Genomic DNA, 109,115 nt, shown 5'->3' on the forward strand with positions numbered 1-109,115 from the left:
CCCGACAGCCTTCCAGCGATTGCACAGGCGATCAAGACGTGATGGCAGAACAGGTCAGACCGTGGCCGGCAAATCCCGCTCACCCCAAGGCGCAAGTAGCGCGATAGGTTGATAGAGGCGCCGGTCAGCGAATTCCATCAGGGGCAGCAGCGCCAAGCGCGCACTCCAAGCCCGAATGTATGGCTGCAATCTTTTCCTCTCCGTCACCACTGAAAGAGCGCTTGGCAAACGGGGGCGTCCATGTATGGGATGAACGCAGTGAACCCCCAACGCATGCCAGCAGCACGCCGTGGCGCATCGGTTGGGCCCTCACAATTGCCGCCAATAACTAACTACAGGGAGACACGGCATGCCTCACGCCCGGGTAGCACAGCCTTTTTCCGCACGGATGCTCGCCGCTTGCGCGCTGGCCATGGCCCCATTGCTTGCCGGCGCGGCAGAGCCCGCCGCGCGGGTGCTCACCTTCAGCCCGCAGGGGCGAGTGCCGGGCGCGGAGCAGGTCAGGGCCACGTTCAGCGAGCCGATGGTGCCCATGGGCAAGGTCGCCGCGCCGGGGCCGTTCGACGTGGACTGCGGGCTGGCCGGCGATGCGCACTGGGTGGATGACCGCACCTGGGTGATGGATCTGAAGGACCAGGCGCGCGACGGCCGGGCCTGCGAGTTCCGTGTCAAGCCCGCGCTGAAGTCCCTGGCCGGGCATGCCGTGGGCGAGCCGCTGGCGTTCCGCTTCCAGTTGCCGGCGTTGACCGATGAGATGAAGCGCTATGTCGCGAACGTTGTTCCCCACCACGGCGCGGCCTGGGTCGCGGAGGACCAGGTCTTTCTGCTGCGCTACACCCATCCCCTGGGCGGCACCCCGACAGACGTTCGCTGCGAGGCGCCGGGCCAGCCCGAGGCCCCGGCCATCCGCCTGCCGACCGAGGTTCGCGACGGGCTGAAGCAGCAGGCCAGCTGGATGTGGGAGGCGCCCGACCGCCTGGAGGCGGTGCGCTGCCCCTTTGCGCTGGCGCCCGGGAGGCCTGTCACGCTGCGGCTGGTGCGCCCGACCTTGAAGCCCCATGAGCTGAGCTTCACGGCTCGCGCGCTGCCGGCCGTGACCGTGGCGTGCAGCCGCCTGCAGCCCGACGGCGACTGTGCCGCCAGTTTCCCCATCGCCCTGGAGTTCAACGCGGCGATGCCTGAAGCTCTGCTTCGCGAGATCCGCCTGGACGTGGGGCAGGGCCCGCGCCCCGGCACGGTGAAGGTCCAGCCGGCCACGCTGACTTCCGGTGCCAGCAGCACGGTCACTTTCGAAGGCGGTTTCCAGCCCCGCGCCGAGTACCGGATCCGCTGGCCGGACCAGGACTTCGTGGACGACGCGGGCCGCAAGCTGGCGCGTGACCGCCGGCCCGCCAGCATCAAGACGCTGCCCGCGCTGGGGCTGGCGTACTTTCCGGTGCCCACGGTGTCGATCCGGCCGCTTCGGGCCGACAACACGGTGCCGGTCTTCCTCCAGGGGGCGGCCACCCGGCCTGCCGTGCGCGCCAAGGTCATCGGCGCGGGCGACGGCGACGAGGCGGCAGACAAGCTCATCCTGCGCAGGATGGGGTTGCTCGGCGCCGATGAGGGCCCTCGCCACTACTTCTCGACGCCCGACGCCAGTAGCCTGCGCGGGCAGGTCGATCCGCCCCTGCTGGGCGACGCCGACGCCATCCCGTTGCAGGCCGTGGAGCCCGGGGGCTCTCCCGAGGCCCGCCGTGGGCGGGTGGCGCTCAAGGGTGCGGGCCTGCATCTGCTTGAACTGCAGGCGTTCGCCGTCCCGGGCGATGCCGACCCCGCGTACGACAGCGTGGCCGTGTTGCTGACGCGGCTGGCCGTGCACTTGAAGGTTGCCGAGGCCAACAGCGCCGTGTGGGTGACGCAGCTGGACGGCGGCGCCCCGGTCGCTGCGGTGGACCTCAGGGCCTATGACTGCCGCGGCAAGCTCGTGTGGCAGGGCCGCAGCGATGCGGACGGCCTGGCGTCCATCGACCGCAGCGCGCTCAACCGCTGCAACGACCCACTCGGTGCCGGCGTGACGGTCATTGCCCGGCACACCTGGCCCGACGGCGAGCGGGATGTCTCGGTCGCCAGCAGCCGCTGGACCGCCCTGCTCGACGCCGCCAGCTACCGCGTTCACGAAACCTGGAACAGTTCGTACATCCGGGCGCATACGGTGCTGGACCGCAGCCTGTTCAAGCCGGGCGAGACGGTGTCGATGCGGCACGTGGTGCGGCGGGAGACCGAGGCCGGGCTGGCCGCAGGCGAGCTTCCCCGCAGCGCGACGATTGTTCATGTCGGTTCGCGCAAGACATGGACCGTCCCGCTGCAGGAGAGCGCGCGCGGCGAAGGCCTCTCCCGCTTAGAGCTGCCCAGTGACGCGCCCTTGGGTAGCTACGGGGTGGTTCTGAAGCTCGGCGAGGGTTCGTCGTCGAACGTTACCGACCACGACACGGCGCAATTCGCCGTCGAAGCCTTTCGCCTGCCCGGCATGCTGGGCGCGATCCAAGCGCCACGGCTGACCTTCGGCGCGGCACCGACGCTGCAGCTGGGCCTGCATCACGCCGACGGCGGCGCGGCGCAGCACTGGCCCGTCACGCTGAGGGTCTATGTCCAGGCGCGGGAATACGGCAGGCCCGATCTGCTCGATGGCTACACGGACATGCCGGCCTTCCTCGACGAACCGGCCGCAGCGGAGCCTGAGCCGGCCCAGCTGCTGCTGGACACGCAGTCGTTGCAGCTCGATGCCCAGGGCCATGCGCAGGCCACGCTGCCCGCGCTGCCCCGGCGCGCACGGCCGTATGTGCTGCGTGCCGAACTGAGCTACCAGGACCCCAACGGCGAGGCCCAGACCGTGTCTCAAGGCTTTGACGTGCTGCCCAGCCTGCTGACGGTCGGCGTCCGCACGAGAGGCTCGGTCGCGGTCCTGCGGCCGCTGGAAGTGCAAAGCCTGGTGCTCGACGAGAACGGCGCGCGGCGCAGCCGGCAGCCCGTCAGCGTGAGCGCCAGGCGCAGGGACGCATACGTCTCCGGCCCCGTCGAGGACCTGGGCGAGGTCTGCAAGGGCCTGACCGATGACAAGGGCGAGCTGGTGTGCGGCTTCGTGCCCCGCAAGGCTGGCGTGTACCAGTTCGAGGCGACCTCAGCGGACGCGGACGGCAGGGTGGCCGCCGCCTACAGCGTGCCCAGCTATACGAATGCGCAGCGCTTGCCGGCCGGCCCGCTGTTTGTGAACGCCGACAAGGCGCTGTACCGCGAGGGTGAGATGGCCAGCATCGTGGTCTCCAGCCCCTTCAAACGGTCGCGCGTGTGGCTGACGATGGAGCGCCGGGGCGTCCTGGAGTCCCGCGTGCTCACGCTGGACGCGGCGCAGGCCCGCATCCCGCTGCGTATTCGCCGCGAGTGGGCGGGCAATGTGTCGGTCTCGCTGCTGGCGTTGGATGCCGATGCGGGGCCGCTGCCTGCGGCCGTGGCCACGGGCATCACCGAACTGATGGTGTCCACCGAAGCCCATGCGCTGCGGGTCAGCCTCGCGCCCGACCGCGCGCGCTACCAGCCCGGCGACACCGCCCGGGTCCGCATCCACGTCGCGACGGCAGATGGCAAGCGGCTGCCCGTAGCGCGCAAGCTCAGCTTTGTGGCGGTGGACGAAGCGTTGCTGAGCCTGAAGGGCAACCCGAGCTGGCAGCTGCTGGCCCGGATGCAGGCCCCCCGCCTGCACAACGTGTACACGACCAGTGGCTTGGTCATGAACCCCGCAGTGGACGAGCGGGCCATGCTGCGCTCCGCGGAGGTCATGCTCATGGACATCCTTCAGCTCTCGGCTGACAAGGCCGCCGGGATTGTGGCTGTCACGGGCCAGCGGAGTGCGTTGCAGAGTGCCCAGAAGATCAAGCAGAACGACGGCGTGTATCCCGAGGTATTGCAGCGTGTGGTCGGGGCAGCGGGGGTCACCGTCTCGCGCCGCGCCGGCAGTGACGCGGCGGCGCCGCCGGCCCGCACCCTGCTCGATTCCCTGCTGTACTGGCAGGCCGACGTGCCCGTCGACGACAACGGCGACGCCGTCGTGAGCTTTCCCATCAAGGACGGGCTGAGCCGCTTCCGGCTGGTGGCGGTGGCCAGCGCCGACAGCGAGGACTTCGGCACCGGCGCGGCCCACCTGGACGTGATGAAGGACCTGCAGCTGACCGCCGGCCTGCCGCCGCGCGTCCGCGATGGCGACCGGTTTGCGGCGCTGGTGACGGTGCGCAACACGTCCGCTGGCCCCATCACGCTGGACGCCAGCGCCGGCCTCGCCGGCCAGGCCGCGTTGCCGGCCCAGGCGCTGCGCCTGGCAGCGGGCGAGGCGCGCCAGATCAGCTGGCAGGTGCGCGTGCCGCAGGGTGCCCAGGCCCTGACCTGGCGCTTCGCTGCGAAGGAACGCGGCGCTGCGGGCCGGCAGGACGTGCTGGAGACCACGCAGCAGGTCGAACCCGCCGTGCCCGTGACCGTGCAGGCGGCCACGCTGGCCCAGGTCAACGGCAGCTTTGACGTGCCGGCGTTCGGCTTCGACGGCGCCGGGGCGGTAGCCGGTACCGCCCGCGTGGCCGTGCAGTTGCTGCCCTCCCTGGCCGGCCAACTGGGCGGCGTGCAGGCTTGGCTGGCCAGCTACCCCTACCGCTGCCTTGAGCAGAGCGTTTCACGCGCGGTCGGCATGCACGACCGCAAGGCCTGGGATGCGGCCATGGCGGAGCTGCCGCGCTACCTGGACGAAGACGGCCTGGCCAACTACTTCCCGCCCGAATCCGCCCTCGCGCGGCTGGGCAGCGACACGCTGACCGGTCATCTGCTGGACCTGGCCGACGCGTCGGGCTGGCCCATTCCCGAGGCCGAGCGCAAGCGTATGCTGGCCGGGCTGGAAGGCTTTGCCGCCGGGCGCATCAAGCGCGCGTTCTGGGCGCCCAGCGAGGACGGCCTGGCGCGCAGGATCGGCGCGCTGGCGACGCTCGCGCGCTACCAACGGCTCGCACCCGGGCAGCTCGACGCCATCCGCGTCGACCCCGACGAGTGGACCACCCGCATGCTGATCGACTGGCTGACGGTGCTGAGGAAAGCCGATGCGCAGCTGGCCCTGCAGACTGCGGCCGCGAACGCACTGCGCGCCCGGCTGACCTACCAGGGGCGCCGGATGGTCTTCTCCACCGAGGCCCGCGACTACTGGTGGTGGCTGATGAGCCACGGCGACGTGGACGCCGCGCGCCTGCTGCTTGCCGTGGCCGACCTGCCCGATTGGAAAGCCGACCTGCCACGCCTGCTGACGGGGCTGCTGAGCCGCCAGCAAACGAACGGCGCCTGGGCCACCACCAACGCCAACGCCTGGGGCACGCTGGCCGTCGATGCCTTCGCGCGCCTGCTGGAGCCGGTGCCCGTGGCCGGCGAGACGCGCATCGCGCTCGGCCAGCAACGCAAGACCCTGAGCTGGAAAGAGCCGGGCAGCAAGTCCTTCGACGCTCCCCTGGGCAAGGCCACCGACGCGCTGCACATCCAGCACGATGGCGCCGGCGCGCCCTGGGCTTCGGTGGAGGTGCGCGCCGCCGTGCCGCTGACGGCGCCGCGCTCAGCCGGTTACAGCCTGAGCCGCAGCATCACCGCCGTGCAGCAGAAGGTGCCGGGCCAATGGCATGTGGGCGACATCGCGCGCGTGCGCCTGAGCATCCATGCCCAGGCCGACATGAGCTGGGTCGTGGTGGATGACCCGGTGCCGGCCGGCGCCAGCATCCTGGGCAACGGCCTGGGCCGTGATTCCGCCGCCGCCCAGGCCGGCGAGCAGCGCACGGGCAACGCCTGGCCGCTGTACCAGGCCCGCGACTTCACGTCGTTCAAGTCCTTCTACCGCCACGTGCCGCGCGGCGACTTCAGCCTCGAATACACGATCCGCCTCAACAACCCCGGCCAGTTCACTTTGTCTCCCACCCGCGTGGAGGCCATGTACGCGCCGGAGGTGTTTGGCGAGGCGCCGAACGCGGTGTTCGGCATCGAGCCGTGAGGCAGGGCCTGGCGCCGCCGGGCTATTGCGCCACCAGCTCCACGCGCCGGTTGCGCGCCCGCCCTGTGTCGTCGCCATTGCCCGCCACCGGTGCCAGGCTGGCCAGGCCCTTGGCGCTCAGGCGCTTGGTGTCGACCTTGTACGGCGCCGCGGTCAGGGCCAGCACGACGGCGCGGGCGCGCTCCATGCTCAGCGCCTGGTTGGCCTCGAAGGTGCCGACGTTGTCGGTGTGGCCGACGATGTACGCCTTCAGCGTGGGCTGGTTCTTCAGCAGCTCGGCCATCGCGTCGAGCTGGGCCTTGGACTCGGGCTTGAGCTCGGTCTTGCCGGTGTCGAAAAAGAGGCCCGTAAGCGTCACGCGACCCTCGGCGGCGAGGCCGGCCTGCAGCGCGGCGGGGTCCACCGTGACCTGGCCGGTCTCCATGGCCTTGGGCTCGACGATCTGCAGATAGGTGGCCACCATGCCGGTGGTGGCGTTCGCGGCCAGCGAGTTGTAGAGCAGCACGGTGGCTTCCTGGCCGGGCTTGCCCAGCGTGCCGACGAGCATGCGGCCCTCGTCGCCGGACAGGGCCGAGGTCAGGCTGTAGCGGCCGCTGCTGGGGGTGTCGACCGTGCCCTTGGCCCAGTTGAAGCCCTTGGTCGGATCGCTCTGCTTGAGCCAGGCGAAGTAGAGGTCGAAGCAGTCGCGCTCGCACGAGAAGCGCTTCTTGAAGCCGGCGGCATTCAACGCCTGCTCGTAGTTGCGCCACACCTCCAGCGCCGACTTGCCGCGCGGCGCGATGTAGACCGTCTGCGTGACCTTGCCCTCGAGGTTGAGCATCGGGTCCTTGAACTGCCGCTTGTCGGCCTTGGACAGCTCGACGCTGGCGGGCAGCACGGCGGCGTCCCAGTTGGAGACATGCTGGCCGGCCAGCCATGAGCCGGCGAAGCGCCTGACGAGGGGGTGGTCGGCGGCGCCGGGCACGTCGGCGTAGGGTGCGTCGGCGGCTGGCGCGCTGAGATGGACGGCAGCGGCCAGCAGGGCGGCGGAGAAGCGGAGGGTGATGTTCATGGCGTCGTCGTTGCGGGCGTTATTGCAGGACCATCTCGACGCGGCGGTTCTTGGCGCGGCCGTCATCGCTGGTGTTGGGCGCCACGGGCGCGAAGTTGGCGATGCCGCGCGCCTGCAGCCGGGTGGCCGCAATGCCGCGCTGGGTCAGCGCCGCGACGACCGCCTTGGCGCGGCCTTCGCTGAGCGCGAGATTGGCGTCGATGGCGCCGACGTTGTCGGTATGGCCGACGATGAGCACCTTCAGCGCCGGCTGGGCCTTCAGCACGGCGGCCATCTGGTCGAGCTGCGCGTTGCTCTCGGACTTGATGTCGGTCTTGCCGGTGTCGAAGAACAGGCCGTACAGGGCGATGCGCCCTTCAGCCTGCAGGCCCTGGCCGATGGCCTTGGCGTCCACCGTGACCTGGCCGGCGGGCATGGCCTTGGGCTCGACGATCTCGATGTAGGTGGCGGCGCGGTGGGTGTACTCGTTTTCGGCCATGGACGTGAACAGCAGCAGGTTCAGCGAGCGGCCGCCGCTGGCCAGCGTGCCCACCAGCATGCGGCCTTGGTCATGGGTGATGGCCGCGGCCAGGGGCCAGGCGGCGCCCTGGTGGTCGCCGTCCATGGCGGGCAGGTCGCCCTCAGCCCAGTGCATGCCCTTCATGCGCTCGTACTTGTCCAGTGCGAAGTGGGCCTTGGTGCAGCCCTGCGCCTCGCTCTCGCATTGCCAGGTGGTCTTGAAGCCGGCAGCGATCAGCGCCTGCTGGTAGTTGCGGTAGACCTCCAGCGGGCTCTTGCCCAGCGGAGCCAGGTAGAAGAGGCGGGTCACCTTGCCTTCGAGGCTGACCGGGCGATTGAACTTGTCGTTCTCGGTCTTGGACACGCCGCTGGCGTCGGGAAAGCTGCGCTGCTCCCAGTCCTGCTGCGCATAGCCCACCAGCACGCTGCCGGCAAAGCGCTTGAGGACGGGGTGGTCGGCGCTCTTGGCGACGTCGGCCTTGGGGGCGTCGGCCTGCGCAGTGGCGAGGGTCAGGGCGGCAAGAAGGGCGAGGGCAGCGCGGAGTGGCGTCATGAGTGGCGGCGGGTTGGAGGCGCGATGTTGACGCAGCCAACGCGCGAGACCCTCGCCACAGCGACCTGCAAACGTGGGAGCCGAAAGAAGTGACTCGCCGTCAGACGAGTTGCTTCTCCGGGCTGCGGTAGTGGTAGCGGTAGGCGAAGACGAAGCCCATGCGCGCATACAGGCGTTGGGCGGCGGCGTTGTCGCTGCCTACCTGCAGATAGGCCTGGCGAGCGCCCTGCGCGTGGGCGAGGGCCAGCAAGGCCTGGCACAGGCGCTCGCCATGGCCCTGGCGCGGCACGGCGGAGAAGATGTCGTAGAGGCCGACGATGTCGCCATCGACGACCATTTGCCCGCAGGCCAGCAGCGCGCCGCCGGCGTCGTTCAGTGCGAAGCCCTGGTAGGTGACCGGGGCGTTAGCAATGCGCTCGGCGTGGGCGGCGATGGCCGTCACGGAAGAGCCGCGCAGCGCGCCGACGGCGGCGGCATAGGTGTTGGCATCGAGGGCCTGGAGGGCGGGTGGAGCCGGCTCGGGAGCGAGGTCGCCCAGCACCATCACGTCGGCCGCATCGAACACCCCCCAGCCCTTGGCAGCGAGCAAGGCATCGAGGTCCGCCGGCTGGCTCCAGGGCGTCACGCGCACGGCCAGCGGCAGGCCGGCGGCGTCGTAGGCGCGTTGGCAACGGGCCAGCAGCTCATCCAGCGGCAGGGTGCCCTGGCGCAGCGCATTGATGCAGCGCGAGCGCTTGGCCTTGCCGGGCGACAGGCGGATCAGCCAGCCGTCGATGTCGGCTTGCTGGGGCGGGGCGCTGGCGTCGAGGCCAGCGTGTTCGGCGCGCAGGGCGAGGGCGTCAATCATGGAAGCAGCACGGCAGGGTCGCGCCAGATGCAGCGCCATTCGGGCAGGCAGACGCCGCCGAAGGGCGGGGTCGTGCCGGGGTCGATGAACTCGGCGCCCATGCGGGCGTAGAAGCGCTTGGCGGGTTCGTTCTGGTCCAGTACCCACAGGTGCAGAGGCTGGTTGTGCGCCGGCCCCAGCTCGCGGACGATGGCTTGCAGCAGCAGGCGGCCGATGCCGCCGCCCTTCAGCTCGGGGTGGACATGCAGGTTGTCGACCAGCGTGCCGCAGACTGGGTCGTGGCCCGGCAGCACATAGGCGAAGCCGATCATCTGGCCGGCGGCGTCTTCCGCGACGATGCCGAAGGCGGACGCAGCCGGCGACGTCTGCAGGCGCTCACGCCAGATGGCCTGGCGCTCGGCGAACACGTCGTGGTCGAGAAAGCTGTCGGGCACGATGCCGCGGTAGGCGCTGCGCCAGCTGATGGCGTGCAGGGCGGCGACGGCGTCCGCGTCGGCCGGCGTCATGGGGCGCAGGACAGCCAAGCTCATGGCTTTGCGCCATCGGGGGCGTTGAGATAGGTCCGGTAGGTCATGTCGACACCGTCGCTGCGGGCCGCGGATCGGATCGGGCGTGAGCCGGCAGGGTAAGCGATGTCCAGATGATCATCGGCCAACCAATGGAGATCGACGAGGCCGTCTCGCATGGACAGATGGTCGTCGACGGCCGAGCCCAGCGAGATGGCAAAGAAGCCGCGAGGTAGGGCTTGGGGATCAATGCGCCGCTCGGTCGTGGGGACGATGACCACCTGGCGCGAGAAACCGGTGGTCGCGCCGCAGTCGATTTCATAGACGATGGCCGTGAGTTTGCCGCTGGGCGACCGCACCTTGGTGAAGACCTCGGTTGCGCACAGATCGGCGGGGAACAGCTGATTCAGCAGCACCGAGCAGCCGCCGATCAGTGCGGCGATGGCCAGCGCCACCCAGGACAGTGCGCGCCTCCAGCGCATCAGCGGGTTCTCACCGCATCGTCTCGATCCGCCTCACCATCTCCTTGGCGAACTCGACAAAGGCCTGGGCCCCCTTGGAGCTGGGGTCGAACACCACGCCCGGCAGGCCGTAGCTTGGCGCCTCGGCCAGCCGCACATTGCGCGGGATGACGGTGTCGAAGACCTTGTTGCCGAAGTGAGCCTTGAGCTGGTCGCTGACCTGCTGCTGCAGCGTGATGCGCGGGTCGAACATGACGCGCAGCAGGCCGATGATCTGCAGGTCGGGGTTCAGGTTGGCGTGGATCTGCTTGATGGTGTTGACCAGGTCGGTCAGGCCTTCGAGTGCGAAGTATTCGCACTGCATGGGCACGATGACACCGTGGGCGCTGCACAGGCCGTTCAGCGTCAGCATGGACAGCGACGGCGGGCAGTCGATCAGGATGAAGTCGTAGTCCTTGCCAGCATCGAGCAGGGCGGCCTTCATGCGGGCCTCGCGGCGTTCCAGCGCCACCAGATCCACCTCCGCGCCGGCCAGTTCGCGGTTGGCGCCGAGCACGTCGTAGCCGGCCTTCTCGGCACGAGTCTTGGCCTCGGCCAGGGAGGCGGACTCCAGCAGCACGTCGTAGACCGTCAGCTCCAGCTTGCGCTTGTCGATGCCGGAACCCATGGTGGCGTTGCCCTGTGGGTCCAGGTCGACGACCAGCACGCGCTGGCCGATCTGGGCCAGGCCGGCGGCGAGGTTGACGGTGGTGGTGGTCTTGCCGACGCCGCCCTTCTGGTTGGCGATGCAGAAAATCTTGGCCATCTGTTGGTTTGTCGGGGCGTCGGGTTCGAGGCGCGAGGATAAAGGCGAACACAGCCACAGAGGCACAGAGACACAGAGGAGAGAAGCTGAATTTCTCCGTGCCTCTGTGTCTCTGTGGCTTTGTTTCTACTTAGGCCGCATCCAGATGATGCAGCGCTGGGCGTCCAGGCCCGGAACGACCAGTTGTTCCACGTGAAACACATCCACGTCGGCGGGCAAGGCAGCGATCTCGTCGGCCGGGTGCTGGCCCTTCATGGCCATCCAGACCGCACCTTCGGCCAAGTGTTGGCGGGTCAAGCTGGTGAAATCGACCAGCGAGGCGAAGGCGCGGGACGTGATGACGCCGAAGGGCTCGGTGCTCAGCGCCTCGACGCGGCTGTGCACACCGCGCAGGTTGGGCAGCTTCAACTCGGCTGCGACCTGCTGGATGAAGGTGGTTTTCTTGGCGACGGCATCGACGCAGCTCACATCGGTGCCGGGGCAGCAGATCGCGATGACGACACCGGGCAGGCCGCCCCCGGCGCCCACATCCATCAGCCGGGCCGGCACGCCGTGGCGTTTCAGCGGCGCGATGACGGACAGGCTGTCCACCAGGTGGTGACTCAGCATCTGCGCCGGGTCACGGACGGCGGTCAGGTTGTAGACCTTGTTCCACTTCTGCAGCAGGGCCAGGTAGGCCAGCAACTGGTCGAGTTGGGTGTCGCTGAGTTCGAGGCCGAGTTCGCGTGCCGCCGCTTGGAGCGTGTCCCTCATGCAGTCACCGCAACATCGGCAGCTTCCGTGAAGCCCTTGAACTTGCCCTTCTTCAGGTGCACCAGCAGCAGCGAGATGGCGGCCGGGGTGATGCCGGAGATGCGCGAGGCCTGACCCAGCGTCTCGGGGCGGTGGGTGTTCAGCTTCTGGCGCGCCTCGAAGGAGAGGGCGTGCACAAGGCCGTAGTCCAGCTCGTCGGGCAGTTTGAGGTGTTCGAAGTGCGCGGCGCGGGCGACGTCGTCGACCTGCTTGTTGATATAGCCGGCGTACTTGGTGCTGATCTCGACCTGTTCGGTGACGAGGTCGGCAAGCTCCTGGCCCAGCTCAGCGGTCAGTGTTTCACGTGAAACACCCGCCTCGGGGCGCGCGATCGCCGCGACTTCGGCGACGGTGTCGAACAAGACGCCGGGCCGGCGCAGCAGTTCGACCAGTGTGTATTCACGCTCCAGCGCCTTGCCGACCAGCCGCTCGGCGTCCGCTGCCGGCAAGATGCCGGGATGGACCCAAGTGCTCTTCAGCTTCTCAGTTTCACGTGAAACAGCATCACGCTTGCGGTTGAAGGCGGCCCAGCGGGCGTCGTCCACCAGGCCGAGCTGGCGGCCAATCTCAGTCAGGCGTGCGTCGGCGTTGTCCTCGCGCAGCTGCAGCCGGAACTCGGCGCGGCTGGTGAACATGCGGTAGGGCTCGGTGACACCCTTGGTGATGAGGTCGTCCACCAGCACACCCAGGTAGGCCTGGTCGCGCGCGGGCGTCCATGCGGTGTCRCCGCGCACCTGCAGAGCGGCGTTCAGGCCGGCGAACAGGCCTTGCGCCGCCGCTTCCTCGTAGCCGGTCGTGCCGTTGATCTGACCAGCGAAGAACAGGCCCTGGATGACCTTGGTCTCGAAGGAAGCCTTCAGGCCGCGCGGGTCGAAGTAGTCGTACTCGATGGCGTAGCCGGGGCGCAGGATGTCGGCGTTCTCCAGGCCCGGGATGCTGCGCACGGCGGCGAGCTGGATGTCGAAGGGCAGGGAGGTGGAGATGCCGTTCGGGTAGAACTCATGCGTCGTCAGGCCCTCGGGCTCCAGGAAGATCTGGTGCGAGTCCTTGTCGGCGAAGCGATTCACCTTGTCCTCGATGCTCGGGCAGTAGCGCGGGCCCACGCCTTCGATGACGCCGGTGAACATGGGGCTGCGGTCGAAGCCGCTGCGGATGATCTCGTGCGTGCGCAGGTTGGTGTGCGTGATCCAGCAGGGCACCTGCCGCGGATGCATGGCTGCCTTGCCCATGAAGCTGAACACGGGCACCGGATCGAGGTCACCAGGTTGCGCCTCGCACTTGCTGAAGTCGATGGTGCGGCCGTCGATGCGCGGTGGTGTGCCGGTCTTCAAGCGCCCCTGTGGCAGCTTCAATTCCTTCAGCCGGGCCGACAGGCTCACGGCCGGTGGGTCACCGGCGCGGCCGGCGGCGTAGTTCTCCAGGCCGACGTGGATGCGGCCGTCCAGGAAGGTGCCGGCCGTCAGCACGACGGAGCGGGCGCGGAAACGAATGCCGGCTTGGGTGACGGCGCCAACGACGCGGTCGCCTTCCACCATCAGGTCGTCCACCGCCTGCTGGAACAGCTGCAGATTGGGCTGGTTCTCCAGCATGCGCCGGATGGCGGCTTTGTAGAGGATGCGGTCGGCCTGGGCGCGGGTGGCGCGCACGGCCGGGCCCTTGCTGCCGTTGAGGATGCGGAACTGGATGCCGCCTTCGTCGGTGGCCAGCGCCATCGCGCCGCCCAGGGCGTCGACCTCTTTCACGAGGTGGCCCTTGCCGATGCCACCGATGCTGGGGTTGCAGCTCATCTGGCCCAGGGTCTCGATGTTGTGGGTCAGCAGCAGCGTCTGCGCGCCCATGCGGGCGGCAGCGAGCGCCGCCTCGGTGCCGGCATGGCCACCGCCGACGACGATGACATCGAATTCCTTGGGGTAAAGCATCTGGATCCTGGAAAGAGCAATCGCCGGGCAAGGCGCCTAGGCGAACCGCGAATTTTACGAAGCGGCTGTGGATAAGTCACCCCGTTGAGGCTCATGCGGCAGGGACAATTCCGCCGTTATGGAATGCCGCCCGCATTGCGCCGCCTGCTGCATCGCCCCGTCGATCAGCTCGCCCATCCCCGGCCACCCGAATGGCAAGCCGGCGGGTGTGCGTTGCCTGCAGCTGGACGACGAACTCCGCTGCCGCATTTTTGGGCAGCCCGAGCGCCCCGCCGTCTGCGGCTCGCTGCCGCCGCATGAGGAGATGTGTGGCGAGAACCGCGAGCAGGCCATGCGCTGGCTGGGTTGGATGGAGAAGGAAACGGCGCCCGGCTAGAGTCGGGCCACGCCCGCTCTTTGTCACGCCGCCATGACCGATCTGCAACGCCGCCTGCTACTGTTGTCCTCCGCCGGTCTGGCCCTGCCGAGTTGGGCCGAGACCCCCTGGCCCAGCCGCACCATCCGCCTCGTCGTGCCCTTTGCGCCGGGCGGCAGCAGCGAGATCGTCGCGCGCACCGTCGCCGCCGAGCTGACCAAGTCGCTGGGCCAGACCATGTATGTCGAGAACAAGCCGGGCGGCGCCGGCAATGTCGCCATGGCCGAGGTCGCCCGCGCGGACGACCAGCACACCCTGGTGCTCGGCCACATCGGCACGCTGGCCGTGAACCCCTTCATTTTCGACAAGCTGCCCTATGACCCGGTCAAGGACTTCCGGCCCGTCACGCTGCTGGCCAAGGTGCCCAGTCTCTACGTCGTCCATCCCGACGTGCCCGCCAAGACGCTGCAGGAGTTCGTCGCCTACGCGCGCAAGCGCCCGGGCCAGCTGAACTACGGCTCGGCCGGCAATGGCAGCGCCGGTCACCTGGCGATGGAATACCTGAAGATGGCCGCCAATCTCTTCATGCTGCACGTGCCCTACCGCGGCACCGGCCCGCAGCTGACCGATCTGCTGGGCGCGCGCCTGGAGGCCGCAGCCGTCGGCGCGCCGGCCGTGCTGCAGTTCATCAAGGCTGGCAAGCTGCGCTGCCTGGCCACCGGCTCGCGCGAGCGCCTGCCCCAGCTGCCCGACGTACCGACCGTGGCCGAGCAGGGCTTCCCCGGCTTCGAGATGACGCAGTGGTACGGGCTGCTGGCACCGTCCAGCATGGCGCCGGCCTCGGTCGACAAGCTGGCTGTCGAGGCGGCCAAGGCCATCCGCTCGGTGGGCTCCAAGGAGCGCCTGGGTGCCGACTCTGCTGAGGCTGTCGGCAACACGCCGGCCCAGTTCGCCGCCTTCATCGCCCAGGAGCAGCAGCGCTGGAAGCCCGTCATCCTGCGGGCCAAGGTCAGGCCGGATTGAATCCCGAATGACGACCGTCTCCGACACTCCCATGGAGCGGGAGATGGCACCGACAGCCCCCTAGCAAACAGGTCGTAACCAGTTCATCGGGCTGACCGTTCTCCGTCCCTCCTAGACTGCCGCCGCCGCGCCCGGCGTGGTTGGAAGTTCAGGGAGAAACATGAGATTCGAACGACATCACCGCGGCGCGGTGAAGGCCTGGCATCGTCAACTGCTGGGTGCCGCGGCCCTGCTGGCGTGCATCGCCAGTGCGCAGGCCGCCGTGGCCGAGCTGCGGCCCTATCCGCGGGCCCAGCAGACGGGCCGCTACGACAACCCGCTGGAAGCCGGCGCGCTGCCGATCAGCCCACCCGAGCGTGCCCAGGGCGGCAACCGCACGAGCCGCTGGCGCCTGCCTTACGAGGGCAGTGTCGTCATGACGCAGTACAAGCACGAGGCTGATGACAGCCCCTTGCTGGTGGCCCGCCACTACGCCGGTCAACTGCGCGAGCAGGGCTTCGAGCTGATCACGGTCTGCGACTTCCCCTGCAAGGCGGCCGACGGTGCCGAGGATGCCGCGGTCTACTGGTTCCATGAACTCGACCTGGCCAAGAAGCTGACCTGGCAGGCCTTTGGCGACCGCGGCATGTACCTCATCGCCCATCGCGCCGACGCCGTCGTGGCCATTCGTGTGGGCACGGTGTACGGGGGCTATGCGTCCACCGTCAAGGCGATCAGCGCGCCCAACCTGGATCGCGGGCCGCTGCTCGCTTATGTCGAACGTCAGCGTGCCCCCGTGGCTGATGCACCGCTGCCGTCACCGCCGGGCCGCACGGCAACCAACCCGCCGGCGCCGGCATCAGCGGCCGCAGCCGCGACCAGCCCCTTCGTCAAGGAGGTCGCGCCCGCCGAGCTGAGCGCCTGGCTGCGCAAGACCAAGGGCTGGGTGGTGCTGCAGCTGAGCTCCTACGACCCGGGCTGCATCTACTGCATCCGCGCGAACCCATCGTTCAATGCGCTGGCCCAGAACCAGCAGGCCAAGGGCATCAGCTTCGTGCGGGTGGCCTTCCAGCCCTGGACGTCGGTGAGCCGCAATGACTTCGTCGCCCAGTACGCCGTGCCCGGCCTGCCGATCTACTTCACCTTCCAGGACGGGCAGCTCATGCGTCGCCATCAAGGCAATGCCGACGAGGCGACACTGCGCCAGGCCCTGTTGGACGGTTTGCATTGATCGGCGGTTAGGCTGGCGGCATGACGCCCACAGAAACCGCGCTGCCACCCGCCAGCCTGCTCGCCCGCCTGGCCAAGGAACACGGTGCCTTTGCCGATGCCTACACGCTGAAGGTCCCGCGCGCGGTGACTCTCGCCGAGTTTGTCGAGGCCTTCTACACGACGCGTCTCTTCAAGGTCGAGCGAGCGCTGATTGCGCTGTTCGGCCGCCCGTCCAGTGACGCGATGGCGCGCGCCGTCGCCCGCGGTGAGGGCGCGCGCCTGGCCGTCTGGACCATCGAGGCGCGCACGCCCGACGAGCTGCTGATGCACGAGGACAGCGGCGCCACGCGCTCCTGGTTCAAGGCCGAGGCGGGTGCGATGGGTACGACGCTGTGGTTCGGTTCGGCCGTCGTGCCGCGCCGCCGCGAGCCTGGCGGCGAGCCGCGCTTCGGCCGGGTCTTCCACGCGCTGCTGGGCTTTCACCGCTGGTATTCGCGGGCCTTGCTCAAGGCGGCCGCTCGACGGCTTGGTTAGCGTTCGGTGCCCGGGCCGGTGAGCTTCTCGGTGACGACCTGCCCGGTCGCCATCTCCTCGATCCAGACTTCGCAGCGGTCGGCGGCAATGCGGCCGGCAACGGTGTAGCGCTTGCCGTCCTGCGGCGAGAAGCTCACCTCGCCCACGGTGCGGCAATTCGGGTTCGACATCGCGAGCATCGGCGAGGCGTACTGGGTCGCGGCCTGCAGCCGCACGCGGGACGCGTGCAACGGCAACTCGTTGGTCAGTGACACGGGCGTGACGGTCATGCCGCTGCCCTGACCCGCCCGCGTGCTGGCCATGCTGCTGCTGGACAGACGCCGGTCGTCGACCTGCGTCATCTCGAAGACGTGCAACTGCTGGGGGCTGATGGCCACGACCTTGTCGGCGACATTGGCCGTGGCGCCGCTGTAGTCCGGCGGCGTGGCGGCTTCGAAGGCAGTGAAGCTCTTGAAGCTGGTGCAGCCGGACAGCAACAGCGCCGTGGCCGCCATGGAGACGATGCTTTTCATGCGGTGGGCAGCTTACCGTGCCACCGCCGCCCGCATCGAGCGGGCCACGTAAAGCAGGGCCGCCACCGTCAGCGCGATGCCGACGAGCACGCCCGGCATCACCTGGCCCCAGCGCAGCGCCTCGCCCTTGAGCACGGCCATCATCAGCGTGTTCTGTGCAAGACCTGGCACCCAGTAGTACCAGGCCGCCTCGCCACCCGGGTTGAGCAGGCTGACCATGGGCATCAAGGTGACGGCGGTGATGACCAGCGTGCTGCCCGCCTGGGCCTCCTTGAAGGTCTTGGAGCGGATGGCCAGCGCCATCAGCAGGGCGGACAGGCCCGCCGCAAGCGGGATCTGGATCAGCCAGAAGGCCAGCACCTCGGGCCCGCCAAAGCTGAACTGGGCCTGCAGCACGTCGCTCTTGAGCAGCCACTGCGCCGGCACGAAGCTCAAGGAGGACAGCAGCGCGACGGCCATGCCCAGCAGCGCGACGGCGCCCCACTTGCCGGCCACGATGGCGCCGTGCGGAGCCGGGTTCATCAGCAGCGGCTCCAGCGAGCCACGCTCGCGCTCACCTGCCGTGCTGTCCAGCGCTGCGGTCAACGCGCCGTAGAGCACGGCCATCAGGATGAACATCGGGATGATGCCGGTCAGCCGCGCCGCGCGGGCCTGGGCGCTGGCGAGGTCACGCTCCTGCACGTCCGTGGCTTCGAGCAGTTCGGTGGACACGCCGCGCATCGCCAGGTTGAGCATGGCACGCTCGCGGTTGAAGCCCCAGAGCAGGCTTTTGATGGCGCCTACGCCCGCCTCGGCCCGCTGGTTGGCGCTGTCGCTGACGACCTCCACCGTCGGCGCCTCGCCGGCCAGCAGCTTGGCCTCGAAGTCCTTGGGCACGACGAGCACCGGCTCCAGCAGCGTGGTGGCGCGCAGCCGGGCCTCGTAGTCCTCGGGCGCGGCCTTGAGCGTGTAGGTCTGGCGCTCGATGAAGTTCTTCAGCGTCGGCGCGGTGTCGATGCCGACGGCCAGCACCTCGCGCTTCTCGGCGCGCTCCTCGAGCGAGGCGATCAGGCCCGACAGCGCCATCAGCAGCAGCGGCCCCATCAGCACCGCGGGGACAGCCAGGCGCAGCAGCGTGCGTCGGTCGCGCAGCGCGTCGCTGAGCTCCTTGATGAAAACGATCAGGGCTTGTTTCACGCGGCCACCTCTTCAGGAAATGCGAGCTTGACGAAGGCGTCTTCGAAACGCGATTCGCCGGCCAGTTCCAGCAGCTCCGGCACGCTGCCGCGGGCGACGCTGCGTCCCTTGGACACGACGACGACCTCGTCGCAGAGGTGTTCCACCTCCTGCATGATGTGGGTCGAGAAGACGATGCACTTGGCGCCGCCTTCGGGACTGCGCAGCCAGCGCAGGGCCTCGCGCAGGGCGCGCGTGGCCAGCACGTCCAGGCCGTTGGTGGGCTCGTCGAGCACGATGTTGGCGGGGTCGTGCACCAGCGCGCGGGCCAGCGCTGTCTTCATGCGCTCGCCCTGGCTGAAGCCGTCGGCGCGGCGGTCCAGGATGTCGCCCATGTCGAGCAGCTTGGCGAGGTCCTCGGCACGCGCGTTCGCGGCATCGGGGCTCATGCCCTGCAGGCGGCCGAAGTAGACGATGTTCTCGCGCGCCGACAGGCGGGGGTAGAGGCCGTGCGCATCGCCGAGGATGCCCATGCGCGACAACGCCTTCAGCGGCGCGTCCTTCACGGCGATGCCGTCGACGCTGATGGCGCCCGCATCTGGCGGGAACAAGCCGGCCAGCATGCGCAGCGTCGTTGTCTTGCCCGCGCCATTGGCGCCCAGCAGGCCGGTGATGCGGCCGTTGGCGGCCTTGACGCTGACGCCCTGCACCGCATGCACGACGCGTTTGCCGTCCTTGGAGTTTCGGCGCTTGAAGAGCCTGCCACCGCTCTGGGCGATGAACTGCTTGTGAACGTCCTGGATGTCGATCATTGGGCCGCCCCTCCGTGGACGGGCTGAGCGGGCTGAACGGGCTGGAAGGCGACAGGGCGTGGGATGCGGGTGGCGCAGGCGGCGTCCTGGGGCAGGGCGGCCGCGTCCTGCTTGGCGTCGATGAAGCGGAACATCAGGTCACGCATGCAACCCACGGCCATGACGCCGTGGCCCGCCTCGGCGACCACAACGTGCTGCACGCGCTCCGGATGGCCAGCTCCCAGGGCCATGGCGACATGCTCGCCATGGCGTGGCGGCGTGGCCGGGTCGGCGCCGCCGCTCAGCACGAGGACCGGGCTGGGCGCGGGTGGGATCTTGTAGAAGTCGGCCGCCACGTCGCCGCGCGGCCAGGTCTTGCAGATGCGGGCATACATCTCGGCATCGACGGTGCGGAAGTCCGCGCCCGGCGCGTCCTTGGCCTCGGCGATGCGGGGCGCGTCCTCCGCACACATGACCGAGAAGTGCATGCCCATGGCCAGGCGCATCGAGGGGCTGGAGCCGAAGGCCGTCGTCAGGCCGAAGAGGGAGGCGAAGTTGCCGTCGCTGGCCGCTGCGTGGATGGCGGCGGGCAAGGCGGCCGCCAGGGCTGGCTGGTAGAGCGGTCCGCGCACGGAACGCATCACCAGGTCGCGGTCCACGGTGAAGCGCTCGGGCACGCCGGTCAGCGGTTGCTGCACATTGACCTGGCGCGGCAGCGAGGCCAGCAGCTTCTGCCAGTCGGCGCGCAGCTCGGGGTGGGTCTTGGCGTGGGCCTCGAAGAGCTTGTCCAGCGCCGCCTGGCCATCGGTCGAGAAACTGGCCGGCAGGATCATGTCCGGCGGCGCGACGCCGTCGATGACGGTGCGGCGGACCTTGGCGGGGAACAGGCGCAGGTACTCCACCGCGGCGCGCGTGCCGTAGCTGGCGCCGACGAGGTTCCACTGTGGCACCCCCAGCTGCTCGCGCACGGCGTCCATGTCCTGCATGGCGATGGTCGTCGTGAAGAAGCGCAGGCCGCCGTTTTGGCCATAGGGCAGCTTCTCCAGCCCGGCGCGGCATTCGTCGATGCGGCGCATCTGGGCGCTGGGCTCGAGCTGCTCGGCGACGGAGAGCTTGCTGTCGTCGGGGCAGTCCAGCGGCGCCGATTGGCCGGTGCCGCGCTGGTCGATGAAAACCAGGTCGCGGCGGTTGTTCAGCCTGGACAGGCGCGGCAGCACGCGCGCGGCCACCTTGATCGCGCTCTGGCCAGGCCCGCCGGCCAGCAGCAGCACCGCGTCGGGCTGCTTGTTGCGCGCCAGCGCTGGAACCACGAGGTAGTGGATGTCCACCTTCACGCCGTCCGGCCGGGCTGGGTCCAGCGGGCGCTGCAGGCTGCCGCATTGCAGCTCGTTGGGGATGCCGTCGATGCGGCAGGGCTTGAGCGGCCCCGCGGCCGCCACCGTGCACAGGCCGGCCATCGTCAGCAGGGCCAGCAGGCGTCCTCGCCAATCACGCATGCCAATCTCTTCTTGTCGTTGCAGTGGCAAGCAGTATCCGGCCCGGGCGGCGGCATGGGGCAATGGGCCGGGATGAGTGGCGGTAGCAGCCGCGCGAGCGGCGGGAAAGCGCGCGTGGGTGGCTTCAGCCCCGGCCCACGCTGGCGACAACAWGGCGCGCCAGGGCCGCCGTCGCATCGACGACCGGCAGGCCGCAGGCTGCGGCGTCCAGCACGATGGGGATCTCCGTGCAGGCCAGCACGAGGACGGCCGCGCCGCGCTGGCGCAATGCGCGAGCCGCGTCGGCCAGCAGGGCCTGGCCGTCCTGCAGCCGGCCGGCCTTGACGGCCTCGATGCCGGGCATGACGCGCTCCAGCATTTCGGCGGCGGTCGGCAGCAGCCACTGCACCGGCGGCGCGTCGGCCAGGCGGCGGTTGATATACAGGCCCGAGGCGGTGGTCGCGTCGGTGGCCAGCAGGCCGATGCGGGCCTCGGGCCCGGCCAGGTCCAGCGCCTCGCGCAGCGCCGCGTCGACGAGGTGGAGCATGGGCCGCTGCAGCTGGGCCTGGACCTCGTCGAACCACAGATGGGCGGTGTTGCAGGGCATGACGATGAGGTCGGCGCCGGCCGACGTCAGCCGCCGGCCGCTGGCGACGATGGCCTCCAGCGGCGAGTCGCCCAAGCCCCGGAAGGCGGCGGTGCGGTCGGGGATCTGCGGCAGGCAGCTGACGATCATCGGCACGTGGTCCTGATCGCGCGCGGCCGATGTGGCGTCCAGCACCTTGCGCATGAAGTCGACCGTGGCCAGCGGGCCCATGCCGCCCAGCACGCCGATGACGTTCATGTCAGTTGTCCATTCCGCGGTCGTGGCACCCGCGACGCATGAAGGATTCTTCGGGCCGAGCGCCGGGCCGCCCCAAGCCGGCCCGGTGGGCGATGTGCTTGCGGCTCGACGCCGCAAGAATCGCCGTCCCCCTGGGGGACCGACTGGGCTTGCCCGCGTTCAGCGCGGCAAGACTGGGCGAGGGGCGTACTTTCACTTCAGACGGCCGGCTTGTCGGACAGCTGCTTGAGGTTGTCGCGCAGCTCCGGGCTCATGGGCGCGTTCAGGTTGATGCCGCGCGGCGCGATGGGCGACTGGAACCACTTCTTGTACAGCGCCTCGAACTCGCCGCTCTTCATCAGCCCGGCCACGGTGTCGTCGACGAGCTTCTTGAAGGCCGGGTCGTCCTTGCGCAGCATGATGGCGTAGGGTTCGACCTGCAGCGCCTCGCCGACGATGGCCAGCGAGGCTGGGTCCTGGGCGCTGGCGCGCAGGCCGAACAGCAGGATGTCGTCCATGCCGAAGGCGTCCGCGCGGCCTTGCTGCACGAGCAGGGCCGATTCGGCATGGTCCTTGGCTCCCAGCAGCTCAAAGCCCAGGTCGCGCTCGACGTTGAACCTGCGCAGCACCTGGACGTTGGTGGTGCCCGAGGTCGAGACGACCTTGCGCCCCTTCAGGTCAGCGAAACCCTGCACCGATGAGCCGGCCTTCACGAGCAGCCGTGTGCCGGTGTAGAAGTAGTTGATCGAGAACGCGACCTGCTTGTTGCGCGCGCTGTTGTTGGTCGTCGAGCCGCATTCGATGTCGATGGTGCCGTTGGTCAGCAGCGGGATGCGGTTCTGCGAGGTCACGGCCTGCGCGGCCACCTTCAGGTCGGCGCGGCCGGTGGCCTTCTTCACCTGCTCGACGACCTTGGCGCAGATCTCCCAGCCAAAGCCGGTGGGCTTGGCGTCTTCGCCGAGGTAGGAGAAGGGAATGGACGACTCGCGGTAGGCGAGCGTGATCGTGCCCGAGGCCTTCACCTTGTCGAGCGTGCCGGGTTCGGCGTGGGCGCACAGGCCTGTCAGGCACGTCAGGCCGGCTAGGGTGGCGGCAGCGGCGGAATGCTTCATGAAGTCCTCCATGGCGGGGTGTTGATCGATGGGCTGGATGCTAGGAAAACCGGCCCCGGCCGTGCATCGCGTTTGACCGCCATCTCATCAGCTGACCTAATGAAGGCCGCCATGAGGATCAAGCACGTCGAAGTTTTCCACGCCGTCATGCTGACCGGCAGCGTCGGCGCCGCCGCCAAGCTGCTGCACGTGACCCAGCCCGCCGTCACGCAGACGCTGCAGCACGCAGAGCTGCAGCTTGGCTACGCGCTGTTCACGCGCCAGAAGCGCCGCCTGGTGCCCACGCGTGAAGCCCAGGCCCTCTACCCCGAGGTGCAGGCGCTGATGCTGCAGCTGGAGTCGCTGCGCCGCATGGCCTCGGCGCTGCGGCAGGACCAGGACCACCCCTTGCGCATCCTCATCGTGCCGTCGCTCGCGGTGCGTGCGCTGCCGGACGCGCTGCGCATCTTCCGCAAGGCGCATGCGGGCATGCCGGTGTCGGTGCGCACGCTGCACTCCAACGATATCGCCCGCGCGATGGCGCTGCAGGAGGGCGATGTCGGCATCGTCTACGGCAAGCTGCCGCATCCGGCGCTGCAGGACGAATTCGTCGCGGCGGGGCGGCTGGTCTGCGTGTCCGCGCGCAAGACGCCGGCCGACAAGCGCACGACGGTGACGATGCAGGAGGTGCTGCGCGAGCCCTTCATCCGCATCGACGAGCGCGACCCGCTGGGCGCCGTGCTGGCCGATCACTGGTCACGCCTGGGCCTGGTCGCCAAGGCCGGCATGACGGTGCAGACGCACCATATCGCCATGGTCATGGCCGAGCAGGGCTTCGGCCCCGCCATCATCGACTCCTTCACTGCCCAGGCCGCCACGGGCGAGGGCCTGCACGTGCGCACCCTGCTGCCCGAAGTGCCGGTGGAGGTGCACGCCGTGCAGCCACAGGGCGTGCGCTCGCCGCGCGCCGTGGCGGACTTCATCGCCGCCTTTCGCACGGTCATCACGGCCTGACGCGGCCGTGGCGGCGTATGCTGGGCCGCAATCCCTCAGCCCGCCGGAACGCCAGCCATGACCCTCTGCCCGATCGCTGCCGTAGTCGGCTGCGCCAAGTGCCCGGCCTTCCGGGTCTGCCCACTCAAGACGGTCATCGGCGATGTGGCCAAGACGCCGCCCCCGCCGGCCAAGGCGCGCAAAAAATGATGCCTGAAGTCGCGGGCATGGCTTAGATTCCCATCCCACGACGGCGACCGTGCCGCAACGAAAGGCTGAGCGTGCAGACACTCGACGAGATGCGTGACCGTTGCCTGCTGACTGCCGAGCAGCATGCGGAGATCGGTGCCTGGGTCAGCCAGGCGCGCACCCCCGAGGCCATCCTGGCCATGCCCGAAGGGCTGTGGCGCACGCTGGAACTGGCCAGCGTGCTGATGGACGTGGACGCCGACCTGCGGCGCGACCCGCTGCTGTCCGATTCCTAGCGGTCAGGCCTTGCTGGTTGGCTTCATCAGCCCCTGGCAGGCCGACCTGGCCTTGGCATCGGCGGCATCCAGCTTGCCGCAGACGCCGTCGAGCTGGGCCTTGAGCCGGCCCACGGCGGCGGCTTGCACCGGGCTCTGGTTCCACGCGCCCAGCAGGGTCGCCACCTTTTTCAATGAACGCTCGCTGCGTTCGTAGAAGGCGCCGGGGTCCTTGTCTGCCTCGGTAAAGAGCTGGGCCGCCGCCTTCTCGATGCGCGGCGTGTCCTCGGGCGACAGCTCGACCAGCGCGCCGAGGTAGGTCGTGCCCCATTGCAGGCGCGTGGCCGGGCCCTCGCTCTTGTTGAAGGCCTCCTCGTACCAGCGCAGCGCGTCGGCCTTGCGGCCCTGTTTCTTCGCGTTGCCGCCGAGCTGGCTCATCAGGTAGTAGGGCGAGTGGCTGCGCGCCAGGGCTGACTTCAGCAGCTCGTCACTCTCCTTCCACAGGCCGGCGCGGCCGAGCAGGTGGGCGGCCTCGGTGACGACGGCCTGGCGCTCGTAGCCGTCGGTGATCTCGCGGTTGGCGCGGCTTGCCTGTTCGCGCGCCTCGGCCAGCAGCGCGGCGGGGATGTTCTTCGGGTTCGGGTCGTCCTTGGGCGAGTCCAGCCGAGCCAGATCGATGCGGCCCTGCAGCGCGTTCAGGCGGTCGGCGCGGGACAACGTGGCGTCTTCGTTGAGGCGTTTCAACGCCGCATCGAACTCGGCGACGAGGGCGTTGCGCGCCTCGCCGGGTTGCGGGGCGAGCGCCTTGACCAGGTCGGGCGCCTCGTTGGTCAGCACGTCCATGTGGGCACGGGATTGGGCTGCGTCCGCCAGCACGGCGCGCAGACGTGGCAGCTGTGTGGGATCGGCCGGCTTGCCCTCGGCCATCGCGCCGATGGACTTCAGCCACAGCCGCGTCGTCGTCTCGGCATCGGCGCCTTCGCTGGCCTTGGCCAATTGGGACAGCGTCGCCGGGCGCTGCGCCACCGGCAGCAGTTGTTGCTCGTCGGTCTCCCAGCCATAGAAGCCCAGCAGCCGCCATTCATTGGCCGACAGCTTCTTGCCCGTGGATTTTGAATTGAGGGCATCGGCCAGCACCGCCTTCACCGGGCGGCCGCTGGACAGGCCGAGCTGCAGCACCTTCATGACCTGGGCCGCATCGGCCTCGCCCGGCAGGCGGGTGATCTCGCTGCCGGCCGGGTTGAACAGGATCAGCGTCGGGTAGCCGCGTACCTTGAAGCGTGTGCCGAGCTTTTGCGCACCGGGCGCATCGCCGTCGATGCCCACGGCGACGAAAGCCTTGCTCTGCTCGATGAAGTCGGCGCGGTTGAACAGCGTCGCCTTGAGCTGGTTGCACGGCGGGCACCACTTGGCGCCCCAGTACAGCAGCACCGGCTTCTTCTCGGCCTTGGCCTGGACGAAGTAGCGGTCGATGTCGGCATCGGCCGCGGCGGCTTGCCAGGACACGCCCGGGCCGGTGGCGGCGTGGGCAGGGGCCCAGCTCAGGGTCAGGGCCAGCGCAAGCGTCGAGAAGAGGGGTAGCAGCTTCATGGCAGGCGACGAGAAGGGGTGGCGCAATTGTCCTAGGCTTTGCGACAGGCCATGCGCGTTCGCCGAATGGGCTTATGAGCTGGCCGCATCAGTCATGGCCAGCGCCGCTCAGGGCGACCCGAGCACGCGGCAGGCGAGGTCGGTGTCCATGTACTCGGTCACCTCCTTGAGCCGGCCGGCCTGCAGGCGGAACACCATGCAGTAGTGGTTGTTGTAGGCCTCGCCCGCGTGGGTCTGCACCTCGCCCTGGCATTGCACGACGACATGGTCGCCCTCAGCGATGAAGCGCTGGGCGCGGCTGCGGTAGCGCGTCGCAAAGCGCTGGAACAGCGGCTGCAGCAACTGCCCGCGCACCACGTCGCGGCCGGCCCAGCGGCGCGACCAGGGAGAGACGCCGGCGATGGTCCAGCTGAAGTCCTCGTCCATGGCGGCAACGAAGGGGGCGCCGTCGCCATCGGCCAGGGCGGCGTAGATGGATTGCAGCAGGGCCTTGTTGGCAGTGGGCGTGTCGATATCGGTCATGGCTTGATTCCGGGGTTGAGGGGCTTGAGCGGATCACGCGCCGGGCGTTGGCCGGTGGCGATCCAGTCGTCGTAGAAAGCCAGCTTCTGGTCCAGCGCGGTCAGGGCCTCCTGCCAGCGCGAGATCGTCGCCAGCACGTCGGCGCGGTGGGCGGCGAGCATGCCGCGGCGCGCCGCCAGGCTCTTGCGGCCCTGGGTGACCAACTCGGTGTAGCGGCGCATCTCGGCGATGGACATGCCGGTGATGCGCAGGCGTTCCATCAGCTCGAGCCAGGCGACGTGCTGCTCGCGGTAGCGCCGCCGGCCGCCGGCGTCCCGTGCCACGCCGGGCACCAGGCCCTGGGCCTCGTACCAGCGGATCGCGTGGACAGATTTGCCGCAGCGCGCCGCCAGGGCGCCAATCAGCAGCAGGGGCGGGTCGGCCAGGGCTGTCATGTGGCCATTGGACGACCTAGAGTGCGCTCTAAGTCAAGCGCCATCGTCATGAGCACACCGCCACTCGACCTCGCCCTCCAACGCCTGCGTTCCGCGGCCCGCCCGGATCAGCTCGAAGGCATGGCGCGCTTCGGCCTGACCGGCGAGGGGCGCCTGGGCCTGGCCGTGCCGACGCTGCGCGCGCTGGCCCGCGAGTTCAAGCGCGACCACGGGCTGGCCCTGGCGTTGTGGGACACCGGCATCCCCGATGCCCAGATCCTGGCCGGCATGGTGGCCGAGCCGGCGAAGTTCACTCTGAAGCAGATGGACCATTGGGTCGCCGACATGCGCGCCTGGGATGTCTGCGACCAGGCCTGCACCAATGCCTTCGTCAAGAGTCCGCTGGCCTGGGATGCGATCCCGCGCTGGGCGGCGCGCGAGCCCGAGTTCGAGAAACGCGCCGGCTTCACGCTGCTGGCGGTGGCCGCGGTGCATCAGAAGCAGCGGCCGGATGCCGACTTCATCGCCCGCCTGCCGCTCATCGAAGCCGCGGCTGATGACGAACGCAACTTCGTCAAGAAGGCCGTCAACTGGGCGCTGCGGCAGATCGGAAAACGCAGCAAGGCGCTACGTGAGCCTGCGCTCACTGTGGCGGAGCGGCTGTGCCAGCGTGATGAGAAATCGGCGCGCTGGATAGGCACCGACGCACGCCGCGAGCTCAGCCGGGGCGCTGGCTAGCTGCCGAGCTGCTCTTCGATGGAGCGCGTCTTCTCGTTGGGCGTGTCGCCGCTGTGCAGCGTCGTCTTGCGCTCGATCAGCATCAACAGGCACTCCTCCTCGGCGACCGGGCAGTGCTCCACGCCGCGCGGCACGACGAACATCTGCCCGGCTTCCAGCGTCACGGGGCCGTTGCGCAACTCGATCCGCAGCCGGCCGCGCAGGATGTGGAAGAGCTCGTCCTCGTCGGGGTGGCGGTGCCAGCCGAAAGTCCCCTGCACCTTGGCGACCTTGACGTAGTTGTCATCGAAGGCGCCGACGACGCGTGGCGACCAGAACTCGGTCAGGCTGGCGGCGACGTCGACAGGGCTGACAGCGACGTGAGCGGAGGCGGGGGCGTTGGACATGGCGCGGGCATCGGCGAAGAGAGGGGGGCGCCAGCGTAGCCCGACGGCGCTGGCCGTGACCGTGAGGGGACAACGACTGGGTCATAAATCGACTCTGACCCCAGTTTTGCTCCCTCTTTGGTGGGAGAGCCGGGGGATGTGCCGGGGTGGTCTCCCCCCTCGCTCCACCCTCCGGGTGATGTCCCCAAAAGGGCTGGGCGCCGATGCTGACGGCATGGCGTTGAACACCACGCCGAGCCTTCAGATCACGGAGCCCTCACCATGCAATTCTTCAGCTCGTCGCAGTCGCCCTGGTCCAACTCCAAGCTGCCCGTGGCCATGCCCGCCCGGTCACGCACCGGGGTGGCAGGCGGCAAGCCGGAAATCTGCGGCTGGTATGACTCCAGCTTCGACCTGGCCACCGGCCTGGAAGTCTGCGAGCAGGACAACGACACGCTGTACCAGCTCTGGCAACTCTCCCAGAACTAAAGCGTGCAGGCCAGCTGGGTGCCTTGCAGGATGGCGCGCTTGGCGTCCAGTTCGCCCGCCTCCAGCGCGCCGCCGATCAGGTGGACGTTGACGCCAGCGGCCTTCAAGGGCGCCTCGAGTTCGCGCAGCGGCTCCTGGCCGGCGCACAGCACGATGGTGTCCGCCTCGATCAGCTGGGCATCAGCCCGCTTCTCGCCATAGCTGACCCACAGGCCCTCGGGCGTGATCTGCTCGTAGTTGACGCTGGCCAGCATGTCGACGTTCTTCATCTTCAGCGCCGCGCGGTGGATCCAGCCGGTCGTCTTGCCCAGGCCCGCGCCGGGCTTGCCGGCCTTGCGCTGCAGCAGCGTGATCTGGCGGGTGGGCGCCTCGGGAGCCGGCCGCAGCAGACCGGCACGCACCTGTTCCGGATCGCCCACGCCCCAGTGGCGGCGCCAGGCCGCCGGGTCCAGCGTCAGCGAATGGCCGGCTTCCAGCAGGTATTCGGCCACGTCGAAGCCGATGCCGCCCGCGCCAACGATGGCCACGCGCCCGCCCACCGGCTTGCCGTGCCTCAGCACATCGATATAGCTCAGCACCTGGCCGCGCGCCTGGCCTTCGTCCTGGCCCTTGATGCGCGGGTTGCGCGCGCTCACGCCGGTGGCCAGCAGCACCTCGTCAAAGCCCTTCAGGTCTTCGGCCGAGGCCCGACAGTTCAGCTTCAGTTCGACGCCGGTGATCTCGATGCGGCGGCGGAAATAGCGCAGCGTCTCGCTGAACTCCTCCTTGCCCGGAATGCGCTTGGCCATGTTGAACTGGCCACCGATCTCTGCCGCCGCGTCGAACAGCGTCACCGCATGGCCGCGCTCGGCCAACGTCGTCGCCGCGGCCAGGCCTGCGGGGCCGGCGCCGACGACAGCAATGCGCTTCTTCGCGCCATTCACCGGCTTGATCACGATCTCCTGCTCGTAGGCCGCCCGTGGGTTGACGAGGCAGGTCGAGATCTTCTGCGCGAAGGYGTGGTCCAGGCAGGCCTGGTTGCAGGCRATGCAGGTGTTGATCTCGTCCGCCCTGCCCTGGCGCGCCTTCTTGACGAACTCGGCATCGGCCAGGAAGGGCCGGGCCATCGACACCATGTCGGCGCTGCCATCGGCCAGCACGCCTTCGGCCACCTCGGGCGTGTTGATGCGGTTGCTGGTGATCAGCGGCGTCGCGATGCCTTCCTCGCGCAGCTTGGCGCGAAGCTTTGCCGTCACCCAGGCAAAGCCCGCGCGCGGCACGCTGGTGGCGATGGTCGGGATGCGCGCCTCGTGCCAGCCGATGCCGGTGTTGATGAGAGTGGCGCCGCCCTTGGCGACGCGCCGACCCAACTCCACCACCTCCTCCCAGCTGCTGCCGCCCGGCACCAGGTCCAGCATGGACAGGCGGTAGATGATGATGAAGTCCGGCCCGACGGCCTCGCGCATGCGCGCCAGGATCTCCAGCGGCAGGCGCATGCGGTTCTCGTAGCTGCCGCCCCAGTCGTCGGTGCGCTGGTTGGTGTGTTCCACCAGGAACTGGTTGATGAAGTAACCCTCGGAGCCCATCACCTCCACGCCGTCGTAGCCGGCCTCGCGGGCCAGCTTCGCGCAGCGGATGAAGGCACGGATCTGGCGCTCGATGCCACGCGAGCTGAGCTCACGTGGCGTGAACGGGCTGATCGGGCTCTGGATACGCGACGGCGCCACGCACAGCGGCGAATAACCATAGCGGCCGGTGTGCAGGATCTGCAGCGCGATCTTGCCGCCCTCGGCATGCACGGCGTCGGTGATGATCTTGTGGCGCCGCGCCGCGCCCGAGGTGGCCAGCGTGCCCGCGAAGGGCTTGGCCCAGCCTTCGATATTGGGCGCGAAGCCGCCGGTGACGATCAGGCCCACCTCGCCACGGGCCCGTTCGGCGAAGAACACCGCCATGCGCTCGAAATGCTTGCGCCCATCCTCCAGCCCGGTGTGCATGCTGCCCATCAGCACGCGGTTCTTCAGCGTCGTGAAGCCGAGGTCCAGGGGCGCGAGCAGATGGGGATAGTTCATGGCGGCGGATGCTAACCAGCGACACCCCCCAAGAATTGGAGTGCTCTCCTCACCTCAGCATTGGGGCAGACCCTCATCTCAGCAACAGTTCTTCACCCACCGCTAGATGGTGGAAATCGTGACATCCTCGGCTTGAGTTCTAATCGCGATCCGCGTTCTTGGCCGCACTCTTGTCGATGAGTGCCCGGCGGTTTGGTTTTTTCGGAGAGTTCTCGATGCGATTCACCCCCTGGGCCACCCGGCTGGTCCTGACGCTGAGCCTGTCGGCCACTGCTTTCCTGACCGCCTGCGGCGGCGGTGGCGGCGGCAGCAGCGATACGCAGGTCCGCCTGCTCAACGCCACGCGTTCCTACAGCGCACTGTCGTTGTCGGTCAACGATGTCAAGATCAATACCGGTGTGGCTTATGCGAGCGTGGGCGAGTACGCCAAGGTCGACACCGCCAACACCGCGACCAAGGTGCTGGCCGACCCCGTGGGTACCAGTGTGTCGGCCCTGACGCCCACGCTGACTTCGGGCACCAACTACACCTTCATCACCTACGGCTTCGCCGGCGCCATCCGCACGACGCTGCTGCAAGAGGCTGAGACGGCGCCCGCCGCCAGCAGCGCCAAGCTGCTGGTGCTGAACCTGGCCCCCGATGCCGGCGCGATGGACGTCTACGTGACGACTGCCACCGACGACATCAACTCCGCCACCGCGCTGACGACCAACCTGCAGGGCGGCGCCGGCAGCGGTTACATCACGCTCAACTCGGGCACCTTCCGCGTGCGCGTGACCGGCTACAACAAGCGCACCGACCTGCGCCTGGACATCCCGGCCGTCACGCTCGACTCGGCCAGCGTCAACACGCTGATCCTGACGGCCTCCGATGGCGGCGTGCTCGTCAATGGCATCACGGTGGTCCAGAAGGGCGCCGTCAAGAACTTCGCCAACACCCAGAGCCGCGTGCGCACTGTCGCCGCCCTCACCGCGGGTGGCACGGTGGGCTCGTCCCTCAACGGCCAGCAGATGTTCAGCAGCGCCATCAGCCCGCTGATCAGCGACTACGTGACGACCGCCTCGGGCGCCAGCACGCTGTCCACCCAGGTCAACGGCGCCCCGGTCAGCTTCACGGCCCCGACCCTGGCCGCCGGCAAGGACTACACCTTGCTGGTCTGGGGTGACGCCGCCGCGCCCAAGATGTCGGTGCTGGACGACGACAACCGCCTGCCCACCGTCAACGGCAACGTGAAGATCCGCTTGGTCAACGCCCTCGCCGCCCAGACCTCGGGCGTGTCGGTGAACGTCGACTTCAGCGCCATCGCGTCCAATGTGCTGCCCGGCACGGCCTCGGTGCCCAACAGCATCTCGTCGACGACGGCTTCGCAGGTGGACGTGACGGTGCCGACGACGTCCTCGTCGATCTACACCAACGCTGCGCTGGCCTTCCCCGCAAACAGCGTGTGGACCTTCTTCGCGGTGCCCACCACGACGACGCCCGGCACGGCGACCTCGCCGGTGCCCTTCATGAGCGCCCTGCCCAAGCGCGAGCGCCCGTAAGCTCTCCCCTTGCATAAAGCCCCCGCGGCCACCGGCCCCGGGGGCTTTTTACTTTTCGGCGCTTTCCGGCCCGCGCGAAGATGGCGCCATGTCCGCGCCGACCCGCCTTCACCTGCAGCGCCTGCGCCTGCTCTGGCGCAGCGCCGGCTGGCCCAGCCAGGACCTCGTCGAAGTCGAGCTGCTGGCCGCGGGCTGGGTCGAGCGCCTGCAGGAGCCGGGCGGCCGCGAGCGCCTGCGTGTGACCGACACAGGCGTCGCGCTGATCGCCGATTCACTGACCCGAAACCGCACCGCCCGCGACGCCCACGAGACCCTGGTCGAGCGCGTTGCCCTCGAGATGCAGCGTGCCGGCCGCATCGCCTGGCGCGGCCTCACGCTGCGCGCCGGGCTGCCCGGCGAAGAGGGCAAGACGCTCTGGGTCAATGCCATGCCCGACGTCTATTCCATCCGCCACAGTACGGTTGAGGACTACCTCGAACCCGCCATCCACGAGATCAAGGTCAGCCGCGCCGACCTGCTAGGCGAGCTGCGCCGCCCGGCCAAGTCCGCGGCCTATCGGGCCCTGTGCGGCCAGTGCTGGTTCGTCATCAAGGCCGGCATCGCGGTGCCCGAGGAGATCCCGCCCGACTACGGCGTGCTGATCGGCCATGGCAGCCACCTCGAGCTCGCGCGGCCGGCGCCCAAGCGCGCTTGCAAGCCCGACTTCGCGACCTGGATGGCGCTGGCGCGCGCGACGCCGCTGGCGCCACCGGAAGACCCCCAGTCCCACCTGGCTTGAGGCCTGCCCATCATCCCGCCAAGAGAGGGAGGCGCCCATGATGCGCGGATTGACGGAGGGGCTGGCCGTCCTGCGGGATAGCCGGTTGGGCGCTCGCCAGGAAAGCCCGCCCGGCGCGGCCCTCTACGGCCCACAATCCGCTTCATCCCCAACGGCCAGATGACCCGATGGCGACTGCCAAGAACACCGTCCCGACCGACGACAGCAGCGAGGCCCGAGGTGCAGCGCGGCCCGAGGTGCACATGGCCGATTGCTGGGCGCTCGCCGCGCGGATAGCGCTCAAGGAATGGTGTTCATGAGCGGCACCCTGCTCGACACGAACTGCCCGCGCTGCGGCGGTGGCTTCGAGTGCGGCGCGGCATCGGGCCCGGCCGGCCACTGCGCCTGCTTCGGCATCCGGCTGACCGAGAGATTGCGCACCCAGCTCATTGAACAATACAGCGGCTGCCTGTGCCTGACCTGCCTGCGCGAGCTGATCGAGGCCGACGGGCGCCGTCACCCCGTGATCGGCTCGGCCAAGGCCTCGGGCTGACCGGCAGCGGCCACCTCGGCCAGATAGCCCGCCAGCCGGGCCGTGTCGCAATGCACCGTCAACGCGCTGACGCGCCCCCAGCGCAGCTCGAACTCATGCATGCCGCGGTTGCTGCCCTCGCGGCCGCCGGGCAGCTGGAAACGGTCGCGCCAGGTCACGACGGCGCGCGTGCGCCAGGGCCAGCCGCTGACCCAGACGCCGTCCACCTCGAAGCGCAGACCCGGTAGCAGGCGCTGCAGGCGTGAATACCAGCGCGTCGTCGCGGCCAGGTCACGGCGCTCGCCACCCAGCGCGTGGTTGCCAACCATGCTGTGGCAATGCTGCGCCGCGAACTGGCCCGGAATGCCCTCATAGCGCCCCGCGTTCAGTGCCGCAAAGGCCGCCAGCAGCTTGCGTTTGACGATGGCGTGGTACATGGCCGCTCTCCTTCTTGAGCCGTCAAGCTGCGCGCACATCGCATGATCTTGACGGTGTAAAGATTAAGCCAGTATCCACCTTGATCTTGCTGGTGGCAAGATGCGGTGCATGACCAAGGCTGCGCCGACCCGACCGCCCTCCGGCAAAGACGAAACCAAGCCAGTGCGTGCGCCGCGGGCCGCGAAGGTCGCGGGCCAGCTCGCCGCCGACCGCCCGCCGCGCCCGCGTGCGAAAGCGGCTGGTGCCTATCACCACGGTGAGCTGCGCGAGGCGCTGCTGGACGCGGCTGAGGCCCTGCTGGCCCAGCGCGGCGCAGCGGCGCTGAGCCTGCGCGACGTGGCCCGTGGCGCCGGCGTCTCGCATGCGGCGCCCTATCACCACTTTGCCGGCCTGCCCGAGCTGCTGGCCACACTGGCGGCGCGCAGCTTCGAGCAGCTGGGTGCGGCCATGCAGGCGGGCGTCGACGCCCACCCGGCCGACGCGCGCGAGCAGCTTTTGGCCATCGCCACCGCCTATGTCGACTTCGCCCGGCGCCGGCCGGCGCGCTTTCGCCTCATGTTCGGCCCCGTGCTCGCGTCGCGCCAGCAACATCCGGGCCTGGATCGCGCGGCGGAGGCGTCGTTCCGCGTGCTGCTGGACGCAGCCACCCGCTTCGACGCGTCGGCTGGCCCGCTGATCGCGCTGACGGGATGGAGCCTGGCCCATGGCCTGTCACATCTGAGCCTGGACGCGGCCTTCGCCGGCTTGCCTTTGCCCGGCCCGCTCCCGGAGCCGGTGGAACTGATGAGACTGATGTGTGCAATGGTGTTAGCCCCTCGACCAGCCTCGCTGCGCTGAACGCGCGCGACCTGGTCGGTCCCCCGCGGGGACGGTGATGCTCGCGGCATTGAGCCGCGAGCACATCACCAAGCGGGCCGGCTCGGGAGCGGCCCAGCGCTCGGCCCGAACACGCCGTCGTTCGATGGGCGAGGCATGATCGGTCTCCCATGACCGCCCTCGACCGCCTCGCCCCACCCCTCTTCATCTTCATCTGGGCCACCGGCTACATCGTTGCCAAGCTGGCCGCGCCTTATGCCGACCCGCTGACCTTCCTGAGCTGGCGCTATGCCGGCGTGGTCGCGCTGATGCTGGGCCTGGCTTTTGCCGCGCGGGCGCCGTGGCCGTCGCGCCGCGACATGGCCCATCTGGCCATCGCCGGCCTGGGCATCCAGGCGCTTTACCTCGGCGGCGTCTGGGTCTCCATCCGCCAGGGCCTGCCGGCTGGCACGGCGGCGCTGATCGTCAACCTGCAGCCGGTGCTGGTGGCCGCCCTGGCGCCGCTGATCGGCGAGCGCGTCGCACCGCGGCAATGGGCCGGCGTGGCCCTGGGGCTGGCCGGCGTCGTCCTCGTCATCTGGCACAAGCTCAACCTGGGCACGAGCTACGGCCCGCCGCTGCTGCTGTGCCTGATGGCCCTGCTCGCCATCACCGGCGGCACGCTGTACCAAAAGCGCTTCGTGCCGCAGTTCGACCTGCGCACCGGTCAGGTCGTGCAGTTCGTGGCGGCTCTGGCCGTCACCTGGCCCCTGGCCTGGTGGCTGGAGCCGATGCGCATTGAATGGAACGTCCAGGTACTGGTCGCCATGGCCTGGAGCATCCTCGTGTTGACGGCCGGCGGCATCAGCCTGATGTTCTACATGCTGCGCCATGGCCGCGTGACGGCGGTGTCAAGCACCATGTATCTGGTGCCCTCTGTCACCTCGGTGATGGCGTGGTTGCTGTTCGGCGAGACACTCGGCGCACAAGCCATCGCCGGCATGGGTGTGACGCTGCTCGGCGTCTATCTCGTCGTCGCGCAGAGGAAAACGGAGACGCCCGCATGACCCCCCGAGCACATCACAAGTTCTGGCCCGTCCGCGTGGCGCATGCCATCGAGCCGCCGGCCACGGCCCTGCCCGACAACCTGGCAGTCAGTGCGCGCCGCTTCCCGCATCGGCCGGCGCTGGTCTTTCTGGGCCAGACGACCACCTACGCCGAACTGGCTGCCCAGGTGGCACAGCTGGCGGCGTGGCTGGCCGAGCGGGGCATCAAGCGGGGTGACCGCGTGCTGGTGGGCCTGCAGAACTGCCCGCAGCTCGTCATCGCGCACTACGCCGTGCTGAGCGCGAACGCCGTCGTCGTGCCCGTCAACCCGATGAACAAGGCGGCGGAGATCAAGCATCTGATCGAGGACAGCGGCGCCGTGCTCGCCATCACCAGCGCCGACCTGAGCGCCGAGTGGCTGTCGGCCGGGATGGCGGCCCAGGATCTGCTCGTCACCCGACTGGCGGAGGTGCTGCCCGGCGGGCATTCCGATGGCGCTGGCCTGCCCACGGGTTGGGCCGACTGGCTCAACACCGACATCGCCCTGCCCGCCGGCACCACCGCTTGGGCCGACGCGCTCGCCTGCACGGCCGCGCCGCCAGCGCTGGAGGTGGGCGCCGACGACCTCGCGCTGCTGCCCTACACCAGTGGCACGACGGGCCATCCCAAGGGCTGCATGCACAAGCACCGCAGCCTGCAGCACAACATCTTTGCCGGCGGCCTGTGGGCCAATGTCAGCCACGAGGACGTGGTGCTCGGCGTCGTGCCGATGTTCCACATCACCGGCATGGTCGTCATCATGCACGGCACGCTGGCGGCCGGCGCCTGTCTGGTGCTGATGCCCCGCTGGCAGCGCGAGTACGCCGCCCGCCTCATCAAGGAGCACCACGTCACGCGCTGGACCAACATCCCCACCATGGTCATCGACCTGCTGGCCAGCCCGCAGGTGGACAGCTTCGACCTGAGCAGCATGGTCACGATCGGCGGCGGCGGCGCGTCCATGCCGCAGGCCATTGCCGAGCGGCTGTGGCAGCGCTGGGGCCTGCGCTACATGGAAGGCTATGGCCTGACCGAGACCGCCGCGCCCAGCCACAGCAACCCCTACGACTCACCCAAGCAGCAATGCCTGGGCGTGCCCTACATCAGCTGCGACGCGCGCGTCGTCGACCCCGACACGCTCAAGGAGCTGCCGCCCGGTGAGGCCGGCGAAATCATCGTCCACGGCCCCATGGTCTTCGACGGCTACTGGCGCCGCCCCGACGCGACCGCGGCTGCCTTCATCGAGTTCGAGGGCAAGCGCTTCTTTCGCACTGGCGACATCGGCTATGCCGACGCCGATGGCTATTTCTTCATGACCGACCGCCTCAAGCGCATGATCAATGCGAGCGGCTTCAAGGTCTGGCCGAGCGAGGTCGAGAACCTGATGCATGCCCACCCGGGCATTGCCGAGGCCTGCATCATCTCGGCGCCCGACGCCTATCGCGGCGAGACCGTCAAGGCGGTGGTCGTCAAGCGCGCCGGCCATGAGTCACTGACAGCCGACGAGCTGCGCGACTGGTGCCGCGCCAACATGGCCGCCTACAAGGTGCCGGCCCTGATCGAGTTCATGGACAGCCTGCCCAAGAGCGGCGCCGGCAAGGTCATGTGGCGGGCGTTGCAGGAGCGCGAGAAGACGCGTGGGGGCTGATCCGCTTGCGCGTCAGCCCTGTGCCGGGCTTTTACCTAGCCTGCGCGGCAGCGGCGCCTAGGCATTTCGCCCCATGAGCGTTGGCATGCCTTAGACCCAGACTGAACGGCATCGATCACCGCAAGAGGAAGCGATGCCCAAGCCGACCGCCAACGCCATGGCAAACACGCGGCGTACCGTGCAGTCCTACGAGGCGTATGCGCGCCAGTACGACACGCTCGTCGACGCCGAKCGCCCGCCGCACATCCAGGAGGCGCTGCAGCGCCTGGTGCACTGCCTGCCGCCCGGCGGGTCGGTGCTGGAGATCGGTTCCGGCCCGGGGCGCGACGCGGACTTCGTCGAGGCGCTCGGCGCGGTCGTCCGGCGCAGCGACGCTGCGCAAGCCTTCCTCGACCTGATGGCGGAGCGCGGCAAGGCGGCCGACCTGTTGAATGTCATCACCGACGAGCTCGGCGGGCCCTATGACGGCGTGCTCGCCATGGGGGTGCTGATCTACGTCGACCGCGAGCAGATCGATGCCGTGCTGCGCAAGATCCACGCGGCCCTGAAGCCCGGCGGGGCTTTCCTGGTCGCGATGCGCGAGGGCGAAGGCGAGACGGACGGCGATTGGCACACCGTGTGCTGGACCGGCGAGCGCTTCGCCGCGCGGCTCGCCGCGGCCGGTCTGTCGGTCGCGTGGCGGGTCCGGAGCGTCGGCGGCGACGGCAACGACTGGGTCACTTTCCTGGCCAGGAGGGCGTCATGAGCCGGCGCGGCCTCGCCCTGTTCATCATGCTCAGCGTGCTCTGGGGCATGCCTTACCTGCTGATCAAGGTGGCCGTCGCGGAGGTGCCGGTGCCCTTCATCGTCTTTGCCCGTACGGCGCTGGGAGCCGCGGTGCTGCTGCCGTTCGCGCTGCGTGGTGCCGGCATGGCGGCGCTGCGGGCGCATTGGCGCCCCATCCTCGCCTTCGCGGTCGTCGAGATGATCGTTCCACAGGGCTTGATCGTGCATGGCGAGCTGCACATCAGCAGTTCGATGGCCGGCTTGCTGGTGGCGGCCACGCCCATCATCACGGTGGCGCTGAATCGACTGCGCCGCGATCACGACCGCCTCGGTGCAGGCCGCCTCGCCGGCCTGCTGTGCGGGCTTGCGGGCGTTGCGGTGTTGGCGCTGCCGGCGCTCGGCGGTGATCGGCTGTCCGTGCTCGAGGTGCTGCTCGCCGCCGCCTGCTATGCGGGGGGATCGATGATTGCGGCGCGCTGGCTCGGCGATGCGCCTGCGATCCCGATGACGACGGCCTGCCTGGCCCTCACGGCGCTGACCTATCTGGTCCCGGCCCTGGGCAGCTGGCCCACGGCATGGCCCAGTACCCAGGCGACAGCCGCGATCGTCGCGCTGGGCATCGTCTGCACCGCGGTCGCATTCGCGGCCTTCTTCCTGCTGATACGCGAGGTCGGCTCGGAGCGCGCCGTCGTGATCACCTACGCCTCGCCGGCCGTGGCCGTCGCCGCCGGTGTGGCGCTGCTCGGCGAGCCGCTCGACGGCCGCATCCTCATCGCCTTCGCCCTCATCCTCTGCGGCTCCTGGCTGGCCACCTCGCGCGGGCCGCGAAGCCTGGCGACCGCGTCGCCTGCCAAGGGCCAGGCCGTCATGCCCAACCATCGATCAAGTCCAGTCAACCCCGGAGGCAAGTGAATGCAGAACCACGACATCTTGTTTGTGCAAGGCGCGGGCGAAGGCGCGCACGCCGAAGACCAGGCCTTGGCGACTTATCTGAAGAACGCCATCGCGCCCGATCATGCAGTCCGCTATCCCAAGTTCTCCGGGCTGGAGAACGTGGTCTACAAGACATGGAAGGACGAGATGGCGGCCGAGCTGAAAAACTCCGGCGACCCGCGCATCGTGGTGGCGCATTCCCTGGGCGGTGCCGCGGTGCTGAAGTACCTGACGCAGGAGCGCCGGGACCTGTCGCTGGCCGGGCTGTTCCTCATCGCCACGCCCTACAAATGCGCCGATGGCGAATGGGGTGGCGACGACTTCGCGCTGCCCGTCGATTTCGCCGCGACCGTGCCCAGCATGGGCGCGATCGTGCTGTATCACAGCGCGGACGACGAGTGGGTTCCCTTCTCGCACCTGGCCCGGTGGGCCGAAAAACTCCCGGGTGCGACCTCACGTGCCTTCACCGATCGCGGCCATTCCTTCTCTGCGAAGGCATTCCCCGAACTGATCGCCGACATCAGGTCGCTGTAGCCGGCGGCCTCACACGGCGCTGACCAGGCCGAGCCGGTGCGCGGCCGCCGCAGCGGCGCCTCGCGACGGCACCTCGAGCTTGGCCAGGATGTTCGACACATGCACGCTCGCCGTCTTCACGCTGATGAACAGCGCCGCGGCGATCTCCCTGTTCGAGCGGCCCTCGACCAGCAGCGCCAACACCTCGACCTCGCGCGCCGTCAGGCCCTGGGGCGAGGCTGAGGGCGCGCCGCCCTCGCCTGGCCAGAGCTCGACCCTGCCCCGGCCGGCCGCGGTGGCGAGTTGCGCGCTCAAGGGCTCGGCGCCCAGCTGCCGCGCGAACTGCGCCGCGCGCCGCAGCGCCGCTGTGGCCGCGCCACGTTGGCCAGCGGCAAGACATGCGGCACCCTGCCGCATCAACGCGTAGGCCAGCCATGGAAGGTTGCCGATCTCCTGCCAGGCCGCGACCGCGGCGCCCCAGGCGACGGCATCCGAACCGCTGCCCAGGCGGCTGCGCTCGGCCAACGATGTCAGGGCGCAAGCCCGCTCCACCGGGCCGGGCTTGGCCAGATGCTCGGACGATTCCACGAGCAAATCGCGCAGCGCATCGGCACGGCCCGACCCGATGCAGGCGCGCCACGCATGGGCGATCAGCGGCCAGAGCAGTCGTGGCGGCAGCCAGCCCCTGAGCGCCCCGATGCCATGGCCGGCCTCGACGGCGGCGGCCGTGTCGCCTTGAAGCAGGGCGATCGCCATCGACAGCTGGCGCTGTGCGGCGGCGCGGCGAGGCGCGTCCTGCGGACTCTCTCCGGCGGCGGTCAGGGCTTTCAAGGCGCGCTCTGCCACGGCCAGATTGCCTCTGCCGGCCGCGATGAGGCCATCCACCTGCGACAACTGCAGGCTGCCCAGAGGCGAGGGATCGAGTTCGCGAGCCTCTGCAATCAGGTCGATCGCGTCGTCCCAGCGCCCGACGGCCATCAGCGCACGCGCAAGAAGCTGGGCGACGGACGCGCCCATATAGCGGGCCTGGCCGAGCTGGCGTGCCCGCTGCCAGGCCATGCCTGCCGCCTCGACCGCCGCCGCGTGCTCGCCGCGCGCATCGAGCAGGTCGACCATCGCGACGCGGGCGATCATCTCCACACGCCCTGAAGCGCCGGCCTGCGCTTCACCCAAGGCGCGTTCAAGCCGCGTCATCGCGGCCATGTCGCCGACAGGCCGGGCGAGTGCACCGGACACCAGGGCCTCGACCGTCCACTCGGCCTCGCCGAGCCGCATCGCCAACGCGTCCAACTCGTCCGCCAGCGCTTGTATCTCGTTGGCGCGACCGTGCAGGGCCAGCGCACGGCAGATCTGGCCGAGCGCCGCCGCCCGTGTGCGCGTCGGCCCCGGGGCAAGACGCAGTGCCTCGCGAAGGTCGGCCAGCTCGCCCGCATGCAGGCTCTGCTGGCGCATCATGGCGCGCTCGAGCAACAGCGCGGCGATGCGCTCGCCGTCGGTCACCGGATCGAGTTCTGCGAGGCCCGCTTCGACGATGCGCTGCCCACGCTCGGTCTCAACGGCCCAGCAGGCGGCATCGGCCGCGGCCTCCAGCAGCTGCGCCCGATCGATGCCTTGCGGGCGCTGCGTCGGCTCGACGCGGGGCCACAGGTCGAGTGCATGTTCGAGCATCGTCAACTGCTCGGCATAGGCCAGGCGGGCGGTGGCCTCGCGCGCGGCCTGCCAGGCCGCGTTGAGCGCCCGGGCCGGGTCGTCTGCCGCGCGCCAGTGCAAGGCGATGCTGGCCGCCACCCAGGCGTCGGCGCCCAGCGACGGGTCGGCCTCGAGGGCCTCGGCGTAGGCGCGATGCAGGCGCTGTCGCTCGCCGGGCAGCAGGTCGCCGCCAATCGCCTCCTGAATCAAGGCATGGCGGAAGGCGTAGCCCTCCGCGTCGGCCGCGATGACGACATGCGATGTGACTGCGGCGCGGAGCGCTGCATCCAGGCCATCGGCGCCGACGACGGCGGCCAGCAGCCGATGCCTGACGCGAAGGCCACCCACCGCCATCGCGTGCAGGACTTCGCGTGCCCGTTCCGGCAACTCGTTCACCGCGCCAAGCAGCAGATCGCGCAGCGAACCCTGCAGCTGGGTTCGCACGGCACCCTCCGGCGTGACCAGGGCTTCGGTGAACAGCGGCACGCCACCGCCGCGGGTGTGGACGGCGTTGACGACATCGGGTGCCGGCTCATGGCCCAGCATGGCGCTCAGGTGCAGCGCCACGTCGGTGCGCGACAGGCGCGGCAGGGCGAGCGGGGTCACCCCTTCAATCCGGGCCAGCTCCGCCAATCCGCCACGCAGCGGATGCGCTCCTGCCAGCGCCTCGGTCCGGTACGACGCGACCAGCAGCAGGCGGGTGCCTTGCAGGTTGCGAGCCAGATAGGCGAGGAGGTCGCGCGTCGCGCGATCGGCCCAATGCAGGTCTTCCAGCACCAGCACCACCGGGGCCTGGGCGGCCAGACTCTGGAGCAGCAGGCGCAATGACTCGAACAGCCGCGAGCGCGCCATGCCGGGGTCGCCTTCCGATGGTGCCGGCCCCAGCTCGGGCAGCAGCCGTGCCAGTTCGCGCGCGCCGGAATGCCCCACGAGCGTGACGATCTCGGCAACGCCGCGCAGCTGCACCAGGCGCCGCACGGCCGAGACGAAGGGCGCGAACGGCAGCCCCGGCTCGCTTTGCTCGACACACCAGCCGCTCAGGACCAGGGACTGGCGGCCGAGGCGCTCGGTTGCTTCCCGGATCAGCCGGCTCTTGCCGCCACCACCCTCTGCGCTGATCACGACGGTGCGCACCGTTCCCGCGCAGGCGTCGGCGAACGCGTCCGCGAGCACATCTAGCTCGCTGTCGCGACCGACCATCAGGGGACTCAAGAGACGCTTCACGCTTTGGGAGGGACGCCTGCCCAGGTCTCGGTTGTCGCGGGCGGCGCCGCGGCCATTATCCCGATGGTGTGTCCGAATACGGCGTCGAATCGTGCCGTGCTGATTCAGTGGTATTCCGAGACCAGATCGTCGTCCCGGGACTTTTGCGTCGCGGGCTGGGCCGCCGGCCAGAGGGCTCGCAACCGTGACAGGGCAGCCGCTTCGTGCAGGCCTTCGGCGAGCAGGTGAGCCACGCTGGAGATGAACTCGGCCCGGGGCACGCCGTGGGGCCGGGAGGCATGCGCCGGGCTCATGCGCTCCGCGCGTGACGGAAGGGCGACGTCGGTCACGTCGATGCAGGCGCTGGCCCAGCGCTTTCTGACCGACATGGCGCAGGCTGGCAGGCCGGTCTCGACGACCAGGCCGTCCACGCGCCTTCCTCGCCGTGCATTCGGCAGCGCCAGCATCGGTCCTGCGGCGACGTTCAAGACCGAGCTGCGCGCTCGCTTGCGAAAGTGAGGCAACAGCGCGCCGGTCAGCTGCTGGACGCCCAGCTGATGGGCTTCCAGCTTCTCGTCGCTGTCGTCAGCGTCGAGCAGCGCATGCAAGCCCGGCAGATCCCTCACCGGGAAGGCGATCGAGATGTTGACGAGCATGTTCAGGTGGGCCCAAGTCGCGGCGATCTGCTCGCAGAAGCCAGCGACGCTCCAGGGGTTGGTCAGATCCAGGTCGATGGCCCGCATGCGGGGGTTGGCGCGCGCGACGGCCTGAGCGGCGCCAGGCTCGCCGCCGAAGATGATGACCTCGTTGCCCAGCCGGCACAGCAGTTCGGCCAGGCCGCGGCCGATGCCACGGGTGCCGCCGGCGACGAGAATGGTGTTGCCTTGCATCGTCATGTGGACCTCCTTGCGCGAAGGCCCGCATTGAATCGGCCGGCGCCCATTTTGAGCAGTCGATTCCGGTCATGTGATTGCACGATTCGCCCATCGTGCGGCCCGCTCGAACCGAGCCGGGCGGCCGCCCCAGGATCGATAGCCCAAAACCGCCAAGCTCTTGCACGATCCAGTCATTCCTGAGCGGTTCGTTCGCGCGCCTCTTGAGCCGCACGGGCGCAGCGGGTACGGTTGCGCCATGGGCTCACTCGAAGAATTGCAAAGGCTGATCAAGCGCCACGCCACCTCAAAGGGTGATCGCAATGCAGGCGACGTGTTCGCGGTGGCGGCCGAGGCGCCGACCGAGCTCCAGCACGTGGTGCTGGAGCCGACCTTCGTGGTCGTGGCGCAGGGCGCCAAGCGCGCCATGCTGGGCGACGAGATGTTCGAGTACCGCGAGGGCCAGTTTCTCGTGGTGAGCGTGGACCTGCCCATCGCCGGCTGCGTGATCCAAGCCAGCCCCGAACTTCCCTACCTGGCCGCGGGCTTGACGCTGCAGCTGGCAACCATCTCCTCCCTGCTGCTGGAGATGGACCCCGCGGAAGTGGCCGCGAGCGAACCCGCCGGCTTTGCGGTCAGCGACGCGCCCGAGGACCTGCTGGACACCGTGGTGCGCCTGCTGCGGCTGAAGGACTCGCCGCGCGACGCCGCCGTGCTGGGCCCGCTGGTGGAGCGCGAGCTGGTGTGGCGGCTGCTGCACGGCGCCCAGGGCGCCATGGTGCGGCAGATCGGCCTGGCCGACAGCCGGCTGTCGCAGATCGGGCGGGCCATACGCTTCATCCGCGCCCACCATGCCGAAGCCATCTCCATCCCCATGCTGGCCGACATGGTGGCCATGAGCGAGTCGTCCTTTCACCGCCACTTCCGTGGCGCGACGACCATGAGCCCGCTGCAGTACCAGAAGCTGATCCGGCTCCAGGAGGCGCGGGCGCGCATCCTGGCCGACGCCGGCGACGTGGCGGCCATCGGCTACAGCGTCGGCTACGACAGCCCCTCGCAGTTCAGCCGCGAGTACAGCCGCTTGTTCGGCGCGCCGCCCGGGCGGGACAAGCTGCGGCTGGGGCTGCGGGCGATGGGCGCGGGTGCGGGATCGCTGCCCGCCTGAAGCGGCCGTCCTGCCCGACACATCCAAGGATTGCAGCCTATCCGTTCGGAGGGCTGGCAACGCGCGCGCCGCTGGGCATGATGCGGGGCATGCTGCCCCATCCCCTGGACGAACGTACGCGCCGCGCGATGCTGCTGTTGTTCTACGCCCAGAGCGGCGTGAGCCTGGTGGCGGCGGCGCTGCTGGTGCTGTTGCATGTGGGCACGCAGATCGACCGGGTGGCGCTGCCGGCGCTGCTGGCCTGGGGCGCGGCATTTACAGCGCTGATCGTGTTGCGCGTGCTGTGGAAGCTACAGGTGGCGCAGCTGCCGCAAGCCGCTGACCCCGCACCGTGGGAGCGCCGCGCCGAGCTGGGTGCGCTGCTCACCGGTGCACTCTGGGCGCTGGCGCTGGTGATGGCTTTCGACGCGCGGCAGGCTGCCACCCAGATGTACGCCGCCATGCTGGCCTGCATCACCTGCGTGGCCAGCATCAACGTGATGGCGCCGCAACCGCGCGCCTTCGTGATGCTGATCGCTCCCGTCGCCGTGGCACTGATCACGCTCTTCCTGTCGCTCGGCAGTTGGGGAGGCGCCTACAACGCCTTGCTGGTGCTGTCGGCCGTGGCCCTGGCGATGGCGCTGACTTTGCGCCACACCCGACTGCTGCGCGAGAGCCACGCGCTGCGCTTCGAGCGCGAGGCCTTGCTGGCCCAGGCCCAGGCTGCGCGCGAAGCGCAGACGCGCTTCCTGGCCGCCGCCAGCCATGACCTGCGCCAACCCGTGCATGCGCTGGGCTTGCTGGCCGCACAGGCCGCGCACGAGCTGCAGGGCCGGCGTGCGGCGCAGACGGCGGAGCAGTTGCAGGCCATGGCGCAGGCGCTGGACGGGCTGGTGGAAAACCTGCTCGACGTGTCACGCCTGGACAGCGGCGCCTTGCAGCCGCAGTGCCGCTCGCTGCCGCTGCAGCCCTTGTTCGAGCGCCTCTCCACCGAATACGCGGTGCTGGCCGAAGCCAAGGGCTTGCAGTGGCGGCTGCGCCCGACGGCGCTCTGGGTGCGCAGCGACGCGCAGCAGCTCGAACGCCTGTTGCGCAACCTGCTGTCCAACGCGCTCACGCACACCGTGCACGGCGGCGTGCTGCTGGCGGCGCGGCAGCGCGCGGGCCGTGTGCAGGTCGCCGTCTGGGACACCGGCCCGGGCATCGCGCCCGAGCACCACGAGCGCATCTTCCAGGAGTTCGTGCAGCTCGCCAACCCGGGGCGCGACCGGCGCCGCGGCCACGGCCTGGGCCTGGCCATCGTCGCGCGGCTGGCCAGGCTGCTGGACCACCCGGTGGACCTGCGCAGCCGCCTGGGTCACGGCAGCTGCTTCGCCGTGAGCCTGCCCGAGGACGAGCCCCGCCTGCTGACCGAGCCTCGCACCGTGCCGCAGGGGCAGCCGCTGCAGGGCCGCTGTGTGGCGCTGGTGGAGGACGACGAAGCGGTGCGCGAAGCCACCGTGACCCTGCTGCGCACCTGGGGCTGCGAGGTCTGGGCCGAAGCCGCGGTGGCGCCGCTGCTGGCGCGCCTGCGCGCGGCCGGTGCCCGGCCGCAGCGCCTCATCAGCGATTGGCGGCTCGCGCAAGGCGATGGGCTGAGCGCCATCGAGGCCTTGCGCGAGGCGTTCGGCGACAGGCTGCCGGCCCTGCTGATCAGCGGCGAGACCCTGCCGATGAGCGCGAAGGCCTTGCGTGCGCTGCGCGTGCAGCCGGCGCGCAAGCCACTGCCGGCGGCGGCGCTGCGCGCCTGGCTCAGCGCGCCCTCAGAACCAAATTCAGAACCAAATTCAGAACCGCCCTCAGAACCGCATTGAGGCCAGCCGCGCCTGCCCGGCCAGCGCGGCCTCGGCGCGGTTGCGCACGCGCAGGATGCGAAAAATCGTCACCAGATGACCCTTGACCGTCGGCTCACCCATGCCCAGCTCGCGCGCGATCTCCTTGTTGCTGCGGCCCTTCACCAGCTCGGCCAGCACCTCGGCCTGGCGCTGCGTGAGCGCCTCGTCGGGCAGGTCGGTGCTGCGCTGCAGCAGGAAGGGTGGCAGGTAACAGCCGCCAGCCAGCACCAGCTCCAGTGCGCCGAAAAGCACACCCACGTCGGCGCTCTTGGGTAGCCAGCCGGCGGCGCCACCGTCGAGGGCGCGCATGGCCAGCAGCGGGTCGCTGTCGGCCGACATCAGCAGCACCGGCAGCAGCGGCCACTCGGCGCGCAGCTGCTGGAGGGCCTGCAACGGCGCGAGTCCAGGCAGGTGCACGTCGAGCACGACGAGGGCCACGTCGGGCCGGCGTGCCAGCAGTGCCTGCGCGGCGGGCAGGCTGTCGGCTTCGCTCACTTCGCAGCCCTCGCGCTGCGTGCGCAGCAGCTGCGCCATGCCGACTCGAACGACAGGGTGGTCGTCGACGATAAGGAGGTGCAATGGCGCGGTCATGCCGCGCCATCATGCCGTCAAACGTGGGGTCCGGGTCAGGTTCGGTCTGGATTCGGCAACGTGTGCCGCCCCCGCCGCCGAGCGCCCGCCGTGAGGGCGGCCAGCCCGATGCCGAACAGGGCGACGGACGCCGGCTCCGGCACGCTGGCAACGCTGATGGCGCCACCCATGTGCGTCGAGGCGAGCTCCATCAGCGCCGAATCGAGCAGCACGACGTTTCCGAACGACAAACTGCTTTGTCCCACGGCTAGCGCGTGGAACGACAGGTGCACGACGAGGCCGTCGCCACTGACGCCCGGCCCGGGCCCGGCCAGGGTGTTGGCCGTGAATGACACCGTGCCGGCGCTGTTGTCGATGGTGCCGGGCAGGAAGAACGTCGCCCGGCCGCCGGCGGACAGGAAGTCGCCTTCCAGCACCGTGTTGGCCTGCACGATCGCCGGGTCGAAGGCGATGTCGAACTGGAAGGCGTACAGGTCCGGTGCGTCCGCAACGAGCACGTCCAGCGTGAAGGTGTCGCCCACCTGCACGGCAGGCGCGGGGGCAGCGAAGGACAGGGTCGTCGCCGACGCGGGCGCAGCCAGCAGCGCCAGCACCATCCCCCACAGGCAAGTCAGTTTCGTCATCTCTCTCTCCTTGGATCGAATGCAGTTCGTTGACGGCCGCTCAGGGGCAGGTCGTGCCCGCGGCAAGCTTTTGCGCGATGAACGCCAGGTCCCGGATGTCGACCACGCCGTCGCCGTTCACGTCCGCTCTCGCGTCGAATCCGGGCATGCCGGCGCGCTTGCCGAACGAGGCCTTGACGACGGCCTGGTCGCGGCAGTCGATGGCACCGTCGAAGTTCACATCGCCCGGCAACGCCACGACGGTGAAGGAGGCCGCACCCATGCCCGTGTTGCCGGCGACGTCGGCGGCGATGGCGCTGTAGCGGTGGCTGCCCGGGCCGAAGGAAGACGCCAGGCCGCGAATGTCGGCACAGTTGGTCGACGCCACGCCGGACTCCTTGTCCATGGCCTCGCACGTGATATCGACGCTCTGCCCCGGCGCGTACGAGCCCAGGTTGCCGCGGTAGACGACGGCGGGGGGTGTCTTGTCGATCTTGACCGTGAGGATGTTGCTGCTGTCGCTCTTGTTGCCCGCGACATCGACGGCGTACTTCGAGCCGGAGGACACGGTGCCCTGCTTGCTCAGGACCAGGTCGTCGGGGCAGACCGCGACGCCCGAGCCGCCCGTGTCGGCGCAAGTGAAGCGCACGACCACGTCGCCGGTGTACCAGCCCGCTGCGCCGGGTTGCGTCGTCGCGGCTGCCTTGATGGTCGGCGGCTTCAGGTCGACCCTGACGGGGCTGGTCGTGAAGCTGACGCTGTAGCCACCGCCCGTCAGGGTGTAGCTGAAGCCGTTGGGCGTGTCCTCCGACACGACCGCTCGATTGCCGATGCAGACGACGTCGCACTGGGGCGTGATGACGACCTGCCGGTTGGTCCAGGTACCGGGGGTGTAGGGCCGGCTGTCCGAGGTCACCAGGGTGTAGCCGAAGGTCGGGCGGTTGAAGGTGACGCCTGCGTTCACGCTGGCTACCGCCGTGATGAAGCGCGACCCTGGGAAGTCCGCGCGGATGATGCCGATGCGGCTGCCGGGGAGGTGGAACTGCGGACGCATCACATAGTCCGCGATCAGCGTGTTCATGCCCTCGTAGGAGATGGTGCACAGGCCGAGGGCGCAGGCGGTGCGCGGGAAGTCGGGAAAGGTGAATGCGTCGGCGGTGGCGCCGTCCACCAGCCCGGTCGACAGGCGCGGGGCACCCGTCTCGGCGCTGGAATGGCCGCTGGCGAAGAAATAGGGAAACCCGCCGTCAGAGCCACCACTGCCAACGTAGTAGAGCTGGCTGGTGCCGGTGATATTGGCTGCGTCTGCCAGATGGCTTTTGACGGGCAGCCAGAGCCGGTGATAGAGGTCCAGATTGCTGCGGAGTTTGTCGAACAGCACGGCCGTGTATCCCATCGAAATGATGGGCCGGTAGTAGTGGCGGGTGGACAGCGGACCCATGTATTGGTGGGTCAGCAGGACCTTGCCGCGTGCGTCACACGAGTTCGGATCGGGTTTCGAATTGAGCGGGGGCACCGGGCCCAAGGTCAATGTGGCCGGACCCGGGCAAGTGGCGGGCAGCAGATAGTCCGCATACTTTTGACCTGTGGCCACGCCATCGATGACGGCGGGTTGCTCCAGCAATGCGTCGAGCGCAGGCGCTGGGTCGCATTTGCAGTCGGCCGTCTCCATGACGACGCTCATGATGACCAGTTCCGACGGGTTGCTTTTCAGGAAGGCGACGGTCGGCTGCAGTACGCCGCTCTCGAAAGGCAGGAACATGTCGACACCGCCGTGAAACACGAGCAGCGCGCAGTTCGACGATTGGTAGTACTGGTTGCAGTCTTGAAGCGCAAGGAGGTCGTAGTACTTGAGCCGGATGTCCAGATAACGGATGCCCGAATCCAGCTGCTCCCGGATGGTCATGGTCTGCGTCTGCGCGATGGGGCCGCCTACACCGTGGAAGGTTCCGCTGTCATGCGTACCCGGCAGGGACAGCTCGGTGAGCTTCTTCGTGGCGCCGAGGGTCAGCATCCACTGGGGGTTGTGCGCCGCGGGCCCGGAGTCGTGCCAGTAGGCGCCGTCGTTGTGGGCCAGCGCGGGGGCGGGGCAGCACAGTGCGGCCCCGGCCAGCGCCAGCAGCGCGGCAAGGCGTCGACCGCTACGCGCAATCGAGGAAGTCAGCATGGAAATCTCCCTGTCAACTGGATCGGGCTGGCCGCCCATCCGCCGCGTCAACGGCTTTGGCCCGCTCGCAATCCACTCGTTGCAGGGCAGTCTAGGAAGCGCCGCCCGGGTTGCACAGCCGACAGACGGATGGGATGGGGGCATCCGTTTGGATGAGCAGTGCTCCGACAATCCGCGCATGTCTCATGCCGTATCCCTTCTGCGCGCCGCGCGCCTGGCGAGTGCCACCAAACCGTTCTCGGCTCGCGGCGGTTTCAAGCGCGAGCGCTGCGAAGGCTGCCGGCTGGTCTCCACGCACTGCATGTGCGCCTTGCGCCCGTCGGTGAACACGCGCGCCGCGGTGTGCCTGCTGATGGCCGACATCGAGCCGCTGAAGCCCACCAACACCGGTTGGCTGATCGCGGATACCGTCGCAGACACCTTCGCCTTCGGCTGGTCGCGAACCGAGCCCGACCCCGCGCTCCTGGCCCTGTTGAGCGAGCCGGCCTGGGATCCCTACGTCGTCTTCCCGGGCCAGTACGCCGCGCCGGAGCGTGTGGTGCATGCCGTTCGGCCGCACGTCGCGGGCCAGGACGGAGCAGCCAAGCGCCCGCTGTTCATCCTGCTGGACGGCACCTGGTCCGAGGCGCGCAAGATGTTCAGCCGAAGCCCCTACCTGAACTCCATGCCGGTGCTCAGCCTGGCGCCCGCCGAGGCCTCGCAATACAGGCTGCGCCGGTCACGTTGCGGCGACCATTTCTGCACCAGCGAGGTGGCCGCGCAGTGCCTGAACCTGGCGGGTGACGAGGCCGCCGGCAAGACGCTTGACGCGTACCTGGGCGTCTTCACGCATCACTACCTCCAGGCCAAGAACCAGTTGCCCATCGCCTGGGAAGGCGCGGCGCATCAGCGTTTGGAAGAGGTGAGGGCTCAGCAGCCAGTGCGCGCCGCCTGACAGCATGTGCGCCATGGCGAAGTGGCGCTGGTGCCGCCATGGGTCCAGCGCCTGCGAGCAGCCCGTCACGCGCTGGCCGCCATGGGTGCTGCGTCGGGCGCCTGCGCGGGGCTGTCGCGCCGGACGCGGAACCAGGCGGCGTACAGCGCCGGGACGAAGACGAGGGTCAGCGCCGTGGCCACGACAAGGCCGCCCATGATCGAGATGGCCATCGGCCCCCAGAACACGCTGTGGGTCAGCGGGATCATGGCCAGCACCGCAGCGGCGGCCGTCAGCACGACCGGGCGCGAGCGCCGCACCGTGGCATCGACGATCGCCGCCCAGGGCGCAACGCCGCGCGCGATGTCCTGGTCGATCTGGTCGACGAGGATGATGGAGTTGCGCATGATCATCCCGCCCAGCGCAATCACGCCCAGCAGCGCGACGAAGCCGAACGGCGCATTGAAGAGCAGCAGTGCCGGCACCACGCCGATCAGCGCCAGCGGTGCCGTCATGAACACCATGAACAGCCGCGAGAAGCTTTGCAGCTGGATCATCAGCAGCGTCAGCATCACCGCGAACATCGCCGGGAACACCGCGAACAGCGCCTTGTTGGCCTTGTCGCTCTCCTCGATGGCGCCGCCTTCCTCGATGCGGTAACCCGTGGGCAGGCTGTCGATGATGGGCTGCAGCGACGGCCGGATCTGCGCCGTGGCGTACGGGCCCTGCACGCCGTCGACCACGTCGCTGCGCACGGTCAGCGCCATGTCGCGGTTGCGCCGCCACAGCACCGGTTCCTCGAAGCCCGGCTCGACTCGCGCCACCTGGGACAGCGGCACGTTGACGCCGCTGCGCGTGAACAACTGCAGGTCGCCGAGCTGGCCAATGTTCTTGCGCTCCTCGGGCGTCGCCCGCACGACCACGTCGACGAGTTCCTCGCCGCGGCGGATCTGCGTCACCGGCGCGCCGTCCAGCGTGGTCTGCACCAGGCCCTGGATGTCGGCGCTGGACAGGCCCAGCAGCCGCGCCTTGTCCTGATCGACGTGCACCTGCACCGAGCGGACCTGCTCGTTCCAGTCCAGTTGCGTGTCGCGCACCAGCGGGTTCTGGCGCACCGTGTCGCGCACCCGGTAGGCGATCTCGCGCACCTGCGCCTTGTCCGGGCCGATCACGCGGAACTGGACCGGAAAGCCCACCGGCGGTCCGAACTCCAGACGCGTCACGCGGGCGTTGACGTCGGGCAGGACTTCGTCCTTGGCGAACAGCTCCATGAGACGGGCTCGCACGCGTTCGCGCTGTTCGGTACCCGCCGTCTTGACGACGATCTGCGCAAACCCCGGGTTCGGCAGCTCCGGCTGAATGGACAGATAGAAGCGCGGCGTGCCGGCGCCGGTGTAGGCGGTGAAGAACTCGATGTCCGGGTCCTTCGCCAGGCGCGCCTCGAGCAGCTTCACCTGGGCGGAGGTGGCGGCGAACGATGCGCCTTCGCGCAGCCGCAGTTCCACCAGCAGCTCGGGCCGCGACGCGGTCGGGAAGAACTGTTGCTGGACCATCAGCATGCCGGCGCCGGCGATGGCGAAAACCAGCACCGTGGTGCCCAGCACCCAGGCCCGGYGYTGCACRGCCCAGTCGAYGAYGCCGCGCAGCCGGCGGTAGACGGGCCGGTCGTAGGGGTCGTGGTGTGTGCCGGCCGCAAGATTCTTCGGCAGCAGCAGCACGCCGAGGTAGGGCGTGAACACCACGGCGACCACCCACGACAGGATCAGCGCCGCGCCGACGACCCAGAAGATGCCGCCCGCGTACTGGCCGGCGATCGACTTCGCGAAGCCCACCGGCATGAAGCCGGCGGCCGTGACCAGCGTGCCGGTCAACATCGGAAACGCGGTGGACGTGTAGGCGTAGGTGGCGGCGCGCATGCGGTCCCAGCCTTCTTCCAGCTTCACCACCATCATTTCCACCGCGATGATGGCGTCGTCCACCAGCAGGCCCAGCGCGATGATCAGCGCACCCAGCGAGATGCGGTCCAGCGCCCAGCCGGCGGCGTACATGACGGCCGCCACCAGCCCGAGCACCAGCGGTACCGACGCGGCCACCACGATGCCGGTGCGCCAGCCCAGGAACAGGAAGGACACGGCCAGCACGATGGCCAGCGCCTCCAGGAACGAGCGCTCAAACTCCCAGACGGACTCCGCCACCACACGCGGCTGATCCGCGTACTGCTGGATCTGCACGCCCGCCGGCAGCTCCTGCCGCACCTGCGCCAGCCGCTCGTCGAGCGCGCGCCCAAAGTCGAGCACGTTGCCGTTGGCCTGCATGGTCACGCCGATGGCCAGTACCGGCACGCCGTTGTGGCGGATGGTCATGCTCGGCGGATCTTCGTAGCCGGTGCGCACGGTGGCGATGTCGGCCAGCCGCAGCAGTTGGCCGCCCACCTCCAGCGTCACGTTGGCGACGTCCGCCGCGCTGCGCAGGCCGCCGTCCACCCGCACCTGCACACGATCGTGGGTGGTATCGGCCGAGCCCGCCGGGGCCACCAGGTTTTGCCGCGCCAGCGCGTCGAACACGGCGGTCGGGGCGATGCCCATCGCCGCCAGCCGCCGTGTCGAGATTTCAACGAACACGCGCTCGGCCTGCTTGCCCAGCACGTCGACCTTGCCGGCGCCGGCCACACTCTGGATGCGCCGCTTCACGTCTTCGGTGACCGTCAGCAGCTCGGCCATCGACAGCTCGGGCGCACTCACCGCGTAGAGCACGCTGTAGCGGTCGTTGTACTCGTCGTTGAAGAACGGCCCACGCACGCCTTCGGGGAACTCCTGGCGCACGTCGCCGATCTTCTTGCGCACCTGGTACCAGGCGTTCTCCAGCTCCGCCTTGCTACTGCCGCCCTTCATCCACAGCGTGATACCGCCATAGCCCTGGCGCGCGAAGCTGCGCACGTAGTCGAAATGGTCCAGCTCCTGCAGCCGGCGCTCGATGCGGTTGAGCACCTCGTCCTGCACCTCCTGCGCGGTGGCGCCCGGCCACACGACGATGGCCGTCATCGTCGGCACGTCGAAGTTGGGGTCCTCCAGGCGGCCCAGCCGGCTGAAGGAGAAGCCGCCGATGATGAGCGTCGCGATGATCAGGAACAGCACCATGGGCCGGTGCGTGACGGCCCATTCCGACGGGTTGAAGCGTTTCATGAGCCGCTCCTGGCGACGACAGCCGCGCCGGTTTCGGGCGTGCGCTCGACAGCGCGCACGGTGATGCCCGCATCGAGCTTCTGCGCGCCGACGCTGACCACCCGGCTGCCACCGGCCAGGCCGGTGACGTGCACCCGGGTGTCGTCCATGGCCACCACCTGCACGGGTGTGAACACCAGGCCGGAGCCCTTGGCGTTGAGCACCCAGACCCCAGCGGACGCGCTGGCCTTCACCAGCGCGGTGACCGGCACGGCGGTGGTCGCCGGCCCGGTCGCTTGCCCGGACAGGTTCAGCTGCATGGTGCTGCCCAGTGGCAGCGCGCCGACCTGCGCGCGCGATTCCGCGGCGGCCGCGTAGCGCACGCGGAAGGTCCGGCCCTGCGCACTGGCCAGCGGCGAGAGCTCGCGCAGCACCAGCCTCAGGGGTGACTTGGCGTCCTGCCAGGGCGTGGCCGTGGCGGTGAGCGTGCGCACCCGGCCGACCCACTCCTCGGGCAGTTCGGCAACGATCTCGCGTTCGCCTTCGCGGGCCAGCGACAGCACCGGCTGGCCCTCGGCCACCACCTGGCCGCGCTCGAAGCGCAGCGCGGTGACCACGCCGGCATAGGGCGCCACCAGCGTCGCGTAGCCCTCGCGATTGCGTGCCAGGTCGAGCTGGCGGCGCGCCTGCTCAAGCCGGGCGTCGGCTGCGTCGGCACGCGCCTTCTGRCGCTCGTGGTCGGCAGCGCCCACCGAACCGTCGGCCAGCAGGCGGCGCAAGCGCGCTTCGTCGGACGCGGCCTGCTGCGCATCCACCGACGCGGCCTGGACCTGGTTGGCGGCGGCACTCACGGCCAGTTGGTAGTCGGCGGGGTCCAGTCGCGCCAGCGCCTGGCCGGCCTTCACGGTGTCGCCCACCTCGACCAGCCTGTCCACCACCTTGCCGCCGGTGCGAAAACCCAGCTCCGTCTCGACCCGGGCGCGGACCACGGCGGTGAAGCTGCGACTTTGCGCCGACACGGCGGGGCTCACGGTGGTGACGAAGACCGGCTTGACGGCGGCGATCGGCGCGGGCGGGCCGCTGCAGGCGGCCAGGGCCAGGAGGGATACGGCAAAGAAGATTCTGTTCACTGGGATGCCCTCTCGGCAAAGGAAGTCATGGCACTGCCGGCACGGGTCGGCTCGAGACCGCCACCCAGGGCCTTGTAGAGCTGCACGTCGGCCAGCACCTGCTGAAGGCGGCTGTCCGCCAGGGTGAGTTCGCTGGACAGCACCGAGCGCTGCACGTCGAGCAGCACCAACAGGTCGATCTGCCCTTCGCGCTGCAGCGATTGCGCGCGCTGCAGCGAGCGGCGGCGATGCTCGACCGTGCTGGCCAGCGCAGTGGCTCGCTCGGCCTCCTGGGTGCGCACGAGCAGGCTGTCCTCGACCTCCTGCACGGCGACCAGCACCGCCTTCTGCCAGGCCAGCAGCGCCTCGTCGGCCCGCGCCGACTGCGCGCGGATGCCCGCATCGATGCGACCGGCGTTGAAGACCGGCATGGCAAAGGCCAGCGCCACGTTCGAGAAATGCACCGGCGCGAGATCGAGTGCATTCAGCCGCAGGTCCTCGCGACCGAACAAGGCACTCAGAAAGAGCTTGGGCCAGTACTGGGCTCGCGCCTCGGCGCCGCGCAGCGTCTCGGCCGCGACGCGCGACTCGGCAGCGATCAGGTCGGGCCGGCGCCGCAGCAATTCGCTGGGCTGGCCGGTGCCGATCTCGCGCGCAGCAGGCCAGGCAAAGCCTGCGTTCTCGTCAACAACGCGTGCCGACGGGTTGCGGCCCAGCAGCACGGCCAGCCGCGTCTGCGAGGTGCCCGCCAGCGTTCGCAACGGCGGCACTTGCGCGTCGAGCGCCCCGGCTTCGGCGCGCGCGCGATCCAGGTCGAAGGCACTGGCCTCGCCTTCGCGCAGGCGGCTGGCGACGCGGGTCGCCGTTTCGCGCTGGGCCGCCGCGAGCGCCTGCACGATGCGCAGACGCTCCTCGGCGCTGCGCAGCACGAAGTACTGCCGCGCCACCTCGCTGGCCACCAGCAGCCGTGCGCCTTGGACCCCGGCCGCCGCTGCGGCTGCATCAGCCTGTGCCGCGTCACGTGCCGCGCGCACGCCGCCGGCCAGGTCGATCTCCCAGGCCACGTCGACACCGGCACGCAGCGCTCGCGTGTCGGGCATGCCTTGCTTGACGGCGTCGGGCAGCCCGCTGCCGCTGCGCGAGGCCGAGGCCTGCACGCCCACCGTGGGCCACAGACGAGAGGCCGCGGCATCGCGGCCGGCGCGAGCCTGGGCGACGCGTTGCAGCGCAATCGCCACATCCTGGTTGGCAGACAGGGACTCGTCGATCAGCGCCGTCAGCACCGGATCGCCGTAGGCGGCCCACCAGGCGCCATCCAGGACCTGGACAGCGGCGGCAGCCGGCCMAGCCTGCGCGAATGCGGCGGACAGCGGCACCGAAGGCGTCGGCGGCTGCACGGGCGGTGCCGAGCAGGCCGACAGGATCGCCAGCGCTGCGGCGGCCGACACGAGGCGGATCGGTCGGGCGCCGGCGTGGCGATCGTGGCGCGGGGCAAGCGTTGTGAAGTTCTTCATTACTGTACTCTGTAGTCCATTAAGTTTAATGGCATATATTGGACTGTCAAGTACAGGAAGCTGCCGATGCCTAAAAACGAGAAGCAGGTCGAGCCCCCACCGCGTCGCGGCCGGCCGCGCGACCCCGAGCGCTTGCGGCGCATCGTGGAAGCGGCGCACAGCCACTTCAATGCGCACGGGCTGGAGCGGGCCAGCGTCGATGCCATCGCCGCCGAAGCTGGCGTCTCGAAGATGACCATCTACAGCCACTTCGTTTCGAAGGAAGGCCTGTTCGAGGCGGTGATTCGCGATCGCACCGACCGCGTGATGGGGGGGGTCGCGGGCGTCGAAGCGCTGGACCCGACACAGCCGCAGAAGGCGCTGCTGGCCGTCGGAGAGCAGTTCCTGACGCTGGCGCGCGAGGAGGAAGTGCTGGGCAAGTTTCGTTCGATCTATGGCGCCGCTGCGGTGCAGCGCGAGGCGTGCCTGGCCTTTTACAGGCAGGGGGCCGACCGGCTGATCAGCGACCTGGCGGCCTATCTGCGCCGCGCCGATGCGCAGGGCGCGCTGAACATCCGGCACCCGCGTCAGGCGGCGGATTTGTTCCTGTCGATGTTCCTGGGCGACGGCCACATCCGCGGCTTGTTGATGCTCGACATGCCCGACGCGCGGGAAGACAGGGCACTGCTGCGCGAGGCGGTGCGTGTGTTCATGGCGGCCTACGCGAAAGCACCTTGACGCCATGGCCCGACCGCGGACTTCGCGACTGGTAGAGCCGGTTCATGGCACCCCCTCAAACCGGGTCGCGCTGCATCGCGAGAACCTGTCCAGCGGCTCTCTGGCGCTTTTCAAGGTGAGGCGGAGAACGCCGCCTCCTCGCTACGGATAGATGATGTGAATCTGAGCCAGGGCCCTGTCCACACCTTCGCGCCTGACCTTGACGTTGTACTCGTGCTTCTTCTTCGCCGTTCCACCCGCGCCGAGGTTAAGCAGCACCTGACCCCAGGTTCCCGGTGCCGGCGCATCAAAGAAGGGATGGTGCGATCGTCCATTTCCATGGCGGCCGGCGGGTGAAGTTCAACGGGCAAGCCAGATCGTCAGCTCGATGGAGTTCTGACGCGAAGGGCCCGCTTCCGGCGGGAGAAGCCGACCAACGAGGTCAGCTCTCGGCCATAACCGGTCGGCCACCAGCGGCTGCTTTCGGGGCGTTGGTTCAGTTGCTTGCTGTAGATTAAATTCCACCCGCCGAGATGCTGCCTGTAGGTACCGGCGCGGCGTGCGGGGTTGTAGGCCTCTGCTTCGAGGCGCGCTCTTGCACAAGGGCTTGGCACTGCATTGCAGGCCACGGCCGCGCAACTTGCTAGTTGTCAATCGAATGACATTCTTCAGGGAGTCAGCTTGCTTCAAATCATCGAGGGCGTGGTTGCAGAGGGCTGTGAGTCCCCCTCGAAGACCTTCCGATGGACCGGCGCAGCCATCTTGGACGCCTGCACTGTTGCAGCTGCGAATGGACATCTACTGGTCCTAACAGCGGATGGATCCCTGCATGTCCTCGACCTGCAGCTATGTACCTCCACGCAAATTTGCAACGTTGATATGCCGGAGATCTCGCCCGGCGAAGAAGACTCACATTTCGGCGGGCCCAAGTATTGCCTTCACGCCTCGCCTGACGGTTCATATGTCGCAGTCGTCGTCGACCGCGGAAGGACGGGAATCGTCGTGGAGGCGCAAACCGGCAGAACGACGTTGCAACTGGATGGGGGCGACTACTACGAAGAAACTGTTCCTTTCAGCGCCTGCTTTCTTCGCCTGTACGGACGCGATGTCTTTGTCCATCGCGCTGAGTGGAACCGCCTCGACGCGGCAGACCCGGCGACTGGATCAGCCCTCACCGACCGCTACATCGCTCCGTATGTGTCGGCCGGCGAACGGCCGGATCACTATTTGGACTACTTCCACGGGCAAGTCCTACCCAGCCCTGACGGGAAGCTGCTTTTTGACGACGGATGGGTCTGGCATCCCACGTCCATCCCGAGGATCTGGTCCGTCGATCAGTGGTTGGGATCCAACCCATGGGAGAGCGAGGACGGAAGCTCGATCATTGACCTAGGAATGCGTGACGACTGGACCCAACCAGCTTGCTGGATTGATGAACAGCACATCGCTGTGTGGGGCGCGGTAGGTTTGGACGACGAGGACTGTGAAGAAGTGAAGCACGACCCGGGCGTGCGGATTCTTGGGGTGGCTGGAGGCAAGTTGGGCGCTGACGGCTGGTGGCCCCTATTGGGCATGGAAAACGCAACCGCGCTGTTCAGCGACGGCACCCGTTTGTATGTCGCGGCAGCCGAGGGGACGACCGTGTGGGACATTGGTTCACGAGAGCGACTTACCCAATTTCTCGGCTTTGTTGCACGACGAATTGATCGTGCACGGAAGACCTTAGTGGCGTTCGGTCACCATGAGATTCAACAGGTCGAGTTGCCGTGGTGAGTGACACGAGCCAAGCTGGACGAATTGGACCTAGGTCGCATGTCGGGCGTGCGGCGCTTGTCCGCGCAGTGCTCAAATGATGGGCACATTACGGGCGTCCCGCGCTCGGCGATTTGGCCCACAAAGCATGCTCATCGACCCGCTCTCCTGGTGGACTTCCGAAGTCTCCGAATTTGCCCCAGTTGGACATGTGCTTCGTAGTCATCTGTACGACAGGTGGACTCGCTTCCATTCCTTGCCTGAATCCAAGCGATACGCTGAGAGCGGGTCTGAGCATGAGGAGGTTCTGAGGCGCCACCTAGCCGTCGCGAACGAGCTATTTGCGGCAGGAGAGCCGATCTACGTGTACAGGTCTTACCTATCGGAGCGAAGACTGAAGGGCAAGCTAAAGCATATGCTTGCCGGGAACCAATTGCGCGAATCCATGGTCCGGCTACCAACCGGACTGAGCATCCAGTACGAGGGGGACGGGTATTACTGTGTGCGGGCTCTGGCAACACGTTGGGTGCCGCTGTGCTTTGGCACGCTCACCAGGCAAGTTGCAAACTGGGAAGAGACCGGCGTGGCGTTTGTGTCGCCGGCCACCAAGAATATTTACTGTCCCTACGATGGCGGAATGGATCTATTCCCAGCAACGAGCAGTCCCCGCTCCCTTGAGGCCAAGTTCCATGCATGGATGTCGAAGCGAGAGGACAGGAAGTAGGGCAACGTTCGGGCAACGCAGTGCGTGAGGCAGGTGCCGGCCAGGAGCAGACGTCCGCCTGAGCCAGCTTAGAGGTAGGCTGGCGGCACCAGTGCACCAAGGAACCAAGGAACCAATATGGCCGATGCATGGGAGACGTTTCCCGCGCAGATGGGTGAGCATCTGGCATACATCAGCTTCAACAAGAGCTATGCGGAGATAGCCGAGAAGGATCCGCGAACCTACTTGTTTCAAGTGCGGTTGCAGTTCAAGCGGCCGACGCCACGGGGAATGCCAACGGGAGAGGAGTTTCCAGATGTCTCGCGAGTCGAGGATCTGCTCGACGCTGCAGTTGTTTCTGGAGGCGGACTCGAAGTAGGCCGCCTGACCGTTAAGGGACACCGTACCTTTTATTTCTACGTGCCTTTTCAGGAGCAGAAGGCCAAAGAAATCGTTGCCTCAGTGTCCGGACAGACCACGTACCAGCTTCAATACTCTGTCGAGCTGGATCAGGCGAAGGGTGGATTCTGGAAGGAGCTATATCCCTCCGTCGACGACTGGCAGGTAATTGGTGACCTGAGGGTACTTGACTCCCTGAGAACGCAGGGGGACGTTGCCGAAGCACCTCGCGAGGTGTCTCACTGGGCATACTTCCCCGCCCAGAGCCAAGCTCGACAATTTGCCGATTGGGCCAACCTCAATTTCTATGCGGTCAACTCCGTCGAGTCCACCGATGACAAGAAGAAGGTTGTCGTGCGCTTCACCCACAAGGGCAACATGGAGTTGGCAGACATAACACGCCACACCATCGCTATCAATCGCAAGGCTCGGGAACTCGGCGGCAATTACGACGGTTGGGAGACCAGTGTCGAGCGCCGCCGCTGAACCACGGCGTTTTGGTCGACTTCGGAAGCGGGACTAGCACCGAGACCTGCGTAAACCCAGGAATTGGGCGGAAGATTTAGCCTCGCTAAAGGTCATCAGGGTTGGGACTTGCCTTCCACCGCTCTCCAGGGCAAGCGACAGCTTTTCGGCAGTTCACTTCAACATAGGCGACGTCAGCTTTGGGTCGAAAGCCGCTATTCAGCAGGCCTCGACGCGACGAGCCGCAATCAGCTCGAAACCGACAGTCACGCCCCTCGAGCGAGCGCCGCGTGACCGCCAACCGCATTGCCTCGCCAGGCCGACCTAACATGGCTACATGCTGACCCGACCCCGCTACGTTCTCGCCGTGCCAGATCGCGCGCGCTCGGCGGCGGTATGAAGCAGGCCTGGGCCGCGTTGGGGGCTCGCGGTGGCGAGGCTCTGCAGACCGAGCTGCTGGCCCGTTATGCGGAGCCGCATCGCGGCTATCACACGCAGCAGCATCTGGACGAGTGCCTGGCGCTGTTCGACGAGTTTGCGCATCTCGCCGAGCGGCCCGCCGAAATCGAGATCGCGCTGTGGTTCCACGACGCGATCTACGACGTGCATCGCCATGACAACGAGGCTCAGAGCGCCGACTGGGCACGGGCCGCGCTGCTTGACGCGGGCGCGGCGGCCGACGTGGCCGACAGCGTCGCGGCCCTGGTGCTGGCCACGCGCCACAGCGCTGCGCCGCAGACACCGGACGAGCAGCTGCTCGTCGACATCGACCTCGCCATCCTCGGCGCGGCGCCGGCGCGCTTTGCCGAGTACGAGGCGCAGATCCGCCGCGAATACGCCCATGTGCCGGCGGCCGTCTTCAATGAAAAGCGCGGTGCCATCCTGGCCGGCTTTCTGGCGCGGCCCGCGCTCTACGGCACGCCGGCCCTGCGCGAGCGTTTCGAGGTGCAGGCACGTGCCAATCTGCAAACCGCGCTCAGCGGCTTGGCACAGCCGACCCCGCCTTGAACTCGCTGCGGCCCGAAGGCTCTAGCAGCAGATAGAGCAGCGGCCCGAAGGACCCGGCCGCCAGCGTGATCAGCGCGAACGGCCAGACCGTGCGGCCGGTCTGCCGCGCGTCGCGCCAGATGAAGCCCAGCGCGATCCACGACATGATCACCAGGTCCGCCAGCACCTGCCAGGCACCGAGGCTGCTCATGCCGGCCTGCCAGATGCCGAGGTAGCCGACCTGCCACATCACATAGGTCGAGAAGGCACCGAAGGCGGCGAGGGCGAGGATCAGGGCGGTTCTCATGACGATCTCCTTGGAGGGTGGTTGATGGCCTCATGCTCGCCAGTCGCATGCACCGCCGCAATGACCTGGGAGGTCATCGCGGCAGCGCGATGCATGGCCTATGGTCCGGCCCCATGAAGCTGTTCGTGCCCCTCGCGCTGGCCCTCGTCGCCCTGCTGCATGCGCTGCCGCTGGCCGGCGTGCTCGGCGCCACCAAGCTGTCTGCGCTCTACGGCGTCGATGCCCGCGACCCCGCGCTGGAGCTGCTGCTGCGCCACCGCGCCGTGCTCTTTGGCCTGCTCGCGGCCCTTCTCGCCTGGGCCGCCTGGCAGCCGGCGCTGCGCGGCCTCGGGCTCGTCGCGGGCCTCGTCAGCGTCGCATCCTTCCTGCTGCTGGCCTTGCAGGCCGGTCCGCTATCGTCGGCCCTGGCCACCGTCTTCAAGCTGGATGTCCTCGCGCTGATCCTGCTGCTCGTCGCCAGCATCGTTCACCTGCTACCCATGCCATCCCCATGACCGCCACCCTCGCCACCCTGCGCAAGTCGCGCCGCGTCAGCCAGCTGGAGCTCTCGCTGCGCGCCGGCGTCTCGCAACGCCATCTCAGCTGCATCGAGACGGGCCGTGCGCGCGCCGGCCGCGAGACGCTGATCGCGCTGCTCGATTCCCTCGGCGCGACGCTTCAGGAGCGCAACCAGGCCCTGCTGGCCGCCGGCTACGCGCCCGCACACACGGAGCGCGCGCTGGACGCACCCGAGATGGCGCCGGTGCGCGCCGCGCTGGAGCAGCTGATCCACGCCAACGGCGCGGCGCCGGCCCTGGTGCTGGACGGCGAATACAACGTCGTCATGGCCAACGAGGGCCTGGCGCGGTTGATGACACTGCTGGGCTTGCCGGGCCAGGCGATGCTCGGCCAGCCGCTGAATCTGCTGCGCGCCGTCTTTGCGCCCGGCGGCCTGCGCTCGCTGTGCGTGGACGAGGCCTGGCTGTGCGGCGAGATGTGGGCCCGCGCCTGCCGCGAGGCCGAGCACCTGCCGCGGCTGCGCGCGCTGCTGGACGAGCTGCGCCCGTCGCTGCAGCCCTGGGCCGCCGTCGAGACCGGCAACCTGCCGGTATTGGCCTTTCGCTTGCGTGCGGCGGACGGCCAGGTGCTGAGCTTCTTCTCCACCATCACCAGCTTCGGCACGCCGCTGGACATCACGCTGGCGTCGCTGAAGGTGGAGCACCTCTTTCCTACCGATGAGGCAACGCGTTTGGCGCTGGCGGAGGGCTAGGCCGGCCGATCTTGGGTCTTGGGAACTCTGACCCGAACAGCACAACGCTCTGACAAAGAGCGCCGAGCAAGTCTGGCGCCGCAGAGCGGCCAGCGCCGCGCCCGTCACCAGTTGTGAGGATGCGGCTGCGATGCGGCCGCTGCATCCTTTCGGCCTGAGAAACCCCACCCACCGACACTGCATGCGCCGTACCCGAAGCTCGCGCCCATTCCGAGCCTGGCGCACCACGGCCACCGCGTTGCTTGCGATGACGCTCGCGGGGGTACTGGCGCCTGAGTGCGCCAGCGCTCAGCCCGCCAGCGCCGTGCAACCCTTCAGCGGGCGCTACGAAGGGCGGCAGAAGGTGGCCTTCCTGACGGCCACCGCTCTGGCCAGCATCGAGTTGCGGCGTTCGTCGCGCTTCATCGTCTACACGATGCGCACCACGGTGAGCGTCGCTTTCGTCGAACGCCGCTTCCAGGAATGCAGCGTGATTCGCATCGAGGGCGAACGGCTGCTGCCGATGGAATACGTGCACCGCGATGAGTCCAGCCCGGAGCACAACGTCCACACGCGTTTCGACTGGGTGGCCGGCTTGGCGAAGACGACGCTGGGCGGCAAGCCGAGCCCCCAGGCTGTGTCGCTGGATGGGCCGACCTGGGATCCGATGTCCTACCAGGTGGCGCTGATTGCGCTGGCTTCCAGGCATCAGCCGGGCGACCATGACCGTTTCCGGGTGATTGAGCGCGGGGTATTGAAGGAGCACGAGGCCACGTTCGAAGGGCCGGTGGCCGCGACGGACGCCGGCCCGCTGCAGTACGGCATTGCAAGCCGAAAGAGCAAGGGCCTGATCGCGCTGCGGCTGCTGCCGAGTGAATCTTGGCGGCCGGCGCGCGTGACGTTGGACGAAGTGACGATAACGCTCATGCCAACGCCGGTGCCTGCGCCGACGGTCCTGCCCGAGGAGGGCGTACCGTCGTGCGAGAACGGGCGCGCATCGTGAGCGGAGCCGCCAAGCCTGCGCAGGCTGCGGCGGGCACCTGGCGGAGCTTCGTTGGTTATCTTGCCTGCTGCAACGGTGCCGTGATGCCGCTGCTGGCCGTGCTCGCCATCGTCGCGCTGCTGGGCGCCATGGACGCGCTGGTCGAGCTGAATCGCGTCGCGGTGCCCAAGCCTGATTTCAAGGCCCTGCTGCTGCCGGGCTACCCCGCCAAGACGCCGCTGGCCGAAGCGGCGCTGGTGGTCAACGCGGCATTGTGGTGGCTGTGCCTGAGCTTCCTGCAATGGCTGGCCGCGTTGGTGGTGATCGGCGTGTGCGGCCTGGAACTGGACCGCGCGGTGCGCCACAGGCGGCGGCTTGGGCACGCGGCCTGGGTGGCGTTCCTCGGCGTATTGACGCTGATAGGCAGCGCGCTCTACCACTACACGGTCGATCTCGGTGTTTCGCTGCTGGCCTTCGGTCCCATGGTGGACAACCTCGCGGCGATCTCGCCCCGCTTCCGGTTCCTGGGCAGTTGCAACGCCGCGATGGCCTTCGTCGCCAGTTCGGCCTTGCTGTGTGCGTTCTCGCTGCTGCTGATCCCCGGCGCGCATGGCAACCACCGGATGCTGCAGATGCGCGCGATCACCCGGCTGCTGTATTGCGGTGCGGCGCTCATGCTGATCTGGATCTCCTGCCTCACGGCCATGTACCGGCTGTGCGCGGCGCTGATGATCAAGGAAGCGCGCGAGCCCGCACTGGCGCTGGCGCCCACGGTCAGCCTGATGGGTGGGCTGATGCTCAGCCTGGTACTGGCAGCGGCCTTCCTGTCCGCCGCCGCGTGGCTGCAGCGATGCCATGAGCGTGAGCCCCGGGGCAACACGCCGGAGGGCCCAGCCGGCGAGGATGCCAGCCCCCCAGGGGCTCCTGCTGGCGCATTGGCCCAAGGCGATCGCGCTGTTGATGCCGCTGCTGCCGGGTGCGGCGGATTCCGTATTGCAGGCCTTGGTGAAGGCGCCCTGAGGCCCGAAGGCCTTGAGCCATGGCCGCTCCCGCGGCAGGAAGCTTGCAAAACCCAGGGCGCGCATTTCAATCCGCCTTGAGGCAGCCAACCATGCCCCGTGGCTACGACCCCACGAACACGACCTTGCCGACGATGTGATCGGCCGGCAGGAAGCCCCACATCCGGCTGTCACGGCTGTTGTCGCGGTGGTCGCCGAGGGTGAAGAAGTGACCGGGCGGCACTTCGCAGGCCATCTCGTCAACGGTGTAGGAGCATTTCTCGGCGAAGGGGAACTTCGAGTCGGGCCGCAGGAAGAAGGGCTGCTCGCCGATCAGCACGGCGTGCTCGCTGTCGGGCAGGGTCTCGACAAATTGGGGAATGGTCCGTTTGGATTCTGGATCGAAGTAATCCCCAGCGGGTCGCAACGGCACGGCCTCGCCGTTGATGAACAGCCGTTTGCCGCGGTAGGCGATGCGGTCGCCAGGCAGGCCGACCAGGCGCTTGACGAAGACGACGGATCGGTCCTCGGGAAACTCGAAGACGATCAAGTCGCCTCGGGACAGAGGCGAAGAGATGGTCGTGCGAAGGAAGGTCTTACCGAAAGTCCCGTAGTTGCCATAGCCCCATTTCTGGACGATGAGGCTGGTGCCGGCCGGGATGGTCGGTAGCATGGACGACGAAGGGGCGCGAAAGGGCTCGAAGAAGAAGGCCCTGAAGACCAGCACCGCCGTGATGACGCAAGCGACGACGCCCAGGATGCCGTACCAGCGGCTGTAGCCGGGGCGTGGCTTCGCGTCGGGGTAGTGCTTGGCGCGCCGGTACGCATGCGATGCACCCGCGACCATGAGCAGCAGCGCGGTGGCATTGGCCGGCAGCCTCCATGCCGGCGACAGGAAGCCGACAACGCCCACCACGACGCTGAGAGCGAAATAGGCCAGGGCCGCCCTGGCGTGTGCGGCATAGAGCAGGCCGACCGGCGGCGACAGGAGACCGAGAACCGCTGCAATCCACTTCTTGGGTTTGTTGTTGGGCATGGGCGTCGAGATGGGTGGCGATAGGGCCTGCATGTGCGTGGCGGCGCATGATGCCAGCGTGCTTGAGCCGGCTGGGCGCGGCACCGTCCCCGGGGGACTTTGGGTTGCGAGTTGCCCGCCAGGCGGCAATCTGCCACACGCCGTGCAACGGCGCGCCCGGCGCGGACCGGTCCGTTGCCTAGGATGCACGGTTGGGTCGTCCGGGCTGCTGCCACGCAAGCCTCGCCGACCCTGCCGCGGCACGGTGCCGCGCGATGCAGACGCTTTCCTTGATGAAACTTCCCACCGTCGTGGCGACGGACGCTGTCGTCCGGTCCATTGAACTGGCCCAGGTGCAGGCCTCTCGCAGGGTCGCCATGGGCTCGCAGCCCCTGATCAGCCAGATGCCCCTGCAGCAGGCGATCACCGTGACCAGCCTCGGAGGCCAGTCCACGCGCGCCGTCTTTGGCGTCGTGGGCGTGGCCCGCTACGAGGCCATCAGCAAGCTCTAGCGCCCGGCCCGCCCGAGGCTGTCGACAAAGGCGGCGCAGGCCCGGCTGGCATCGGGGTGGCTGCGCCAGCTCTGCGCGAATGCGCGCAGGGCCGCGCGCACCTCGCGCGGCATGGTGCCGTCCAGCGGGTCGTCGGCGACGGCGCACAGGTGGCCGGCGTAGAGCGTGCGCGCCTCGGCGTCGCAGTCCAGCAATTCCATCACTGCGCTGGCCAGGGTCTGGAACTGCTCGGGCGACAACTCCGGCGTTCCTCGCGACTCGCCCGCGCGGGGCCAGGCGGCCAGGCACAGGTATTCGATGGGGCCCAGGCTGCGCCGCTGCACGCCCGCCTGATGCGCACCCCAGGCCGCACGCGAACCGCTGGGCAGGCGGCCCTGGCAGAGGGATTGCGCGAGGGTCTGGGCGACAGCGGCACGGGCGGCATATTCGCCACGCAGATTGACTTCGGCCAGCACGCGCAAAAAGGCCGGATAGAGCTGGTCGCCCAGGCCGGTGCAGACGGTCTCCATCAGCGCAATGGCGCCCTCCTGGCGGGGGCCGAGGTCGAGGCAGCCGCCGATGAGCGCCTGGGCCGCCTCGGCCCAGCGCGGCTGGGCCAGCAGTTCAGGCAACGAGGGCGGCGAGCACGCGCTCCGCGTGCTGCTGGACCGAAAGCCCGCGCTGGTCGACGGCCACGTCGGCACGCAGCGTGGCGGCGCCGCTGGCGCCCAGCCCGTCCAGCCAAGCCGGTTCACCGGCACGCGGCGCCGCCGCAGGGGCATTCAGCGGGCGGAGGGACGCGGTGGAAAACAGCGAGGCGGAGGAGGAAAGCGGGGCGCCGATCATGGCTGTGGCGGAGGTGGGTGGCAGTTGAGGGTCAGCTTAGCGAAGCTCGTCCGCCAAGGCGACTGCGGCTGCCCCTAATTCGTGGGTCTGGGTATTTTGACGACGAGCGCTCAGCCCGGCTTGCAGGTTGAAAACACCGCCGGCGAGGTGTTGAACCACGACAGGCGCCACCCCTGGGCAGTCCAGCGCGCCTCGAAGGCGCCGGTGCTCACGCGGTTGTCGGCCACCCTGGACAGCGGTGGCTTGTCCAGTTGCGGCGTATCGATGGCTTTCAGCATCTTGCCGATGTCGGTGCCGGACTCCGTCGTGACGATGCCGGGGATGCAGGTCGCGGCATTGCGGATGACGGAGGCGGGTGCCTTGACGGTGCCGGAGTCCGGGGAGAACTCCAGCTGGGGCAACGACAGCCGTTGCAGCAGCTCGCCGTCACGCCTGGCAATGGCCTCGCGCAGCTGGCGCCAGAACAGCACGAAGGCTGCGTCACGGTCCACGCCGGCCTTGCAGGCCTTGCCTTGGATGGACAGCGCGATGGCCGCCGGCAGCGCGATCGTGCCGCAGCCGGCGGGCTGCAGGGCCAGCGTGTAGCCCTCGTTGCCCACGCGCTTCACGATCGCCTGGTAGCGCTTGTTGCCTTCGACCTCGTCGGTCCAGGCAAATCGCACCGATCCGTCGGGCTGCGCGACGCCGGCGCCCTGCGACTGCACGCTGCATTCATGCGTGCCGGAGGTGGCATACACGCCCGCCCCCAGCAACGCGCCGCTGGCTTCGTAGCTGATGTTGGCGGTGAGGTTGTCGCTGGGGTGGCAGACCAGCCGCGTGGGCAGCGGGTCTTTGGTGACCTGGGCCTGCGCGTTGAACACGGCAAGCAGCGAGGCGATCAAGGGCAGCAGGGAGCGGGCCATCGGTCCAATGCAAAAGGGATGGCGGGCCAGTATCCCGGCCCGCGCCGCCGTGCGTGCAACCCAACCGTGGGATGGACGGCCGCGCTCAAGGCGCCCTGCGCACGCCAATGGCTTCGGACAGCGAGCGTACCTTCTCGTTGACGCCGTCGGGGTTGCCGGGCCCGTTGCCCTGGTTGCCGCCGACCACCTTCACGCGGCCGTCGGCCAGCACGGCCTCGACGATGGCGACGTGGCCCTGCGCCGGGTTGTTGCCGCGCGGGAAGACGATGACGTCGCCCGGCTTCACATGCGCCGCGTCCTTGGGCACGGACGTGCCCCAGTTCAGCCAGCTGCGCGCGGCGGCGCTGTTGGTGCCTGGCACGCCGGCCTGCTTCATCGTCCAGTTGACGAAGGAAGAGCACCACGAGGTCTCGTCGTTCCTGGCCTTCAAGGACGTGGCCTGGTGGTACTCCAGCACGCGCGGGTTGTCGCGCCCGCCGCTGACCTCCTTGGTGCCGATCTCGCCGCGGGCAACATCCAGGATGCGCGCGGCCTTGCCGGTCCCCGAAGCTGAGGCCGGCACCGTGGCGGCCGGGGTCGGCGCGGTGGCCGTGCCGTTGAGCAAGCCCTGACGGTTCAGCGCGCTGTCGACCGCGTCGGTGCGGCGCTTCTGGTCGGCGCGGATGACTGCCTGCACCTGGGCTTCGGTCGCCGTGCCGTGCACCTGCCGGTTGGCGATGTTGACGAAGCCGCTGCCTGCCTGGCCCCCGCCGCTGAGCCGGAAGCGCTGTCCGGTGGAGGCGTCGACATAGCTGTTGACGCGCAGGTTGGTGATATGCGCCGCGTCGATGGGCTGGCCGCGCAGCGTGCCGAGCTGGTTCAGGAAGCGGCCGGCGGCGCTGGGCGACTGGTTGTACAGGTCCAGGTAAGCCGAGGCCAGGCGCGCGTTGTTCGGGTCCAGCCCGGCGCGGCGCGCGGCCGCCTCGTAGGCCGGCAGCTGGCCCTGCAGCGTCGTCAGCTGGCGGCGGTCGGCATCGGCGGGGCTGGAGGCCGCATGCTGGTAGGAGAAAGAGCCGCGGTTGTGCACCGCGTTGCCCGGGTCGGTGTGGCCGCCATAGGCCGCGGTGAAGCCGCCGTCCGGGCGGCGCGTGCCTTCGGCATTGCCGATGACGATGGCGGCCAGCGCGTTCGAGCCCAGCGACGGGTCGGTGAAGCGCTGCAGGTTCAGCGTCGGCGCGTTGCGCGTGCCGTCGGTGCGCGCCAGCGCGGGCTCGGCGATCTGGCGCTGCGTCACATCGCGCTTCCCGGTGGGGTCGGCGTTGAGCGCCCGGGTCATGCCCAGTTCCACGGTGGACTGTGCCGAGCCGCTGGCGATGGCGGCCTTGCCGATGTCGCTGCGGTAGCGAGGGTCCGTCATGTAGACCGGCAGCAACGTGTCGTGCACCAGGCCGACGGAGCCGACGACAGGCAGGCCGTCCACCAGATGGCCCACCGACGGCAGGTTCAGCGTGTCGCCGACGTGGATCAGGTCGGCGTTGCGCACCTGCGGGTTCGCGCCCACCAGCGCCTGCAGCGTCAGGCCGTGGTCGGCCGCGATGTGCTGCATCGTGTCACCGCGCTGGACGGTGTAGTGCGTCGCCGGGATCGTCAGGTGGCTGCCCGGGTAGATGACGTCCGGGTTGCGCACCTGCGGGTTGGCGTCCAGCAGCGCCTGCACCGACACGCCGTTGGATTTGGCGATGCGGCTCAGGCTGTCACCGTGCTGCACCTCGTAGCTGCGGCCGGCGGGCGGCGTCGTGTCGTTCACGGCCGGGGAGGCCGACGTGGTTCGGGTAACGATGCTCATGGGGTGCCCTTGGCGTTGTCCTGATGGGGCGATGAGCGCATCGCGCATCGCGTCGGTCAGCCCATTTCAGACCAGCGCCGCGGACCGGGCAATTGCGGGCGCTGCTGTTTCAGAACGTACGGCCGGGCGCGCTCTAGGGTTGGCCGCAATCCTCAGGCGAACAGGCGCTTCAGCAGGTCCGTCACCACGCTGGGCCGGGCCAGCAGCTCGTCGTTCATCAGCGCCACCAGGCTGCCCAGCTGCAGCAGCAGCACCAGGTGGCCCACCACGGCCTTGATGGACATGGACAGGCTGAACACATTGAGCTGCTGGGCATAGCGGTTGATCAGGCCCAGCACGCCGTCCACCAGGTAGAGCAGCACGAGCGACGGTGCGGCGACCATCAAGGCCAGGCGCAGCATGCGGCCGAACTCCGCCTCGAAGGCCAGCATGCCCTTGGGCAGCAGTTGCCAGGCGCCGTGGACGGGCCACAGCGCGAAGCTGTCCAGCAGCAGTGCGGCGAACAGCATGAAGCCTCCCGAGGCCATGAAGACCCAGCTTGCCAGGCGCGCCAGGAAGGCACCGGTCAGCGAGGTCTGGTGGCCGGACAACGGGTCCAGCACCTGGGCCTGGGACGAGCCCACCTTGGTGTCGATGAGCTGGCCGGCCATCTCGAAGGACCACATCAACCCGGCGAACAGGAAGCCCATCGCCGCCCCCAGCATGGCCTCGCGGCCGTAGAGCATCGCCCACTGCCAGCCGCTCAGCTGCAGCGGCTTGATCTCCTGCACCAGCAGGCCCAGCAGGCCCAGGGCGACGAAGAGCGAGTTGCGGATCAGCGCCGGGATCAGGTCCTGGGTGAACAGTGGCACCAGCAGGAAGGCCACCGCCACGCGCATGGTGGACAGGCCGAGCAGCAGGACGGCATCGGTGGGATGCCCGATCCAGAACTCCAGCATCAGCGGTTGATCTTGACCAGGCCAGGGAACTCGCTGAACACCTTGTCGCCGAGCCGGTAGAGGCTGCCGCCCAGTAGCGAGGCGGTGATGAAGATGGTGACGACGATGGCGAAGAACTTGGCCACGTACTGCACCGTCTGCTCCTGCAGCTGCGTGGCCGCCTGGATGAAGGCGATCAGCAGCCCGACGATGGCCGCCACCAGGATGGGCGGCGCCGATAGCAGCAGCACCAGCCACAGCGCCTGCTGGGTGAGTTGGATGACTTCGCTGTTCATGTCTGGTACGTCAAGACGAGGCCGTGCGTCAACTTGACCCAGCCATCGATCAGCACGAACAGCAGCAGCTTGAAGGGCAGCGACACGGTGGTGGGCGACAGCATCTGCATGCCCATGGCCATCAGGATATTGGAGATGACGAGGTCGATGACGAGGAAGGGCAGGAAGATCAGGAAGCCGATCTCGAAGGCCACCGTCAGCTCGCTGACCGTGAAGGCCGGCACGATGACGAGGAAGTCGCGCTCGCTCAAGGCCTGGGCCTGCTCGGGCTTGAGGCTGCGCTGCGCGGTCTTCAGGAAGAAGGCACGCTCCAGCGGCCGGCTGTGCTTGATCAGGAACTCGCGCAGCGGCTCCTTGGCAACGTCGGCCGCGGCCACCATCTGGCTGGTCGACGCCGAGCCGGCCTTGGTGGCCGGCATGGCGCTCAGGCTTTCCTGCATCTCCAAGCCCACCGGGTACATGACGTAGATGCTCAGCACCAGGGCCAGGCCGTTCATGACGACATTGGGCGGCACCTGCTGCAGGCCCATGGCATTGCGTAGCAGGCTCAGCACGACGACGAGCTTGGTGAAGGACGTGATCATCACCGCCACGAAGGGCGCCAGCGCCAGCAGGATGACGGTGATGAGGGCCGAGGCCGGCGTGAAAGTGCTCAGGTCCATCGGCTAGACCGCCTCGATGCGCAAGGCCTGGCCCGTGCCCCACGGCACGAGGCGTCCGCGGGCACGCGGCACGTCTGGGCGGGTGGCATCGATGAGCTGGCATTGAATCGGCGCCGCAGGCGGCGGCCCGTTCCAGCCCATCACGACCTCCAGCGGCAGTGGCTGTTCCCAGCGCGCCACCAGCTGCCACGGCGCTTCACCCGTGGGCTCAGCCCGTGCGCGCAGCTGGCGAGAGGCCGGCGCTTCCAGCAACAGCAGTCCGCCCGGCTCCAGCGCGGCCAGTTCCTCGTCGCCCAGCCGCCACTGCGCCAGCACGCATTCGGCCGCGGTTGCGTGCCATTGCAGGCCGGGCACTTCGGGTGCTTCGCCCAGCGCGCGCAACGTCGTCCAGGGCAGCGACAGCTGCGCCTGCACCTCGGCGCCCCGCCAGCTGGCCTGGGCACCGCTCACGCTGATGGCGCCCGACTGCGCCACCCATTGCCAATCCGCGGCAGACACGAGGCCCGCGGCCGCCAGGGCGTCCAGCAGTTCGCCCGCCAGATCCAGCACGACGGCGGCCTCTGCGGCGCAGGACACCAGATCGCCCGTCTCGAAATCATCGGCGCTGATGCACAGCCGCGCCTGGCCGCACAGGTAGTGCCAGCTCGACGCCTGCGTCAGTGCTTGGGGAATGAAGCTCATGCTCGGCGACTCACCATGATGCGGGTCAGCTCGGTGACCGAACGCGCCTTCATCTTGCGCATGCCGCGCGAGCGGTACAGCTCCACGCTCTTCAGCGACAGCTTGATCTCGTCGGCGATGTTCTTGTTCATCAGGCCCTTGACGACGAGGGACAGCACCTGGCGCTCGCGCGGTGACAGCGTCTGCGAGCGGCGCTCGAACTCCTCGCGCGAGCCTTCCACTTCGGTGTCGATGCCGCTGTCCACATCCGTCGGCGCAAAGGCGCGGTCCAGGGCCGCACTCAGCGCCACGTCGTCCAGCGGCTTCTCCAGCAGCGAGACGGCACCGCGCTTTTGCATCGCGGCCACGGCCAGCGGCACGTCGGCATGGCCGCTCATGTAGATGACGGGCAGGTGGATGCCGCGCTCGCGCAGTGCGTCGTGCAGGTCCAGCCCCGACAGCTCGGGCATGCGCACGTCCAGCATCAGGCAGGTGGACTCGGGCCAGGTCGTGCCCACGGCCACGCGGGCCAGTGACTGCAGCGCATCGCGCGGGTCGCCCCAGTCGCGCACCTGGCAGCCGAAGCCTTCGAGCCAGAAACGCAGCGAGTCGCGGAACTCGTGGTTGTCATCCACCACGTAGATTTGCCGAGGGGTCATGTCGTCCTCTCCAGAGTGGGTGGGGTCGCCGCCGCCGTCACCGGCAGAGCGAAGTGAAAGCAGCAGCCGCCGGCGTCGCGGCGCGTGAACCAGAGCCGGCCCTGGTGCATCTCGATCAGCGAGCGGCAGATGGACAGCCCCAGGCCCATGCCGTTGGGCTTGGTGGAGCTGAAGGGCACGAACAGCCGGGCTTCAGTCTGCGGCGTGATGCCGGGGCCGTTGTCGGCCACGCGCAACTCGGCGCGGGCACCGTCGACGACCAGCTCGATGTCGATCAGCGGCTCGGCTGGCCGGTCCAGGCGCAGCGCGTCCAGCGCATTGCGCAGCAGGTTGATCAGCACCTGCTGCAACATGACGGCGTCGCCTTGCACCGGCACGGGCTGCATCGGCAGACGCAGCACCAGGCGCACGGCCTCGCGCTGCAGGTCCCAGTCGAGCAGGCCCAGGCTTTGGTGCACGAGCTCGACGAGGTCCAGCCTCTCGGTCTTGGGTTGGCGTGACTGCGTGTACTCGCGCACCCGGCCGATGATCTGGCTGGCATACGTGACCTGCTGCACCGCCTTGTCCAGCGCGGCCAGCTCGTCAGTGTCATCCGGATGGCGGCGGGCCAGGCGCAGCTTCAGGCCGCGCAACAGGTTGGCGGTGGCGCCGATGGGCTGGTTCAGCTCATGCGCCAGCACGCTGCCCATCTCGCTGACCGTCAGCGAGCGCGATGTGAACAGCAGGCCCTCGCGGTCGTCGAGCTGGCGCTGCAGGTGGTGCAGGCGTTCGCGTTCGTCGTCCAGGCGCAGCAGCACATGGCGGGCGTCCAGGGCCACGCGCTGGGCCACGTATTCGCCGCTGACGCCGCAGCGTGTGCGCGCGCCCAGCGGCGCCATGAGTGCGCTGGCCAGGCCATGCAGCGGCTGGGCCCAGTCCTCGGCCAGGCCGCCGATCTCGCCCGGCAGCAGAGCCTGCATGGGCGCGTTGAGCGCGACGAGGAAGTCGCCATCGAGGATGGCCAGGGCCTCGCCCAGTTCGCCCAGGGCGTGCAGCAGATCGGCGTCGACGCGGCGCACTGAGGCACCCTTCGCGCTGCGCGCGATCCCGCCAAGCGGGAGCTGCGCGCCTTCGGACGGCCGAGCGGCGCTCATGGCGTTTCCCGAGGCCACAGGGCCTGGTTGCACAACAGCCAGGGGATCGAAGGCCGCGCGGCAAGCAGCGCTCGCAGGCTGGCGCTGGCGGGGGCCTGCACCAGCACCTCGGTCCATTGGGCGATGCCGGGCGCGACGTCGTCCAGGCGCAGCTCGCAGCTGACCTGGCCCGGCGCGGGCACCGCACCTCCGGCCAGGTCGCGCAGCGTGCGCGGGCGGCCCTGGGGGCCCAGCGCCAGGCGCACCGTCCACCAGCGCTCGATCGTGGCCGGACGGGCTGTGCGCCAACGCGCCGGCCAGCGTCGCCATTGCCAGGTGGTGGCATCGCGGCTGGCTTGCAGGCTGGCCAGGCCGGCTGGGCTGGCCAGCAGCACCGGCAGGCCCAGACGCCAGGCCTGCAGGGCCGGGCGCAAAGCCGCCGCGGCGGCGGGCGCGAGCGTCGCCTCGCGCAGCCGGGCCAACAGCAGCAGCGCCCACGGCGGCATGGCCTCGGGCTCGGCAGCTTCAGGCAGCGGCAGGGGCGGTGCTTCCTCCTCGTCCGGTGCATCGCGGCCCGCGTCGTCGAACAGCTGCCGCCAGCTGGCGGCATCCTGCGCGCGCCAGCGCAGCTCGGGGCCGTTCTGCAGCGCCAGTGGCGTCATCAGCACCGGCGCCATCGGCAGCACGGTCGCCCCGGCATCGGCAAGCCGTGTGGCGGCCATCGGTGTATCGCCGAGCAACCCGGGCGAAGGCGCCTGCAGCGGCGACGACGCGGCCGGCTTGTCGAGCGATGCCTGCGCCGTGGGCATCACAGCCACCGTCGGTACGTCGGGAGCGGCCAAGGCCTGCGCCACCGAGGCCGTCGCGGGTTGGGGTTCATGGGCGCGCTGGACCTGATGTGCGTGATGCGCATGAGGGGCCTGCAGCAGCGGGCTGGCCTCGCCCGGCAGGTTCAGCGCGCTCAGCGGCTGGGCTGCCTCCGTCGGCTGCGGCTGCAGATGGGGCTGGCCGGCTGCCACTGCGCCCGTACCTTCCGCCTCACCCAGGGAGGCCTGCATCAAGGCCTGCCACGCCTCCCAGGTCTCGGCCGGCGACAGGGCCTGGATGGCGCCGATACCGCTCATGGTTCCACCTCGTCGGCAGGCCGGCGCCGCTTGTCCGTTCGTGCGCCGTCGCGCAGGCGCGACTTCAGCACATCATGCCCGGCATCGCGCAGTCGCTTGTCCAGGTCGCTCAATTGCTGCCGGGCCTGGGTCTGGGCGACTTGCGGCACGCGCAGCTCCAGGTTCAATGGCGCCAGCGGCTGGGCTTGCTCGACGCGCAGCTGCCAGGCCGGGCCGGCCACCGCGGGCAACTCGACTTGCCAGGCACGCGCCTGCGGATTTGCCGACGGGGCAGCTTCGCCGAGTTGCCGCATCGCTTCGAGACGTTCCGTGGTGGGCGTGGCCGACACGCTGCGGACCTCCGTCATCTCGGGTGCCTGATCGCGTGGGGTTCGCGCCATCGCCGGCGCGATGGGCAGCACGGGCTCGGGCTCGGACGGGTCCTGCTCACGCAGGCGCAGGTAGGCGTTGCGCCAGTCGGGCTCATCGCCGGCGTCGCGGTGGGAGTCCTGAGGTGGCAGGGCCTCCGGCGTCGCCATGGCGGATCGCGCGCGCAGCGGCATCGCGACCAGGGGCAGCAGGATGGGCAGCAGCTTCATGTCAATGCAGCGTCCGGCAGGCGTCTTCGGTTTCCAGCTCGGCCTGCTGCTCGCGGGCTTGGCTGGCCTGGCGGCGCTGGTCCTTCAGCGTCGCGTCCACGGCGTCCTCGCGGGCCTGGGCACGGGCGAGCTCGGCACGGCGTCGTTGCACTTCCGCCTGGGCTTGTCCCAGCGTCTCGCGCTCGTCGAGCAAGGCGTATTCATCGCGCTCCAGCCGCTCGGCCAACGCCTCGCCATGGGCCTGCACCTGGTGCACCCAGCGCGGCATGTCGGCACTGCCGGCGCCGCCCCAGTGAAACGCCAGCTCGACGATCAGCCTGCGGCCCTGCTCGATGCGGGCCTCGCGGTCCTCGACCGCGGCGACGGCCTGACGCTCTTCGGCCTGCGCCTGCGCCAGCGCCAGGCGTGCCCGCTGCACGCGCAGCTGGCGCAGGCGCAGCCATTGGCGTGCCTCGATGTCGGAAAGCTGGTTCACGACACGATCTCCCGCAGATGCTGCAGGCAGCCGTCCCAGTCGCTGGGTTCGTGCGTGGCCTGCTGCAGCAGGGCCTTGATCTGCGGCATGCGCTCGATGGCCTGGTCGGCCAGCGGGTCGCTGCCGGCCTGGTATTCGCCCACCCGCAGCAGGAACTCGACCTCCTTGTGCCGCGCCATCAGCGCACGCAGATGGGCGGCGTCGCGCTGCTGCTCGGGCTGGGTCACGCGGGTGAAGACGCGGCTGGCGCTGGCCAGCACGTCGATGGCCGGGTAATGCTGAGCCTGGGCCAGCGCACGCGACAGCACCAGATGGCCGTCGAGGATGGAGCGCACTTCTTCAGCGACCGGGTCGTTGCCGTCCTCGTCTTCGGCCAGCACCGTGTAGAACGCGGTGATGGTGCCGTGGGCGTCGTTGCCGGCGCGCTCGAACAGCCGCGGCAGCTCGGCAAACACCGAGGGCGGATAGCCGCGCCGCACGGCCGGCTCGTTGGCGGCCAGGCCGATCTCGCGCAGGCCGCGCGCGAAGCGGGTCACCGAGTCCATCATCAGCACGACGCGTGAGCCCTGGGCGCGAAAGCCTTCGGCAATCGCCGTGGCCGCATAGGCGGCGCGCACACGTTCGAGTGCCGGTCGGTCCGAGGTGGAGACGACGACGACCGAGCGCGCCAGGCCCTCGGGGCCGAGGCTGTCCTCCAGGAACTCGCGCACCTCGCGGCCGCGTTCGCCAATCATGCCGATGACGTTGACCTCGGCCCTTGTGCTGCGCGCCAGCATGCCCAGCAGCGTCGATTTGCCGCCGCCGGCCATCGCGAAGATGCCCACGCGCTGGCCTTCGCCAACCGTCAGCAGCGCATCGATGGCGCGCACGCCGCACACCAGCGGCTCATGCACCGGGCGGCGCTGCAGCGGCGAGGGCGCGTCGCGATACAGCGGCACGCGTGGCAGCAGGTCGAGCGGGGGCCCGCCGTCCAGCGGCTGGCCAAAGGCGTCGATGACGCGACCCAGCAGCCCCGGGCCGCTCGGCAGCTGCGCGGCTTCGTGCAGCACCTCCACGGCTGCACCCACCGGCAGCCCCTGCAGCGAGCCCAGCGGCGCGAGCACGGCCTCGTGGCCCTGGAAGCCGATGACCTCGGCCAGCAGGCCCTCGTCCTGCGGGCGCGAGGGATCGAAGACGCGGCAGCTCTGGCCGACGCGGGCCTGCACGCCGGTGGCGCGCATCAGCGTGCCGCCCGCCTGCACGACACGGCCCAGCGTGGCGACGGTGCGGGTGCGCTGCAGGCTGCGGCGCAGCGTGTCGGTGCCGACCTCGACGTCCAGGCTCAGCGTCATGGCTTGAGCCCCCAGGCGCGGGCCAGGCGCTCGACCTGCGTGGCGAGGCCGGCGTCGGCCGTGCCGAACTCCGTGATCAGGCGGCAGTCGGCTTCGGCCAGGTCTGCATCGGCCACGATCTCGGCCTGTGCCAGGCCGGCCTTGTTCTCAGGGTCGGCAGCCTGCAGCGCGTCGTGCAAGTTGGGCAGCTGGCTGGGGTGCACCTGCAGCCGCCAGGTGCGCGCCGGCAGCAGCTCGCGCGCGGCCTGCGCGGCCAGGCGGGCGAGGCGCTCTTCGGCGGGCACCTGGCCGAGCAGCTTCTGGAAGATGTCCAGCGCCAGCCCGGCCACTTCGCGCTGCAGTCGCAGGCGTTCGTCCTCGTGAGCGCAGGTGAGTCGAGCCAGCGTGTCGGCTCGGTGCGCGCGCGACTCGGCCTCGGCCTGGGCCAGGCCTTGCTTCAATCCCTCGGCGTGCGCGCACTCGCGGGCGGCGTCGATGCGCGACTGCTCCTGCTCCAGCAGCTCGCGCAAGGCATCGAGCAGCTGCTGCGCATCCTGCAAGGCCGGCACCTCGGCGGCACGCAGCACGCGCCGGTCCGAGGCGATGCCCAACCTGGCCTGGGGGTCGCGATGCCAGAGCATGAAGTTGTTCATTGAATGACCCTTGCTTGCAAGGCCAGCGTTTCACGCAACACCGCCAGGGCCGTGGCCTGCGGCATCACCCAGGCCGCGACCGGCCCGAGCCGGCGGCTGGCCGCATGGCGCAGCGAGCCATGCGGCAGGCCGGCCAGCAGCACCGCGGCGCCGGCCTCGGTGAAGCGTTGGCTCAAGGCTTCCGGCGTCGTGACGTCGGGCCAGTCGCTGAGGCTGGCCGGCAGGCCCGCGGGCAGGGCCGGCCAGTCCTGCGCACTGCGCAGGGCTCGCCACCAGGGCGCGCCCAGGGCGGTGCGCGCTAGCTCCCGCAGCGGCCCGGCGATCCACAGCCGCAGCGCCGGCGCGGCCAGCACGGAGCCGCAGCGCCGGGCCAGCGCCAGCAGTTCATCGCGCTCCAGCGCCAGCCAGGCTGGGGCGGCGTCGAGCTGCGCCCAGCTCAGCGTGCGGGCCTCCACCGGCGCGTCTTCGAGCAGGCGGCGTGCGACGTGCGCGCGCAGCTGGCGTTCAGTCATGGCCGCCTCCTTCCAGCGCGAGCTGGGTTTGAGCCCGGCGGCGGCGCCAACCCAGCCAGCCCGCCGCACCCAGGCTGGCCGAGCCCAGCGTGACGGCCAGCACCAAGGGCACCGTCGCCTGGGTCTCGGGTACCGGCGGGGCGACGGGCGTGGGCTCGGCCGCGAAGGCGACGACCGAGACGCTTTCATACGGCAGGCCTTCGACGCTGTTGACCACCAGGGCGCGCACCTTGGGCAGCAGCGCGTCGACATTGAGGCCGGGGCGGTGCTTGATCATCACCGAGGCCGATGAGGGCTGGACCTTGTCGGACAGCGGGTGGCGCTCGGGCACCACCAGCGTCACACGGGCCTGCAGCACGCCGTCGATGCTGGTCAGCGTGTGCGACAGCTCCTGCGACAGTGCGTGCATCAGCCGGGCGCGCTCCTCGACCGGCGTCGACACGAAGCCCTCGCGCTTGAAGACCTTGCCCAGGCTGTCGTAGTCCTCGCGGGGCAGGCCCTGGGCCTTGAGGATCTGCACAGCGCGGGCGAAGTCGGCCTCGCCGGTGAGCACTTCGAAGCCGTCCTCGCGGGCGTTCTTCTGCGCCGGCACGCCGGCCAGTCGCAGCGCCGAGACCATGTCATTGGCCTGGCGCTCGTCGAGCTTCGCGTAGAGGGCCTGCTCGCCGCAGCCGGCGATCAGGGCGGCCAAGGCCAGTGGGAGGAGGCTGCGAGAGACTTTCATTGGTGGTCCAGTTCGCATTCGTGGCGGCCGTGATGTATTGCGGGCCGAGCGCCGGGCCGCTCCCTAGCCGGCCCGCCTTGGGCGATGTGCCTGCCGGTCAATCCGGCAGGCATCGCCGTCCCCGCGGGGGACCGACTGGGCACGCCTGCGTGCAGCAGGGCGGGACTGGGCGAGGGGCTCATACGTTCATGACTGTTGGCGGAACAGTTGCTGCAGTCCTTCGGACGTCCGATTGGCGATGTTCGAAGTCAGCTGGCAATGGAACATGAACTCCTGGCAGCGCACCGTCAGGTTGACGAGTTCGCCCGGCGTCAGTTCCTGGCCCGAAGCCGCCGCCAGGCGGGCGTCGCGCCCCAGCGACGACGCTTCGGCGTTGATGTGGTCCAGCGGCTGGACGAGACGCTGCATGGCCTGGGCGGGCGACTCGGCCGGGCCCAGGCGCTGCACCGCGCTCGCCATGGCGCGCTCGAAGCCCGCCACGTCGGCCGTCGGCGCGACCTGGCCAAGGCTGGACAGCGAAGCCCCTGCGCCGAGCTGGACGTCGGCCACCGGGGGGGCGATGGCGAGGCCGGGTGTCACTGCTTGCGCGCCATCGTTTCGAGGGCGGAACCGACCGTCGAGACGGCGGTGTGCGAGCTGCTGGCCAGGAAGCTCATCTTCAGCGACATGGCGGTCAACTCGGTCACGGCGGAGGGCGTGTCGCCACCGTTGTTCATCGCGTTGGAGGCCGTCTCGATGTCGCCGGCCTGCTTGTCCAGGGCTTTGCCCCAGGCATCGGCCATGGCTTCGAACCAGGAGCCGCCGCCGTTGGTCTTGCCACCCGTGGAACCGTTTACGGGTGCGGCGGCGAGGGTGTTGAGAAGTGCGTTGGACATGGGAGTCTCCTTGTGGGAGGGTTGGGGAAAGTGGGCGAAACAGGGGTCAGAGGGTCAGCCGCGTTTGCTGGCCATCGCGCTCGACGATGACGGCGCGCTCGGCGATCTGCACGACGCGGTGCCCGCTGGGCAGCAGGGCGCCGCTGAAGTAGCGGCTGCCGTCGGCGGTGATGAAGTAGGGGCTGTCGGCGTTGTCAACGACGGCCACGAGGCGCTTGGCCGGATCGTCGGGCGCCGGAGCGGGCGCAGCGGCCGCGGCCACCGGCGGCCGGTTGTCGATACGCAGCGCCGGCAGGTGGGCGATGTCGCGCTTGGCCGCGGCGGCGGCGGCCTGCACCCGGGTGGCGTCGCGCTCCTGCGTGCGCAGCACCAGCTCGCCTTCGGGCGACCAGGCCGCCTGCGCGGCGATGCCGTACAGGCGGAAGACCTCGACTGCACTGGCCAGCAGGTCGGGCGCAGTTGCAGCGGTGGCCGCCTGGGCAGGCGGTACGACCTTGGCCACGACCTGGCCGGCTTCGCGTAGCGTGCCGCCACGCCAGGCCAACGACGCGCCACCGATGACCATGACCAGGCCCAGCGCCGTCAGCACACCTTCGAGCACGGGGCGGGCGCGCGGCGCGGCAGTGGGTGCGCGCATGCCTTGAGCGCGCTCGCTGGCGGGCAGCTCGGGGCCGTCATGCAGCACCGGCTCGGGCCAGTAGTCCAGGTCGGCCGGGCCGTAGGCCACGATTGCATCGCCCAGCTGCAGCGGCTGGCCCGGCGCCCAGGCGTGGATGGCGGTTCCCGGCATCAGGGCCCTCTCGGCCAGCACGGCATGCCCGGAGACGAGCTGCAGGCTGACGCGGCCGGCACCGGACGGGATCACGCGCAGCTGGAAGTCGATCTCGCTGGCGAGCAGGATGTCGGCGAACTGGGTGTCGGCCTGGTTGGCCGAGTTCAGGCCGCAGACGAGCAGGTCGTGCTGCGCGTCCAGCCGGGCACGCGCGCCGAGCTGGCGGCCGGCCAGCACGCGGAGTTCGAGCATCGAGGCGGGGAGATGGGACTTCATGGCATCACTCCTGCTGCGCAGCACCTTCGCTGCCGGTCGGCCCGGTGGGCGCGGCCGAGCTGGCCGGGCTGGCCGGATTGGCGAGCGGTTGGCGGGCTCTTTCCATCACGTCGGCCGCGGCCTTGCTGCTGGCCAGGCGTGGCGTGATGAGGAACATGCGCTCGATGCGTTGGCCGCCCTTGCGCTGGGTCTTGAAGAGGTTGCCCAGCAGCGGGATGTCGCCCAGCACCGGCACCTTGTCGACGCCGGCCGTCGAGCTGTCGCGCACCATGCCGCCGATCAGCAGGCTCTCGCCTTCGGAGATCAGGGCCTGGGTGTTGATGCCCGAGCGCTCGACGATGGGCAGGTTGTCCACGCTCTGGCCGGTCAGGCCGCCGTCCTCGATCTGCACCAGCAGCTTGATGCGGGCCGGCTCGTCGCCTTCCTTGAACACATGGGGCGTGACGCGCAGCCGCGTGCCGGCGGTGACGTTGAAGAGGTCGACGTCCTCGCGGCCGGCGACGCGCACGTAATAGGTCGAGCTGTTGTCGAACACCGCCTCGACGTTGGACAGCGTGACGACCTGCGGGCTGCTGACGACCTTGGCCGCACCGTCGCTCTGCAGGGCCGTGATGCGGGCGACGAAGGGGAAGCGGTCGCCGATGACGGCGGAGATGACGCCGCCCTTGGCGCTGGGGGTCGGGTCCACCTGGCCGTTGAGGCGGTTGTCGCTGGCCGTGCCGTTGCCGAACATCAGGCTGGACAAGCCGTGGTTGTAGCGCCAGTTGATGCCGAGCTCGCGCATGCGGTCGGTGTTGATGTCGATGATGGTGGCCTCGATCTCCAGCGACTGGGGCTCGACGTCCAGCGACTTGATGAGGGCGGCATAACGCTCCAGCCGCTCGGGCAGGTCGCGCACGATGACGGCGTTCAGGCGCGGGTCGGCCTCGATGCGCGGCGCGAAGTCGGGCGGCGCCGCCGGCTCGGCGGTGTCCTGACCGGGCTGGCCGTAGCCGACCTGGGTGAGGGCGGCGACGAGGGTGTCGGTGCCGCGCATGCCGGGCGCGGCGTCGTCGACGAGGCCGAGCGTCGTGGTGTTGCCCGCACCGCGCATCGCGCCGCCCCGCGCGCGCTGGCTGCCCTGGGCGCGGGTGGGGTCGGCGGCCGGGATGACGCGGGCCTTGCTGGGCTGGCCGACCAGCGAGCGCAGGATGCTGGCCACGCCGGGCAAGGTGGTCTGCTGGCCGCCGAAGCTCATCGGCACGTCCTGGGCCCAGGCATAGCGCAGGTAGAAGATGCGGTAGTCGGGCAGCGGTTGCTGTTGCTGCGGCGCCCAGGACTTCATGGCCACCGCCGTCGTGCCGGGGCGCACCTGGCGCACCAGCTCGTCGACCTGCTGCACGAAGCGCTTGGCGCCCACGGCGAGCAGGGCGCCGTCGTCGCTGAACTTCAGCGTGTTGCGCGCATCGGGCAGCTGCAGGGCCTGTGCGGCGCGCTGAACCTGCGAGGCGGCAGCGGGCGTGAGCAGGTAGCTGCGCGTCTGGGTGTCGCTGGCCGGTGCGATGTAGAGCACGCCGCCGTCGTAGTAGCTCAGCAGGTTGTAGGCGCGGCTCAGGTCGCGCAGCAGCTTAGCCGGCGTGCCCTCGAAGCGGCCATTGACCTGGCCCTGCACACCGCTGGCGACGACGGGGATGTCGCTGCCCGAAAACAGGCCTTGCAGGAACTGCTCGATGGGTTGGTCGCGCGCCTCGAGCTTGACGGCGCGCAGCCCTTCGGGCAGCGGCGCCGCTGATAGCGGCAGGGCTTGGGCCAGCAGCAGCGTGGTGGCTGCGGCGATCTTGAGGTTTGAGGTCATGCGGCGAGCAGTGCTGCCTGTGGGGAAGGCGCCTGAATTGAAGCGTTGGGACTGGACCCCGGCGGGGGCAGGTGGTGCAGCGGCGTGAGCCGCAGCGTCGGCAGCAGTTCGTGGAAGGACAGCACGGGGGTGTCGAAGCACTCGGTCTCGATGAGCTTGCGCAGGTGCCAGCGCAGGTCGACGGCGCAGACCAGGGCCTGCGGTCGCAGCGCCTCGACCTGGGCCTGCACATCGGCGGCGAGCTGGCGCGCCACGTCGGGTGAGATGGCGAGCTGGGTAGCGCCGCCGCTGACATGCAGGTTCTGGCGCAGCAGCGCCTCCAGCTCGGGCGACAGCATCAGCGCCTGCAGCTCGCCGCTGGGGCAGATGCGGTGGTGGGTCTGGCGACGCAGCGCGATGCGCGTCATCTCCGTCAGGGCCTGCACGTCCTTCTCGCGCTGGCTGGCATCGGCCAGCGCTTCCAGGATGTCGCGCAGGTTGCGGATCGAGACTTCCTCTGACACGAGGCGGCGCAGCACCTCGGTGACCTTCTGAACCGGCAGCGCGCGCAGCACTTCCTTGACCACATCGGCGAGTTCGGCCTGGGCGCGGGTCAGCAGCTCGCTGGTTTCCTGGATGCCGATGAACAGCGAGGCGTTGCGGCGCAGGGCCTGGCGCACCTGCTCGGCCAGGGCCGCGGCGTCACCGGCCTGGCCGCCTTCGGACAGTGGCACCTCATGCGCGAGCAGGCGCCAGCCCTCGCGGCCGAGGCGGCCGTGCAGGGCCACGCGCGGCAGCGGCAGGCCCTGGTCGAGCTGCAGCTCGTCCAGCATCGCCTCGATGGCGCGCGTCACCGCCAGGCCACCGTCACCGAGCATGGATTGCGGCAGTTCCAGCAGCAGCGGCACGGAGGGTCGCACGCGAAGCTGCGCCGTCTTGAAAGCGCCGGCCTCGGGCTTGCCGCGCCGCGGGCTGAGCTGGGGCATGCGCCGGGTCAGCCAGTCGCGGCCCTTGGGCATCAGCAGCATGCCAGCCGCGCCGAACACGACGGCCAGCAGGCCGAACACCAGCGGCGGAAAGCCCGGCACGGTGGCCAGCAGCAGGCAGATGCCGGCGGCCATCAGGTGCACGCGTGGCTTGGCACCGAGCTGCTTGCGGATGGCGTCGCCGAGGTGGCGGTCGTTCTCGTCGTCGTTGGTGCGCGTCACCAGCAGGCCCGCGGCCATCGCACCGAGCAGGGCCGGGATCTGCGCCACCATGCCCTCGCCGATGGACAGGATGGAGTAGCGGTGCACCGCGTCCCCCATGCTGAGGTCCTGCTGCAGCACGCCGATGGCCAGGCCGCCGAGCAGGTTGATGAGGATGATGATGATGCCGGCGATGGCGTCGCCCTTGACGAACTTCATCGCGCCGTCGAGGCTGCCGTGCAGCTTGCTTTCCAGCTCCAGCGTGCGGCGGCGGCGCTTGGCTTCGTCCTTGTCGATGAGGCCGGAGCGCAGGTCGGAATCGATGGACAGCTGCTTGCCCGGCATGGCATCCAGCGAGAAGCGCGCCGCCACTTCGGCCACGCGCTCGGCGCCCTTGGCGATGACGATGAACTGCACCACCGTGATGATGAGGAAGACCACCAGGCCCACCACCAGGTTGCCGCCCGCCACCAGCTTGCCGAAGGTGGCGATGATGTGGCCGCCGTCGGCATGCAGCAGGATCAGCCGCGTGGTGGCGATGGACAGGGCCAGCCGGAACAGCGTCGTCATCAACAGCACGCTGGGGAAGACCGAGAACTCCAGCGGACCGGCCACGTAGACGGCGATCAGGATCAGCACCAGCCCCGAGGCTATGTTGACGGCCACCAGCAGGTCGATCAGCCACAGTGGCAGTGGCAGCACCATCAGGGCGACGATGGCGACGATGCCGGCAACCAGGAAGAGGTCGCTGAAGCGGGCGATCAGCCCTTCGCGCGGCTGGTCGGCCGCGGCGAAGTAGCCCGAGAGGCCGTCGGGCCGCTTCACGGCACTCATGCCTGAACTCCGAAGCGACGGCGCAACTCGGTGTAGACGGCCATCACATTGCGCACATAGGCCTGGGTCTCGGCAAAGGGCGGCACGCGCCGGCCGTGGCGCTCGACGGCACCCTCGCCGGCGTTGTAGGCGGCCAGCACCAGGCGCAGGTCGTTGCCGAAGCGGGCCTGCAGCTGCTTCAGGTACCTGGCCGAGGCTTCGAGGTTGGTCTCGGGACTCAGCAGCGCGCGCTCCGCCTCGGCCACACCCAGGCCACGGCCGGTGGCGGGCATGACCTGCATCAACCCACGCGCACCGGCCGCCGAGATGGCCTGGCTCTGGTGGCGTGACTCGATGTGGGCCAGGGCGTGCAGCAGCAGAGGGTCGATGTCATGGCGCTGGGCCACTTCGGCCATCAGCGGCGCCAGGGCGCGGATACGGGCCTGCGCGGCGGCGTCACGGATCGGTGCGGGGCGGATCACGGCGGGGGCCGGCGGCAGCGCCACGGGAGCAAGGAGCGGCACCTCGGCAGCCGGCACTTCGGGCTCGGGCACTTCGACCGGCGCCGAGCGGCTCCTGACGAGGGTGGCCAGGCACAGCTTTTCGGTCAGCGCGAAGCCGCTGGCGCCTGCGGCCGGTGCGGCATCCAGCAACGCCTCGGCGGAAGGAGAGGGGCAGTTCGGCGCGGCGGCGAATGCCCCCATCAGCGGGGCCGCACCTAACGCACCGGTCGCCATGACCTGGCAGATCCGTTGGAGTCCGAACACTTGTCTTCCCTGCTTTTTGGACCGGGCGGACTATGGGGGCAAGCCTTGCCGGCTTGTTGACCATTGCAAGCAGAAGTAACTGACTGACCCGTAGACATTGCTCCTTTGTATGCAAGAGGCTGCCCCCCACGTTTACGCGTGGAAACAACTGCTGCACCGTCGCAATCTGAGACCGGGCATCGTTCGGTCGCGCCGTGCCAACCACCCTGTGTCCAGCGAGGTGAAAGGCCCCCTAGAAGTAGGTCTGGTCACGGTGCTGAAAACAAGTTTTCACAAACCCTGTTTGCACCCCCTAGAAATAGGTGTTAGGGACCCATGGCCGACGACAGCGGCGACAAGACTGAACAGCCCACAGCGAAGCGCCTGCTGGACGCCCGCAAGAAGGGCGATATCGCCAAGGGCAAGGAGCTGACGAGCACGGCGACGCTGCTCGTCTGGCTGGTGATGGGCGCGTTATGCATGCGCATGGCCTGCGAGCGGATTGCAGCCCTGTGCGAGGCCTTGTTCGCGCGCGTGTCGGCCGGCTGGCGCGAGGAAGGCTTCGGCCATGTCGCCGCCCTGCTGGGCTGGCAGAGCGTCGAACTGTCGCTGTTGCTGGTGGCCCTGCTCGTCATCCCCGTGGCGGTCCTGGGCACGCTGATCGAGTTCCTGCAGGCCGGGCCGGTGCTGGCCTTCGAGAAGGTGGCGCCCAAGCTCGAACACCTGAACCCGGCCGAAGGGTTGAAGCGCATGTTCTCGATGGACAACCTGGTCGAGCTGATCAAGGGCATCCTGAAGACGGCGCTGCTGCTGGGCATAGGCTGGGCGGTGGCGCGGCTGCTGCTGCCCGACGCGATGCGGCTGGCCTCGGGCACCGACAGGCCACCCCAGCATCTCGGCGGCCTGGTCTGGGAGGGCACGGTCAAGACCCTGGCCTGGACGGTGGGCGTGTTTGCCGGCGTGGCCTTCCTCGACACGATGTGGACCCGGCATCGCTTCACCAAGAAGCTGCGCATGAGCATGCGCGACATCAAGCAGGAGATGAAGGAGAGCGAAGGCGACCCGCATCTCAAGCAGCAGCGCAAGCAGGCCCATGCCGAGTGGAGCCAGCGCAACCAGCAGGCGGCGGCGCGCGGCGCCAACGCCCTGGTCGTCAACCCGACGCATGTGGCCATCGCCATCGACTTCGAGCCCGGCCGCTGCCCCGTGCCCACCGTCAGCGCCAAGGGCGAGGACCACGTCGCCCGCGCCATGCGCGAGGCTGCCGAGGACGCCGGCGTGCCCATCGTGCGCAACGTGCCGCTGGCGCGCGAGCTGCTGGCGCGTTGCGAGGAGGGCGAGGTCATCCCGCCCGACCTGTTCGACGTGCTGGCCGAGGTCATCGTCTGGGCCGAGGGCGTGCGCGAGCAGCTCAAGTGGGAGGCTGCCCGCGCCGACCCACATCGGCGCGACGAGGTGCCTGCCGAGCCGCCGCGCGCGCGACCCGCGCCCGGCGAAGACCTGACGCGCCACCCCGACGTGGACCCGCGCGTCGTTTCCGCCCAAGACGACTGATGCCATGCAGAACCTGATGCTCAACCTCGCCAGCACCGTGGCCGCCCTGGCCTTCGTGCTGCTGCTGGCCTGGTTGCTGATCCGCGGCTGGCGGCGCCTGCAGGGCCTGGGTGGGCGCAACCCGGCGGAGGACGGGGAGGCGCTGCGCTTCGTGCGCGCCCTGCCCGTTGGTGCGCGTGAGCGTGTGGTGCTGCTCGACCATGCCGGCGAGCGCTGGATGCTGGGCGTCACGGCGGGCGGCATCAATCTGCTGGCGCGCTGGCCGCAAGCCGACGCCAAGCTGGATCGCGAAGCATGACGGCCTTCTCCCATCGCTGCGACAAGCTGCTGCTGCGCGAATTCGTCGCGAGCGATGCGGCCGACATCCAGGGCCTGCATGCCGACCCGCGGGTGCGCGAGCTGCTGCCCGATGAACAGCCCCTGCACGAGGCACGTTGGGCCGCGGATTTCGCGGCCTGCCTGGCAGGCTTCTATCGCCGCCATCCTGGCCTGGGCATCTGGCGTTGCGCCGTGCCGCTGAGCGCTGCCGAGGAACAGTTCGCCGGCTGGTTCAGCCTCATGCCCCTGCAGGCAAGCCCTGACACCGTGCAGCTGGGTATCCGGCCTGGCGACGCTGAACTCGGCAGCCGCCTCAGGCCCGAACACTGGGGCAGCGGCCTGAGCCTCAGCGGCGGCGAAGTGCTGCTGCGCCATGCCTTCGAGACGCTGGCACTGCACACGGTCTGGGGCATCTGCCACCCTGAAAACCGCGGTGCCCGCGTCTGCCTGGAGGCATTGGGCTTCACGCCTCGCAGCCGCGCGCTCTACGAAGGCCAGCCTTCCGATTACCACGCCCTGGACGCAACGACCTGGTCGGCCGTCCAGACCCTCAGCCGCCGCGAACGCCTGCGTCAGACCCGGCGCGCCCTTGCGCGTTCCCACCGGCCTACTGCCCTCGCACTGCCATGACCACTTCCGCTTCACCCAACCCCTGGCAATCCGCCCTCGGCCATCGTCTGGCCCAGGCCCTGGAGCAGTCCCGGTTTGCGCACGCGCCGCAGGCCGATGCGGCCTCCGAGCTCGGCGCCACGCGCTGGCGCCTGCCCTCCCGCGTCGCCGAGCCCACGGGCGCAGCTGCGGCGCTCAGCGAAATGCTCGGCACCGGTGCCCAGGCCGGCCTGGTGACGCACTGCCTGCAGCACTACCGCAACCAGCTCGCACCGGGCCGCGCCGAGGACGACCTGGGCGTGGCCCTGGCCGCCTATCTGGGCGCATGCCGACAGGCCTTCGATCACGAGGCACTGAGCCCGCAGCGCTGGCAAGCCATCACCCAATGGGTCAAGGCCTGGGTCATCGATGAATTGCCGTGGGACGACGCACCGCTGCTGCAGCGGCAGGACGCCTTCGAGCGTCTGGCCGTGCTGACCGTGGCGTTAGGCGAATGGACGGTACAGGCCAGCCGCCAGGGCAGCGCTCATCAGGCGTCGGCCACCTGGATGGCCCGCAACAGCTTGGCGCGACAGCTCGGCCTGGATCTGCCCGCGCTGTGCGCCGTGCTGCGCAACCTGGACGGTGGGCCTGCCAACACGGCGGCGCGACCCGCTGCCGCCGTGTTGGCAGGCCCGGACTGCGGCCAACCCTAGCGCGGTTGGCGCAGAAATAGGAGCAGCCGCATATAGGCAGCAGGGGCCCGACCCCGTTTAATGAAACCCGTCAACGCCGCAGAGTTTGATCTGAAAACCTTGCCGACAAGACACGCAGCGAGTCCGGTGTTTTCTCAGTCGCCACCGAATTCAGATGCCTCGAATGTCAATCAATCACTGCGGCAGCTTCTGCCGCGAAACCTAAATCTTTTTTGGAGATCAACATGGGATCAGCAGTTAGCAGCATCTTCGGCGGCGGTGGCTCGGGTGGCATCCTGGGCGCCGTGGGCGGCATCGTCGGCGGCATCTTCGGCGGCCCCATCGGCGCCATGATCGGCCAGGCCATCGGCGGCATGCTGCAGCAAGCCATCGGCAGCGGCGCCAACAGTGCCGTCGACACCCTGGTCAAGGAACACGGCATGCCCAAGTTCCTGGGCGAAGAAGTCAAGTCGACCATCGGCCAGGTCATCAACCAACTGACCTCGCAAAGCCAGCAAGGCGTTTCGCACGAAGCGCAAGGTGCGGCCCAGCAAAACTTCGGCGGCGCCGTCAAGCAGTGGGAGTCCGACTTCTCCAACCAGATCGTGCAAGGCGTGCTCGACCAGCTGCGCTCGCAAGGCACCGGCAGCTCCAAGGGCAGCAAGCCCAGCGGTGGCGGCTGGCTGCAGGCCATCGCCTCCGTGATGGGCTCGGCTCTGGGCGCCAAGGCCAAGGAGATGGTCAATCTGTCGCAACAGATCAACGACGCCTCTGCCGCCAAGTCCGCCGCCAAGTCCGGCTCCGAAGAGCAGAGCAAGCAGGCTGACGAGTTCAACAAGCTGATGACCCAATTCCAGGCCACCAGCCAGGAATACAACTACCTGAACAGCGTCTTCACGACGGCGCTGAAGGGTCTGGGCGAAGCGCTGGGCACGATGGCTCGCAAGCAATAAGCCGCAACCTGAGAAAACAAGAGGAGGGGCATCGCCCCTCCCTTTTGCATTTCAACTTTCAGTTCCTGCCCAAGATGAAAAACTTCAGTCGCCTTGCTTTGACGGTTCTGGCGTGCCTCGCTGCGCTCAGTGGATGTGGCGGCGGTGGTGGCGGGGACGAAGCCACGCCGACGACCCCGCCCGTCGTTCCCACGCCCGATCCGCCGACCACGCTGACGGGCAATATCTGGCATTCCTTCAGCGACCTCGGCAATCCGGCGGGAACTTTCGTCATGAATCCCAACACCGGGGTCTCGACGGCCGTCCAATCCGAGAAGTGGGGCGTGCCTTCGCCCGATGGCAGTCGCTTCATCAGCAACGACTACACCTCGCAGGGCTCCAGCGGCGAGACCCGCCTCACGGTGCGCAAGACCGACGACAAGAGCCTGGTCGTGGACCAGGTCGTTGACGGCTACATCGCCCGCCTTGCGCCGTCGCCGCTGGCCACCAACCAGGTCCTGGCCTACTGGGGCGAGACAACCGCCGCGCCCAGGGCCGCCGTGGTCTGGGACTTCAGCGCGCAGAAGGTGCTTTTCGCCACGCCGCTGAGCAAGACGCCGGACGCCGTCGCCTGGATGCCTGACGGCACCCTGCTGCGCGTGCAGCCCTCGGGCGGCGTCAGCAAGGTCACGCCGGGTGGCAGCGAGCAGCAGGTCGCCACCGTCAGCTGGCCAGAATCGCGGCTGCCGCAGGCGGTCTATGTCAGCCCCGACGGCAGCAAGGCCCTGGTGCAGCTCGCGGCGCTGCGCAGCACCGGCTCGGTCAGCGGCGTGGACCTGTGGATGATGGATGCCAACGGTGCCAACCTGAAGCGCTTCACGAACAACGGCTTGATCGCCGAGGCCTACTGGTCGCCCGACAGCAAGTTCGTGGCCTTCACCAAGGACACCGGCGTGACCTGCACCGACGCCACCTGCCAGGGCAGTTGCACGGTCTGGTATGCCCCCGCCTCGGCGACGGACGTGGTGGCCGTGGATGCATCCGGCGATGCCAAGAAATTCCCGGCGAAGCGGCCCGACGGGTCGATGACCGATCTGCGCTGCCCGGTCATGGCCTGGACGCGTTAGGGATTTGTGGCTGGTGCGCGGCGAGCTCCAATGCCATTGCACCCGTAACGACAGGCGATTCTTGGAGTCGCCTGTTCCATTTGGAGCCCTCGCCCCCGATGCCTGAGAACCGTCGTCGTTTCGCCGCCGCGCTGGCCTGCCTGGGCGCCGTCATGGCCGCGCAGGCTGCCGCTGCGCTGCCAGGCACGGTCTGGCATTCATTCAGCGACCTCAGCAACCCGCAGGGCACGTTCGCGCTGAATCCCAACTCCGGCGCTGCCACCATGGTGGACAACGCCAAGTGGCGCTCGCCCTGGCCTGACGGCAGCCGCTTCATCCAGCGGGACCACAGCTCGCAGGGCGTTGGCGGCGACGAAACCCACCTGACGGTGCGCAGGACCAGCGACCGCAGTGTGCTGATGGACCAGGTCGTCGACGGCTATGTAGCGGACGGCGTTCGCCCCTCGCCGCTGGGCAGCAACCAGATCCTGGCGTCGTGGGGCAAGACGGTCTTTGCACCGCGTGCTGCCATCGTCTACGACCTCGACTCGCGCCGGCTGCTGTACGCCACGCAACCGAGCAAGACACCCGACGCGCTGTCGTGGATGCCCGATGGCTCGCTGCTGCGCGTGCAGCCCTCGGGCGACATCAGCCGGGTCTTGCCGGGCCGCGGCGAGCAACGTGTCGCCACCGTGCGCTGGCCCGAGGCGCGCGTGCCCGAGGCGGTGTATGTCAGCCCCGATGGCAGCAAGGCTCTCGTGCAGCTCGCAGCCATGCGCGACACGGGTTCGATCGCTGGCGTCGATCTGTGGATGATGAACGTCGACGGCTCCAACCTGCGCCGATTCACCAGGAACGACCTGATCGCCGGCGCGGTCTGGTCGCCGGACAGCCGCTATGTGGCGTTTGCCAAGGACACCGGCGTGTCCTGCACCGCCGCCACCTGCCGCGGCAGCTGCACGGTCTGGTACGCCGAGGCTACTGCGTCCAACGTGGTGGCCGTGCCGCCCTCGGGCGACGCCCGGCAGTTCCCGTTGAAACGGCCCGATGGCTCGACAACGACCGTCGGCTGCCCGCTCGCGGCCTGGACGCGCTGAAGGCATGCCCTTGATCGCTGCTCGGCCGGCGCTGGCCGCCGCCGCCGTGTTGCTGATGGCCGGCGCCGCGCAGTCGGCGCCCGACGCACGCTCGCTGGCCAGCGATCCCGCGGCGGTGCAGCAACTCGTCGAAGCCGTCAGCCTGGACGTGATGTCCGAGGCCACGCTGGGTGCCTGTGAGGACATGGGCGCGGCGTCGGCCGTGCCGATGCGCGACGCCTGGGTGGCCTGGCGCGAGCGGCACCAGCTGGCCCCGCTGCGCATGGTCGTGGCCCGCATGCAGCAGCGCAGCAGCAGCATCCCGTCGTTCACGCGCATGACCGAGCCCATGCGCCAGCGGGTGCTGGACGATCCATCGCCCGAGCAGGCCTGCGCAGCGTTGGCGCGCGACTGGCAATCGCCGGCCATGGATGTCAGCACGCTCTACCCCCAGGCACGCGCCGTGGCCCTGGCGCTGGTGAAAGCCAACCTGGTGGCTCCCCCCAGCCCGCTGGCGATCGCGCCCGAGGCGGCCCGGGGCCAGTTCCTGCTGCCCAGCCAGATCCCCGCGCTCACGGCGCAGCGAGGCCACTGGCTGGTGATCTCCGAGGAGGAGGCGCAACGCAAGCTCGGCGTTGTCTATGTCAAGGGCCGCGTGGCGCGCGAGATCGACCGCCCGACGCATTTCTTCCTGGTGCAGCAGCAGGGCGACCGGCATGTGGAGCAGCGCATCCACCTGAAGTTCGACGCCGAGCCCTGGGTGGGCCGCGAGGTGGTGCTGCGCGGTGTCGTCACGTCGCTGAACGACAACTCCCTGGACCTGGCCGACGCGGCCCTGGTCGCCAACCCGGCGGGGCTGACGTCGTCGCCGCTGCCTCAGGCGCCGATGCTGCGCAGACGGGCGGTGCTGCAGCGCGTGACGACGCCGCCGGGCCGCGGCCTGGCGGAGAAGGACCTGGCGGCCGTGGTCATCCACGGCGAGAGCAACTTCAATGGCGGCACGCGCTGGGAAGAGGATGTGCGCTTCCTGCTGCGCGATGGCACGGTCTACCACCGCACCGAGATGCCGCCCGACCAGCTCAACGTTGTCGCGTCGCGCCAGCTGGAGCCGCAGCGCTGGGGCCGCTGGCGCGCCAGCGGCAAGGTTGATGTCAGCCCCCAGGGCCGAGCCGTGCCCGGCCCGCCCCCCGAGGGGGTCAAGGGCACTTGGGGCGGCCCTACGTGCCCTTGCGAAATGCAGCCGCAGGACGATGACGGCCGCCCCGCGGGCGCCTGGCAGGCCGAGAAGCATCACGCGGTGCGGCCCTGGCCCAAGGACACGCGGCTGGAGGGGACTTTCAGCCGCGGCACGTTCACCGGCAGCCTGGTCCTTGGCGGCAGGTCGTCCAGCACCACGTTGCGCTTCATGCGCGACGGCCGCTTCGAGCGCAGCTACAGCGCGCTGTCCAGCACCGGCACGCTGGCCGCGACGCTCAACAACACGGTCATTGCCGGCTCGGCCCATGGCGATGGCAAGGGCAGCAGCAGCACCGGCGGCGGCACGGTGGGCACGCCCTTTGGCACGGCGGGCGCGGTGAGCTCGCGCAAGCAGGACGACGGCGCCGGCCGCCGCGGCCGCTACCAGCTCAGCGGCTTCGTCCTCACCCTCGACTACGACGACGGCCACCAGCAGCGCCTGCTCAGCTTTCCCGTGCACGACGACAACAGGACCGTCTACGTGGGCAGCGGCAGCCTCGTCCTCGACAAATGACCCCGACCTTTCCACTGGAGTTTCAAATGCCCCGACTGCGATCCCTTGTTCTTCGTCTGGCCCTGGCGGCCCTGGTCGGCGCTGCCGGCGCGGCCACGGCTCAGGTCGCCCCCTCGATCAGCCTGGCCGAGCAGATGCGCACCATGCTCGCCAAGCCCGGTGCGGGTGGCGGCGCGGCACCCGCTGCTCCGGTGTTCAGCGCGGCGCCCGCAGTCACCTCGGCCAGCGCGCTGGCCGCCCTCAACGCGCCCCTTGTCACCAACGGGCCGGCGCAGGTCCGCCAGTCGGCCACCGAGCTGGCGCAGCGCTTCCCCGCGGCGCATCGCGGCGCCATGACCAAGGCGTATGAGGAGTCCTTCGTCTTCTGGCAGAAGCTCGAGACCCAGCTCGGCCTGACGCCCAATGACGCCGCAGCCGGCGTGGCGGCCTTCATCGCCGGCAATTACACCGCCCTCATGCAGCAGCCCGTGCCCGACGAGCACTTCAAGTCCCTGGTGCTGCAGATGCAACGCATGCTGGGCCAGAACGCCGCCTTCACCCAAAGCAGCCCGGCCGCCAAGCGCGCGATGTTCGAGCAGCTGGCCATGGTGGGCACCTTCATGGTGGTCTACCGCGAGCACCTCAACAGCAAGCCCAACCCCAACGAGGAGGTCAATTTCCGCAATGCGGCCAAGGCCAACCTCGAGGCGGCGTTGGGGCTCGGGGTGGAGCGCATCCAGATCGGGCCGCAAGGGCTGGTGGCGCGCTGAGGAAGGGCGGCTCTGCAGGCATGCCGCCACGGCGGCCGGCCTCAGGTGTCGTGATAGCCGCCGGCGATCGCGTCGGCCACGGTCCGGGTCCAGGAGTCCAGGTAGACGAAATCCGGCGAATCCGGGAAACGGTGGGCCGCGAAGAGTAGGGCCTCCAGGTCCAGCACGGCCTCACGGGCCTGCGGCGTCGGGTGCTTCAGGTCGGCCAGCAGCACGACGCGGCGCGCCGTGGCCATGTTGTCGGCCAGGTCGATGGCGTCCATGTTCAGGCCCCAGTGCCAGTCGCCATTGGCGTGGCGGATCGCCTCGCCCAGGCTCACGCCCAGGTCGCCCAGCAGGCTGTAGACGATGAAGGGGCCGCCGCGCGTGCAGTCCGGCCAGGGCGAGTGCTTGGGCAGGCGGCCGAAGGCCGGCAGCTGTGGCCAATGCGCCTTGGCCCAGGCGTTCAAGGCCTTGGCATAGACCACGCCTTGCAGTGCCTGCGGATCGGGCCCTTCATGCGCCAGCAGCCAGTCGCGCAGCAGGCGTTGGCGCTCGTTCAGCGTGGCCTGGAAGTAGGCCCAGTTGGCCTGGGCCTGGCTCTCGCTCAGCGCACGGCCGGAGCCGGGGTGAGGCAGCTCATAGGCGGGGTAGTCGCTCAGGTCCCAGGTGGACGCTTTAGTGCCGGCAAGCCAGCGCTGGATCAGGTTCGGCATGTTGAGCAAGCGCGAAAGAAAAATGGACGGCCTCGAGAGGCCGTCCATTCGGAACAAGCCCGGTTCAGAACCAGCCTTTTACCGTATCGAAGATGCCACGGCCGCCAGCATCGCCAGCGATGGCGCCGCCAATGCCGCCGATGATGCCGCCAACCACCGTGCCCACGCCCGGGAAGATGGCCGTGCCGATGGTCGCGCCCAGGGCCGCACCACCCCAGCCACCCAGGGCGCCGCCGGCCACGCCGGAGGCGGTGCGCCCGGTGTTCTCGCCGATGCGGTTGCCGTCGGCCTGGTAGGCCTGGCCGAGCGAAATGGCATCCAGCACGACGCCGACGGGCCGGGCGACCTTGCCCACGCCTTCCAGCAGCTGACCGGCGCCGCGCAGGCCACGGTTGACCTTCAGGGCCTCGACATCGCGCGCCACCTGGCCACGGATGTCGCTGTCCAGCGCCGTGCGGCCCACCTTGGACTCGACGTCGATGCGCTGGCGCATGCGCGGGTCCGTCGCCGGGGGCTCGGCCACCACGTCCACCACGCGCGCGCCGTTCTGCACCGGCACCTCGGTGCGCACCTGGGCGCCCGCGGCGCGCCAGCGGTCGGCAATCGCGTCGCGAGCCAGCGCGCCGTTGGTGTTGTTGGCCACCGGCGAAGCGATGCCCGAGGTGCGGCCCAGCGAACCGGGCGGCGGTGCATGCACGGTCTGGCCGACCTGGATGCCGTTGCTGGTCAGCAGCTCGGTCAGGCCGCGCGTGAAACCGCCCTTGCCCGTCCAGGCGCTGGTCGTCGCTTCCCATCGCTTGATCAGGATGGGGTTGTCGATCAGCAGCTTGCTGCCTTGCTGCAGCATGCCCTGGCCGGCCGCCCAGAGGCCGCCGGGTGCATGGTCGGGCAGCAGGCTCTGGCGCGCGGCCTGCAACACATCCTGGTTGTAGTGAGCCACGTCACCGGGGTGCCCCGAGGCCAGCAGGTGCTGCTCGATGGCGGCATGCGCCGACTCGGCGGCCTGCGGGTCGCTCTTGCGCGCGTCGACCACCCAGGTCGCCAGGCGCTGGGTGTCGACGACGCCGGTACGTGGGTCGGTCGCCCGGCTGACGACCTCCGCTGCGGGATCGCGGGCGACCGGCGTCTGCCGGCCGCTCGAAACTGCATCAACTGCAAGCATGGTGGCCTCCGCTCAGAAGTCCAGGCGCATCACGGTCAGCGAGAACCGGTGGGCGTCGCGCGTCGAGTGCGAACGGCTTTCGCCGGCATCCGACAGCGAGCCCAGGAAGGCGCCACTCAGCGACGCCGACAGCAGGCCACTGAACAGGCTGAGGGCGTTGCGCAGGAAATCGCTGCCGCGCTGTTGCGTGGCTGGGTCCAGGCCCGGGTTCAGCTGCAGGTCGGTCTTGTTCATGTAGGCCTGGTCGACCTTGTGGATGTCACCGTTGGCGTCCACGCCCAGGAAGCCGGCGCCGGCCGGGTTTTCCTGAAGCACATTGCCGTCCTTGTGCGTCCAGTCAAGCACGGCGCCCCAGCCGGCGGCCTCGTCGATCTTGAGGTCGCCGACCTTGTTGGTGTCCACGCCGCTGATCTCGACGCCGTAGTCGCCGTTCGTGATGGCGACCTTGCTCGCAAGGGTCATGCCATTGCCGGCATTCCAGGGCGTGGTTTCGATGGTGACCTTGGTGCCGTCCTCGAGCTTGAAGGTCGTGGTGCCGTAGAAGTCGAAGGCATGCTTGCCGTCGATGTTGACGTGCGGGTCGCCCCAGATGTTGTAGGTCTCGCCGGTCTTCTTGTTGAAGATGTTGACGGTATTGTTGTCACCGGCGGTGATGCGGTAGTTGTCGTTCTCGAACACGGCCTGGCCACCCTTCATCTGGGTGCTGGCGTGGGTCGGGTTGGTGTTCGGGACGGAGGATGTGGCGGTCAGCGAGGTGCTGCTGGCCGTCTGGATGGTGGTCATGGCGCGTTCTCCTCAGGGGTGTGTCTCAGTCGCGTTGCCATTGCATTCGGACTCGGCCAGGCCCGCTAGCTGCGGCCGCCCGCAATTCGGGGCAGCCGCAGCTAGGGTTGGCCGCAAGCGCTCTGGCCACCGCGGCCATACTTCGCACCCATGCCCCGTTATGTCGCCCTGCTTCGTGGCGTCAGCCCGATGAACGCCAAGATGCCCGACCTCAAGCGCTGCTTCGAGGAGGCGGGTTTCACCGACGTGAAGACGCTGCTGAGCAGCGGCAACGTCGTGTTCTCAACGCCCCGCTCGGCCGCCATCGCGACGCTGCAGAAACGCGCCGAGAAGGCCATGCTGGACGGCCAGGGCTACAGCTTCGCCACCACCGTGCGGTCGACGGCCCATCTGCAGCAGCTGATCAAGGCCGATCCCTTCGCCGCCTTCAAGCTCAAGCCCGGGTCCAAGCGCGTCGTCACCTTCCTGCGCGAGCCGCTTGCCGAGAGCCCCGTCGAGCTGCCGGTGACGCACGGCGAAGCCTGCATCCTGGGCCTGGACGGCGGCGAGGTGTTCTGCAGCTATGTGCCCGAGGCCAAGGGGCCGGTCTTCATGCACCTGCTGGAGAAGACCTTCGGCAAGACCATCACGACGCGCACCTGGGACACCGTGGCCAAGTGCGCCGCGGCCTGAGTCAGTCCTCGCCCGACTCGGGCAGGTGAATCAGGCCGGTGTGGAAGTCGTACTCGAAGACCTCGCCATAGCGCGCCCACTCGATGGCCACGCGCAGCACGCGCTCGGCCTCGGCGGCGTCCATGCTGTCCATCAGCAGCTTCAGGAAGGGCTCCTCCTTCAGCTCGCCGTGGGCTTCCTGCTCCAGGCTGGCGCGGATGAAGGTGGCCAGTGGCACATGCGCCAGCAGCTGCTGGCCGAAGATCTCGCGGCGGAACTCGTGGCCGCCTTCGACATAGCGCTGGCCCAGCGGCGTGACGATGAGGTCGCCGCCACTGAGCTGGGCCAGGCCCAGGCGGTGCAGCGCGTCGGCCAGCGGCAGCATGGCCTCGTCGGTGAGTTCGCTCTCCTCGGCCAGCTGGGGCAGGTCGGCGCGGCCATTGAAGCGTTCGTCGGCCAGCAGCTCCAGCAGGCTCTCCATGCGGCCGACGTCGGCTTCGGGCAGGCGGTCGCTGAGATGCGGCTTGGGCGCCTCCTCGACGGTGCCGGCCACGTGAGTGGCGCTCGTCATCAGCCGGTAGACCTCGTCGATGAGCAGGCGCACTTCGGGGCTGTCGGCGCGGCGCGGGCGCGGCAGCGTGATAGGCAGCTCGGCGCGCACGCGGCCCGGGTTGCTGGCGAAGATCAGCACGCGGTCGGCCATCATGACGGCCTCCTCGATGTTGTGCGACACGACGAGCATGGCCTGCGTGGGCATCTGGCCGCCGTCCCAGAGGTCGAGGATCTCGTTGCGCAGGCGCTCGCCGGTCAGCACGTCCAGGGCCGAGAAGGCCTCGTCCATCAGCAGCACGGCCGGCTGCATGACCAGGGCCCGCGCCATGCCCACGCGCTGGCGCATGCCGCCTGACAGCTCGCGCGGCAGGGCGCCCTCAAAGCCGGCCAGGCCGATCAGCTCGATGGCTTCGTTCGCGCGGCGCTCACGTTCCGCCGCCGGCACGCCGGCCGCCTCCAGCCCGAGCTCGACGTTCTGCCGAACGGTGAGCCAAGGGAACAGCGCAAAGCTCTGGAACACCATCGCGATGCCGGCCGCCGGCCCGAACAGTGGCTGGCCGCCGTAGCGCACGTCGCCAGCGTCCGCGGGGATCAGCCCGGCCATGATGCGCAGCAGCGTGCTCTTGCCCGAGCCGCTCTGGCCCAGTAGCGCGACGATCTCGCCCTTGTCGAGGCGAAAGTCCACGCCCTCCAGCACCGAGCGCAGGCTGCCGTCGTTGGACTTGAAGCCCTTGGCGACGCCCTTCAGTTCGATCAACGTCGTCATCAGAAATGCATCCTTTCCTCGGCGATACGGTAGAGACGCCGCCAGACCCAGTGGTTCATCGCCATGACGAAGACGCACATGACGCCGATGCCTAAAGCGATGCGCGGGAAGTCGCCCGCCGTCGTCATCTGCTGGATGTAGCTGCCCAGGCCTTGGGCCTGCAGGTGGGTGTCGCCCCAGCTCACGTACTCGGCCACGATGCTGGCGTTCCAGGAGCCGCCGCTGGCCGTGATGGCGCCGGTGACGAAGCTCGGGAAGATGGCCGGCAGCAGATAGCGCCGCCAGGCCAGCCAGCCCTTGAGCCCCAGGTTCTTGGCGGCCAGGCGCAACTCGGTCGGGATGGTCGACGCGCCGGCCACGACGTTGAAAAGCAGATACCACTGCGTGCCCAGGATGATGAGGGGCGACAACCAGAGGTCGGGGTCGAGCCTGTACTTGACGATGACGAGGACGGCGACCGGGAAGACGAGGTTGGACGGGAAGGCCGCGAGGAACTGCGCCACCGCCTGCACGCGGCCGGCGATGCGCGGGTTCAGGCCTATCCACACGCCGATGGGCACCCAGATCAGCGACGCCACGGCGATCAGCGCGAGCACGCGCGCCAGCGTGTACAGGCCCAGCTTGAACACATGCGCCGCCTCGCCCCAGCCCACCTCGGTGTGGATGAAGCTGACCAGACGCCAGACGGCGAACAGCACCAGGGCGGCCAGCAGCGCGTCCCAGGCGCGGGCCCACAGCGGGTTCGGATCTTCAGGCCGCGCGCGGATGGAGCGGCCGTCGTAGCTCTTCTTCAGCGGCGCGAAGCTGGCAGTGATCCAGCGCCCCGGCCATTGCCCCAGGCGCTGCAGCAGCTGGGTGCGGCGCAACCAGGTCAGCAGCCAGGACTGCGGCGCCTGCTCGCTGCTGCCCTCCTCGAAGCGGAAGCGGTCGGCCCAGGCCAAGAGCGGGCGGAAGAACAGCTGGTCGTACAGCAGGATGCCGACCAGCATGCCGACGATGGCCCAGCCGATGGCGCCGAGGTCGCGCGCCTCGATGGCCACGGCGATGTAGGAGCCCACGCCCGGCAGCTTGATGTCCTGGCCGGCCACCGAGATGGCTTCCGACGCGACGACGAAGAACCAGCCGCCGCTCATGCTCATCATCATGTTCCACAGCAGGTTGGGCATGGCGAAGGGCAGCTCCAGCCGCCAGAAGCGCTGCCAGCCCGACAGCTGGAAGATGCGCGCCGCCTCCTGCAGCTCGCCCGGCACCGTGCGCAGCGACTGGTAGAGGCTGAAGGCCATGTTCCAGGCCTGGCTCGTGAAGATGGCGAACAGGGCTGCCAGCTCCACGCCCAGCAGGTTGCCAGGGAACAGCGCGATGAAGGGCGCGACGGCAATGGCCTGGAAACCCAGGATGGGGATGGATTGCAGGATGTCCAGCAGCGGCACCAGCACCTTCTCTGCCGCACGCACCTTGGCCGCCAGCACCGCGAACACGCAGGCGAACACCACCGAGGCGGCGAGCGCCAGGAACATGCGCAGCGTGGTGCGCAGCAGGTAATAAGGCAGATAGGCGACGTCCAGGCTCAGCGGCAGGGGCACGCCAAGGTGGAAGGGTCGGGCCATCGCCGCCGCGGCCATCGCGAGCAGCACCAGCACCGCCAGGACGAGGGGCAGCAGCGCCCAATCCCAGCGATTGAACGCGGCCTCGACGGCGGGGCGGGGGAAGAAGCGACGGTCGGACATGGTGGCGGGCGAACGGGACCGCGCAGCCTAGTCCGGGCACGTAAGGCGGGTGTGAAGCGCGCCGCCCCGGAGCTTGCGCCCAGCTTGCAGCGCTGCGCCGAAGAACTACGACTGGTTGCAGCTCTGGCGGCTTGAATCTGCCTTGTCGCCTAACGGCACAACTCGTCTCCCCGGCTTGCGACTTGACGATGTATCCGGCGCCTTCTCCTACAGGGATCTTTTGCCTGCGGCCTAAGGTTGTTGACGCGGCGGCGCAATGGGGTGCCGCCCAGGCTCACAGTGAAGGAACAGCCATGTCCAACCAGCAACGCCAATCCGGCAAGCAGCAGCCCGAAAGCGGTCAGAACATCCAGCAGGGTGGTCAGAGCCGTGACCAGAGCCCTGGCCAGCAAAGCCAGGCCGGTGGCGGCAGTCAGACGCCCCAGCAAGGGGGTGGTTCTGCCGGTCGCGACCAGCAAAGCAAGCCCAGCAACCAGCAGGGTTCCAAGAACCGCTGACTGCGCAAGGGGCTGAGGGCGCGGCGCCGTGAGGTGCCACCGGCGCCTTAGCCCGTCGACCGACCAGGCCCTCTGCCGCGCAGGGGGCCTGCCTTATTCGAAGAGGTGGCCGAGGTCGTGGTGGCCCATGGACTCGGCTTTGGTGCGCAGGTATTTCTCGTTGTCAGGCCCCGGCTCCGTCAACGAGGCTTCGCGTTCGACGACGTCGATGCCGAACTCGGCCAGGGCGGCCATCTTCAGCGGGTTGTTGGTCAGCAGCCGGATGCGCTGCACGCCCAGGGACCGCAGCATGCAGGCGGCGGCGTCGTAGCGGCGTGAGTCGATGGGCAGGCCCAGCTGGGCATTGGCCTGGATGGTGTCGGCGCCGGCGTCCTGCTCGGCATAGGCGCGCAGCTTCTGCACCAGGCCGATGCCGCGCCCCTCGTGGCCGCGCATGTAGACGATGGCGCCGCGGCCCAGGTCGGCGATGCGCTTCATGGCGCTTTGCAGTTGCGGCCGGCAGTCGCAGCGCAGCGAGCCGAAGACTTCGCCGGTCATGCATTCGGAGTGCACGCGCACCAGCGGCGGCTCGTCACCGGTCAGCTCACCCAGGCTCAGCACGACATGCTCCTGCCCGCTATCGTCCTCACGGAAGCCGTGAATGACGAACTCGCCATAGGGCGTTGGCAGGCGGGTGGAGACGATGCGTTCGATCTTCATGGTGTGGGGCTTCAAGGGGGCATTCTCGCCGCCCCGGGGAAAACCCCGTGTCGCGCAGGTTAGGCTGCCGCTTTTCAGGAGACACGCATGGCCCAGACCGTTCAGTTCAAGCGCCCCGATGGCGCCCCTGTGTCCGGCTATCTCGCCGAGGCCGCCCAGCCTCTCGGCGCCGTCGTCGTCATCCAGGAGTGGTGGGGCCTGAACGACCAGATCCGTGGCGTGGCTGATCGCTTTGCGCTGGCCGGGTTCACGGCGCTGGTGCCTGACCTCTACCGCGGCAAGAGCACCGTCGAGGCCGAGGAAGCCGGCCATCTGATGACGGACCTGAACTTTGGCGACGCCGCCTCGCAGGACGTGCGCGGCGCGGTGCACTACCTCAAAGACCTGAAGCTGGGCAGCGGCAAGGTCGGCGTGACCGGCTATTGCATGGGCGGCGCGCTGACCGTGCTGGCCGCGACGATGGTGCCCGAGGCCGACGCCGCCGTGATCTGGTACGGCATGCCGCCGCTGGAATATGTGGACGCCAGCAAGATCAAGATGCCGCTGCAGGCCCATTGGGCCACGCAGGATGAGTCCTTCCCGATTGCCGGCGTGGACGGCCTGGAAGCGAAGTTCGCCGAGGTCGGTGTGCGCTACGAAGGCCACCGCTATCTGGCCCACCATGCCTTTGCCAACGAGACGGCACAGGGGCCGGGGCGCATTGCCAAGACGCAGTACGACGCGGTGTGGGCGCAGCAGGCGTGGGACCGGGCGATGCGGTTCTTTGGCAAGCACCTGGGCTGAGCGTCGCGCGCCCAGCTCGCGAGACCCACGTCAGTCCGCGCGATCGGGCTTGACGGCCTGGCAGCGCGTGACCAGCTCACGGGCGCGGCCGTCATAGGCTTCGCGGGCCGCCGGGGATTGCAGGACCTGGCGAGTGAGCAGGGCTTGTCCGGCCGGCGAGGCGGCAAAGGCTTCGATGGCCTTGACTTCGGCTGCCGAAATGGCGGGCAGCGGCTCCGGGGCCTTTTCGCCCAGGGCGGTGTAGATGCTCAGCAAGCCGTGCCTGGCGTATTTGTGTCCCGGGACCGAGCTGAAAAACCGGTCGGCCGCCGCCACTTCGCTGGCACTCAGCGACATCGTGACCACCCGTTCGGTCGTCTCGTAGAACTCACTGGGCTGCAGAGCCTGGATGCAGGCGTTCTGCGCGGCGGGCAGGCCGCCCTTGGCCTCACGCTGCTTGGCGGCCAGTTGCACGCCCAGCAGCGCCGACTGGGCGGTGATCTGCGCGGTCGTCGACACGGCCTCGGCGGCGAAGCTGGCCAGCAGGCAGGCCGTCAGCGTGAGGGTGCGATGCATCATGGGATGGGTCGTCTTGAAAACGCGCATTTTGCGGCGCTGGCCACGCTCGCCGCCCGCCTTGGCGCTCAGTCGCTGCGCCGCACCTGCAGCCGCGGCTCATCCGGCCAGGTGTCGGCGTCCAGGGCCAGTTCATCGGGCCGCAGGCCATCGGCCCGCAGCACGCCCAGGTAGCCGTCGCGGCCTTGCGCCTTGGCGGCATAGAGGGCGGCGTCGGCCAGGCTCAGCGTGGCGTCCCAATCCCAGGCCCGAGGCGCTTCGGGGTCGAGAGGGAAGACGGCGAAGCCGATGGACACGGTGACCGGCAGCGTGCGGCCGTCGGCCAGCGTGAAGGGCTGCTCGCGCACGACGGCGTTGAAGCGTGCCGCCAGCTCGGTGGCGCCGCTGCGTGCGCCGCCGCGGGCCAGGGCCAGGAATTCCTCGCCGCCCCAACGCACCAGCACGTCGCTCTCGCGGAAGACCATGCGCAGCCGGCGGGCGAACTCAACCAGCACCTGGTCGCCCGCGGTGTGGCCGTGGCGGTCGTTGATGCGCTTGAAATGATCGAGGTCCATCAGCATGACGAGCAGGTCGGCCTCGTCGTCGCGGTGGCGGTCGGGGTTGCTGTGGCGCGGCTCGGTGTAGTGGCGCAGGCAGAGCTGCAGGTCCGAGGTGACCCGCGAGTCCAGGTAGCGGCGGTTGCGCAGGCCGGTCAGCGGGTCGGTGGTGCTGGCCTCGCGCAGCTCCGTGGTGCGCTGCTCCACCAGGGCTTGCAGCGCCGTTTCGCGTCGGCGCAGCTGTGCGGTGCGCCGCGCCACCCCCCAGCGCAACAGCAGCCAGGCCAAGCCCAGTAAAGAAAGCGCGGCGGCCGCCTGGGCCCAGCGCGTCTGCCACCAGGCCGGCAGCAGCTCGATGTCGAGCAGCAGCGGGCGGTCGCCCCACACGCCGTGATGGTTGGTGGCGTACACCTCCAGCCGGTAGCGGCCCGGCGGCAGGCCGCCATAGCTCGCGAAGCGGGCGCTGGCGTCGGTGAACGTCCATTCGGCGTCCCAGCCCGCCAGGCGCATCATGTAGCGCAGCTTGGCCGGGTCGATGTAGTCCAGTGCGGCGAACTCGACGGCCACACTGCGGGTACCGGCCGGCAGCTTCAAGCCTTGCTTCAGGTCCTGGTCCGGCTGGAAGAGCTGGCCATCGCGGCGCAGGCTGCTGACGACCACCGGCGGCGCATAGCGCGAAGGCATGAAGGCCAGCGGCTCGATGACGAGCAGGCCGCGGCTGCCGCAGAAGAGCAGGCGGCCGTCGGGCAGGGCGGCGTCGGCGAAGAAGCGCGGCGTGCCCATCGGCGGGCCCTCGGCGCCGGAGAGCTCGTCCAGGCGGTTGGCGGTCGGGTCGTAGACGGATTGCTGGCTCCACACCCGGCCCTTGGCGTCCTCGTGCAGGTTGACGCCGAAGGGCCGGCCCGGCGCCCCCATGCGCTCGCTGATGCGTTCGAAGCGCGCGCGGCCCTGTTCGTCGTAGCCCTTGAGCCGGTGCAGGCCGCTGACGGCGGTGTCCACGTACAGGCTGCCGTCGCGGGTGTGCAGCAGGCCGAGCACGGCAGGAAAGCCCAGCGCCTCGCCGGGCGCGCCCTGCACCTCGGCCAGGCGCTGGCCGTCCCAGCGGAACAGGCCGGCCAGCGCGCCGACCCAGAGTTGGCCGTTGCGGGCCTCCACGCGCAGCGCATGCACGCCGCCGCGCAGCGGCTCGCCATCCGCGCGGCGCACCCGCTCGATGCGGGCCTGGGGCGAGGGCAGGCGGTAAAGCCCGTCCTGCATGCCGACCCAGACCTCCCCGCCATCGCTGTTCGGCAGCACCAGCACGCGATGCGCGCGGCCGCCCTCCAGCGCCCAGCTGGCGAGCAGGCGGGCGCTGCGCGGTTCGCGGCGCTCCAGGCGGCCGTTGGCCACCAGCCAGACGCTGCCGTCCGGCCCCTCGGCGAGGTTGTCCACCGGCGTGTCGGCCTCACGCGGCCAGCCGCCGACGGTGCGCAGCTGCGCGTCCAGCAGGGCCACCGGGCCGCTGTGCGTGGCCACCATCAGCAGGCCGTCACGGCGGGGCAGCAGGCCGCGCAGGTCGCTGCTGGCCAGGGGGCTGCGGGGGTCGGCGTCGGGGCCGCGCACGGCCAGTGCCGGGTGCTGCTGGTGGCGCTGCAAGCCCACGCCGTAGCCGCCCACCCACATGGTGCCGGTCTGGTCGCGCAGCAGCACGTTGACGTCATTGCCGGCCAGGCCGCCGGGCAGGTGGGGGTTGTGGCGCAACTGGCGCAGCAGCGCGCCGCTGTCGCCGTCCAGCCAGGCGATGCCGTCGTTCAGGCCGGCCCAGACCGTGCCGTCGGCGCTCTGCGCCAGTGCCTGCACGCCCCCCTTGAAGCGCGCCGCCAGCCAGCGCGGCTGGCCGTTCGCCTCGATGCGGCCGACGCGGCCGTCCACGCTGCCGAACCAGAGCCGGCCCGCGCGATCCTCCAGCAAGGTGCTGATGCCGACGATGGCGTTGTCGGGCAGGGCCAGGGTTGCCCAGCCGCCCTGCGAGTCGCGCCGGGCGAGGCCGCGCCAGTGGCCGGCCCACAGCGCGCCGTCGCGGCCCACGGCCAGCGCCAGCACGCGGCGCTCGGTTTCGCCGTCGACGCGCAGCGGCTCGGTCTCGAAGCGCGCGGTTTTCGGCTCAAAGCGCAGCAGGCCCTGGCCCAGCGTGCCGACCCAGACCCGGCCGGCGTCGTCCTCCGCCAGCGCGCGGATGGGCGTGGCGCGCTCGCTGCCGCTGCCCAGCATGCGCACCCGGTCGAAGGCTGGCTCGTAGCGCGCCAGGCCGTTGACCTCGGTGCCTATCCACATGCCGCCGTCGGCGGCGGGCGCGAGCGAGCGCACCCAGCCGAGGTTGCGCTGCACCGGCGTGGCGCCTTCGCGTTCGATGGGGCGCAGGCGGTAGCCGTCAAAGCGCGCCAAGCCGTCGCTGGTGCCGATCCAGATCAGGCCCTGTTTGTCCTGGGCCAGGCTGCCGACCACGTCGCGCGGCACCGGCACGTTGGCGAACTGCGGCTCAAGCGCGCTCTGTGCGGGCTGCACCGGCTGCGCCACGGCCACCGGGGCCAGGACGGCCAGCAGGCAGGCGGCCAGCGCCAGGGTGCGGTGGATCATGGGAGGCGCGGTCTTCAGAAACGCGCATTGTCCAAGCCGGGCCGGTGCCGCTCGCGCCCTGTTTACCCGGCCTCGGAGCCCGGCGAGCAGTTCATCAGCCGGCTGAGGCAACACGTCCTGCGGGGCGGCTTCAAACGCGTTCTCGAGATCAACACCTGCCCCCACTGCCAAGACCTCTGGCGTGTGGTGGAGCAGCGCGAGGCGGACTTGCCAGCGCTGCGAGGGTTGCTGCCGGAACACGGCGCCCTGTGCCGGCGGCCGCCATGACGGGCGCGGCGACGACACCGAGGGCCACAGATGGCGGCGATGGCACTGCGGCGGCGCCGCGCGCGATGCACTGCATCCGGCGTGCACCGCAAAGCGAGCCGGCACGAGAGCGGGCGCCTCGACGCAGCACCACGACTACCCACGCCGCCAGCAAGCCGCGCCGGCTGCTGTGCCGGACCCACCGCGCAGCAAGGGTGAATCCGCACTGGTCCGCCAGGGCGTTTGAAACTTACATTGCCCTATTGCCGTCCCTGACACCATCGTCGGGTGCGCGGTTCAGTCCAACAGGTTTATCCGCCACCGCCATGTCAAAACTTCGATCCACCTCGCCTGGGCGGCGGATAAACGCTATTCGTTAGGTTAGCAAGGAATGTGATCTTCATGCAGTCGTACACAACCTCAGACATAGTCGCATTTCTGTCGATGCTAGTTGCGCTGGCGGCAGTTGTCGTTGGACCGATCGTCAGTTTCAAACTTGCACGCAGGCAACTTGTCTTGCCAATTCGCCAAAAGTGGATCGACGACCTGCGCGACTTGATGAGTACCCTCCTCAGTAAATGCAGAGCGGCGGTCATCATGAATGAGGGAAATGGCTTACTTGATAAGCGAGAACCCGATGAACCGCTTCTAAATGATATTTTGTTTCTGGAGCAGAAGCTCCAACTGATGCTGAATCCGAGAGAGGATGATCATCAAAAACTAATCGAGCATGTGGACAAAATCACCGAAGCGGTCCAACACGGAGCTAGCAACCTTCTTGAGTTCGGCCAGCGAATGAAAGACGCCTCCGCTTGCAGTAAATCAATACTCAAGCGCGAGTGGGAGCGGGTGAAGAATGGCGAAAGCTAGGCCCCTCAAGTCCCTCGCCCTAATTTATTGATTTCAATGAGCTTTCAAGGGCGACGCTCGGGCGATTTGCGGCCTTGGCCAGATTACTCCGCTAACCGGTCACTCAAGCCGCCGTCTCTCGGCAAGCCTCGGTCCCCGGCACAGATTCAATGTTAGGCTGCGCATAGGAGAGATTGATGATCGGCCTGCTTACAAAATCCAGCGAAGTCGAACTCATCACAATGGTTCGCCGCGTCGTTACAAAATCTGCCCCCGATGTAGCATTCGAAGTCGTTAATATTGAGCGACGAAGAGACGCCGATTCACTTAACTCTAGAGATTTCTTGGCCGACGTACTCAATTTGGATGCGTGTATTCTGGATTGCGACGTCGGTAGCCTCGTCAGCTATGCCGCAGAACTCGGTTCGTTAGCGGCTGGCCTAGTAAGTCAATTCGGACAGCGCTCGCGACGCGACGCGACAATCAGCGATCTTGATCGTCGCGTTTTGCTGATAACGAGGGAGCCACGCGAGCACTCTGATATGGCTCGCTACTTTGGAGACTTCTACACGCTAATTTCTTTGGCCGACGTAAGCAAGGTAGAGGCCGAAAAAGCGATTGCGAACTGGTTGCGCGACACTTTGGACCGATCCACACCGAAGATATTCATTAGCTATCGCTCCGCGCAACGGGTGTTCGCCAAGAAAATCGCGGCGTCTCTGCAACGTAGAGGAGGCGCAGTCTGGTTTGATGAAATACATATTGCCCCTGGGGACTCCATTCCTGACGCTATTAATAGGGGACTAGGATGGTGTACTCATATGGTCCTGCTGGTCGATGAAACATTCTTTGACTCGGAATGGACGCAAGCAGAGTATGAGTCCGTTCTATATCAACGCTTGTCCGGCGGTAGGGTCGCAAGATATAGCCGCTCGCCGCTATCACAACGAGCAATAATTCCGCTGTATCTTGTTGATCCCTCATCTAGCAAAATGCCGCCAATGCTAGCTCGAATTCGAGGGATAGATTGTCGCGTGAAGAGTTTCAGATCTGTCGTCAATCAGCTATGGAATTCAGTAACAACTGTAGGCCCAAGATAGCTTCTGTTTATTCCTGACTATGTGACCTGTACGAATTACACGCCGCAGGTGCAACCTAACCCTCTACAGGGACTTTCCGGTAAATCAACCGATCCGGCGAATTGCTTTTCGATATTTGCCTTTTATGTTTTCCTCAAGACCTGAGTCTGGGTTCGATGCAGCGTCACAGAGAACAGACTGCATATCTGCAGGCGGCCTTGTTGCACACGGGAATTGGTGCAGGCCCAGATACCAACCGCTCAGCAGGGCTCCATTCACTCGCCGCCTTCGCCACAACTGGCGCGGCTCAGGGTTGCCTGACGGCGCGGCTGAACGCAATCGCTAAGCGAATCCATCTGGTCCCAACCTACCCACGCGGGTTCGCCACGCGTGCCGGCGACCCGCACCGTCAAAACGCCAGCGCATTCGTCGCCTTCACCTCCTCCATCACCGCATAGGTCCGCGTCTCCCGCACCCCGGGCAGCGTCCAAATCACG

At 69.0% G+C, this 109,115-nt stretch carries 109 protein-coding genes (1 of these 109 running past the window's edge); 47 read left to right on the top strand and 62 right to left on the bottom strand.

Annotated features, from left to right (window positions below; all coding sequences use genetic code 11):
* Positions 1-412: 412 nt before the first annotated feature.
* Positions 413-6,043: an alpha-2-macroglobulin family protein gene (locus ACXJKM_RS09370; RefSeq protein ID WP_457351888.1), complete on the top strand. Its 5,631-nt coding sequence runs from the start codon at positions 413-415 to the stop codon at positions 6,041-6,043.
* A gap of 22 nt (positions 6,044-6,065) precedes the next feature.
* Here ACXJKM_RS09370 and ACXJKM_RS09375 read toward each other — a convergent pair whose 3' ends face one another.
* From ACXJKM_RS09375 to mnmG, 8 genes are all read right to left on the bottom strand, one after another.
* Entirely contained in the window at positions 6,066-7,094 is a 1,029-nt protein-coding gene (locus ACXJKM_RS09375; RefSeq protein ID WP_457351890.1) for an OmpA family protein, read from the bottom strand.
* A gap of 19 nt (positions 7,095-7,113) precedes the next feature.
* The gene (locus tag ACXJKM_RS09380) at positions 7,114-8,145 is read right to left on the bottom strand and encodes a DUF4892 domain-containing protein (RefSeq protein ID WP_457351892.1); all 1,032 of its coding nucleotides are present in this window, start codon (positions 8,143-8,145) and stop codon (positions 7,114-7,116) included.
* 100 nt (positions 8,146-8,245) lie between these two features.
* Positions 8,246-8,992, bottom strand: a complete 747-nt coding sequence (locus ACXJKM_RS09385) for a GNAT family N-acetyltransferase (protein ID WP_457351894.1) — start codon at positions 8,990-8,992, stop codon at positions 8,246-8,248.
* A complete protein-coding gene (locus ACXJKM_RS09390) occupies positions 8,989-9,522 on the bottom strand; it encodes an N-acetyltransferase family protein (protein WP_457351896.1) in 534 nt (177 codons plus the stop codon). Before ACXJKM_RS09390 ends, ACXJKM_RS09385 begins: the two co-directional genes overlap by 4 nt.
* Entirely contained in the window at positions 9,519-9,953 is a 435-nt protein-coding gene (locus tag ACXJKM_RS09395) for a hypothetical protein (RefSeq protein WP_457324037.1), read from the bottom strand. Before ACXJKM_RS09395 ends, ACXJKM_RS09390 begins: the two co-directional genes overlap by 4 nt.
* Before the next feature lie 37 nt (positions 9,954-9,990).
* Complete coding sequence (locus ACXJKM_RS09400) at positions 9,991-10,764, bottom strand: ParA family protein (protein ID WP_056190929.1); 774 nt, start codon at positions 10,762-10,764, stop codon at positions 9,991-9,993.
* 126 nt (positions 10,765-10,890) lie between these two features.
* Positions 10,891-11,517: a 16S rRNA (guanine(527)-N(7))-methyltransferase RsmG gene (rsmG, locus tag ACXJKM_RS09405; protein ID WP_056190927.1), complete on the bottom strand. Its 627-nt coding sequence runs from the start codon at positions 11,515-11,517 to the stop codon at positions 10,891-10,893.
* Positions 11,514-13,475, bottom strand: coding sequence for a tRNA uridine-5-carboxymethylaminomethyl(34) synthesis enzyme MnmG (gene mnmG / locus ACXJKM_RS09410; protein WP_457351898.1), 1,962 nt, complete (start codon positions 13,473-13,475; stop codon positions 11,514-11,516). The genes rsmG and mnmG overlap by 4 nt, the downstream gene beginning before the upstream one ends.
* Before the next feature lie 118 nt (positions 13,476-13,593).
* On the opposite strand from mnmG, the gene ACXJKM_RS09415 reads away from it, so the two are divergent.
* From ACXJKM_RS09415 to ACXJKM_RS09430, 4 genes are all read left to right on the top strand, one after another.
* Positions 13,594-13,851, top strand: a complete 258-nt coding sequence (locus ACXJKM_RS09415; protein ID WP_457324040.1) for a YkgJ family cysteine cluster protein — start codon at positions 13,594-13,596, stop codon at positions 13,849-13,851.
* A gap of 33 nt (positions 13,852-13,884) precedes the next feature.
* Positions 13,885-14,853, top strand: a complete 969-nt coding sequence (locus ACXJKM_RS09420; protein WP_457351900.1) for a Bug family tripartite tricarboxylate transporter substrate binding protein — start codon at positions 13,885-13,887, stop codon at positions 14,851-14,853.
* A gap of 160 nt (positions 14,854-15,013) precedes the next feature.
* The gene (locus ACXJKM_RS09425) at positions 15,014-16,063 is read left to right on the top strand and encodes a TlpA family protein disulfide reductase (RefSeq protein WP_457351902.1); all 1,050 of its coding nucleotides are present in this window, start codon (positions 15,014-15,016) and stop codon (positions 16,061-16,063) included.
* A gap of 20 nt (positions 16,064-16,083) precedes the next feature.
* Positions 16,084-16,578 (top strand): hypothetical protein, encoded by a 495-nt coding sequence (locus ACXJKM_RS09430; protein ID WP_457351904.1) that lies wholly within the window; start codon positions 16,084-16,086, stop codon positions 16,576-16,578.
* Here the strand turns inward: ACXJKM_RS09430 and ACXJKM_RS09435 are convergent.
* The 6 genes from ACXJKM_RS09435 to ACXJKM_RS09460 all read right to left on the bottom strand — a co-directional run bounded on the left by ACXJKM_RS09435 (position 16,575) and on the right by ACXJKM_RS09460 (position 22,446).
* Positions 16,575-17,090, bottom strand: a complete 516-nt coding sequence (locus ACXJKM_RS09435; protein WP_457321015.1) for a hypothetical protein — start codon at positions 17,088-17,090, stop codon at positions 16,575-16,577. The genes ACXJKM_RS09430 and ACXJKM_RS09435 overlap by 4 nt on opposite strands.
* A 12-nt stretch (positions 17,091-17,102) precedes the next feature.
* On the bottom strand, positions 17,103-18,266 hold the full coding sequence (locus ACXJKM_RS09440; protein WP_457321016.1) for an ABC transporter permease: 1,164 nt from the start codon (positions 18,264-18,266) through the stop codon (positions 17,103-17,105).
* On the bottom strand, positions 18,263-19,057 hold the full coding sequence (locus tag ACXJKM_RS09445; RefSeq protein WP_457321018.1) for an ABC transporter ATP-binding protein: 795 nt from the start codon (positions 19,055-19,057) through the stop codon (positions 18,263-18,265). Before ACXJKM_RS09445 ends, ACXJKM_RS09440 begins: the two co-directional genes overlap by 4 nt.
* A complete protein-coding gene (locus ACXJKM_RS09450; protein WP_457351906.1) occupies positions 19,054-20,532 on the bottom strand; it encodes an alpha/beta fold hydrolase in 1,479 nt (492 codons plus the stop codon). The genes ACXJKM_RS09445 and ACXJKM_RS09450 overlap by 4 nt, the downstream gene beginning before the upstream one ends.
* Positions 20,533-20,656: 124 nt before the next feature.
* Positions 20,657-21,355 carry a cysteate racemase gene (cuyB, locus tag ACXJKM_RS09455; protein WP_457351908.1) on the bottom strand — a complete coding sequence of 233 codons (699 nt, stop codon included), beginning with the start codon at positions 21,353-21,355 and terminating at the stop codon, positions 20,657-20,659.
* A gap of 197 nt (positions 21,356-21,552) precedes the next feature.
* On the bottom strand, positions 21,553-22,446 hold the full coding sequence (locus ACXJKM_RS09460) for an amino acid ABC transporter substrate-binding protein (protein WP_457351910.1): 894 nt from the start codon (positions 22,444-22,446) through the stop codon (positions 21,553-21,555).
* A gap of 111 nt (positions 22,447-22,557) precedes the next feature.
* On the opposite strand from ACXJKM_RS09460, the gene ACXJKM_RS09465 reads away from it, so the two are divergent.
* The 3 genes from ACXJKM_RS09465 (at position 22,558) to ACXJKM_RS09475 (ending at position 23,903) form a co-directional block, all read left to right on the top strand.
* Positions 22,558-23,439, top strand: coding sequence for a LysR family transcriptional regulator (locus tag ACXJKM_RS09465; protein WP_457351912.1), 882 nt, complete (start codon positions 22,558-22,560; stop codon positions 23,437-23,439).
* Between the two features lie 57 nt (positions 23,440-23,496).
* Positions 23,497-23,628, top strand: coding sequence for a hypothetical protein (locus ACXJKM_RS09470; protein ID WP_268795217.1), 132 nt, complete (start codon positions 23,497-23,499; stop codon positions 23,626-23,628).
* Between the two features lie 71 nt (positions 23,629-23,699).
* Positions 23,700-23,903 carry a hypothetical protein gene (locus ACXJKM_RS09475; RefSeq protein ID WP_056190902.1) on the top strand — a complete coding sequence of 68 codons (204 nt, stop codon included), beginning with the start codon at positions 23,700-23,702 and terminating at the stop codon, positions 23,901-23,903.
* A gap of 3 nt (positions 23,904-23,906) precedes the next feature.
* On the opposite strand, the gene ACXJKM_RS09480 is transcribed toward ACXJKM_RS09475, so the two are convergent.
* The 3 genes from ACXJKM_RS09480 to ACXJKM_RS09490 form a co-directional block, all read right to left on the bottom strand.
* On the bottom strand, positions 23,907-25,472 hold the full coding sequence (locus tag ACXJKM_RS09480) for a thioredoxin family protein (protein ID WP_457351914.1): 1,566 nt from the start codon (positions 25,470-25,472) through the stop codon (positions 23,907-23,909).
* Between the two features lie 108 nt (positions 25,473-25,580).
* Positions 25,581-25,994, bottom strand: coding sequence for a nuclear transport factor 2 family protein (locus ACXJKM_RS09485; protein ID WP_457351916.1), 414 nt, complete (start codon positions 25,992-25,994; stop codon positions 25,581-25,583).
* Entirely contained in the window at positions 25,991-26,428 is a 438-nt protein-coding gene (locus ACXJKM_RS09490; protein WP_457351918.1) for a MerR family transcriptional regulator, read from the bottom strand. Before ACXJKM_RS09490 ends, ACXJKM_RS09485 begins: the two co-directional genes overlap by 4 nt.
* Positions 26,429-26,476: 48 nt before the next feature.
* Here ACXJKM_RS09490 and ACXJKM_RS09495 point away from each other — a divergent pair, with 48 nt between their 5' ends.
* A complete protein-coding gene (locus ACXJKM_RS09495) occupies positions 26,477-27,145 on the top strand; it encodes a DNA alkylation repair protein (RefSeq protein ID WP_457351920.1) in 669 nt (222 codons plus the stop codon).
* On the opposite strand, the gene ACXJKM_RS09500 is transcribed toward ACXJKM_RS09495, so the two are convergent.
* Complete coding sequence (locus ACXJKM_RS09500; protein WP_457351921.1) at positions 27,142-27,531, bottom strand: cupin domain-containing protein; 390 nt, start codon at positions 27,529-27,531, stop codon at positions 27,142-27,144. The two genes, ACXJKM_RS09495 and ACXJKM_RS09500, sit on opposite strands and share 4 nt — an antisense overlap.
* Positions 27,532-27,792: 261 nt before the next feature.
* On the opposite strand from ACXJKM_RS09500, the gene ACXJKM_RS09505 reads away from it, so the two are divergent.
* Positions 27,793-27,999: a hypothetical protein gene (locus tag ACXJKM_RS09505; protein ID WP_457351923.1), complete on the top strand. Its 207-nt coding sequence runs from the start codon at positions 27,793-27,795 to the stop codon at positions 27,997-27,999.
* On the opposite strand, the gene ACXJKM_RS09510 is transcribed toward ACXJKM_RS09505, so the two are convergent.
* Positions 27,996-30,047 carry an oxidoreductase gene (locus ACXJKM_RS09510; protein ID WP_457351925.1) on the bottom strand — a complete coding sequence of 684 codons (2,052 nt, stop codon included), beginning with the start codon at positions 30,045-30,047 and terminating at the stop codon, positions 27,996-27,998. The genes ACXJKM_RS09505 and ACXJKM_RS09510 overlap by 4 nt on opposite strands.
* A gap of 215 nt (positions 30,048-30,262) precedes the next feature.
* Here ACXJKM_RS09510 and ACXJKM_RS09515 point away from each other — a divergent pair, with 215 nt between their 5' ends.
* The 4 genes from ACXJKM_RS09515 (at position 30,263) to ACXJKM_RS09530 (ending at position 32,898) form a co-directional block, all read left to right on the top strand.
* A complete protein-coding gene (locus ACXJKM_RS09515) occupies positions 30,263-31,588 on the top strand; it encodes a DUF4397 domain-containing protein (protein WP_056190891.1) in 1,326 nt (441 codons plus the stop codon).
* Between the two features lie 88 nt (positions 31,589-31,676).
* Complete coding sequence (locus ACXJKM_RS09520; RefSeq protein ID WP_457351927.1) at positions 31,677-32,366, top strand: hypothetical protein; 690 nt, start codon at positions 31,677-31,679, stop codon at positions 32,364-32,366.
* A 167-nt stretch (positions 32,367-32,533) separates the two neighbouring features.
* Positions 32,534-32,665: a hypothetical protein gene (locus ACXJKM_RS09525; protein ID WP_457351929.1), complete on the top strand. Its 132-nt coding sequence runs from the start codon at positions 32,534-32,536 to the stop codon at positions 32,663-32,665.
* Positions 32,662-32,898 carry a cysteine-rich CWC family protein gene (locus tag ACXJKM_RS09530; RefSeq protein ID WP_457321048.1) on the top strand — a complete coding sequence of 79 codons (237 nt, stop codon included), beginning with the start codon at positions 32,662-32,664 and terminating at the stop codon, positions 32,896-32,898. The genes ACXJKM_RS09525 and ACXJKM_RS09530 overlap by 4 nt, the downstream gene beginning before the upstream one ends.
* On the opposite strand, the gene ACXJKM_RS09535 is transcribed toward ACXJKM_RS09530, so the two are convergent.
* A complete protein-coding gene (locus tag ACXJKM_RS09535; RefSeq protein ID WP_457351931.1) occupies positions 32,862-33,314 on the bottom strand; it encodes a nuclear transport factor 2 family protein in 453 nt (150 codons plus the stop codon). The two genes, ACXJKM_RS09530 and ACXJKM_RS09535, sit on opposite strands and share 37 nt — an antisense overlap.
* 109 nt (positions 33,315-33,423) lie before the next feature.
* Here ACXJKM_RS09535 and ACXJKM_RS09540 point away from each other — a divergent pair, with 109 nt between their 5' ends.
* From ACXJKM_RS09540 to ACXJKM_RS09565, 6 genes are all read left to right on the top strand, one after another.
* On the top strand, positions 33,424-34,152 hold the full coding sequence (locus tag ACXJKM_RS09540) for a TetR/AcrR family transcriptional regulator (protein WP_457351933.1): 729 nt from the start codon (positions 33,424-33,426) through the stop codon (positions 34,150-34,152).
* A gap of 149 nt (positions 34,153-34,301) precedes the next feature.
* On the top strand, positions 34,302-35,177 hold the full coding sequence (locus ACXJKM_RS09545; RefSeq protein WP_457351935.1) for a DMT family transporter: 876 nt from the start codon (positions 34,302-34,304) through the stop codon (positions 35,175-35,177).
* The gene (locus tag ACXJKM_RS09550; RefSeq protein WP_457351936.1) at positions 35,174-36,844 is read left to right on the top strand and encodes a long-chain-fatty-acid--CoA ligase; all 1,671 of its coding nucleotides are present in this window, start codon (positions 35,174-35,176) and stop codon (positions 36,842-36,844) included. The genes ACXJKM_RS09545 and ACXJKM_RS09550 overlap by 4 nt, the downstream gene beginning before the upstream one ends.
* A gap of 133 nt (positions 36,845-36,977) precedes the next feature.
* Entirely contained in the window at positions 36,978-37,589 is a 612-nt protein-coding gene (locus tag ACXJKM_RS09555; protein ID WP_457351938.1) for a class I SAM-dependent DNA methyltransferase, read from the top strand.
* Entirely contained in the window at positions 37,586-38,521 is a 936-nt protein-coding gene (locus ACXJKM_RS09560; RefSeq protein WP_457351940.1) for a DMT family transporter, read from the top strand. Before ACXJKM_RS09555 ends, ACXJKM_RS09560 begins: the two co-directional genes overlap by 4 nt.
* Entirely contained in the window at positions 38,522-39,076 is a 555-nt protein-coding gene (locus ACXJKM_RS09565) for an alpha/beta hydrolase (protein ID WP_457351942.1), read from the top strand. It begins immediately after the preceding gene.
* Positions 39,077-39,085: 9 nt separating this feature from the next.
* Here the strand turns inward: ACXJKM_RS09565 and ACXJKM_RS09570 are convergent, their stop codons facing one another.
* Complete coding sequence (locus tag ACXJKM_RS09570; protein ID WP_457351944.1) at positions 39,086-41,956, bottom strand: helix-turn-helix transcriptional regulator; 2,871 nt, start codon at positions 41,954-41,956, stop codon at positions 39,086-39,088.
* Positions 41,957-42,072: 116 nt separating this feature from the next.
* Entirely contained in the window at positions 42,073-42,843 is a 771-nt protein-coding gene (locus ACXJKM_RS09575; RefSeq protein ID WP_457351946.1) for an SDR family NAD(P)-dependent oxidoreductase, read from the bottom strand.
* Between the two features lie 235 nt (positions 42,844-43,078).
* Between ACXJKM_RS09575 and ACXJKM_RS09580 the strand changes: the two genes are divergently transcribed.
* Both ACXJKM_RS09580 and ACXJKM_RS09585 read left to right on the top strand, forming a co-directional pair.
* Positions 43,079-43,984, top strand: a complete 906-nt coding sequence (locus ACXJKM_RS09580; RefSeq protein WP_457351948.1) for an AraC family transcriptional regulator — start codon at positions 43,079-43,081, stop codon at positions 43,982-43,984.
* Between the two features lie 89 nt (positions 43,985-44,073).
* Entirely contained in the window at positions 44,074-45,816 is a 1,743-nt protein-coding gene (locus ACXJKM_RS09585) for an ATP-binding response regulator (protein ID WP_457351950.1), read from the top strand.
* Here the strand turns inward: ACXJKM_RS09585 and ACXJKM_RS09590 are convergent.
* The 3 genes from ACXJKM_RS09590 to ACXJKM_RS09600 are packed head-to-tail and all read right to left on the bottom strand — an operon-like array spanning position 45,802 to position 49,197.
* On the bottom strand, positions 45,802-46,428 hold the full coding sequence (locus tag ACXJKM_RS09590) for a response regulator (protein ID WP_457323327.1): 627 nt from the start codon (positions 46,426-46,428) through the stop codon (positions 45,802-45,804). The genes ACXJKM_RS09585 and ACXJKM_RS09590 overlap by 15 nt on opposite strands.
* A 35-nt stretch (positions 46,429-46,463) precedes the next feature.
* Complete coding sequence (locus tag ACXJKM_RS09595) at positions 46,464-47,051, bottom strand: cohesin domain-containing protein (protein ID WP_457351952.1); 588 nt, start codon at positions 47,049-47,051, stop codon at positions 46,464-46,466.
* Between the two features lie 40 nt (positions 47,052-47,091).
* Positions 47,092-49,197: a dockerin type I domain-containing protein gene (locus ACXJKM_RS09600; RefSeq protein ID WP_457351954.1), complete on the bottom strand. Its 2,106-nt coding sequence runs from the start codon at positions 49,195-49,197 to the stop codon at positions 47,092-47,094.
* Positions 49,198-49,375: 178 nt separating this feature from the next.
* Here ACXJKM_RS09600 and ACXJKM_RS09605 point away from each other — a divergent pair, with 178 nt between their 5' ends.
* Positions 49,376-50,131 (top strand): tRNA-uridine aminocarboxypropyltransferase, encoded by a 756-nt coding sequence (locus tag ACXJKM_RS09605; RefSeq protein ID WP_457352325.1) that lies wholly within the window; start codon positions 49,376-49,378, stop codon positions 50,129-50,131.
* A 65-nt stretch (positions 50,132-50,196) separates the two neighbouring features.
* Here the strand turns inward: ACXJKM_RS09605 and ACXJKM_RS09610 are convergent, their stop codons facing one another.
* The 3 genes from ACXJKM_RS09610 to ACXJKM_RS09620 are packed head-to-tail and all read right to left on the bottom strand — an operon-like array spanning position 50,197 to position 55,894.
* Complete coding sequence (locus ACXJKM_RS09610; protein WP_457351956.1) at positions 50,197-53,292, bottom strand: efflux RND transporter permease subunit; 3,096 nt, start codon at positions 53,290-53,292, stop codon at positions 50,197-50,199.
* Complete coding sequence (locus ACXJKM_RS09615) at positions 53,289-54,401, bottom strand: efflux RND transporter periplasmic adaptor subunit (RefSeq protein ID WP_457351958.1); 1,113 nt, start codon at positions 54,399-54,401, stop codon at positions 53,289-53,291. The genes ACXJKM_RS09610 and ACXJKM_RS09615 overlap by 4 nt, the downstream gene beginning before the upstream one ends.
* Positions 54,398-55,894 carry an efflux transporter outer membrane subunit gene (locus ACXJKM_RS09620; protein ID WP_457351960.1) on the bottom strand — a complete coding sequence of 499 codons (1,497 nt, stop codon included), beginning with the start codon at positions 55,892-55,894 and terminating at the stop codon, positions 54,398-54,400. Before ACXJKM_RS09620 ends, ACXJKM_RS09615 begins: the two co-directional genes overlap by 4 nt.
* A 66-nt stretch (positions 55,895-55,960) precedes the next feature.
* Here ACXJKM_RS09620 and ACXJKM_RS09625 point away from each other — a divergent pair, with 66 nt between their 5' ends.
* The 5 genes from ACXJKM_RS09625 (at position 55,961) to ACXJKM_RS09645 (ending at position 60,917) form a co-directional block, all read left to right on the top strand.
* Positions 55,961-56,611, top strand: coding sequence for a TetR/AcrR family transcriptional regulator (locus ACXJKM_RS09625; protein ID WP_457351962.1), 651 nt, complete (start codon positions 55,961-55,963; stop codon positions 56,609-56,611).
* Positions 56,612-57,271: 660 nt separating this feature from the next.
* Complete coding sequence (locus tag ACXJKM_RS09630; RefSeq protein ID WP_457351964.1) at positions 57,272-58,363, top strand: hypothetical protein; 1,092 nt, start codon at positions 57,272-57,274, stop codon at positions 58,361-58,363.
* Positions 58,364-58,490: 127 nt separating this feature from the next.
* Positions 58,491-59,066 (top strand): DUF3885 domain-containing protein, encoded by a 576-nt coding sequence (locus ACXJKM_RS09635; RefSeq protein WP_457351965.1) that lies wholly within the window; start codon positions 58,491-58,493, stop codon positions 59,064-59,066.
* A 117-nt stretch (positions 59,067-59,183) separates the two neighbouring features.
* Complete coding sequence (locus ACXJKM_RS09640; protein WP_457351967.1) at positions 59,184-59,930, top strand: DUF695 domain-containing protein; 747 nt, start codon at positions 59,184-59,186, stop codon at positions 59,928-59,930.
* A gap of 375 nt (positions 59,931-60,305) precedes the next feature.
* On the top strand, positions 60,306-60,917 hold the full coding sequence (locus tag ACXJKM_RS09645; protein ID WP_457351969.1) for an HD domain-containing protein: 612 nt from the start codon (positions 60,306-60,308) through the stop codon (positions 60,915-60,917).
* Here the strand turns inward: ACXJKM_RS09645 and ACXJKM_RS09650 are convergent.
* Positions 60,886-61,203 carry a DUF2834 domain-containing protein gene (locus ACXJKM_RS09650; RefSeq protein ID WP_457351971.1) on the bottom strand — a complete coding sequence of 106 codons (318 nt, stop codon included), beginning with the start codon at positions 61,201-61,203 and terminating at the stop codon, positions 60,886-60,888. The two genes, ACXJKM_RS09645 and ACXJKM_RS09650, sit on opposite strands and share 32 nt — an antisense overlap.
* A 32-nt stretch (positions 61,204-61,235) precedes the next feature.
* On the opposite strand from ACXJKM_RS09650, the gene ACXJKM_RS09655 reads away from it, so the two are divergent.
* The 4 genes from ACXJKM_RS09655 to ACXJKM_RS09670 all read left to right on the top strand — a co-directional run bounded on the left by ACXJKM_RS09655 (position 61,236) and on the right by ACXJKM_RS09670 (position 64,513).
* Entirely contained in the window at positions 61,236-61,697 is a 462-nt protein-coding gene (locus ACXJKM_RS09655; RefSeq protein WP_457351973.1) for a phosphopantetheine adenylyltransferase, read from the top strand.
* Positions 61,694-62,452: a helix-turn-helix domain-containing protein gene (locus ACXJKM_RS09660; protein WP_457351975.1), complete on the top strand. Its 759-nt coding sequence runs from the start codon at positions 61,694-61,696 to the stop codon at positions 62,450-62,452. The genes ACXJKM_RS09655 and ACXJKM_RS09660 overlap by 4 nt, the downstream gene beginning before the upstream one ends.
* A gap of 304 nt (positions 62,453-62,756) precedes the next feature.
* On the top strand, positions 62,757-63,434 hold the full coding sequence (locus ACXJKM_RS09665; protein ID WP_457351977.1) for a DUF3108 domain-containing protein: 678 nt from the start codon (positions 62,757-62,759) through the stop codon (positions 63,432-63,434).
* Between the two features lie 83 nt (positions 63,435-63,517).
* On the top strand, positions 63,518-64,513 hold the full coding sequence (locus ACXJKM_RS09670) for a hypothetical protein (RefSeq protein ID WP_457351979.1): 996 nt from the start codon (positions 63,518-63,520) through the stop codon (positions 64,511-64,513).
* Positions 64,514-64,535: 22 nt separating this feature from the next.
* On the opposite strand, the gene lepB is transcribed toward ACXJKM_RS09670, so the two are convergent.
* Positions 64,536-65,447 carry a signal peptidase I gene (gene lepB, locus ACXJKM_RS09675; protein WP_457351981.1) on the bottom strand — a complete coding sequence of 304 codons (912 nt, stop codon included), beginning with the start codon at positions 65,445-65,447 and terminating at the stop codon, positions 64,536-64,538.
* A gap of 272 nt (positions 65,448-65,719) precedes the next feature.
* Between lepB and ACXJKM_RS09680 the strand changes: the two genes are divergently transcribed.
* Positions 65,720-65,938: a hypothetical protein gene (locus ACXJKM_RS09680; protein WP_457351983.1), complete on the top strand. Its 219-nt coding sequence runs from the start codon at positions 65,720-65,722 to the stop codon at positions 65,936-65,938.
* Here the strand turns inward: ACXJKM_RS09680 and ACXJKM_RS09685 are convergent.
* The 23 genes from ACXJKM_RS09685 to ACXJKM_RS09795 all read right to left on the bottom strand — a co-directional run bounded on the left by ACXJKM_RS09685 (position 65,935) and on the right by ACXJKM_RS09795 (position 85,675).
* The gene (locus ACXJKM_RS09685) at positions 65,935-66,549 is read right to left on the bottom strand and encodes a hypothetical protein (protein ID WP_457351984.1); all 615 of its coding nucleotides are present in this window, start codon (positions 66,547-66,549) and stop codon (positions 65,935-65,937) included. The two genes, ACXJKM_RS09680 and ACXJKM_RS09685, sit on opposite strands and share 4 nt — an antisense overlap.
* Positions 66,542-66,763, bottom strand: coding sequence for a hypothetical protein (locus tag ACXJKM_RS09690; RefSeq protein WP_457351986.1), 222 nt, complete (start codon positions 66,761-66,763; stop codon positions 66,542-66,544). Before ACXJKM_RS09690 ends, ACXJKM_RS09685 begins: the two co-directional genes overlap by 8 nt.
* A 110-nt stretch (positions 66,764-66,873) precedes the next feature.
* On the bottom strand, positions 66,874-67,665 hold the full coding sequence (locus ACXJKM_RS09695; protein ID WP_056201205.1) for a hypothetical protein: 792 nt from the start codon (positions 67,663-67,665) through the stop codon (positions 66,874-66,876).
* Positions 67,666-67,750: 85 nt separating this feature from the next.
* Positions 67,751-69,490 (bottom strand): TIGR02594 family protein, encoded by a 1,740-nt coding sequence (locus ACXJKM_RS09700; RefSeq protein WP_457351988.1) that lies wholly within the window; start codon positions 69,488-69,490, stop codon positions 67,751-67,753.
* Between the two features lie 152 nt (positions 69,491-69,642).
* Complete coding sequence (gene sctT / locus ACXJKM_RS09705) at positions 69,643-70,428, bottom strand: type III secretion system export apparatus subunit SctT (protein ID WP_457320420.1); 786 nt, start codon at positions 70,426-70,428, stop codon at positions 69,643-69,645.
* Positions 70,428-70,703, bottom strand: coding sequence for a type III secretion system export apparatus subunit SctS (sctS, locus tag ACXJKM_RS09710; protein ID WP_056201193.1), 276 nt, complete (start codon positions 70,701-70,703; stop codon positions 70,428-70,430). The genes sctT and sctS overlap by 1 nt, the downstream gene beginning before the upstream one ends.
* A complete protein-coding gene (gene sctR, locus ACXJKM_RS09715) occupies positions 70,700-71,365 on the bottom strand; it encodes a type III secretion system export apparatus subunit SctR (protein WP_457351990.1) in 666 nt (221 codons plus the stop codon). Before sctR ends, sctS begins: the two co-directional genes overlap by 4 nt.
* A gap of 3 nt (positions 71,366-71,368) precedes the next feature.
* Positions 71,369-72,046 (bottom strand): hypothetical protein, encoded by a 678-nt coding sequence (locus ACXJKM_RS09720; protein WP_457351992.1) that lies wholly within the window; start codon positions 72,044-72,046, stop codon positions 71,369-71,371.
* Entirely contained in the window at positions 72,043-72,684 is a 642-nt protein-coding gene (locus tag ACXJKM_RS09725) for a response regulator transcription factor (protein ID WP_457351993.1), read from the bottom strand. Before ACXJKM_RS09725 ends, ACXJKM_RS09720 begins: the two co-directional genes overlap by 4 nt.
* The gene (locus ACXJKM_RS09730) at positions 72,681-73,742 is read right to left on the bottom strand and encodes a sensor histidine kinase (RefSeq protein WP_457351995.1); all 1,062 of its coding nucleotides are present in this window, start codon (positions 73,740-73,742) and stop codon (positions 72,681-72,683) included. The genes ACXJKM_RS09725 and ACXJKM_RS09730 overlap by 4 nt, the downstream gene beginning before the upstream one ends.
* A gap of 71 nt (positions 73,743-73,813) precedes the next feature.
* Entirely contained in the window at positions 73,814-74,920 is a 1,107-nt protein-coding gene (locus ACXJKM_RS09735; RefSeq protein WP_457351997.1) for a hypothetical protein, read from the bottom strand.
* Positions 74,917-75,498 (bottom strand): hypothetical protein, encoded by a 582-nt coding sequence (locus ACXJKM_RS09740; protein WP_457351999.1) that lies wholly within the window; start codon positions 75,496-75,498, stop codon positions 74,917-74,919. The genes ACXJKM_RS09735 and ACXJKM_RS09740 overlap by 4 nt, the downstream gene beginning before the upstream one ends.
* Before the next feature lies 1 nt (position 75,499).
* The gene (locus ACXJKM_RS09745) at positions 75,500-75,973 is read right to left on the bottom strand and encodes a hypothetical protein (protein ID WP_056201170.1); all 474 of its coding nucleotides are present in this window, start codon (positions 75,971-75,973) and stop codon (positions 75,500-75,502) included.
* On the bottom strand, positions 75,970-77,304 hold the full coding sequence (locus tag ACXJKM_RS09750; RefSeq protein WP_457352001.1) for a FliI/YscN family ATPase: 1,335 nt from the start codon (positions 77,302-77,304) through the stop codon (positions 75,970-75,972). The genes ACXJKM_RS09745 and ACXJKM_RS09750 overlap by 4 nt, the downstream gene beginning before the upstream one ends.
* Positions 77,301-77,936 (bottom strand): FliH/SctL family protein, encoded by a 636-nt coding sequence (locus ACXJKM_RS09755; protein WP_457352003.1) that lies wholly within the window; start codon positions 77,934-77,936, stop codon positions 77,301-77,303. Before ACXJKM_RS09755 ends, ACXJKM_RS09750 begins: the two co-directional genes overlap by 4 nt.
* Positions 77,933-78,448: a hypothetical protein gene (locus ACXJKM_RS09760; protein WP_056201161.1), complete on the bottom strand. Its 516-nt coding sequence runs from the start codon at positions 78,446-78,448 to the stop codon at positions 77,933-77,935. Before ACXJKM_RS09760 ends, ACXJKM_RS09755 begins: the two co-directional genes overlap by 4 nt.
* A complete protein-coding gene (sctJ, locus tag ACXJKM_RS09765; RefSeq protein WP_457352005.1) occupies positions 78,441-79,172 on the bottom strand; it encodes a type III secretion system inner membrane ring lipoprotein SctJ in 732 nt (243 codons plus the stop codon). Before sctJ ends, ACXJKM_RS09760 begins: the two co-directional genes overlap by 8 nt.
* 186 nt (positions 79,173-79,358) lie before the next feature.
* Positions 79,359-79,751 carry a hypothetical protein gene (locus tag ACXJKM_RS09770; RefSeq protein WP_056201151.1) on the bottom strand — a complete coding sequence of 131 codons (393 nt, stop codon included), beginning with the start codon at positions 79,749-79,751 and terminating at the stop codon, positions 79,359-79,361.
* Entirely contained in the window at positions 79,748-80,047 is a 300-nt protein-coding gene (locus tag ACXJKM_RS09775) for a hypothetical protein (protein WP_056201148.1), read from the bottom strand. Before ACXJKM_RS09775 ends, ACXJKM_RS09770 begins: the two co-directional genes overlap by 4 nt.
* Before the next feature lie 46 nt (positions 80,048-80,093).
* The gene (locus ACXJKM_RS09780; protein ID WP_457352007.1) at positions 80,094-81,095 is read right to left on the bottom strand and encodes a SctD/MshK family protein; all 1,002 of its coding nucleotides are present in this window, start codon (positions 81,093-81,095) and stop codon (positions 80,094-80,096) included.
* A 4-nt stretch (positions 81,096-81,099) separates the two neighbouring features.
* The gene (gene sctC, locus ACXJKM_RS09785) at positions 81,100-82,929 is read right to left on the bottom strand and encodes a type III secretion system outer membrane ring subunit SctC (protein ID WP_457352009.1); all 1,830 of its coding nucleotides are present in this window, start codon (positions 82,927-82,929) and stop codon (positions 81,100-81,102) included.
* Entirely contained in the window at positions 82,926-84,929 is a 2,004-nt protein-coding gene (locus ACXJKM_RS09790; protein ID WP_457320396.1) for an FHIPEP family type III secretion protein, read from the bottom strand. The genes sctC and ACXJKM_RS09790 overlap by 4 nt, the downstream gene beginning before the upstream one ends.
* Entirely contained in the window at positions 84,926-85,675 is a 750-nt protein-coding gene (locus ACXJKM_RS09795) for a lytic transglycosylase domain-containing protein (protein WP_457352011.1), read from the bottom strand. Before ACXJKM_RS09795 ends, ACXJKM_RS09790 begins: the two co-directional genes overlap by 4 nt.
* 315 nt (positions 85,676-85,990) lie before the next feature.
* Here ACXJKM_RS09795 and ACXJKM_RS09800 point away from each other — a divergent pair, with 315 nt between their 5' ends.
* The 9 genes from ACXJKM_RS09800 to ACXJKM_RS09840 all read left to right on the top strand — a co-directional run bounded on the left by ACXJKM_RS09800 (position 85,991) and on the right by ACXJKM_RS09840 (position 94,422).
* A complete protein-coding gene (locus ACXJKM_RS09800) occupies positions 85,991-87,208 on the top strand; it encodes an EscU/YscU/HrcU family type III secretion system export apparatus switch protein (RefSeq protein ID WP_056201137.1) in 1,218 nt (405 codons plus the stop codon).
* A gap of 4 nt (positions 87,209-87,212) precedes the next feature.
* Positions 87,213-87,506, top strand: coding sequence for a flagellar biosynthetic protein FliO (locus ACXJKM_RS09805; protein WP_056201134.1), 294 nt, complete (start codon positions 87,213-87,215; stop codon positions 87,504-87,506).
* Positions 87,503-88,156, top strand: coding sequence for a GNAT family N-acetyltransferase (locus ACXJKM_RS09810; RefSeq protein WP_457352013.1), 654 nt, complete (start codon positions 87,503-87,505; stop codon positions 88,154-88,156). The genes ACXJKM_RS09805 and ACXJKM_RS09810 overlap by 4 nt, the downstream gene beginning before the upstream one ends.
* Entirely contained in the window at positions 88,153-88,830 is a 678-nt protein-coding gene (locus ACXJKM_RS09815) for a DUF6683 family protein (RefSeq protein ID WP_457352015.1), read from the top strand. Before ACXJKM_RS09810 ends, ACXJKM_RS09815 begins: the two co-directional genes overlap by 4 nt.
* 224 nt (positions 88,831-89,054) lie before the next feature.
* The gene (locus ACXJKM_RS09820; protein WP_157281888.1) at positions 89,055-89,762 is read left to right on the top strand and encodes a hypothetical protein; all 708 of its coding nucleotides are present in this window, start codon (positions 89,055-89,057) and stop codon (positions 89,760-89,762) included.
* 74 nt (positions 89,763-89,836) lie between these two features.
* Positions 89,837-90,868 carry a TolB family protein gene (locus ACXJKM_RS09825; protein WP_457352017.1) on the top strand — a complete coding sequence of 344 codons (1,032 nt, stop codon included), beginning with the start codon at positions 89,837-89,839 and terminating at the stop codon, positions 90,866-90,868.
* Between the two features lie 98 nt (positions 90,869-90,966).
* A complete protein-coding gene (locus ACXJKM_RS09830) occupies positions 90,967-91,944 on the top strand; it encodes a TolB family protein (RefSeq protein WP_457352019.1) in 978 nt (325 codons plus the stop codon).
* A gap of 4 nt (positions 91,945-91,948) precedes the next feature.
* Positions 91,949-93,673, top strand: a complete 1,725-nt coding sequence (locus ACXJKM_RS09835) for a hypothetical protein (RefSeq protein ID WP_457352021.1) — start codon at positions 91,949-91,951, stop codon at positions 93,671-93,673.
* 26 nt (positions 93,674-93,699) lie between these two features.
* Positions 93,700-94,422 carry a DUF6683 family protein gene (locus ACXJKM_RS09840; RefSeq protein ID WP_457352022.1) on the top strand — a complete coding sequence of 241 codons (723 nt, stop codon included), beginning with the start codon at positions 93,700-93,702 and terminating at the stop codon, positions 94,420-94,422.
* 41 nt (positions 94,423-94,463) lie between these two features.
* Here the strand turns inward: ACXJKM_RS09840 and ACXJKM_RS09845 are convergent, their stop codons facing one another.
* The 3 genes from ACXJKM_RS09845 to ACXJKM_RS09855 form a co-directional block, all read right to left on the bottom strand.
* Entirely contained in the window at positions 94,464-95,117 is a 654-nt protein-coding gene (locus ACXJKM_RS09845) for a hypothetical protein (RefSeq protein WP_457352024.1), read from the bottom strand.
* A gap of 64 nt (positions 95,118-95,181) precedes the next feature.
* Entirely contained in the window at positions 95,182-96,279 is a 1,098-nt protein-coding gene (locus tag ACXJKM_RS09850) for a hypothetical protein (RefSeq protein ID WP_056201100.1), read from the bottom strand.
* A gap of 12 nt (positions 96,280-96,291) precedes the next feature.
* A complete protein-coding gene (locus tag ACXJKM_RS09855) occupies positions 96,292-97,062 on the bottom strand; it encodes a DUF1521 domain-containing protein (protein WP_082532857.1) in 771 nt (256 codons plus the stop codon).
* A 150-nt stretch (positions 97,063-97,212) separates the two neighbouring features.
* On the opposite strand from ACXJKM_RS09855, the gene ACXJKM_RS09860 reads away from it, so the two are divergent.
* The gene (locus tag ACXJKM_RS09860; protein WP_056201097.1) at positions 97,213-97,734 is read left to right on the top strand and encodes a DUF1697 domain-containing protein; all 522 of its coding nucleotides are present in this window, start codon (positions 97,213-97,215) and stop codon (positions 97,732-97,734) included.
* 1 nt (position 97,735) lies between these two features.
* Here the strand turns inward: ACXJKM_RS09860 and ACXJKM_RS09865 are convergent, their stop codons facing one another.
* Positions 97,736-99,034: an ABC transporter ATP-binding protein gene (locus ACXJKM_RS09865; RefSeq protein ID WP_056201365.1), complete on the bottom strand. Its 1,299-nt coding sequence runs from the start codon at positions 99,032-99,034 to the stop codon at positions 97,736-97,738.
* Entirely contained in the window at positions 99,031-100,758 is a 1,728-nt protein-coding gene (locus ACXJKM_RS09870; protein WP_457352026.1) for an ABC transporter permease, read from the bottom strand. The genes ACXJKM_RS09865 and ACXJKM_RS09870 overlap by 4 nt, the downstream gene beginning before the upstream one ends.
* Positions 100,759-101,051: 293 nt before the next feature.
* Between ACXJKM_RS09870 and ACXJKM_RS09875 the strand changes: the two genes are divergently transcribed.
* A complete protein-coding gene (locus ACXJKM_RS09875) occupies positions 101,052-101,255 on the top strand; it encodes a hypothetical protein (RefSeq protein WP_056201093.1) in 204 nt (67 codons plus the stop codon).
* 93 nt (positions 101,256-101,348) lie between these two features.
* Here ACXJKM_RS09875 and ribA read toward each other — a convergent pair whose 3' ends face one another.
* Positions 101,349-101,954: a GTP cyclohydrolase II gene (gene ribA, locus ACXJKM_RS09880; protein ID WP_056201090.1), complete on the bottom strand. Its 606-nt coding sequence runs from the start codon at positions 101,952-101,954 to the stop codon at positions 101,349-101,351.
* 87 nt (positions 101,955-102,041) lie between these two features.
* Here ribA and ACXJKM_RS09885 point away from each other — a divergent pair, with 87 nt between their 5' ends.
* Positions 102,042-102,737: a dienelactone hydrolase family protein gene (locus tag ACXJKM_RS09885; protein ID WP_457321111.1), complete on the top strand. Its 696-nt coding sequence runs from the start codon at positions 102,042-102,044 to the stop codon at positions 102,735-102,737.
* A gap of 30 nt (positions 102,738-102,767) precedes the next feature.
* On the opposite strand, the gene ACXJKM_RS09890 is transcribed toward ACXJKM_RS09885, so the two are convergent.
* Both ACXJKM_RS09890 and ACXJKM_RS09895 read right to left on the bottom strand, forming a co-directional pair.
* Complete coding sequence (locus ACXJKM_RS09890) at positions 102,768-103,295, bottom strand: hypothetical protein (protein ID WP_457352028.1); 528 nt, start codon at positions 103,293-103,295, stop codon at positions 102,768-102,770.
* A gap of 65 nt (positions 103,296-103,360) precedes the next feature.
* Positions 103,361-106,444, bottom strand: a complete 3,084-nt coding sequence (locus ACXJKM_RS09895) for a ligand-binding sensor domain-containing diguanylate cyclase (RefSeq protein ID WP_457352030.1) — start codon at positions 106,442-106,444, stop codon at positions 103,361-103,363.
* Between the two features lie 648 nt (positions 106,445-107,092).
* On the opposite strand from ACXJKM_RS09895, the gene ACXJKM_RS09900 reads away from it, so the two are divergent.
* Together ACXJKM_RS09900 and ACXJKM_RS09905 are read left to right on the top strand one after the other, a co-directional pair.
* Positions 107,093-107,560: a hypothetical protein gene (locus tag ACXJKM_RS09900; RefSeq protein ID WP_457352032.1), complete on the top strand. Its 468-nt coding sequence runs from the start codon at positions 107,093-107,095 to the stop codon at positions 107,558-107,560.
* Between the two features lie 176 nt (positions 107,561-107,736).
* Positions 107,737-108,639 (top strand): toll/interleukin-1 receptor domain-containing protein, encoded by a 903-nt coding sequence (locus ACXJKM_RS09905; protein ID WP_457352034.1) that lies wholly within the window; start codon positions 107,737-107,739, stop codon positions 108,637-108,639.
* A 388-nt stretch (positions 108,640-109,027) separates the two neighbouring features.
* Here ACXJKM_RS09905 and ACXJKM_RS09910 read toward each other — a convergent pair whose 3' ends face one another.
* Positions 109,028-109,115 carry the final stretch of an Lrp/AsnC ligand binding domain-containing protein gene (locus tag ACXJKM_RS09910; protein WP_457352036.1) on the bottom strand. The gene runs 383 nt beyond the window's last position, so the window shows 88 of its 471 coding nt (coding positions 384-471); its start codon lies beyond the right edge, outside the window; the stop codon is at positions 109,028-109,030.

Source organism: Roseateles sp. P5_D6 (genome assembly GCF_054049415.1).

What these genes read in the sequence shown, in the direction of transcription:
- ACXJKM_RS09900 (WP_457352032.1), top strand. Translation starts at nt 107,093, where the DNA reads ATGCAGTCGTACACAACCTCAGACATAGTCGCATTTCTGTCGATGCTA.
- ACXJKM_RS09845 (WP_457352024.1), bottom strand. Translation starts at nt 95,117, where the DNA reads ATGCCGAACCTGATCCAGCGCTGGCTTGCCGGCACTAAAGCGTCCACC.
- ACXJKM_RS09635 (WP_457351965.1), top strand. Translation starts at nt 58,491, where the DNA reads ATGCTCATCGACCCGCTCTCCTGGTGGACTTCCGAAGTCTCCGAATTT.
- ACXJKM_RS09810 (WP_457352013.1), top strand. Translation starts at nt 87,503, where the DNA reads ATGACGGCCTTCTCCCATCGCTGCGACAAGCTGCTGCTGCGCGAATTC.
- ACXJKM_RS09660 (WP_457351975.1), top strand. Translation starts at nt 61,694, where the DNA reads ATGACCGCCACCCTCGCCACCCTGCGCAAGTCGCGCCGCGTCAGCCAG.
- ACXJKM_RS09590 (WP_457323327.1), bottom strand. Translation starts at nt 46,428, where the DNA reads ATGACCGCGCCATTGCACCTCCTTATCGTCGACGACCACCCTGTCGTT.
- ACXJKM_RS09895 (WP_457352030.1), bottom strand. Translation starts at nt 106,444, where the DNA reads ATGATCCACCGCACCCTGGCGCTGGCCGCCTGCCTGCTGGCCGTCCTG.
- ACXJKM_RS09650 (WP_457351971.1), bottom strand. Translation starts at nt 61,203, where the DNA reads ATGAGAACCGCCCTGATCCTCGCCCTCGCCGCCTTCGGTGCCTTCTCG.
- ACXJKM_RS09640 (WP_457351967.1), top strand. Translation starts at nt 59,184, where the DNA reads ATGGCCGATGCATGGGAGACGTTTCCCGCGCAGATGGGTGAGCATCTG.
- ACXJKM_RS09605 (WP_457352325.1), top strand. Translation starts at nt 49,376, where the DNA reads ATGTCTCATGCCGTATCCCTTCTGCGCGCCGCGCGCCTGGCGAGTGCC.
- ACXJKM_RS09515 (WP_056190891.1), top strand. Translation starts at nt 30,263, where the DNA reads ATGCGATTCACCCCCTGGGCCACCCGGCTGGTCCTGACGCTGAGCCTG.
- ACXJKM_RS09375 (WP_457351890.1), bottom strand. Translation starts at nt 7,094, where the DNA reads ATGAACATCACCCTCCGCTTCTCCGCCGCCCTGCTGGCCGCTGCCGTC.
- ACXJKM_RS09490 (WP_457351918.1), bottom strand. Translation starts at nt 26,428, where the DNA reads ATGACAGCCCTGGCCGACCCGCCCCTGCTGCTGATTGGCGCCCTGGCG.
- ACXJKM_RS09750 (WP_457352001.1), bottom strand. Translation starts at nt 77,304, where the DNA reads ATGACGCTGAGCCTGGACGTCGAGGTCGGCACCGACACGCTGCGCCGC.
- ACXJKM_RS09560 (WP_457351940.1), top strand. Translation starts at nt 37,586, where the DNA reads ATGAGCCGGCGCGGCCTCGCCCTGTTCATCATGCTCAGCGTGCTCTGG.
- ACXJKM_RS09905 (WP_457352034.1), top strand. Translation starts at nt 107,737, where the DNA reads ATGATCGGCCTGCTTACAAAATCCAGCGAAGTCGAACTCATCACAATG.
- ACXJKM_RS09525 (WP_457351929.1), top strand. Translation starts at nt 32,534, where the DNA reads ATGGCGACTGCCAAGAACACCGTCCCGACCGACGACAGCAGCGAGGCC.
- ACXJKM_RS09580 (WP_457351948.1), top strand. Translation starts at nt 43,079, where the DNA reads ATGGGCTCACTCGAAGAATTGCAAAGGCTGATCAAGCGCCACGCCACC.
- ACXJKM_RS09575 (WP_457351946.1), bottom strand. Translation starts at nt 42,843, where the DNA reads ATGACGATGCAAGGCAACACCATTCTCGTCGCCGGCGGCACCCGTGGC.
- ACXJKM_RS09370 (WP_457351888.1), top strand. Translation starts at nt 413, where the DNA reads ATGGCCCCATTGCTTGCCGGCGCGGCAGAGCCCGCCGCGCGGGTGCTC.
- ACXJKM_RS09550 (WP_457351936.1), top strand. Translation starts at nt 35,174, where the DNA reads ATGACCCCCCGAGCACATCACAAGTTCTGGCCCGTCCGCGTGGCGCAT.
- ACXJKM_RS09540 (WP_457351933.1), top strand. Translation starts at nt 33,424, where the DNA reads ATGACCAAGGCTGCGCCGACCCGACCGCCCTCCGGCAAAGACGAAACC.
- ACXJKM_RS09465 (WP_457351912.1), top strand. Translation starts at nt 22,558, where the DNA reads ATGAGGATCAAGCACGTCGAAGTTTTCCACGCCGTCATGCTGACCGGC.
- ACXJKM_RS09890 (WP_457352028.1), bottom strand. Translation starts at nt 103,295, where the DNA reads ATGATGCATCGCACCCTCACGCTGACGGCCTGCCTGCTGGCCAGCTTC.
- ACXJKM_RS09670 (WP_457351979.1), top strand. Translation starts at nt 63,518, where the DNA reads ATGCCGCTGCTGGCCGTGCTCGCCATCGTCGCGCTGCTGGGCGCCATG.
- ACXJKM_RS09860 (WP_056201097.1), top strand. Translation starts at nt 97,213, where the DNA reads ATGCCCCGTTATGTCGCCCTGCTTCGTGGCGTCAGCCCGATGAACGCC.
- ACXJKM_RS09535 (WP_457351931.1), bottom strand. Translation starts at nt 33,314, where the DNA reads ATGTACCACGCCATCGTCAAACGCAAGCTGCTGGCGGCCTTTGCGGCA.
- ACXJKM_RS09780 (WP_457352007.1), bottom strand. Translation starts at nt 81,095, where the DNA reads ATGAAGTCCCATCTCCCCGCCTCGATGCTCGAACTCCGCGTGCTGGCC.
- sctR (WP_457351990.1), bottom strand. Translation starts at nt 71,365, where the DNA reads ATGGACCTGAGCACTTTCACGCCGGCCTCGGCCCTCATCACCGTCATC.
- sctS (WP_056201193.1), bottom strand. Translation starts at nt 70,703, where the DNA reads ATGAACAGCGAAGTCATCCAACTCACCCAGCAGGCGCTGTGGCTGGTG.
- ACXJKM_RS09595 (WP_457351952.1), bottom strand. Translation starts at nt 47,051, where the DNA reads ATGACGAAACTGACTTGCCTGTGGGGGATGGTGCTGGCGCTGCTGGCT.
- ACXJKM_RS09470 (WP_268795217.1), top strand. Translation starts at nt 23,497, where the DNA reads ATGACCCTCTGCCCGATCGCTGCCGTAGTCGGCTGCGCCAAGTGCCCG.
- ACXJKM_RS09850 (WP_056201100.1), bottom strand. Translation starts at nt 96,279, where the DNA reads ATGCTTGCAGTTGATGCAGTTTCGAGCGGCCGGCAGACGCCGGTCGCC.
- ACXJKM_RS09835 (WP_457352021.1), top strand. Translation starts at nt 91,949, where the DNA reads ATGCCCTTGATCGCTGCTCGGCCGGCGCTGGCCGCCGCCGCCGTGTTG.
- ACXJKM_RS09485 (WP_457351916.1), bottom strand. Translation starts at nt 25,994, where the DNA reads ATGACCGATATCGACACGCCCACTGCCAACAAGGCCCTGCTGCAATCC.
- ACXJKM_RS09800 (WP_056201137.1), top strand. Translation starts at nt 85,991, where the DNA reads ATGGCCGACGACAGCGGCGACAAGACTGAACAGCCCACAGCGAAGCGC.
- ACXJKM_RS09545 (WP_457351935.1), top strand. Translation starts at nt 34,302, where the DNA reads ATGACCGCCCTCGACCGCCTCGCCCCACCCCTCTTCATCTTCATCTGG.
- ACXJKM_RS09875 (WP_056201093.1), top strand. Translation starts at nt 101,052, where the DNA reads ATGTCCAACCAGCAACGCCAATCCGGCAAGCAGCAGCCCGAAAGCGGT.
- rsmG (WP_056190927.1), bottom strand. Translation starts at nt 11,517, where the DNA reads ATGAGGGACACGCTCCAAGCGGCGGCACGCGAACTCGGCCTCGAACTC.
- ACXJKM_RS09460 (WP_457351910.1), bottom strand. Translation starts at nt 22,446, where the DNA reads ATGAAGCATTCCGCCGCTGCCGCCACCCTAGCCGGCCTGACGTGCCTG.
- ACXJKM_RS09725 (WP_457351993.1), bottom strand. Translation starts at nt 72,684, where the DNA reads ATGACCCCTCGGCAAATCTACGTGGTGGATGACAACCACGAGTTCCGC.
- ACXJKM_RS09415 (WP_457324040.1), top strand. Translation starts at nt 13,594, where the DNA reads ATGGAATGCCGCCCGCATTGCGCCGCCTGCTGCATCGCCCCGTCGATC.
- ACXJKM_RS09655 (WP_457351973.1), top strand. Translation starts at nt 61,236, where the DNA reads ATGCTCGCCAGTCGCATGCACCGCCGCAATGACCTGGGAGGTCATCGC.
- ACXJKM_RS09425 (WP_457351902.1), top strand. Translation starts at nt 15,014, where the DNA reads ATGAGATTCGAACGACATCACCGCGGCGCGGTGAAGGCCTGGCATCGT.
- ACXJKM_RS09690 (WP_457351986.1), bottom strand. Translation starts at nt 66,763, where the DNA reads ATGATCGGCGCCCCGCTTTCCTCCTCCGCCTCGCTGTTTTCCACCGCG.
- ACXJKM_RS09430 (WP_457351904.1), top strand. Translation starts at nt 16,084, where the DNA reads ATGACGCCCACAGAAACCGCGCTGCCACCCGCCAGCCTGCTCGCCCGC.
- ACXJKM_RS09480 (WP_457351914.1), bottom strand. Translation starts at nt 25,472, where the DNA reads ATGAAGCTGCTACCCCTCTTCTCGACGCTTGCGCTGGCCCTGACCCTG.
- ACXJKM_RS09825 (WP_457352017.1), top strand. Translation starts at nt 89,837, where the DNA reads ATGAAAAACTTCAGTCGCCTTGCTTTGACGGTTCTGGCGTGCCTCGCT.
- ACXJKM_RS09740 (WP_457351999.1), bottom strand. Translation starts at nt 75,498, where the DNA reads ATGAAGCTGCTGCCCATCCTGCTGCCCCTGGTCGCGATGCCGCTGCGC.
- ACXJKM_RS09390 (WP_457351896.1), bottom strand. Translation starts at nt 9,522, where the DNA reads ATGAGCTTGGCTGTCCTGCGCCCCATGACGCCGGCCGACGCGGACGCC.
- ACXJKM_RS09790 (WP_457320396.1), bottom strand. Translation starts at nt 84,929, where the DNA reads ATGAGTGCCGTGAAGCGGCCCGACGGCCTCTCGGGCTACTTCGCCGCG.
- ACXJKM_RS09530 (WP_457321048.1), top strand. Translation starts at nt 32,662, where the DNA reads ATGAGCGGCACCCTGCTCGACACGAACTGCCCGCGCTGCGGCGGTGGC.
- ACXJKM_RS09760 (WP_056201161.1), bottom strand. Translation starts at nt 78,448, where the DNA reads ATGACTGAACGCCAGCTGCGCGCGCACGTCGCACGCCGCCTGCTCGAA.
- ACXJKM_RS09775 (WP_056201148.1), bottom strand. Translation starts at nt 80,047, where the DNA reads ATGTCCAACGCACTTCTCAACACCCTCGCCGCCGCACCCGTAAACGGT.
- ACXJKM_RS09820 (WP_157281888.1), top strand. Translation starts at nt 89,055, where the DNA reads ATGGGATCAGCAGTTAGCAGCATCTTCGGCGGCGGTGGCTCGGGTGGC.
- ACXJKM_RS09505 (WP_457351923.1), top strand. Translation starts at nt 27,793, where the DNA reads ATGCAATTCTTCAGCTCGTCGCAGTCGCCCTGGTCCAACTCCAAGCTG.
- ACXJKM_RS09600 (WP_457351954.1), bottom strand. Translation starts at nt 49,197, where the DNA reads ATGCTGACTTCCTCGATTGCGCGTAGCGGTCGACGCCTTGCCGCGCTG.
- ACXJKM_RS09700 (WP_457351988.1), bottom strand. Translation starts at nt 69,490, where the DNA reads ATGAGCATCGTTACCCGAACCACGTCGGCCTCCCCGGCCGTGAACGAC.
- ACXJKM_RS09420 (WP_457351900.1), top strand. Translation starts at nt 13,885, where the DNA reads ATGACCGATCTGCAACGCCGCCTGCTACTGTTGTCCTCCGCCGGTCTG.
- ACXJKM_RS09830 (WP_457352019.1), top strand. Translation starts at nt 90,967, where the DNA reads ATGCCTGAGAACCGTCGTCGTTTCGCCGCCGCGCTGGCCTGCCTGGGC.
- ACXJKM_RS09385 (WP_457351894.1), bottom strand. Translation starts at nt 8,992, where the DNA reads ATGATTGACGCCCTCGCCCTGCGCGCCGAACACGCTGGCCTCGACGCC.
- ACXJKM_RS09645 (WP_457351969.1), top strand. Translation starts at nt 60,306, where the DNA reads ATGAAGCAGGCCTGGGCCGCGTTGGGGGCTCGCGGTGGCGAGGCTCTG.
- ACXJKM_RS09435 (WP_457321015.1), bottom strand. Translation starts at nt 17,090, where the DNA reads ATGAAAAGCATCGTCTCCATGGCGGCCACGGCGCTGTTGCTGTCCGGC.
- ACXJKM_RS09815 (WP_457352015.1), top strand. Translation starts at nt 88,153, where the DNA reads ATGACCACTTCCGCTTCACCCAACCCCTGGCAATCCGCCCTCGGCCAT.
- ribA (WP_056201090.1), bottom strand. Translation starts at nt 101,954, where the DNA reads ATGAAGATCGAACGCATCGTCTCCACCCGCCTGCCAACGCCCTATGGC.
- ACXJKM_RS09500 (WP_457351921.1), bottom strand. Translation starts at nt 27,531, where the DNA reads ATGTCCAACGCCCCCGCCTCCGCTCACGTCGCTGTCAGCCCTGTCGAC.
- ACXJKM_RS09400 (WP_056190929.1), bottom strand. Translation starts at nt 10,764, where the DNA reads ATGGCCAAGATTTTCTGCATCGCCAACCAGAAGGGCGGCGTCGGCAAG.
- ACXJKM_RS09565 (WP_457351942.1), top strand. Translation starts at nt 38,522, where the DNA reads ATGCAGAACCACGACATCTTGTTTGTGCAAGGCGCGGGCGAAGGCGCG.
- ACXJKM_RS09695 (WP_056201205.1), bottom strand. Translation starts at nt 67,665, where the DNA reads ATGGCCCGCTCCCTGCTGCCCTTGATCGCCTCGCTGCTTGCCGTGTTC.
- ACXJKM_RS09450 (WP_457351906.1), bottom strand. Translation starts at nt 20,532, where the DNA reads ATGCGTGATTGGCGAGGACGCCTGCTGGCCCTGCTGACGATGGCCGGC.
- ACXJKM_RS09720 (WP_457351992.1), bottom strand. Translation starts at nt 72,046, where the DNA reads ATGAGCTTCATTCCCCAAGCACTGACGCAGGCGTCGAGCTGGCACTAC.
- ACXJKM_RS09735 (WP_457351997.1), bottom strand. Translation starts at nt 74,920, where the DNA reads ATGAGCGGTATCGGCGCCATCCAGGCCCTGTCGCCGGCCGAGACCTGG.
- sctC (WP_457352009.1), bottom strand. Translation starts at nt 82,929, where the DNA reads ATGACCTCAAACCTCAAGATCGCCGCAGCCACCACGCTGCTGCTGGCC.
- ACXJKM_RS09380 (WP_457351892.1), bottom strand. Translation starts at nt 8,145, where the DNA reads ATGACGCCACTCCGCGCTGCCCTCGCCCTTCTTGCCGCCCTGACCCTC.
- ACXJKM_RS09445 (WP_457321018.1), bottom strand. Translation starts at nt 19,057, where the DNA reads ATGATCGACATCCAGGACGTTCACAAGCAGTTCATCGCCCAGAGCGGT.
- ACXJKM_RS09625 (WP_457351962.1), top strand. Translation starts at nt 55,961, where the DNA reads ATGCCTAAAAACGAGAAGCAGGTCGAGCCCCCACCGCGTCGCGGCCGG.
- ACXJKM_RS09680 (WP_457351983.1), top strand. Translation starts at nt 65,720, where the DNA reads ATGAAACTTCCCACCGTCGTGGCGACGGACGCTGTCGTCCGGTCCATT.
- ACXJKM_RS09495 (WP_457351920.1), top strand. Translation starts at nt 26,477, where the DNA reads ATGAGCACACCGCCACTCGACCTCGCCCTCCAACGCCTGCGTTCCGCG.
- ACXJKM_RS09755 (WP_457352003.1), bottom strand. Translation starts at nt 77,936, where the DNA reads ATGAACAACTTCATGCTCTGGCATCGCGACCCCCAGGCCAGGTTGGGC.
- lepB (WP_457351981.1), bottom strand. Translation starts at nt 65,447, where the DNA reads ATGCCCAACAACAAACCCAAGAAGTGGATTGCAGCGGTTCTCGGTCTC.
- ACXJKM_RS09585 (WP_457351950.1), top strand. Translation starts at nt 44,074, where the DNA reads ATGCTGCCCCATCCCCTGGACGAACGTACGCGCCGCGCGATGCTGCTG.
- ACXJKM_RS09870 (WP_457352026.1), bottom strand. Translation starts at nt 100,758, where the DNA reads ATGTCCGACCGTCGCTTCTTCCCCCGCCCCGCCGTCGAGGCCGCGTTC.
- ACXJKM_RS09885 (WP_457321111.1), top strand. Translation starts at nt 102,042, where the DNA reads ATGGCCCAGACCGTTCAGTTCAAGCGCCCCGATGGCGCCCCTGTGTCC.
- ACXJKM_RS09855 (WP_082532857.1), bottom strand. Translation starts at nt 97,062, where the DNA reads ATGACCACCATCCAGACGGCCAGCAGCACCTCGCTGACCGCCACATCC.
- sctJ (WP_457352005.1), bottom strand. Translation starts at nt 79,172, where the DNA reads ATGAAAGTCTCTCGCAGCCTCCTCCCACTGGCCTTGGCCGCCCTGATC.
- sctT (WP_457320420.1), bottom strand. Translation starts at nt 70,428, where the DNA reads ATGCTGGAGTTCTGGATCGGGCATCCCACCGATGCCGTCCTGCTGCTC.
- ACXJKM_RS09520 (WP_457351927.1), top strand. Translation starts at nt 31,677, where the DNA reads ATGTCCGCGCCGACCCGCCTTCACCTGCAGCGCCTGCGCCTGCTCTGG.
- ACXJKM_RS09840 (WP_457352022.1), top strand. Translation starts at nt 93,700, where the DNA reads ATGCCCCGACTGCGATCCCTTGTTCTTCGTCTGGCCCTGGCGGCCCTG.
- ACXJKM_RS09805 (WP_056201134.1), top strand. Translation starts at nt 87,213, where the DNA reads ATGCAGAACCTGATGCTCAACCTCGCCAGCACCGTGGCCGCCCTGGCC.